At 40.9% G+C, this 115,343-nt stretch carries 118 protein-coding genes (1 of these 118 running past the window's edge); 75 read left to right on the forward strand and 43 right to left on the reverse strand.

The window, feature by feature from the left end; translation table 11 throughout:
• Positions 1-168: 168 nt before the first annotated feature.
• Positions 169-1,557 (reverse strand): dihydrolipoyl dehydrogenase, encoded by a 1,389-nt coding sequence (gene lpdA, locus VJ786_RS01180; protein ID WP_099366975.1) that lies wholly within the window; start codon positions 1,555-1,557, stop codon positions 169-171.
• 147 nt (positions 1,558-1,704) lie between these two features.
• Here lpdA (VJ786_RS01180) and VJ786_RS01185 point away from each other — a divergent pair, with 147 nt between their 5' ends.
• Positions 1,705-2,001: a DUF3817 domain-containing protein gene (locus VJ786_RS01185; protein WP_099366976.1), complete on the forward strand. Its 297-nt coding sequence runs from the start codon at positions 1,705-1,707 to the stop codon at positions 1,999-2,001.
• A 6-nt stretch (positions 2,002-2,007) separates the two neighbouring features.
• On the opposite strand, the gene VJ786_RS01190 is transcribed toward VJ786_RS01185, so the two are convergent.
• The 7 genes from VJ786_RS01190 to VJ786_RS01220 all read right to left on the reverse strand — a co-directional run bounded on the left by VJ786_RS01190 (position 2,008) and on the right by VJ786_RS01220 (position 11,293).
• On the reverse strand, positions 2,008-2,415 hold the full coding sequence (locus VJ786_RS01190) for an acyl-CoA thioesterase (RefSeq protein ID WP_099366977.1): 408 nt from the start codon (positions 2,413-2,415) through the stop codon (positions 2,008-2,010).
• A 238-nt stretch (positions 2,416-2,653) separates the two neighbouring features.
• Positions 2,654-4,060 carry a dihydrolipoyl dehydrogenase gene (gene lpdA, locus VJ786_RS01195; RefSeq protein ID WP_099366978.1) on the reverse strand — a complete coding sequence of 469 codons (1,407 nt, stop codon included), beginning with the start codon at positions 4,058-4,060 and terminating at the stop codon, positions 2,654-2,656.
• A gap of 161 nt (positions 4,061-4,221) precedes the next feature.
• On the reverse strand, positions 4,222-4,761 hold the full coding sequence (locus tag VJ786_RS01200) for an azurin (RefSeq protein ID WP_099366979.1): 540 nt from the start codon (positions 4,759-4,761) through the stop codon (positions 4,222-4,224).
• A gap of 66 nt (positions 4,762-4,827) precedes the next feature.
• Entirely contained in the window at positions 4,828-6,450 is a 1,623-nt protein-coding gene (locus VJ786_RS01205; protein ID WP_134776323.1) for a hybrid sensor histidine kinase/response regulator, read from the reverse strand.
• 4 nt (positions 6,451-6,454) lie between these two features.
• Complete coding sequence (locus VJ786_RS01210; protein WP_099366981.1) at positions 6,455-7,027, reverse strand: chemotaxis protein CheB; 573 nt, start codon at positions 7,025-7,027, stop codon at positions 6,455-6,457.
• Between the two features lies 1 nt (position 7,028).
• A complete protein-coding gene (locus tag VJ786_RS01215; protein WP_336557102.1) occupies positions 7,029-7,862 on the reverse strand; it encodes a CheR family methyltransferase in 834 nt (277 codons plus the stop codon).
• Positions 7,850-11,293 (reverse strand): response regulator, encoded by a 3,444-nt coding sequence (locus VJ786_RS01220; protein ID WP_134776321.1) that lies wholly within the window; start codon positions 11,291-11,293, stop codon positions 7,850-7,852. Before VJ786_RS01220 ends, VJ786_RS01215 begins: the two co-directional genes overlap by 13 nt.
• A gap of 165 nt (positions 11,294-11,458) precedes the next feature.
• On the opposite strand from VJ786_RS01220, the gene floA reads away from it, so the two are divergent.
• The 3 genes from floA to VJ786_RS01235 all read left to right on the forward strand — a co-directional run bounded on the left by floA (position 11,459) and on the right by VJ786_RS01235 (position 13,852).
• On the forward strand, positions 11,459-12,436 hold the full coding sequence (gene floA, locus VJ786_RS01225) for a flotillin-like protein FloA (RefSeq protein ID WP_099366984.1): 978 nt from the start codon (positions 11,459-11,461) through the stop codon (positions 12,434-12,436).
• Between the two features lie 307 nt (positions 12,437-12,743).
• Entirely contained in the window at positions 12,744-13,262 is a 519-nt protein-coding gene (locus VJ786_RS01230; RefSeq protein ID WP_099366985.1) for a KdsC family phosphatase, read from the forward strand.
• Positions 13,262-13,852: a Maf family protein gene (locus VJ786_RS01235; protein WP_134776320.1), complete on the forward strand. Its 591-nt coding sequence runs from the start codon at positions 13,262-13,264 to the stop codon at positions 13,850-13,852. Before VJ786_RS01230 ends, VJ786_RS01235 begins: the two co-directional genes overlap by 1 nt.
• A 55-nt stretch (positions 13,853-13,907) precedes the next feature.
• On the opposite strand, the gene VJ786_RS01240 is transcribed toward VJ786_RS01235, so the two are convergent.
• Together VJ786_RS01240 and VJ786_RS01245 are read right to left on the reverse strand one after the other, a co-directional pair.
• Entirely contained in the window at positions 13,908-14,597 is a 690-nt protein-coding gene (locus VJ786_RS01240; RefSeq protein WP_180268482.1) for a response regulator transcription factor, read from the reverse strand.
• Between the two features lie 18 nt (positions 14,598-14,615).
• Complete coding sequence (locus VJ786_RS01245; RefSeq protein WP_099366988.1) at positions 14,616-16,487, reverse strand: ATP-binding protein; 1,872 nt, start codon at positions 16,485-16,487, stop codon at positions 14,616-14,618.
• 130 nt (positions 16,488-16,617) lie between these two features.
• Here VJ786_RS01245 and VJ786_RS01250 point away from each other — a divergent pair, with 130 nt between their 5' ends.
• On the forward strand, positions 16,618-16,971 hold the full coding sequence (locus tag VJ786_RS01250) for a hypothetical protein (protein WP_134776319.1): 354 nt from the start codon (positions 16,618-16,620) through the stop codon (positions 16,969-16,971).
• Positions 16,972-17,043: 72 nt separating this feature from the next.
• On the opposite strand, the gene pyk is transcribed toward VJ786_RS01250, so the two are convergent.
• Both pyk and VJ786_RS01260 read right to left on the reverse strand, forming a co-directional pair.
• Complete coding sequence (pyk, locus tag VJ786_RS01255; protein ID WP_134776318.1) at positions 17,044-18,477, reverse strand: pyruvate kinase; 1,434 nt, start codon at positions 18,475-18,477, stop codon at positions 17,044-17,046.
• Positions 18,478-18,587: 110 nt separating this feature from the next.
• Positions 18,588-19,088, reverse strand: a complete 501-nt coding sequence (locus VJ786_RS01260) for an IPExxxVDY family protein (RefSeq protein ID WP_134776317.1) — start codon at positions 19,086-19,088, stop codon at positions 18,588-18,590.
• A gap of 269 nt (positions 19,089-19,357) precedes the next feature.
• Here VJ786_RS01260 and VJ786_RS01265 point away from each other — a divergent pair, with 269 nt between their 5' ends.
• The 42 genes from VJ786_RS01265 (at position 19,358) to VJ786_RS01470 (ending at position 48,488) form a co-directional block, all read left to right on the forward strand.
• Positions 19,358-19,594 carry an acyl carrier protein gene (locus tag VJ786_RS01265; RefSeq protein ID WP_079643602.1) on the forward strand — a complete coding sequence of 79 codons (237 nt, stop codon included), beginning with the start codon at positions 19,358-19,360 and terminating at the stop codon, positions 19,592-19,594.
• 27 nt (positions 19,595-19,621) lie between these two features.
• A complete protein-coding gene (fabF, locus tag VJ786_RS01270; RefSeq protein WP_099365487.1) occupies positions 19,622-20,875 on the forward strand; it encodes a beta-ketoacyl-ACP synthase II in 1,254 nt (417 codons plus the stop codon).
• Positions 20,876-20,962: 87 nt separating this feature from the next.
• Positions 20,963-21,709 (forward strand): ribonuclease III, encoded by a 747-nt coding sequence (gene rnc, locus VJ786_RS01275; RefSeq protein ID WP_099365486.1) that lies wholly within the window; start codon positions 20,963-20,965, stop codon positions 21,707-21,709.
• Positions 21,710-21,742: 33 nt separating this feature from the next.
• Positions 21,743-23,122, forward strand: a complete 1,380-nt coding sequence (hisS, locus tag VJ786_RS01280) for a histidine--tRNA ligase (protein WP_134776315.1) — start codon at positions 21,743-21,745, stop codon at positions 23,120-23,122.
• Between the two features lie 136 nt (positions 23,123-23,258).
• Complete coding sequence (gene pdhA, locus VJ786_RS01285) at positions 23,259-24,254, forward strand: pyruvate dehydrogenase (acetyl-transferring) E1 component subunit alpha (RefSeq protein WP_099365484.1); 996 nt, start codon at positions 23,259-23,261, stop codon at positions 24,252-24,254.
• Between the two features lie 42 nt (positions 24,255-24,296).
• Positions 24,297-25,970, forward strand: a complete 1,674-nt coding sequence (locus tag VJ786_RS01290) for a dihydrolipoyl dehydrogenase family protein (protein WP_134776314.1) — start codon at positions 24,297-24,299, stop codon at positions 25,968-25,970.
• A 171-nt stretch (positions 25,971-26,141) separates the two neighbouring features.
• Positions 26,142-27,311: a serine hydrolase domain-containing protein gene (locus VJ786_RS01295; protein ID WP_437129003.1), complete on the forward strand. Its 1,170-nt coding sequence runs from the start codon at positions 26,142-26,144 to the stop codon at positions 27,309-27,311.
• Positions 27,312-27,327: 16 nt separating this feature from the next.
• Positions 27,328-27,687, forward strand: coding sequence for a CoA-binding protein (locus VJ786_RS01300; RefSeq protein ID WP_099365481.1), 360 nt, complete (start codon positions 27,328-27,330; stop codon positions 27,685-27,687).
• 648 nt (positions 27,688-28,335) lie between these two features.
• Entirely contained in the window at positions 28,336-28,953 is a 618-nt protein-coding gene (rplC, locus tag VJ786_RS01305; RefSeq protein WP_099365480.1) for a 50S ribosomal protein L3, read from the forward strand.
• Between the two features lie 5 nt (positions 28,954-28,958).
• Positions 28,959-29,588: a 50S ribosomal protein L4 gene (gene rplD / locus VJ786_RS01310; protein ID WP_134776313.1), complete on the forward strand. Its 630-nt coding sequence runs from the start codon at positions 28,959-28,961 to the stop codon at positions 29,586-29,588.
• A gap of 1 nt (position 29,589) precedes the next feature.
• The gene (rplW, locus tag VJ786_RS01315; RefSeq protein WP_099365478.1) at positions 29,590-29,880 is read left to right on the forward strand and encodes a 50S ribosomal protein L23; all 291 of its coding nucleotides are present in this window, start codon (positions 29,590-29,592) and stop codon (positions 29,878-29,880) included.
• Between the two features lie 6 nt (positions 29,881-29,886).
• Positions 29,887-30,714: a 50S ribosomal protein L2 gene (gene rplB / locus VJ786_RS01320; RefSeq protein WP_099365477.1), complete on the forward strand. Its 828-nt coding sequence runs from the start codon at positions 29,887-29,889 to the stop codon at positions 30,712-30,714.
• Positions 30,714-30,980, forward strand: a complete 267-nt coding sequence (gene rpsS, locus VJ786_RS01325; protein WP_002997495.1) for a 30S ribosomal protein S19 — start codon at positions 30,714-30,716, stop codon at positions 30,978-30,980. Before rplB ends, rpsS begins: the two co-directional genes overlap by 1 nt.
• Before the next feature lie 6 nt (positions 30,981-30,986).
• Positions 30,987-31,418, forward strand: a complete 432-nt coding sequence (rplV, locus tag VJ786_RS01330; RefSeq protein ID WP_099365476.1) for a 50S ribosomal protein L22 — start codon at positions 30,987-30,989, stop codon at positions 31,416-31,418.
• A gap of 11 nt (positions 31,419-31,429) precedes the next feature.
• Positions 31,430-32,212, forward strand: coding sequence for a 30S ribosomal protein S3 (rpsC, locus tag VJ786_RS01335; RefSeq protein ID WP_099365475.1), 783 nt, complete (start codon positions 31,430-31,432; stop codon positions 32,210-32,212).
• A 53-nt stretch (positions 32,213-32,265) separates the two neighbouring features.
• Positions 32,266-32,688: a 50S ribosomal protein L16 gene (rplP, locus tag VJ786_RS01340; RefSeq protein ID WP_099365474.1), complete on the forward strand. Its 423-nt coding sequence runs from the start codon at positions 32,266-32,268 to the stop codon at positions 32,686-32,688.
• A gap of 92 nt (positions 32,689-32,780) precedes the next feature.
• Entirely contained in the window at positions 32,781-32,999 is a 219-nt protein-coding gene (gene rpmC, locus VJ786_RS01345) for a 50S ribosomal protein L29 (RefSeq protein WP_099365473.1), read from the forward strand.
• 13 nt (positions 33,000-33,012) lie between these two features.
• Positions 33,013-33,267 carry a 30S ribosomal protein S17 gene (gene rpsQ / locus VJ786_RS01350; protein ID WP_013665010.1) on the forward strand — a complete coding sequence of 85 codons (255 nt, stop codon included), beginning with the start codon at positions 33,013-33,015 and terminating at the stop codon, positions 33,265-33,267.
• A 1-nt stretch (position 33,268) separates the two neighbouring features.
• Entirely contained in the window at positions 33,269-33,637 is a 369-nt protein-coding gene (gene rplN / locus VJ786_RS01355) for a 50S ribosomal protein L14 (RefSeq protein WP_037498951.1), read from the forward strand.
• Between the two features lie 2 nt (positions 33,638-33,639).
• Positions 33,640-33,984, forward strand: coding sequence for a 50S ribosomal protein L24 (gene rplX, locus VJ786_RS01360; RefSeq protein ID WP_099365472.1), 345 nt, complete (start codon positions 33,640-33,642; stop codon positions 33,982-33,984).
• The gene (gene rplE / locus VJ786_RS01365; protein ID WP_099365471.1) at positions 33,984-34,553 is read left to right on the forward strand and encodes a 50S ribosomal protein L5; all 570 of its coding nucleotides are present in this window, start codon (positions 33,984-33,986) and stop codon (positions 34,551-34,553) included. The genes rplX and rplE overlap by 1 nt, the downstream gene beginning before the upstream one ends.
• A complete protein-coding gene (gene rpsN / locus VJ786_RS01370; protein WP_093364161.1) occupies positions 34,546-34,815 on the forward strand; it encodes a 30S ribosomal protein S14 in 270 nt (89 codons plus the stop codon). The genes rplE and rpsN overlap by 8 nt, the downstream gene beginning before the upstream one ends.
• Positions 34,816-34,959: 144 nt before the next feature.
• Entirely contained in the window at positions 34,960-35,358 is a 399-nt protein-coding gene (gene rpsH, locus VJ786_RS01375; RefSeq protein WP_099365470.1) for a 30S ribosomal protein S8, read from the forward strand.
• Positions 35,359-35,378: 20 nt separating this feature from the next.
• Positions 35,379-35,933 carry a 50S ribosomal protein L6 gene (gene rplF, locus VJ786_RS01380; protein WP_099365469.1) on the forward strand — a complete coding sequence of 185 codons (555 nt, stop codon included), beginning with the start codon at positions 35,379-35,381 and terminating at the stop codon, positions 35,931-35,933.
• 5 nt (positions 35,934-35,938) lie between these two features.
• Positions 35,939-36,292 (forward strand): 50S ribosomal protein L18, encoded by a 354-nt coding sequence (gene rplR / locus VJ786_RS01385; protein ID WP_099365468.1) that lies wholly within the window; start codon positions 35,939-35,941, stop codon positions 36,290-36,292.
• 13 nt (positions 36,293-36,305) lie between these two features.
• Positions 36,306-36,824 (forward strand): 30S ribosomal protein S5, encoded by a 519-nt coding sequence (rpsE, locus tag VJ786_RS01390; protein WP_099365467.1) that lies wholly within the window; start codon positions 36,306-36,308, stop codon positions 36,822-36,824.
• A gap of 4 nt (positions 36,825-36,828) precedes the next feature.
• The gene (gene rpmD, locus VJ786_RS01395; RefSeq protein WP_099365466.1) at positions 36,829-37,008 is read left to right on the forward strand and encodes a 50S ribosomal protein L30; all 180 of its coding nucleotides are present in this window, start codon (positions 36,829-36,831) and stop codon (positions 37,006-37,008) included.
• A gap of 112 nt (positions 37,009-37,120) precedes the next feature.
• A complete protein-coding gene (gene rplO / locus VJ786_RS01400; protein WP_099365465.1) occupies positions 37,121-37,567 on the forward strand; it encodes a 50S ribosomal protein L15 in 447 nt (148 codons plus the stop codon).
• 6 nt (positions 37,568-37,573) lie between these two features.
• A complete protein-coding gene (secY, locus tag VJ786_RS01405) occupies positions 37,574-38,920 on the forward strand; it encodes a preprotein translocase subunit SecY (protein WP_099365464.1) in 1,347 nt (448 codons plus the stop codon).
• Between the two features lie 6 nt (positions 38,921-38,926).
• The gene (gene map, locus VJ786_RS01410) at positions 38,927-39,709 is read left to right on the forward strand and encodes a type I methionyl aminopeptidase (protein ID WP_134776311.1); all 783 of its coding nucleotides are present in this window, start codon (positions 38,927-38,929) and stop codon (positions 39,707-39,709) included.
• 72 nt (positions 39,710-39,781) lie between these two features.
• Positions 39,782-40,000 (forward strand): translation initiation factor IF-1, encoded by a 219-nt coding sequence (gene infA, locus VJ786_RS01415; RefSeq protein ID WP_021071231.1) that lies wholly within the window; start codon positions 39,782-39,784, stop codon positions 39,998-40,000.
• Between the two features lie 40 nt (positions 40,001-40,040).
• Positions 40,041-40,157 carry a type B 50S ribosomal protein L36 gene (gene ykgO, locus VJ786_RS01420; RefSeq protein ID WP_013665024.1) on the forward strand — a complete coding sequence of 39 codons (117 nt, stop codon included), beginning with the start codon at positions 40,041-40,043 and terminating at the stop codon, positions 40,155-40,157.
• A gap of 27 nt (positions 40,158-40,184) precedes the next feature.
• Positions 40,185-40,562: a 30S ribosomal protein S13 gene (gene rpsM, locus VJ786_RS01425; RefSeq protein WP_099365462.1), complete on the forward strand. Its 378-nt coding sequence runs from the start codon at positions 40,185-40,187 to the stop codon at positions 40,560-40,562.
• A gap of 10 nt (positions 40,563-40,572) precedes the next feature.
• Positions 40,573-40,962, forward strand: coding sequence for a 30S ribosomal protein S11 (gene rpsK / locus VJ786_RS01430; protein ID WP_099365461.1), 390 nt, complete (start codon positions 40,573-40,575; stop codon positions 40,960-40,962).
• 67 nt (positions 40,963-41,029) lie between these two features.
• Positions 41,030-41,638 carry a 30S ribosomal protein S4 gene (rpsD, locus tag VJ786_RS01435; RefSeq protein ID WP_099365460.1) on the forward strand — a complete coding sequence of 203 codons (609 nt, stop codon included), beginning with the start codon at positions 41,030-41,032 and terminating at the stop codon, positions 41,636-41,638.
• Between the two features lie 82 nt (positions 41,639-41,720).
• Positions 41,721-42,713 carry a DNA-directed RNA polymerase subunit alpha gene (locus VJ786_RS01440; RefSeq protein ID WP_099365459.1) on the forward strand — a complete coding sequence of 331 codons (993 nt, stop codon included), beginning with the start codon at positions 41,721-41,723 and terminating at the stop codon, positions 42,711-42,713.
• Between the two features lie 102 nt (positions 42,714-42,815).
• Entirely contained in the window at positions 42,816-43,544 is a 729-nt protein-coding gene (gene rplQ / locus VJ786_RS01445) for a 50S ribosomal protein L17 (protein WP_099365458.1), read from the forward strand.
• A gap of 131 nt (positions 43,545-43,675) precedes the next feature.
• Positions 43,676-44,809: an aspartate aminotransferase family protein gene (locus VJ786_RS01450; RefSeq protein WP_134776310.1), complete on the forward strand. Its 1,134-nt coding sequence runs from the start codon at positions 43,676-43,678 to the stop codon at positions 44,807-44,809.
• Positions 44,810-44,818: 9 nt separating this feature from the next.
• The gene (locus tag VJ786_RS01455) at positions 44,819-45,784 is read left to right on the forward strand and encodes a Rossmann-fold NAD(P)-binding domain-containing protein (RefSeq protein WP_134776309.1); all 966 of its coding nucleotides are present in this window, start codon (positions 44,819-44,821) and stop codon (positions 45,782-45,784) included.
• Between the two features lie 6 nt (positions 45,785-45,790).
• Entirely contained in the window at positions 45,791-46,579 is a 789-nt protein-coding gene (gene argB / locus VJ786_RS01460; protein WP_134776308.1) for an acetylglutamate kinase, read from the forward strand.
• A 42-nt stretch (positions 46,580-46,621) separates the two neighbouring features.
• Positions 46,622-47,422, forward strand: a complete 801-nt coding sequence (gene proC, locus VJ786_RS01465; protein ID WP_134776307.1) for a pyrroline-5-carboxylate reductase — start codon at positions 46,622-46,624, stop codon at positions 47,420-47,422.
• Positions 47,415-48,488, forward strand: a complete 1,074-nt coding sequence (locus VJ786_RS01470; RefSeq protein WP_336557103.1) for a M20 family metallo-hydrolase — start codon at positions 47,415-47,417, stop codon at positions 48,486-48,488. Before proC ends, VJ786_RS01470 begins: the two co-directional genes overlap by 8 nt.
• A gap of 55 nt (positions 48,489-48,543) precedes the next feature.
• Here the strand turns inward: VJ786_RS01470 and VJ786_RS01475 are convergent, their stop codons facing one another.
• Positions 48,544-49,014: an Lrp/AsnC ligand binding domain-containing protein gene (locus VJ786_RS01475; protein ID WP_099365452.1), complete on the reverse strand. Its 471-nt coding sequence runs from the start codon at positions 49,012-49,014 to the stop codon at positions 48,544-48,546.
• Between the two features lie 380 nt (positions 49,015-49,394).
• Here VJ786_RS01475 and VJ786_RS01480 point away from each other — a divergent pair, with 380 nt between their 5' ends.
• Complete coding sequence (locus VJ786_RS01480; protein ID WP_245153270.1) at positions 49,395-50,444, forward strand: hypothetical protein; 1,050 nt, start codon at positions 49,395-49,397, stop codon at positions 50,442-50,444.
• 23 nt (positions 50,445-50,467) lie between these two features.
• On the opposite strand, the gene ruvC is transcribed toward VJ786_RS01480, so the two are convergent.
• On the reverse strand, positions 50,468-51,031 hold the full coding sequence (gene ruvC / locus VJ786_RS01485) for a crossover junction endodeoxyribonuclease RuvC (protein ID WP_099365451.1): 564 nt from the start codon (positions 51,029-51,031) through the stop codon (positions 50,468-50,470).
• An 87-nt stretch (positions 51,032-51,118) separates the two neighbouring features.
• On the opposite strand from ruvC, the gene VJ786_RS01490 reads away from it, so the two are divergent.
• Both VJ786_RS01490 and VJ786_RS01495 read left to right on the forward strand, forming a co-directional pair.
• Complete coding sequence (locus VJ786_RS01490; protein ID WP_099365450.1) at positions 51,119-52,093, forward strand: lysylphosphatidylglycerol synthase domain-containing protein; 975 nt, start codon at positions 51,119-51,121, stop codon at positions 52,091-52,093.
• The gene (locus tag VJ786_RS01495; protein ID WP_245153268.1) at positions 52,077-53,210 is read left to right on the forward strand and encodes a glycosyltransferase family 2 protein; all 1,134 of its coding nucleotides are present in this window, start codon (positions 52,077-52,079) and stop codon (positions 53,208-53,210) included. The genes VJ786_RS01490 and VJ786_RS01495 overlap by 17 nt, the downstream gene beginning before the upstream one ends.
• Positions 53,211-53,231: 21 nt before the next feature.
• On the opposite strand, the gene VJ786_RS01500 is transcribed toward VJ786_RS01495, so the two are convergent.
• On the reverse strand, positions 53,232-53,975 hold the full coding sequence (locus tag VJ786_RS01500) for a lysophospholipid acyltransferase family protein (protein WP_134776304.1): 744 nt from the start codon (positions 53,973-53,975) through the stop codon (positions 53,232-53,234).
• Between the two features lie 136 nt (positions 53,976-54,111).
• On the opposite strand from VJ786_RS01500, the gene VJ786_RS01505 reads away from it, so the two are divergent.
• The 3 genes from VJ786_RS01505 (at position 54,112) to VJ786_RS01515 (ending at position 56,350) form a co-directional block, all read left to right on the forward strand.
• Entirely contained in the window at positions 54,112-54,378 is a 267-nt protein-coding gene (locus tag VJ786_RS01505; protein ID WP_134776303.1) for a DUF2089 family protein, read from the forward strand.
• A 155-nt stretch (positions 54,379-54,533) separates the two neighbouring features.
• Positions 54,534-54,983 carry a hypothetical protein gene (locus VJ786_RS01510; RefSeq protein WP_134776302.1) on the forward strand — a complete coding sequence of 150 codons (450 nt, stop codon included), beginning with the start codon at positions 54,534-54,536 and terminating at the stop codon, positions 54,981-54,983.
• Between the two features lie 2 nt (positions 54,984-54,985).
• Complete coding sequence (locus VJ786_RS01515) at positions 54,986-56,350, forward strand: alpha/beta hydrolase family protein (protein ID WP_167554213.1); 1,365 nt, start codon at positions 54,986-54,988, stop codon at positions 56,348-56,350.
• 66 nt (positions 56,351-56,416) lie between these two features.
• Here VJ786_RS01515 and VJ786_RS01520 read toward each other — a convergent pair whose 3' ends face one another.
• From VJ786_RS01520 to VJ786_RS01530, 3 genes are all read right to left on the reverse strand, one after another.
• Complete coding sequence (locus tag VJ786_RS01520) at positions 56,417-57,358, reverse strand: DUF8428 domain-containing protein (RefSeq protein WP_099365444.1); 942 nt, start codon at positions 57,356-57,358, stop codon at positions 56,417-56,419.
• A 108-nt stretch (positions 57,359-57,466) separates the two neighbouring features.
• A complete protein-coding gene (gmd, locus tag VJ786_RS01525; RefSeq protein ID WP_134776300.1) occupies positions 57,467-58,618 on the reverse strand; it encodes a GDP-mannose 4,6-dehydratase in 1,152 nt (383 codons plus the stop codon).
• 109 nt (positions 58,619-58,727) lie between these two features.
• Positions 58,728-59,282, reverse strand: a complete 555-nt coding sequence (locus VJ786_RS01530) for a hypothetical protein (protein WP_099365442.1) — start codon at positions 59,280-59,282, stop codon at positions 58,728-58,730.
• A 401-nt stretch (positions 59,283-59,683) separates the two neighbouring features.
• Between VJ786_RS01530 and VJ786_RS01535 the strand changes: the two genes are divergently transcribed.
• From VJ786_RS01535 to VJ786_RS01550, 4 genes are all read left to right on the forward strand, one after another.
• The gene (locus tag VJ786_RS01535) at positions 59,684-60,610 is read left to right on the forward strand and encodes a lysylphosphatidylglycerol synthase transmembrane domain-containing protein (RefSeq protein WP_134776298.1); all 927 of its coding nucleotides are present in this window, start codon (positions 59,684-59,686) and stop codon (positions 60,608-60,610) included.
• Positions 60,610-61,320, forward strand: a complete 711-nt coding sequence (locus VJ786_RS01540; protein ID WP_134776297.1) for an SDR family NAD(P)-dependent oxidoreductase — start codon at positions 60,610-60,612, stop codon at positions 61,318-61,320. The genes VJ786_RS01535 and VJ786_RS01540 overlap by 1 nt, the downstream gene beginning before the upstream one ends.
• Positions 61,321-61,772: 452 nt before the next feature.
• Positions 61,773-64,778, forward strand: a complete 3,006-nt coding sequence (locus VJ786_RS01545; protein WP_134776296.1) for a SusC/RagA family TonB-linked outer membrane protein — start codon at positions 61,773-61,775, stop codon at positions 64,776-64,778.
• Positions 64,779-64,796: 18 nt separating this feature from the next.
• Positions 64,797-66,173 (forward strand): RagB/SusD family nutrient uptake outer membrane protein, encoded by a 1,377-nt coding sequence (locus VJ786_RS01550; RefSeq protein WP_134776295.1) that lies wholly within the window; start codon positions 64,797-64,799, stop codon positions 66,171-66,173.
• 136 nt (positions 66,174-66,309) lie between these two features.
• Here the strand turns inward: VJ786_RS01550 and VJ786_RS01555 are convergent, their stop codons facing one another.
• The 5 genes from VJ786_RS01555 to VJ786_RS01575 all read right to left on the reverse strand — a co-directional run bounded on the left by VJ786_RS01555 (position 66,310) and on the right by VJ786_RS01575 (position 74,529).
• Positions 66,310-70,080 carry a sensor histidine kinase gene (locus VJ786_RS01555; RefSeq protein WP_134776294.1) on the reverse strand — a complete coding sequence of 1,257 codons (3,771 nt, stop codon included), beginning with the start codon at positions 70,078-70,080 and terminating at the stop codon, positions 66,310-66,312.
• Between the two features lie 87 nt (positions 70,081-70,167).
• Positions 70,168-70,941, reverse strand: a complete 774-nt coding sequence (locus tag VJ786_RS01560) for a succinate dehydrogenase/fumarate reductase iron-sulfur subunit (protein ID WP_134776293.1) — start codon at positions 70,939-70,941, stop codon at positions 70,168-70,170.
• Between the two features lie 38 nt (positions 70,942-70,979).
• Positions 70,980-72,914 carry a fumarate reductase/succinate dehydrogenase flavoprotein subunit gene (locus VJ786_RS01565; RefSeq protein ID WP_134776292.1) on the reverse strand — a complete coding sequence of 645 codons (1,935 nt, stop codon included), beginning with the start codon at positions 72,912-72,914 and terminating at the stop codon, positions 70,980-70,982.
• Positions 72,915-72,964: 50 nt separating this feature from the next.
• Positions 72,965-73,744, reverse strand: a complete 780-nt coding sequence (locus VJ786_RS01570; protein WP_099365436.1) for a succinate dehydrogenase cytochrome b subunit — start codon at positions 73,742-73,744, stop codon at positions 72,965-72,967.
• Between the two features lie 197 nt (positions 73,745-73,941).
• Complete coding sequence (locus VJ786_RS01575) at positions 73,942-74,529, reverse strand: porin family protein (protein WP_099365435.1); 588 nt, start codon at positions 74,527-74,529, stop codon at positions 73,942-73,944.
• 72 nt (positions 74,530-74,601) lie between these two features.
• Between VJ786_RS01575 and VJ786_RS01580 the strand changes: the two genes are divergently transcribed.
• The 7 genes from VJ786_RS01580 to VJ786_RS01610 all read left to right on the forward strand — a co-directional run bounded on the left by VJ786_RS01580 (position 74,602) and on the right by VJ786_RS01610 (position 81,074).
• On the forward strand, positions 74,602-74,817 hold the full coding sequence (locus VJ786_RS01580; protein ID WP_099365434.1) for a hypothetical protein: 216 nt from the start codon (positions 74,602-74,604) through the stop codon (positions 74,815-74,817).
• Between the two features lies 1 nt (position 74,818).
• Positions 74,819-75,163, forward strand: a complete 345-nt coding sequence (locus VJ786_RS01585; protein ID WP_134776291.1) for a tRNA-binding protein — start codon at positions 74,819-74,821, stop codon at positions 75,161-75,163.
• Entirely contained in the window at positions 75,163-75,639 is a 477-nt protein-coding gene (locus VJ786_RS01590; RefSeq protein ID WP_099365432.1) for a nucleoside deaminase, read from the forward strand. The genes VJ786_RS01585 and VJ786_RS01590 overlap by 1 nt, the downstream gene beginning before the upstream one ends.
• A 92-nt stretch (positions 75,640-75,731) precedes the next feature.
• Positions 75,732-76,343, forward strand: a complete 612-nt coding sequence (locus VJ786_RS01595; RefSeq protein WP_099365431.1) for a superoxide dismutase — start codon at positions 75,732-75,734, stop codon at positions 76,341-76,343.
• Positions 76,344-76,880: 537 nt separating this feature from the next.
• Complete coding sequence (pruA, locus tag VJ786_RS01600) at positions 76,881-78,515, forward strand: L-glutamate gamma-semialdehyde dehydrogenase (protein ID WP_099365430.1); 1,635 nt, start codon at positions 76,881-76,883, stop codon at positions 78,513-78,515.
• 346 nt (positions 78,516-78,861) lie between these two features.
• Positions 78,862-80,340, forward strand: a complete 1,479-nt coding sequence (locus VJ786_RS01605) for a DUF5687 family protein (protein ID WP_134776290.1) — start codon at positions 78,862-78,864, stop codon at positions 80,338-80,340.
• Between the two features lie 38 nt (positions 80,341-80,378).
• Positions 80,379-81,074: an ABC transporter ATP-binding protein gene (locus VJ786_RS01610; RefSeq protein WP_134776289.1), complete on the forward strand. Its 696-nt coding sequence runs from the start codon at positions 80,379-80,381 to the stop codon at positions 81,072-81,074.
• A gap of 134 nt (positions 81,075-81,208) precedes the next feature.
• Here VJ786_RS01610 and VJ786_RS01615 read toward each other — a convergent pair whose 3' ends face one another.
• The 4 genes from VJ786_RS01615 to VJ786_RS01630 form a co-directional block, all read right to left on the reverse strand.
• Positions 81,209-82,423, reverse strand: a complete 1,215-nt coding sequence (locus tag VJ786_RS01615) for a metallophosphoesterase family protein (RefSeq protein WP_134776288.1) — start codon at positions 82,421-82,423, stop codon at positions 81,209-81,211.
• A gap of 169 nt (positions 82,424-82,592) precedes the next feature.
• Positions 82,593-83,618 carry a recombinase RecA gene (gene recA, locus VJ786_RS01620; RefSeq protein WP_134776287.1) on the reverse strand — a complete coding sequence of 342 codons (1,026 nt, stop codon included), beginning with the start codon at positions 83,616-83,618 and terminating at the stop codon, positions 82,593-82,595.
• Positions 83,619-83,760: 142 nt separating this feature from the next.
• The gene (nth, locus tag VJ786_RS01625) at positions 83,761-84,423 is read right to left on the reverse strand and encodes an endonuclease III (RefSeq protein ID WP_134776286.1); all 663 of its coding nucleotides are present in this window, start codon (positions 84,421-84,423) and stop codon (positions 83,761-83,763) included.
• A 312-nt stretch (positions 84,424-84,735) separates the two neighbouring features.
• Positions 84,736-86,358 carry a S8 family peptidase gene (locus tag VJ786_RS01630; protein ID WP_134776285.1) on the reverse strand — a complete coding sequence of 541 codons (1,623 nt, stop codon included), beginning with the start codon at positions 86,356-86,358 and terminating at the stop codon, positions 84,736-84,738.
• Positions 86,359-86,551: 193 nt separating this feature from the next.
• On the opposite strand from VJ786_RS01630, the gene VJ786_RS01635 reads away from it, so the two are divergent.
• Positions 86,552-88,639 carry a S9 family peptidase gene (locus tag VJ786_RS01635; RefSeq protein ID WP_336557104.1) on the forward strand — a complete coding sequence of 696 codons (2,088 nt, stop codon included), beginning with the start codon at positions 86,552-86,554 and terminating at the stop codon, positions 88,637-88,639.
• Between the two features lie 297 nt (positions 88,640-88,936).
• Here VJ786_RS01635 and VJ786_RS01640 read toward each other — a convergent pair whose 3' ends face one another.
• Positions 88,937-89,260 (reverse strand): hypothetical protein, encoded by a 324-nt coding sequence (locus VJ786_RS01640; RefSeq protein ID WP_336557105.1) that lies wholly within the window; start codon positions 89,258-89,260, stop codon positions 88,937-88,939.
• A 478-nt stretch (positions 89,261-89,738) separates the two neighbouring features.
• On the opposite strand from VJ786_RS01640, the gene VJ786_RS01645 reads away from it, so the two are divergent.
• The 3 genes from VJ786_RS01645 to argC are packed head-to-tail and all read left to right on the forward strand — an operon-like array spanning position 89,739 to position 92,768.
• Complete coding sequence (locus VJ786_RS01645) at positions 89,739-90,455, forward strand: N-acetyltransferase (RefSeq protein WP_099368138.1); 717 nt, start codon at positions 89,739-89,741, stop codon at positions 90,453-90,455.
• A 41-nt stretch (positions 90,456-90,496) separates the two neighbouring features.
• Positions 90,497-91,684: an argininosuccinate synthase gene (gene argG, locus VJ786_RS01650; RefSeq protein WP_134776283.1), complete on the forward strand. Its 1,188-nt coding sequence runs from the start codon at positions 90,497-90,499 to the stop codon at positions 91,682-91,684.
• 43 nt (positions 91,685-91,727) lie between these two features.
• Entirely contained in the window at positions 91,728-92,768 is a 1,041-nt protein-coding gene (gene argC, locus VJ786_RS01655; protein ID WP_134776282.1) for an N-acetyl-gamma-glutamyl-phosphate reductase, read from the forward strand.
• Positions 92,769-93,234: 466 nt separating this feature from the next.
• Here argC and VJ786_RS01660 read toward each other — a convergent pair whose 3' ends face one another.
• From VJ786_RS01660 to sucC, 3 genes are all read right to left on the reverse strand, one after another.
• The gene (locus tag VJ786_RS01660) at positions 93,235-94,047 is read right to left on the reverse strand and encodes a hypothetical protein (protein ID WP_099368141.1); all 813 of its coding nucleotides are present in this window, start codon (positions 94,045-94,047) and stop codon (positions 93,235-93,237) included.
• 61 nt (positions 94,048-94,108) lie between these two features.
• Positions 94,109-95,422: a glutamate-1-semialdehyde 2,1-aminomutase gene (hemL, locus tag VJ786_RS01665; protein ID WP_134776281.1), complete on the reverse strand. Its 1,314-nt coding sequence runs from the start codon at positions 95,420-95,422 to the stop codon at positions 94,109-94,111.
• Positions 95,423-95,522: 100 nt separating this feature from the next.
• Positions 95,523-96,722: an ADP-forming succinate--CoA ligase subunit beta gene (sucC, locus tag VJ786_RS01670; RefSeq protein ID WP_099368143.1), complete on the reverse strand. Its 1,200-nt coding sequence runs from the start codon at positions 96,720-96,722 to the stop codon at positions 95,523-95,525.
• A gap of 114 nt (positions 96,723-96,836) precedes the next feature.
• On the opposite strand from sucC, the gene VJ786_RS01675 reads away from it, so the two are divergent.
• Positions 96,837-97,253 (forward strand): OsmC family protein, encoded by a 417-nt coding sequence (locus VJ786_RS01675; protein WP_099368144.1) that lies wholly within the window; start codon positions 96,837-96,839, stop codon positions 97,251-97,253.
• Between the two features lie 3 nt (positions 97,254-97,256).
• Here the strand turns inward: VJ786_RS01675 and VJ786_RS01680 are convergent, their stop codons facing one another.
• From VJ786_RS01680 to VJ786_RS01720, 9 genes are all read right to left on the reverse strand, one after another.
• Entirely contained in the window at positions 97,257-98,267 is a 1,011-nt protein-coding gene (locus VJ786_RS01680) for a LacI family DNA-binding transcriptional regulator (protein ID WP_099368145.1), read from the reverse strand.
• 31 nt (positions 98,268-98,298) lie between these two features.
• Entirely contained in the window at positions 98,299-98,448 is a 150-nt protein-coding gene (locus VJ786_RS01685; protein ID WP_336557106.1) for a hypothetical protein, read from the reverse strand.
• 84 nt (positions 98,449-98,532) lie between these two features.
• Positions 98,533-99,759 carry a S41 family peptidase gene (locus VJ786_RS01690; protein WP_336557107.1) on the reverse strand — a complete coding sequence of 409 codons (1,227 nt, stop codon included), beginning with the start codon at positions 99,757-99,759 and terminating at the stop codon, positions 98,533-98,535.
• A gap of 87 nt (positions 99,760-99,846) precedes the next feature.
• Entirely contained in the window at positions 99,847-101,331 is a 1,485-nt protein-coding gene (locus VJ786_RS01695; protein WP_134776279.1) for a S41 family peptidase, read from the reverse strand.
• Between the two features lie 2 nt (positions 101,332-101,333).
• Positions 101,334-101,885: an HAD family hydrolase gene (locus tag VJ786_RS01700; protein WP_134776278.1), complete on the reverse strand. Its 552-nt coding sequence runs from the start codon at positions 101,883-101,885 to the stop codon at positions 101,334-101,336.
• A gap of 21 nt (positions 101,886-101,906) precedes the next feature.
• The gene (locus VJ786_RS01705) at positions 101,907-102,374 is read right to left on the reverse strand and encodes a hypothetical protein (protein WP_134776277.1); all 468 of its coding nucleotides are present in this window, start codon (positions 102,372-102,374) and stop codon (positions 101,907-101,909) included.
• 9 nt (positions 102,375-102,383) lie between these two features.
• The gene (locus tag VJ786_RS01710; RefSeq protein ID WP_099368150.1) at positions 102,384-103,037 is read right to left on the reverse strand and encodes an ABC transporter ATP-binding protein; all 654 of its coding nucleotides are present in this window, start codon (positions 103,035-103,037) and stop codon (positions 102,384-102,386) included.
• Positions 103,038-103,108: 71 nt separating this feature from the next.
• Positions 103,109-104,410 carry an SGNH/GDSL hydrolase family protein gene (locus VJ786_RS01715; protein ID WP_134776276.1) on the reverse strand — a complete coding sequence of 434 codons (1,302 nt, stop codon included), beginning with the start codon at positions 104,408-104,410 and terminating at the stop codon, positions 103,109-103,111.
• A gap of 19 nt (positions 104,411-104,429) precedes the next feature.
• Complete coding sequence (locus VJ786_RS01720) at positions 104,430-105,650, reverse strand: OmpP1/FadL family transporter (protein ID WP_099368151.1); 1,221 nt, start codon at positions 105,648-105,650, stop codon at positions 104,430-104,432.
• Positions 105,651-105,827: 177 nt separating this feature from the next.
• Here VJ786_RS01720 and tpx point away from each other — a divergent pair, with 177 nt between their 5' ends.
• Entirely contained in the window at positions 105,828-106,325 is a 498-nt protein-coding gene (tpx, locus tag VJ786_RS01725; RefSeq protein ID WP_099368152.1) for a thiol peroxidase, read from the forward strand.
• 137 nt (positions 106,326-106,462) lie between these two features.
• On the opposite strand, the gene VJ786_RS01730 is transcribed toward tpx, so the two are convergent.
• Positions 106,463-107,635, reverse strand: coding sequence for a trans-sulfuration enzyme family protein (locus VJ786_RS01730; RefSeq protein WP_099368153.1), 1,173 nt, complete (start codon positions 107,633-107,635; stop codon positions 106,463-106,465).
• Between the two features lie 194 nt (positions 107,636-107,829).
• Between VJ786_RS01730 and VJ786_RS01735 the strand changes: the two genes are divergently transcribed.
• Genes VJ786_RS01735 through VJ786_RS01750 form a run of 4 tightly spaced genes read left to right on the forward strand, consistent with a single transcriptional unit; the run spans position 107,830 to position 112,163 of the window.
• Complete coding sequence (locus VJ786_RS01735) at positions 107,830-108,441, forward strand: fumarylacetoacetate hydrolase family protein (RefSeq protein WP_134776275.1); 612 nt, start codon at positions 107,830-107,832, stop codon at positions 108,439-108,441.
• Position 108,442: 1 nt separating this feature from the next.
• Positions 108,443-110,164, forward strand: a complete 1,722-nt coding sequence (locus VJ786_RS01740) for a M23 family metallopeptidase (protein ID WP_134776274.1) — start codon at positions 108,443-108,445, stop codon at positions 110,162-110,164.
• Between the two features lie 35 nt (positions 110,165-110,199).
• Complete coding sequence (gene bcp / locus VJ786_RS01745; protein ID WP_134776273.1) at positions 110,200-110,664, forward strand: thioredoxin-dependent thiol peroxidase; 465 nt, start codon at positions 110,200-110,202, stop codon at positions 110,662-110,664.
• Positions 110,665-110,693: 29 nt separating this feature from the next.
• The gene (locus VJ786_RS01750; RefSeq protein ID WP_134776272.1) at positions 110,694-112,163 is read left to right on the forward strand and encodes a glycine--tRNA ligase; all 1,470 of its coding nucleotides are present in this window, start codon (positions 110,694-110,696) and stop codon (positions 112,161-112,163) included.
• Between the two features lie 52 nt (positions 112,164-112,215).
• Here the strand turns inward: VJ786_RS01750 and VJ786_RS01755 are convergent, their stop codons facing one another.
• Positions 112,216-113,313, reverse strand: coding sequence for a helix-turn-helix domain-containing protein (locus VJ786_RS01755; protein ID WP_134776271.1), 1,098 nt, complete (start codon positions 113,311-113,313; stop codon positions 112,216-112,218).
• Positions 113,314-113,509: 196 nt separating this feature from the next.
• Here VJ786_RS01755 and VJ786_RS01760 point away from each other — a divergent pair, with 196 nt between their 5' ends.
• Positions 113,510-114,751, forward strand: a complete 1,242-nt coding sequence (locus VJ786_RS01760) for a CotH kinase family protein (RefSeq protein ID WP_134776270.1) — start codon at positions 113,510-113,512, stop codon at positions 114,749-114,751.
• 40 nt (positions 114,752-114,791) lie between these two features.
• Here VJ786_RS01760 and VJ786_RS01765 read toward each other — a convergent pair whose 3' ends face one another.
• Positions 114,792-115,343, reverse strand: the final stretch of a protein-coding gene (locus tag VJ786_RS01765; protein WP_134776269.1) for a hypothetical protein. 945 nt of this gene lie beyond the right edge of the window; the window shows 552 of its 1,497 coding nt (coding positions 946-1,497); the start codon falls outside the window, past its right edge; its stop codon occupies positions 114,792-114,794.

Below are 115,343 nucleotides of genomic sequence, written 5' to 3' on the forward strand. Positions count from 1 at the left end.
AAAAAAGCTACTAAGACAGCCCTAGGCTCTCCCTCTTTTCACTAAATACAGCAAATCTATAAAACAAAAAATGTCTCCTACATTTGCTTGACACAAACATAGGAGACAGCCCCTGCTATCCGACATACATCTAATGTCTAATATCTATCATCTATAATCTAAAAAAAACTACAAATGTATCACTTCGCCATAAGCATCCGCTACGGCTTCCATGATTGCTTCACTCATGGTAGGGTGAGGGTGAACTGCTTTCAACACCTCATGACCTGTACTTTCCAATTTACGCGCAACAACCACTTCGGCGATCATTTCCGTCACATTGGCACCGATCAAATGCGCTCCTAAGAACTCACCATATTTAGCATCAAAGATCACTTTCACAAAACCATCTTTTGCACCTGCTGCCGAAGCCTTACCTGATGCAGAGAATGGGAATTTACCTACTTTAATATCATATCCAGCTTCTTTCGCTGCTTTTTCGGTAAATCCTACAGAAGCAATCTCTGGAGAACAGTACGTACATCCAGGGATATTGTTGTAATCGATTGGATCTACATGCATACCTTTGATTTTCTCCACACAAGTGATACCTTCTGCAGAAGCCACATGCGCCAATGCCTGACCTTTAACGATATCACCGATCGCATAAACACCATCGATGTTCGTTTTGTAGAAATCATCCACTACCACACGGCCTTTATCGGTTTTAACACCAACTTCCTCTAATCCTAGGTTCTCAATATTTGGCGTTATACCAACTGCAGAAAGAACAATCTCTGCTTCGATAACCTCCGTACCTTTATCCGATTTGATGTTCACTTTGCATAGATCACCTTTGGTATCTACCGACTGAACTTCCGATTTGGTTAGGATGTTGATACCCGCTTTTTTCAAGGATTTTTCCAATTGTTTGGATACTTCCTCATCTTCCACAGGAACAATTCGGTCCATGAATTCCACGATGGTCACTTTCGTACCGATCGCATTATAGAAATAGGCAAATTCAACACCGATAGCACCCGAACCTACAACCACCATAGATTTTGGCTGTTGTGGAAGGTTCATCGCTTGACGGTAACCTATGATTTTCTTTCCATCCTGCGGAAGATTAGGTAACTCTCTAGAACGAGCACCTGTGGCTAAGATCGTATGTTTTGCAGTGTATTCCTTGGTAGAACCATCCGCAGCCTTAACTTCAATCTTTCCGCCTTTTTTAATTTTCGCAGTACCCATGATCACATCGATCTTGTTCTTTTTCATCAAGAACTGGATCCCTTTGCTCATGCCGTCTGCTACACCACGACTTCTTTTTACGATGGCACCGAAATCGGCTTCTCCGCCATTTACTTTAATACCATATTCTTCAGCATGGTTCAAGTATTCGAATACCTGAGCACTTTTTAACAATGCTTTTGTAGGAATACAGCCCCAGTTAAGACAGATTCCACCTAATGCGTCACGCTCGATAATGGCTGTTTTGAAACCCAATTGAGAGGCTCTGATGGCAGCTACATAACCGCCCGGTCCACTACCAATAACAATAATGTCGTAATTCATAAATATTAATTGTCGTTATGTTTGCAAATACAATTCTCAAAAGTACGCATTTTTTTATTTATATGTCATTTCGCAGTCAATCCTTTCCCTAGGATTTCGTTTAGAATCTCCTTTTGCCTTTCTTTGCGCTGACTAATAGAAATTTATATGTTACGTATCTTTCAACAGGTTGCTCTTTGGGAAGCAATCTCTACCATTATCCTTTTCTTTGTTGCGATGCCCCTGAAGTATTTTGCCGGAATCCCCGAAGCGGTTCGTGTCGCAGGTTCTATCCACGGTTTTCTAGTGGTCCTATTCGTGATCCTATTGCTGGCCTGTTGGCAGACCTACAATTGGAAATTTTCACGCGTCGTGAAGTATTTTGTCCTGAGCTTGATTCCGATCATCTCCTTCTGGGTAGAAAAGGATCTTAAAAAAGAAATTGCGGTTCAGAAGGCTGCTTAAGATTTTCTAATCCCTTTTCTTTTCATCACTTTCAATGCCCATATAGGCATAAGTGATTTCTGTTTTACCATGCGGAGTAGGATTGCCGTCTTTATCCAGGTTCACAAATACGAGCCTATCGATGGAAAGAATGGTCATCCTACTTATTTTATTTCTAACCACACAGCGCATGGTCAGGGAGGTCCGTCCGAAATTGGTCGCTTCGATCCCCAATTCGATGATATCCCCCTGTTTGGCAGCACTCTCAAAATTGATCTCCGAAATATATTTCGTGACCACATGGGGGTTGCCCAATTGTACTATGGCGTAGATCACCGCCTCCTCATCGATCCATCTTAATAAAGTCCCTCCAAATAAGGATCCATTAGGATTTAAGTCTTCTGGTTTGACCCACTTTCTGGTATAAAAGTTCATGTTAGACTGGTCTTAAATTTACAGGTTAATATACATATTCTTTCTTAAACACTTGATTCGAGATAAATGTACGGTTTTAGCATACTGAAAGTAATATTTAAGTGCATAAAGGCACTTACACCTCACTTACACCTCACTTACAATCTACTTTCACTCCGAACCAAATAGGTAAAAAAAGCCCCCAAAAGCATAACCTTTGGGGGCAATATAAATGTTATAAATTTTGAATCTTAGCGGATTAAGCGTGGATTGCTCGGTTGGAAGTAGCTGCTAATGCGGCTTCTTTTAAGGCCTCTGTAAAAGTAGGGTGAGCATGACAGATTCTACCGATATCTTCTGCAGATGCACGGTACTCCATTGCTACGACTGCTTCAGCGATCATATCTGCCGCACGAGGGCCGATCATGTGAACACCTAATACCTCATCAGTATCCGCATCAGCCAAAACTTTGATGAAACCATCGGTATCACCAGAAGCTTTCGCACGTCCAGAAGCTTTGAAAGAGAAGCTTCCAGCTTTGTATTTTTTACCTTCTTCTTTTAATTGCTCTTCGGTTTTACCAACAGATGCTACCTCAGGCCATGTGTAAACAACACCTGGGATCAGGTTATAATCGATATGTGGTTTCTGACCAACGATGCGTTCAGCCACATAGATGCCTTCATCTTCTGCCTTATGAGCCAGCATAGCTCCTTTAACCACATCACCGATCGCATAAACACCTTCCACTGAAGTTTCCAAATGCTCATTAACCGGGATTTTGTTTCCGCGTTCTTCCGGAGTGATGCCGATGTTTTCCAATCCTAGACCAGCCGTGTAAGCTGTTCTACCAACCGCAACGATACAGTAATCACCTTCGATCACTACGTTCTGTCCTTTGGCATCTTCAGCAGTAACCGTTACTTTTTTACCTTTAACGCTAGCGCCAGAAACTTTATGTCCCAATAGGAATTCCATGCCTAGGTTTTTCTTCAATACACGTTGAAGTTCTTTTCCTAAACCAGCATCCATTGTAGCGATGATCGATTTTGCATATTCCACAACAGTTACTTTTGAACCTAAACGGGCATATACCGAACCTAATTCCAAACCGATTACTCCACCACCGATCACGATCAGGTTTTTAGGAACTTCGGTAAGGTTCAAGGCTTCTGTAGACGTGATGATACGTTTCTTGTCAACTGGTAGGAAAGGTAATGCCGTAGGTTTAGAACCTGTAGCAATAATGATGTTCTTTCCTTTTATTTCTTCGGTTGAACCATCTTCTTTCGTGATTTTGATCGTGTTCTTGTCAACAAATGATCCCACACCTTGGAAGCTGTCGATTTTGTTTTTCTTGAATAGGTAGGTAATACCTGCAGTATTTTGAGCAATAACATCGTTCTTACGATCGATCATTTTTTTGATATCCAACTTCAGGTTGCTCAAGCTGATACCATGTTGTTCAAAATTATGAGCGGCATTGTGATAATGTTCTGAAGAGTCTAACAAGGCTTTCGAAGGAATACAGCCAACATTTAGACAAGTACCACCAAAAGTGCTGTATTTTTCAATTACGGCTGTTTTTAAGCCTAATTGTGCACAACGGATAGCGGCAACATAACCACCAGGACCACTACCGATTACGATTACGTCGTATTGCATAGAATATGTGTTTGATTATCCTGCAAATTTAATATTTAAATGTCTATTAAGCGAAGCAATTTTAATAAATTGAAGCTCAAACGTATGCATGGAATACAAGAAGGGAGCCTTTTTACCAAAGACTCCCTTCTGCTTGTTTTTTTTGAAAAAAGGTTCTGCGATTATTCCGCTACGATTTTACCTTTCATGATACCGAAGTGACCTGGGAAACTACAGATATAATCGTATACACCTTTCTCAAGGGTAACGGTGATTTTATCTTGTTCGCCTGGTCCTAATAATTTCGTGTGTGCCACGATGGAAGATAATGCAGATTTAGGGATATATTCACTATCCGCAGCCTGTGAAGCTTCGCCTCCGAAAGTAGTTACATCTACGCCTGGTTTCAAGATCACCAAGTTATGGCCCATAGCCTCTTTTGGTTGAGAACCTACATTTTTCAACGTCAATTCTACTGGCTCACCAGCTTTAACACGAATCAAATTGATATTGAATTGCATTTGGTCATTACCTTCTACGGTCCATTGGTTGGAAAGTGTTACATTTTCAATTCCAGGAACGGTAGTTTCTGCAGGAGTAGCTTCAGTTGTAGTTGAGGTTTCGGTTGAAGCTGTGTTGTCTTCTTTTTTCTCACTGTTCCCAGCACATGATGCCAATCCCATCGCTAACGCTAAAGCAGGAACAAAAAATAATTTCTTCATAGCTAATTGTTATATATTTTATACGAATTTACTATTAATAATTCATTTTAAAGAGCTAAACCCTTTTTAGGGTGTCATATTCATGTTTTTATTTTTGGTGGTCACGGCGATAATTTTTTGATACAACTCAATGGGGTCAAAAGGTTTGCCGATCACGCCATCAGCACCGGCTCTGAAAGCGGCTGCCTGTTCATGTTCGAGTACGGAAGCGGAGATCGTAATGATCGGGATTCCGTGTTTCTCAGGGATGCGGTGGTTCTTGATTTCTTTGATCGCCTCAAAGCCGCTCATGATCGGCATGTGCGTATCCATAAGAATCAGGTCAAAATGCTGTTGTTCCACTTTTTCAACGGCCAATTGTCCGTTTTTCACGATATCCACCTCACAGTTCCAGCTCCTCAGCATATGCGCCAACATAAAACTGTTCAGCTCATTATCTTCCGCCACCAATACCTTCAGGTTGTCGAATTTCGGAAAACTGTTATAAGTAGGAACATCCTTGCTACTATCTTCAATTTTATGGTTGGAAGCTTCAAACCAGCCTTCGAAATGAAATTCCGAGCCTTCACCATAAACACTGCTTGCGCCTATGTTTCCGTTCAGCAGGTTAGCCAAGCGTTTTACAATCGCCAAGCCTAATCCAGTCCCACCGAATTTTTTGGTGATCCCATCGTCTGCCTGCTCGAAGGCCATAAAGATCTTATCGACCGAATCCTCTTTGATACCGATTCCGGTATCTGCTACGGTAAACCGTAATCGGTAGTTCTGGTTTTTCTGCTCTTGAACTTGAACCCTCAATTCGATCTTTCCTTTTTCCGTAAACTTCAGACTGTTCGAAATAAAATTGCTGATGATCTGTTGCAATCGTAAAGAGTCATAGCGAATGAATTGGGGTATTTTTTCATCGGCAACAATAGAAAAATCCAGGTGTTTATGGTTCGCCTTGATCTTGAAAATGCGATCTATATCCTCGATCATCTTGGTTAGGCTGAAATCTTCGAATTCAATCTTCAGCATGCCGGAATCGATCTTGGAAAGGTCTAAGATGTCGTTGATGATGAGTAGGAGCGATTGGGAGGCATTGTCTAACCTTTTTAACCAATCGCGTTGTTCAGCCGTTAATTCCGAACTCTTGAACATGTGCATGATTCCCATGATGCCATTGATGGGCGTTCGGATTTCATGACTCATATTGGCCAAAAAGATCTCTTTTGATTTTCTTGCCTGAACCGCTTCTTCTTTTGTTTTCAGCAATTCAATCCTGGACTCTTCCAGTTCTTTGTTCTTCAGTTTCAGTTCCTGTTGGATCAGGATCTGTTGAACAAAGGATTTTACTTTTGCAATGGTTATTTCCGGATTCAAGGGCTTGTAGAGGTAATCTACCGCGCCACTTTCCAATCCTTTCAGCAGGTATTTATCCTCCTTGGAAATCGCTGTGACCATGATGGCCATAATATGGCTCGTCTTGGGGTTCGATTTCAATAAGGAGACAAATTCAAAACCATTGATCTCAGGCATCTGAACATCCACTAGTGCAATGGAAATATCATCCTTCCAACAGATTTTGAGCGCCTCGTTGGGGTCGGTGGAACTGATGATATTTACATGTTCAACATCCTGCAATAACGCATGTAAGCTAATGATATTTTCTTCTTTATCGTCTAATATCAAAATGTTGATTGGTTTCATGTCTTTATGATGAAATTGAATTAAAATAGTTTACTATTTCTTCGTTTGATAATACTTTTACATTTTCGGAGCTGGCGATGCCACCTTTGGGCATGGTGTCTATGACTGCCTCTGAAGGGTCCTGGACATAACAGGTTGCTCCGGCATCCAGCAAAGCCTTGAATCCATTTGCGCCGTCATTGTTAGCCCCGGACAACAAAAACCCAATGGCCTTTGGTCCATAGACCTCTGCTACGGATTCAAAGAAAACATCAATGGAAGGCCTGGAGAACTGCACAGGTTCCGAAACATCCAATGAAAAATAATGATCCGGTTCTACCAGGGTATGATAACCTGGGGGTGCAAAATAAATGCAGTTTGCCAGTATCGGATATTTATCTTTTATCGAAATCACCTCCCTGTTCAATCGCTTGGACAAGCTCGATTCGATCTTTGTTTCGTATTTGGAATTTCTATGCAACACGATGACAATGGCCGCGGCAAACGTGGCTGGAAGATGGTCAAGTATGTCCACGATCAGCTCATAGGCTCCTGCGGATCCCCCAATGACAATGATATGATTGGCGAATGATTCCATCTTACTTGATCTTTTGATAAATGTTAAATTCCTTGTCGACCACTTTAAAATTCTCCATCACCGGATGGCGAAGGATGGTTTCCTTGGTGCCGAGACACAGGAAGCCAAATAAAGCCAATGATTCGTAGAACAGGTTGATCACTTTTTCCTGGAGTTTCAGATCAAAATAGATCAACACGTTCCTGCAGGTGATCAGTTGAAATTCATTGAACACCTGATCACTTGCCAGGTTATGGGTTGAGAAAAGGATGTTCTTGCGAAGATCATGGTTGATGATCGCGGCATCATAGCGTGCGGTATAATAATTGGAAAGGCTTTCTTTCGAGTTATACGCATTGAAATTGTCCGAATATTCCTTGAATTTCTTCAAGGGGTAAATGCCTTTTTTGGCGATGTCCAATACCTTGCTATTGATATCTGTTCCATAAATGAACGAACGATCATAAAGGTTGTTTTCTTTTAACAAGATGGCCAAAGAGTAGACTTCCTCTCCGGTTGAACAGCCAGCGCTCCAGATTTTGATACGCGGAAATGTCTGCAGGTAGGGCAGGATCTCCGAGGATAATCTGTTGAAGAAGCCAGGGTCTCGGAACATTTCCGTCACATTGACCGTGACTTCCTGAATGAAGAATTGTTGAAACCCGGGAATGTTGATGACCGCATTTTTGAGGTCCACAAAATCCAGGGCTTCCAGGTTCATGATCCGTTGTATCCTCCTTTTGAGGGAAGAACGGGTGTATCCCGACAGATCGAAATCGGATACATTTTTCAATAAGAAAATCAGCTCCTCAATCTCCGGAAAACTGATGTCATAAGAGTTCCTTAACTCAGCCATACTTGCATCAATGATACCAAACGATCCAAATCGATCGGTTTACTCACATAATCATTCGCCCCCAATTCAATCGATTTTTCTCGATCACCTTTCATCGCTTTAGCAGTAACTGCAATAATGGGTAAATTATTGTGTTTTTTATTTTTTCTTATTTCCTGAATGGCCTCATAACCGTCCATCTCCGGCATCATGATGTCCATCAGGACAATATCAATCTGCTTATCTGGATTCTCTACCGCCTGCACGGCCTCCAGGCCGTTGTTCGCGATTTCAATCTTCATCTTATATTGTTGTAGCGAAGAGGTCAAAGCGAAAACATTCCGCATATCATCATCCGCAATGAGAACTGTCTTGTTTTCCAATACACTTGTTCCATAAGATTCTGATGATACCAGTTTTTCGGGGTTCTTGATCGGATTATAGGCTGGTGTCGATAGTTTATTCAGAAACAGGTTAACCTCATCAATCAATCTATTGTTTGATTTACTGGATTTCAACACCATCGATTGGGTATGCCTAAGGATCTTCTCCGTTTGTTCTGCACTCAGGTCGTATGCCGTATTGATGATCACCGGTAATTTCTCGTACTTCGGATTTGATTTGATTCGATCCAGCATTTCCAGACCACTACCATCTGGTAGTTTAACATCCAAGATGATGCAATCCAGGTTCTCTTCCTCTTCCAGTTTTTTCATGCCGGATTCGATCGTAAAGGCTTGGATCACATTGATGTTTTGCTCGGCAAAAGCCTTTTTGATCAGATCGCTCTGGAATTCCTGGTCTTCGATCAACAGGATCTTTTTAAGTTCCTTATTGATATTTAGATGGATGGTTTCAAATGCCAAGGCTATACTTTCCTCGTTCACCGGTTTTGGCATAAACCCAATGGCTCCAGATTCCAGGAAGTCTTTCTTATCGAAATTCGCTGCCGACATCATGTGGATCGGGATATGCTTGGTGGTTTTATCGTTCTTCAAGGTTTTTAGTACTTCCCATCCATCTGCCAAAGGTAGCATGACATCCAAAATTATGGCATCAGGCTGTTTCTGTTTGGCCATTTGAATTCCGGCAACACCGTCATACGCATTCAAGGTGTCGAAGCCATATTCTTCTGAAAAGCTTTTTAATATATCCGCAAAATTGATGTCATCCTCAATGATCAGGATGCTCTTTGTTTGACGGTTTTTTGGAAGTTCCATCTTTGCATCTTCCGATCCTTGGCGAATATTCTCTTGCTTTGCTGTTGCTTTTGTTTCCTGGCTGGTGCTTTCTTTGCTGGCTTCTTTTGTAGGAGCAGGCATTTCTTCTTTATTGATCTCCGGTATGTAAGGGATGATCAGACTAAAGGTACTACCCTGTCCAATCTCACTCTCGAGGGTGATCCTCCCATTAAGTAGGGAAGAGATTTCCCTGGAAATGGACAGGCCAAGACCGGTTCCGCCATATTTTCTGCTGGTGGAGCCGTCCTCTTGTCGGAAAGCTTCAAATATGAGGGATTGTTTTTCTGGAGATATACCTATACCGGAATCCTTTACAGCGAAATGGACGTTTCCACTTTGTTGGAAGATCTTTAGGGTAATGCTTCCTGATTTTTCAGTGAATTTGAAAGCATTAGAAAGGAAATTTTTAAGGACCTGTTCCAACCTGTATTCATCGGTAACAAACTGTTTAGGTGCTTGTTCAATGTCTATCTGGAAGTTGATGGATTTTTCTTTTGCCAATTCCTTGAACAGGGATTCCATATTGCTGCTGAAATCCTGGATGCGGATCAGATCTTTCTGCATCTCCACTTTACCGGACTCTATTTTCGCCAGGTCTAGCAATTCATTGATCAGCTGTAGAAGATCAGAGCCGGCATTATGGATCACCGAGGCATATTTCACCTGTTCGGTATTCAAGTTTTCTAGTTTATTATCCTGAAGGAGTTTCGCCAGGATGAGTATACTGTTCAAAGGAGTTCGTAGCTCATGGCTCATATTGGCCATGAATTCAGATTTGTACTTACTGGCCAATTCCACTTCCACGATCTTCTGTTCCACAATATTGTGGGCTTCATTCAACTCCAGGTTCCTTCTTTCCAATTCTGCGGCTTTAACATTTAGTTCCTTGTTCGCTTGGGAAAGTTCTTCCTGCTGTACGCGGAGTTCCTCTTCCGAGGCTTCTAAAAGATTGGTTTTATAGACCAGCTCTTCATTGGTAATACGGAGTTCCTCTTGCTGGGCCTCCAGTTCTTCGGTCTGTCTTTGGGTTTCCGCAAGCAGCTCTTCGACCAAGGCATGGTTCTGGCGTGATTGAAGTGCAGAACCGATGGATCTTGATGTACGGGTCAGGTAATTAAGGATGCTCTCCACTCTGTTTTTAGGGAAAGAGCCTATAATTTCTATAATACCTATACAATAATCCTCATATACGATAGGAAACAGAATAGCATCTGCATCCATGTTCTTGATGGTCCCTGTTTGGATATTGGTTTTAGAAATATCCTGAACGGGGATGATCTGATGTTTCTTGTTGGCTGCTACAGCTCCTAGGATGCCCTCATCCAAGATAAAGTTTTGAATGGTTTCCTTGTTATGTAAACCGATCGAGCTTTTTAAGATAAACTCATAGGAATCAGTTTTCCGGACATAAAACGCGGCTGCAAAGAAATCAAGGACTTCCGACATACCGTTGAGGGCGGTTTGGGCAATGGCTTTTTCACTTGGGAGGCCATTGATCTGGTTATGGATCTTGGAAGAATTCTGAAGTACCCAGTTCACGTCCTCCAATTGTTCGGCTGTTTTTAACAGGTTCTGGTTCAGTTCCCTTTCCTTATTACCCGTTTTTCGCAGGTGAGCTAAGATACGCATGGTTTGTACCACCACAAAAAGTACCACGATCAACGAAAATAGCCCCAGAATGATGGTGATATACCTGGAGGTAGTCAATTCATCATTTCGTTTCTTGATTTTTTCTTTCCGAAACTCGATGATCTCATTGGTCAATTTATTGCTTGTTTCTACAATCCTTGCCTGCTGATCGGCAATTTTCAATAGCATATCGGCCTGGATGTTCGAAGCATTAATGTTATTCAGGGCAAAAAGCTCTTGCGAATAGGCTCGAGCATCCTGTGTGGCATCCAATTTTCGATCTATCAATTCGTTCGGTGTATCCAAAACCAATAGGCTTTTTTGAATGGCATTCCTCAATTGATCCTCAACAAGAGGATCGGTGTTTTTTTCAAGGTTTTTATATTTTGAGAATTTCTGGATATTGACTTCCCAATCCTGGATGGCATTGAACTTCTCTTGGGACAAGGCCATATAGTTATTTACCGTATCGCTGTACCTGCTCTGGCTTGCCAGAAAATACCAAAAAGAGAAGATGATTATGACATATGCTATAATAATACTAGCAATAAATTGCCATCTTAAGAAGCTGAGTTTGTTCATGTTCTAATAGGGGATATGCTGTTTTGTTCACTTGCAAAAGTCTACATTTTTGTTTAAACTTTTACTTTAATGGGTTAAAAAATTAATAATAAGCCTTTTGAACGAAAAATATTCTCCTCTTTTTTATTATCTTTAGTACCGTTGGAAATTATTAATCTTATATAAATGGAAGCTCCTGTACAATTAGTTTTAATTATTGTAGGTTCGGTAATCGGATTTTTTGTTTTACTCTATCTGCTACCCCTAAATTTGTGGTTTACCGCACAATTATCAAATGTAAAAATTAGTCTGTTGAATCTGGTGCTGATGCGTCTACGGAAAGTAAGTCCGGCATTGGTGACCAATGCGATGATTACTTCGACAAAAGCCGGCTTGAAGATCTCCTCCAATGAGATAGAAACCCATTATCTTGCTGGTGGAAATGTGAATAAAGTGATCAAGGCGTTGATTTCAGCGGATAAAGCAAATATTCCTTTGGATTTTAAATTAGCGACCGCGATTGATTTAGCAGGTCGTGACGTATTTGATGCGGTCCAGTTGTCTGTAAACCCCCAAGTCATCAATACGCCTCCGGTAGCTGCTGTGGCGAAGGATGGTATTCAGTTGATCGCTAAAGCCAGGGTTACCGTTCGTGCAAACATTAACCAATTGGTTGGTGGTGCAGGTGAGGAAACCATTTTAGCTCGGGTTGGAGAAGGGATCGTAACGACCATTGGTTCTTCCTTGAACCATAAAGAAGTGTTGGAAAATCCAGACCGCATTTCAAAAACAGTATTGTCTAAAGGACTGGATTCAGGTACCGCCTTTGAAATCTTATCGATTGATATTGCGGATATCGATATTGGTGAAAACGTAGGGGCGAAATTGCAGACGGATCAGGCCGAAGCGGATTTGAAAGTAGCGAATGCAAGGGCAGAAGAACGTAGGGCAATGGCTGTGGCTACAGAACAGGAAATGCGCGCGAAGGCTCAAGAAGCAAAAGCCAAGGTTATTGAAGCAGAGTCACAAGTGCCTATGGCCATGGCAGAAGCATTTAGAAATGGTAATCTGGGTATTATGGATTATTACAAAATGCAGAATATCCAAGCGGATACTGATATGAGGACATCGATTTCAAAGCCTAACGGGCCAGAGAAGAAATAAGAAAAAACCCTGACGATGGGCGCCAGGGTTTGATACTAACCAATTATAAACCTAAATTATGAAAAGACAATGTTAAAAATTCGCTGCATTGGATTTTTATATCCTTTCTTATGCGTTGAATTATAGTACAAAGGTACATCAGAAAATTATAAAATCAAGAGAATTGCCATAAAAAGTTGCAGTTGCAACTATAATCTGACAATTCTCTGATTTATGTGTTGTAACTGATAAAACAATGTCTTATTTTGATTAATTCCCTGCCCTTTGCTGCCAAAAAGATTGCTTAAATTTGGAGCAAAGAAATGTTATGATCTTCCAAAAGCTATTATCAATTAAAGCAGTTGTACTCGATGTGGATGGAGTAATGACTGATGGATCTCTCCAGGTCTCTGAAGAAGGGCATCAATTACGGACTTTTTATGTAAAGGATGGTTATGCTATGCAATTGGCCATCAAACGGGGTCTTCCCATCTGGGTTATTTCAGGAGGTCGTTCCAAAGGGGTTCAATCCCGAATGGAAGGACTTGGAATAAACGAGGTGCATATGGGGGTAGCTGATAAATTGACTCTATTGAAGGAATTAATGGGGAAATATAGCTTGGAAAAGGAAAACCTCCTGTATATGGGTGATGACCTTCCGGATTATGAAGTCATGCAAGCGGTAGGTTTTGCCTGCTGTCCTTCAGATGCTGTGGAGGAAATCAAAGAGATCTGCCATTATATGTCACCATTCGCCGGAGGTAGGGGAGCTGTTCGCGATATCCTGGAAAAAACCATGAAACTGCAAGGGAAATGGAGTGTGGAAACGACCATTAAAAGTATCTGATGATTTTACAGGAAAAATTAAGATCCGTCGACATCGTGCTAGGATCAAAATCACCACGGCGGAAGGAGCTGCTGGCGAGTATGGACTTGGACTTTGAGATAGAAGTTCGGGAGACTGATGAAACAGTAGATCCGAATCTAAGCCCTTTGGAAGTGGTGAAGCAGATCGCCAAAGAAAAATTAGCAGCATTTAGTGAAGACTCCTATTTTGATAAGTTGCTGATCTGCGCGGATACAATTGTGCTGGATTCCGATGGGAAGGTCTTGGGAAAACCAAGCGATCTAGAGGAAGCAAAAGCCGTTATCAGGCAATTGGCCAATAACCTGCATTATGTCTATACGGCAGTAGCTCTTTCCTATAAGGATTATCAATACTCATTTGTGGAAGAAACCAAGGTTTGGTTTTCGGATCTAAGTGAGGAGGAGATCAGCTATTATGTAGAGAAATACAAGCCCTTGGACAAGGCGGGGTCCTATGGCATCCAAGAATGGATTGGTAGGATAGGGATCGCAAAAATAGAAGGTTCGTATGAGAATGTGATCGGTCTTCCGACGGCCAGATTGCAGGAAGAATTAAAGAAGATATTTTAAGTTTAATACTAAAAAAAAACCGCTAATCTTATTTGAAATTAGCGGTTTTTTGGTTTTAGCTGACCAATAGTTTATATCCTTTTCCATGTACATTGACGATCTCCACATTCGGATCTTCTTTCAGGTATTTTCTTAGTTTACTCAAGAAAACATCCATACTCCTTCCGGTGAAGTAATTATCATCATGCCATATTTTTATCAGGGCTTCCTCACGGGTCAGTACATCATTTTTCTTCAGGCAAAGCAAGCGGAGCAGTTCAGCTTCTTTGGTGGATAATTTCTGCTGTTGACCTTTGTAGGAAATGATCTGACTCGTATAATCAAAGAAATAATCGCCGATCTCAAACTTGTCGGAAACCTCTTCTTCCTTATCCTTGGATGCGCGTTTCAATAACGCATTGATCCTTAATAATAGTTCTTCGACACGAAAAGGTTTAGTGATGTAATCATCACCTCCAAGCTCGAATGCCTGGGTTTTATCTTCCATCATCCCTTTTGCTGTGGCATAAATGATGGGAACAGTTTGATCAATCTTTCGGATATCCTTTCCAAGGGAGAAGCCATCTTTTTTAGGCATCATCACATCGAGGATGCAAAGGTCGAACTCGTCCTTTCGGAATGCATCCATGGCCTCTTGACCATCAACACATAATACGACTTCGAACTTGCCTTTCAATTCTAAATAATCTTTCAGGAGTTCCCCCAAATTTGGGTCGTCTTCTGCTAATAATATTTTTTGGTTCATAAATTTCAAGCTATTATGTTAAGCCACTTCGCGTGAAGCACTCTTCAAAGGAAGGGTTACTTCAAATTGTGTGCCTTTATCTTTTTCACTCTTAACTGCGATTCTTCCATTTAGGCGTTTGACGATGTCATTGACATAACTCAAACCTAGCCCAAACCCTTTTACATTATGGATATTACCAGTTGGAATGCGGTAAAACTGGTCAAAAATCTTCTCTGCTTGGTCTTTTGTCATCCCAATACCTTTGTCGCTTACGGAAATAATGATGTTCTTTCCTTTGTTGTAAGTTTTAAAAGTTATGTCCGGACTGTCCTTACTATATTTAATGGCATTGTCTACCAGATTGTACATGACATTCGATAAGTGTAGTTCATCACCGATCACCACATCTTCCGCCGCATCCAACTGAACCGTCAGATTCCCATTGGCTTTTTCCAATTGGAGTTTCATACTTTCCAATACGGCGCTGGCCAAGGTGTTGATCTGTACATTGACCCGTTCAATCTTCAAATTTTCTTTTTCCAATCGCGCGATGTTCAATACCCTTTCAATATGTGATCCCAATCGTACATTCTCATCGTAGATGATGTTAGCGAGTTTATTGACCCGTTTTCCATCGGCGGAAATCTCAGGGTCACGCAGGGATTCACTTGCAATCATGATGGTAGCAACCGGCGTTTTAAATTCGTGGGTCATGTTATTGATGAAATCCGTTTTCATCTCCGACATTTTTTTCTGACGGAAGATAATCATCAAGGTATAGGCAAAACACCCGATCAACAGCGCTAATAAAGCCAGGATTGGAAACAACCAATAGCCCATATTGCTGGTGATAATGCTTTTTTTGTTCGGGAAGAAAATGCGGAGTTCGCCGGGAGGTTTTCCTTCATCCCCCTGGAATAATTTGACCGCATAATCTTTATGGTCTTCGGAAAATTCCATGGGTTCATTATTGATCTGGTAAACCTCACTGAAGACCAATGGGGAATTCTTGGAAGTCTGTACCTGCATGACAAAGGATGCGGTAACTCCTCTTTCCTCTAGTTCTCTCACCAATAATTCCATGACGTAGACCCTGTTCAATCTTTTTTCAAGCGGGCGTTTGGCCAATTCAATACCGATGGCCACATCTTGAACCACGGAACTTTTCTTGCCACTTAACACCGCTACTGAATCGTATAGACTGGAGGCTTCACCAAGCTTGGTCATGTTCAGTTTCTCGATCTGTTGTTCCAGGTCAATGATCTGCATGATCAATTTTCGGTTGGTCCGCGGTTGTAGGGTTATCCATTGAAAACTTGACGCTACCCGTTGGTTCACCTCAAAATGAGGTAGGATATAACGAGTACTGTCGTCCCTAACTGGACTGTTCGGCAATTCTTTTATGGCATCTACCCGAGGGGAAGGCTGTATGGTACCATCGGGTTGTAGAATAGGCTCCAACCAGATGGTCAATAATTTTCTGTTCTCACTTTTACGGACGTAGGTCTCGAAAAACTCATTGCTGATGGGAACATTCATGAAGGACATGTTCAAGCGGCGTTCGTCGGCATTGAAGCGCTGTTCATAGCGGAAAAGTTCGGCTTGAAGGATTTTGATCTTCTCTTGGATGGCCACCTGCTCGGTCAGGATCTTTTGCTTTTGTTCCTGCTCCTTTTGGCTTTCCAGAAAACGCTTCTGGTTCTGTCTTTCCTGTTCCCGAGCAAAATCATAGATCTCTTTCTGCTCCAGTTTGTTCCCAACTGCTGCCAGGGATGCTTTGACAGCATCATCAAAAATCTTTGATTTCTGGCGGAAGGATTCGCGAATAAAATAATATTGCATTGCCATTACCCCAATCAGGGCGATGGACATCAACCAAATTATTAACGCAATACTTCTTTTCTTCATTTGTTACAAAAGTAATAAGGGAAATGACCTTATTTATCCATTTAACACAATTTAACAGCAATTAGGTCAGGCAAATAGCGGAATTCTTGTTAGCTTAGAACATTATTAAAAGTTTATAAATCTATTGATTATGAAATATTTCGCATTGTTGACTTTTGGGCTACTTGTTTCCATCAGTACGTTATATGCCCAAAATAAGGAAAATAAACAGGAAGGTAAAGTGATAAAGGGAGCTTTGTCCTTAAATGCTGATACCGCCAAGAGCAAAGATCAATTTTCAAACATGAATTTTTTGATACAGCCACAAAAACTTGCAGTTAATGGGATTCCGAATGCATATCGTCAAAAAAACGATGATTCAGTCATTCTACATAAATACCTGGATCCTAAAGCTAGTGTAGCAATGCCAGGCACCGAAATCCTGGACAATAAACAAGAGAAAAACCAAAAAGGAACCATTTTAAAGCCTTTGATCAAGAAATAATAGCTATTAAGGAAAGTAAAAGCCCGGGCATAAGCTCGGGCTTTTTATGTTTCTAGATGTATCGGATGAGGATTATTTTACTTCAGAAACACGGATGGTGTTTGTTCTTCCTTTCGCATGTAGTGGCGTAGAAGACGTATTGATCACGATCTGACCAGGTTCTACCAAACGGTGCTGTTGTAAAAGTCCATTTACATCTTGGATCGTACCATCGGTACTTTCGTATTTTTCGTAGATGAAGGCTTTCGCACCCCAAACTAAGCTTAATGTACGCAATAATGTTCTGTTACCGGTAAAGACATAAATATCGGCATCCGGACGGTAACTAGCAATTTCCATCGCTGTATATCCTGAAGCGGTCATGACCGCAATAGCAGAAGCATTTGTTTTTTCGGCCAAGAAGATGGATGAGCTACAGATGGCATCTGGAATACGGGTTACACCTACTGTTCCCAAGGTTTCTTTTTCGCTGTAGTAAGGGTAAGATGTCGCTTCTACATGGGTAATCACCTTTGCCATGGTTTCAATAACGATCTCTGGGAATTCACCTACAGATGTTTCACCAGAAAGCATCACTGCATCAGCACCATCGATCACCGAGTTAGCCACGTCGTTCACCTCAGCACGCGTAGGACGTGGTGTAGTGATCATACTTTCCAACATCTGGGTCGCAATGATTACCGGTTTGGAAAGGTTACGGCATTTCTGTACAATGATCTTCTGAAGTCCTGGAACTTCTTCCATTGGCATTTCCACACCCAAGTCACCACGAGCTACCATGATCGCATCCGTAGCCTCGATGATCGCATCGATGTTATCGATCGCTTCTGGTTTTTCGATCTTCGCAATCACTTTGGCATGTGATCCCTTTTCCTTGATGATCTCCTTACATTGGTAAATATCTTCAGCTGAACGCACGAAAGACATGGCAATCCAATCGGCACCATGATCTAAAGCAAAGTTCAGATTGTCCAGATCTTCTTCTGTTAAGGAAGGGATAGATACTTTGGTGTTCGGCAGGTTCACGCCTTTGCGGGAAGTTAGGATACCGCCGTGTACCACTTCGCAGGTAACTGTATCTTTATGATTAGTGGTTAATACGCGTAACTGTAATTTACCATCATCTAACAAAATGATCTCGCCTTCTTTTACATCATTAGGAAAGTTTTCATAAGTGATGTAGATTCTTTTTTCATCGCCGATCAGTTCATCGGTCGTGATTTCAACGGCACTACCGTTGACCAAGATGGCACCGCCTTCTTTCATCTTTCCGATACGGATTTTAGGTCCTTGTAGATCGGCTAATATACCCACATTGAAAGGGTGTTCTTGGTTGATTTCGTTAATGGTATTGATTACTTTGAGGTGATCCTCTTGACTTCCGTGGGAGAAATTAAGGCGACAAACATCGACACCTTTAGCAATCATACGGGTCAGAACATCTTTTTTAGAGGAAGCTGGGCCTAATGTTGCAACAATTTTGGTCCGCTTTTTTAGTTTATCCATTTGAATGAATTTTAATTTTTTATATTCTTACTGTTATCAATTCGCAAATAAAATCCCCGATTTGCGAAGGTTAGGTTTATGTGTAGAAGTTACACTATCTAAATAATTCGCTAAAATATCAGATTTTCTTTAGATTTCAATGCGGTTGGGTCTATTTCTTTTACAAGAAGGACCTCGGGTATGGTTTTAATATTGTCGATAAGTGCGTCTAAATCATCAGGATGTATAAAATGCTTGATGATCAGAAAATAATCAAAGCTAAGGATTTCCGGCACTAAAGAAGCTCCTTCGATGGATTTGTTACTTAACAGGTAGTATTCAAATTCGAAGGTAGGGTTATGGAACCGGAAAATGTTAAAATGCTGTTGTACAGGTTTTTTGTTTTTTTTGTTTTCGTAAATGATGTGATAGTCCAATTCATCCTGCGGTTTATCTTTTTTATTTCCGTTATGGTCGTAATAGTCCTCTTTTCCGTTGATAAATTGGAGCCCTGTATGCTTGTTGATAAAATGGGCCAGGCGATAATCGCGAAGTACTGAGCTAATTCCTACTAAATTAAAATCCAGTTCCAGGTCGAAGTCGGTTTCCAGTTTAAAAGTGATCTTACTCAAGCCAAATAAAGCGTTTAGTGATTAACAAAAATAAAGAAATATGCGGTTTAATCTATGAAATATGATAAAATTAACATTAAAAATAGATTAAGTTTGTAAAACAATTTTAGTTTTATTATTATTGAATAAGGTTAGTATCTAAGCGGTTGAAAAACCAAAACTGGGGTACCTTTGTTCTTTATTTGTTTCCAAAAGTCAAAAAGATTTGATTATTGGGGAAATTTATTTTTTCTTTGCACAGATTTATTAAACAATTAAACTAGAAAATCATGTCAGATATCGCATCAAGAGTAAAAGCAATTATCGTAGAAAAGTTAGGTGTAGACGAAAATGAAGTAACACCAGAAGCTTCTTTCACGAATGATTTAGGTGCAGACTCACTTGATACAGTAGAGTTGATCATGGAATTCGAAAAAGAATTCAACGTTGCAATTCCTGATGACCAAGCTGAAAACATCAGTACTGTAGGTCAAGCAATCGCTTACTTAGAAAAAAACGTTAACTAACTAATTTTATTAGGCCAGACATCATAAATGGAGCTTAAGAGAGTAGTTGTAACAGGATTAGGCGCACTTACACCAATCGGCAACACCGTCCCAGCTTACTGGGAGGGTTTGATCAATGGTGTAAGTGGAGCCGCTCCTATCACACATTTTGATGCGTCAAAATTCAAGACCCAGTTTGCTTGTGAAGTTAAGGGATTTGATCCCCATGAGTTCATGGATCGTAAAGAGGCGCGCAAAGTAGATCCGTTCGTGCAGTACGCCATTGCTTCTACAGATGAAGCGGTGAAGGATGCCGGATTGGATTTTGATAAATTAGATAGAAACCGCATAGGGGTAATTTGGGGTTCGGGTATTGGTGGTTTGACTACTTTTACAGAGGAGGTTGCCAATTTCTCAAAAGGAGATGGTACACCACGCTTTAACCCATTCTTTATTCCGAAAATGCTCGTGGACATTGCTCCAGGACATATTTCAATGCGCCATGGCTTAAGAGGACCTAACTTTTCCGCTGTTTCAGCGTGTGCATCTTCTACCAATGCGATGATCGATGCTTTTACCTATATCCGTATGGGTAGGGCAGATGTAATCATTACAGGTGGTTCGGAGGCGACAATCAATGAAGCAGGGATTGGTGGTTTCAACGCGATGCACGCACTTTCTACACGAAACGATGATCCGAAAACTGCTTCTCGTCCATTCGACAAGGACCGTGATGGATTTGTTTCTGGTGAAGGTTCGGGCGCGATCATCTTGGAAAGCCTTGAGCATGCATTGGCACGCGGAGCAAAAATATATGCTGAGGTAGTTGGCGGAGGCATGAGTGCTGATGCACACCATATCACAGCTTCACATCCTGAAGGATTGGGCGCGAAATTGGCGATGACCATGGCCATCAACGATGCCGGTATGGACTTCTCGGATATCGATTACATCAACGTTCATGGTACTTCCACACCAGTTGGAGATATCAGCGAAACGAAAGCGATCGTGGATCTATTCGGTGAGAATGCCTACAAGCTGAACATCAGCTCAACAAAGTCAATGACAGGCCACTTATTGGGGGCAGCTGGGGCAGTGGAAGCAATTGCTTCGATCCTGGCGGTGCAGAACGATATCGTTCCACCAACGATCAACCACTTTACGGATGATCCTGAAATTGATAACAAATTGAATTTCACATTCAATACCGCTCAGAAACGTGTTGTGAATGCAGCATTGAGTAATACCTTTGGCTTTGGAGGCCATAACGCTTCCGTTATTGTCAAAAAGTATAAAGGTTAACATGGTATTTTATCCTATAACAGGCTAAGAATTTTACTGATAGGTAGTTGATCTTTTTCGACTACCTATTTGTTATTTAATATAATCATGCCCATTAAACAGGTCTATAATCTATATCTGTCTCCCAGTCGATCATATGTACGGAAGCTAAAAAACCTATTGGGTTTTGTTCCAGGAAATGTGCGTTTATACCAAATGGCATTTCGGCATAAGTCTGTCGCTATCCTGATCAAAGATGGGGTAAAGAACAGCAATGAGCGTTTGGAGTTTTTGGGGGATGCCGTTCTGGGATCTGTTATCGCAGAACTTTTATTTAAACTTTATCCTTATAAGGATGAGGGGTTCTTGACGGAGATGCGGTCAAAGATCGTTTCCCGTGCAAACCTCAATCAGCTTTCCCGCAAGTTGGGACTGAACGAATTGATCGAATACGATGCCCGGATGATCAGTTACCCGAATAAACAAGGGTCGCTTTTGGGAGATGCCTTTGAAGCCCTTGTTGGTGCGGTCTACCTGGATCGTGGCTATCAATTCACCCGGGAATTTTTGTTGACCAGGATTATCAAACCCCATGTGGATATACATACCTTGGAAATCACGGAGACCAATTTTAAAAGTCGCCTGATCGAATGGTGTCAACATAACGGTAAAGAAGTGGCATTTTTGCAGATCGATAATCCGGAAGGAGAATCCAATAAGTTATTTTCTGTGAAGGTTGTGGTAGACGGTGAAGATTGTGGAATAGGAAGAGACTTCAACAAAAAGAGTGCAGAAAAATTGGCTGCCGAGAAAGCATGTGAATACCTGAAAGTATTTACAGACTTTACCATCTAAACATTTTATACGAATTAGCCTTACGATTTCAGTATGAAAGCAATTAAACCATCATTAGCAAAAGGAACTCGTGATTTCACTCCTGTAGAAATGGAGAAAAGAAATCATATCTATAATACCTTAAAAACCATTTTCAAAAAATATGGTTACAGCGAAATCCAGACACCTTCGTTTGAGAACCTTAGTACCCTGACCGGTAAATATGGGGATGAAGGGGATAAGCTGATCTTTAAGATTCTGAACTCTGGAGATTACCTTTCCAAAGCACCTGAAAAGCTGTTGGAAGAGAAGAAATCCACAGAACTGATATCTTCCATTTCGGAAAAAGCCTTGCGTTACGATCTTACCGTTCCGTTCGCCAGGTATGTGGTGATGCATCAGCATGAGATTACCCTTCCATTCAAGCGTTTTCAGATCCAGCCGGTTTGGCGTGCGGATCGCCCGCAGCGAGGTCGCTATCGCGAATTCTACCAATGCGATGTGGATGTGGTGGGTTCTGATTCCCTATTGAATGAGGCTGAGTTTATTTTGATTTATCAGGAAGCCTTGACAAAATTAGGACTTCAGGATTTCAACATCAAATTGAACAACCGTAAGATTCTTTCCGGAATCGCGGAAGTGGTTGGGAAACCGGAATTGATCGTCGACATGACGGTGGCCATCGATAAGTTGGACAAGATCGGTCTGGAAGGTGTCAATAAGGAATTGCTTGAAAGAGGTTTTACAGAAGAGGATCTGGCGGTATTAAAACCGATCATTGAGTTGAGCGGAACAAACCTGGAGAAACTTACAGCCCTAAAATCGGTATTGGTGGATTCGGCTGTTGGTTTGCAAGGAATAGCTGAAATTGAGACCGTATTCGATTACCTGCAGAAACTGGGTCAAGGATCATTGCTGGAGAAAATCGTAGAAGTGGATATAACCCTGGCTCGCGGATTGAATTATTATACCGGCTGTATCTTTGAGGTGAAAACGAACGAAGTGCAGATGGGAAGTATTGGCGGTGGTGGTCGTTATGATGACCTGACCGGGATGTTTGGTCTGAAGGACCTCACGGGCGTAGGTGTATCTTTCGGTGCAGACCGGATCTATGATGTGCTGGAAGAATTGAATCTGTTTCCGCCGAGCAATGCAGAACGCACGAAAGTGTTGATCATTAATTTTGACAAGGAACTGGAAGGCTTTACCTTGCCACTATTGTACCAGTTGAGGGATGCGGGGATTGCGGCTGAGTTATATCCTGCCGCTGTGAAACTCAAGAAACAGATGAGCTATGCCGACGCAAAACAGGTGCCTTATGTGCTGTTGATTGGAGACGAGGAGGTTCGTTCGGGGGAACTGTCCCTGAAGAACATGGAGAGCGGGGAGCAGGAAAAGTTGGGGATTGCTGCTTTAATTGAAAAACTTAAATAAGTATTCTAAGATATAAATGAAATAAATCGACTCTAAGTAGGGTCGATTTTTATTTTGTAACCTAAAATTTATCAAAAATCTCGTTAATATTGATTAAATTTGTGGTCAGTTTAGTAAAGAAATTCAATACTTAGAAATGAGTTCAACACCTATAACAAAAGAAACCTACCTAGAGTGGTATAAATCTATGCTGCTCATGCGCAAATTTGAAGAGAAGTCAGGCCAGCTATACGGACAACAAAAAATCCGTGGATTCTGTCATTTATATATCGGACAGGAAGCTGTTGTGGCTGGTACCATGTCTGTTATCAAGCCGGAAGATTCCTTAATCACTGCTTATCGCGATCATGCTCATGCCTTGGCTAAAGGGGTATCTGCAGATGCATGTATGGCAGAATTGTTCGGTAAAGCGACAGGCTGTTCAAAAGGTAAAGGTGGTTCTATGCACTTTTTCTCGAAAGAGCATAAGTTTATGGGTGGCCACGGTATTGTAGGTGGACAGATTCCATTGGGTGCCGGTATTGCCTTTGCAGAGAAATATTTGGGAACTGATAATGTGAACATTTGTTATATGGGTGATGGAGCGGTTCGTCAAGGAGCGTTCAATGAAACCTTGAATATGGCGATGTTATGGAAATTACCAGTGATCTTTGTTTGTGAGAACAACGGTTACGCGATGGGTACTTCTGTAAAACGTACGACCAACATGCAAGATATCTACAAAATGGGATTGGGATTTGATATGCCAAGTGCACCGGTAGATGGAATGGATGTGGTTGCAGTTCACAACGCGATGGATGAAGCCGTTCAACGTGCTCGTGCAGGTGAAGGACCAACTTTCTTGGAGATCCGTACGTACCGTTACAAAGGACACTCGATGTCTGACCCAGCGAAATACCGTACCAAAGAGGAGTTGGAAGAATACAAAGAGCGTGACCCAATCATCGCGGTTAAACATGCTATCGTAGAGAATAAATATGCAGATGATGCATGGTTCGATCAAGTAGAAGCTGAAGTTAAGAAAACGGTTGATGATTCTGTTAAATTTGCAGAAGAGTCTCCATATCCTACTGCAGAAGCAATTTATGAAGATATTTACGTACAGAAGGATTATCCTTTTGTAATGGATTAATGAACGATAATTACTTTAACTAATATAGAACAATCTTAAGAAATGGCTGAAGTAGTAAGAATGCCAAAAATGAGCGATACCATGACAGAAGGGGTCATCGCAAAATGGCACAAAAAAGTTGGCGATAAAGTAAACTCTGGAGATTTAGTTGCAGAGATTGAAACAGATAAAGCAACAATGGATTTCGAATCTTACCAAGAAGGAACCTTGTTGTACATCGGCCCTAAAGAAGGCGAAGCAGTGGCAATTGATGCTGTGATCGCTGTTTTAGGCGAAGAAGGAGAAGATTATGAGGCATTGTTGAAAGACGATGGTTCAGCTGCTCCTGCGAAAAAAGAAGAAGAGAAAGCGGAACCTGCGAAAGAGGAATCTTCCAAAGAAGAGTCTTCGAATGAAGAGGCTACTGGATCGAATGTTACTGCAGAAGATCTTGGTGTTACGGTTATTACGATGCCTTTGTTGAGTGATACCATGACGGAAGGGGTTATCGCACAATGGAACTTTAAAGTTGGAGATACCATCAAATCTGATGATGCTATTGCTGATGTGGAAACGGACAAAGCGACCATGGAAGTAACAGCTTACGCAGATGGTACTTTATTATATGTAGGTGTTGAGGCTGGACAGGCAGCGAAAGTAAATGATATCATTGCTATCGTTGGTCCTGCTGGAACAGATGTTACACCTTTATTGAACCAAAAATCGGCTGCTCCTGCTAAAGGAGAAGCGAAGAAGGACGACGCAAAACCTGCAGAGGAGAAAGCAAATGCTGCTGCTCCTGCAGAATCAGGTTCGGCACCTGTTGCTGCTGATGATTCTAGGGTTAAAGCATCTCCATTGGCTCGTAAGATTGCTAAAGATAAAGGAATCGACCTGAACCAAGTAAAAGGTTCGGCAGAGAACGGAAGAATCGTGAAGAAGGATGTGGAGAATTTCGTGCCTTCGGCAGCGCCTGCTGCTGCGGCTGCATCTGCTCCTGCAAAATCTTCGGATGCGGAAGTGAAAACCATCAGTCTACCGACTTATATTGGAGAAGAACGTTATACCGAGAAGCCTGTTAACCAGATGCGTAAAACAATTGCTCGCCGCTTAGGAGAGTCCTTGTTCACCGCACCACATTTCTATCTGACGGTAAGCATCGATATGGATAATGCGATGTCTGCACGTGCGCAGATCAATGAAGTAGCACCGGTTAAGGTTTCCTTCAATGATATGGTTATCAAAGCGGTTGCTGTTGCGTTAAAACAACATCCTAATGTTAACTCTTCTTGGTTGGGTGATAAGATCCGTTACAACGAGCATACGAATATCGGTGTGGCCATGGCTGTTGAAGATGGTCTATTGGTACCGGTTATCCGTTTTGCTGACGGTAAATCGTTGTCACACATCTCTGCAGAGGTGAAAGACTACGCACAGAAAGCAAAAGCTAAGAAATTGCAACCAGCTGATTGGGAAGGTTCTACCTTTACCGTATCTAACTTGGGTATGTTCGGAATCGATGAGTTCACATCGATCATCAACTCTCCAGATGGTGCCATTCTTTCCGTTGGAGCGATCCAACAGGTTCCAGTGGTTAAGAACGGAGCTGTTGTTCCTGGAAATATCATGAAGCTGACTTTAGGTTGTGATCACCGTGTGGTTGATGGCGCGACTGGAGCGCAATTCCTTCAAACATTGAAAGGATTGTTGGAAGCACCAATCCGTTTGTTGGCATAAGGGTTCAACTTTTAAGATATGTTAAAAGGGGTCATTTTTTGACCCCTTTTTTTGTTAATTTTCAGAAGAAATGCTAATTTGTCGGTTAGGTTAATTTAGGTTGATATAAACTTATATACACAATATATTTTGGTGATTACAAGGTTATTTTTAATGATGGGTTTAGGGGCAATGGTTGTCATGTCCTGTGCTTCCCCAGAGGCCAAACAACAAGAGGTCAAGGTCAATCAGGCAAAGAAAGATAGCATCAGTTTACTATACGATCCGAAGGCAGCGAACATGGAGATCGATGCGTTTATGCAGAACCTCCATAAGCGTTCAGGATTCAATGGGAATGTGCTGGTAGCCAAGAAGGGAAAGATCTTGTATCAGAACTCTTTTGGATGGGCAGATTACCTTCTGAAGGACAGCTTGAATCTGGGTTCACAGTTTGAATTGGCGTCTGCATCAAAACCATTGACGGGTTTGGCTGTTATGAAACTGGTAGAAGAGGGGAAATTGAAACTCGATCAGACGGTCAATGATTTCTATCCGGACTTTCCATACCCAGGCATCACCATAAAACAACTGTTGAGCCACCGTTCTGGTCTTCCTAACTATGTTTATTTTTCGGAAGACGTGTATAGGGCAGAGAAGAGGGATCAGAAGAAAGGAATGAGCAATCAGGAGGCGATGAACCTGTTGATTCAACATCACCCGAATAGATATGGAGCTCCTGATGGAAGGTTCCATTATAATAATTCGAATTATATGGTGTTGGGATCGATCATTGAGAAGGTAACTGGAAAAGATTTCGCGGTTTACATGAAGGAAGCCATCTTTGATCCTGCAGGAATGAAACATACCAACGTATATTCCAAGGCTGTTTATGAAAAGATCCCTACGAAGGTGATTGGCCATGATAGGGTTTGGAGACGTTCTGTAGTCCAGAATTATTTGGATGGACCGGTGGGAGATAAGGGTATTTACAGTACGGTTCAGGATATGTTCCTATTGGATCTGGCTATCCGCGATGGGCGGATATTGAAACAGGAGACGCTAGATTCAGCCTATGTGCCAAGGAGTGATGCGAAAAGAAGCTTGTTCAGTTATGGATATGGCTGGCGAACCTTTAATCCACCAGGAAATCCGATGGTTTACCATACGGGTTGGTGGCATGGATTTAAGAGTTTGTATGTTAGGGACTTGAAAAACGATGTGGTTATTGTGCTGTTGACGAACATGGCAAATGGCAGTTTGAATAATCTAGATAATTTGTATAAGATATTAGAAATTCCTATTTTGAGACAAAATGCTTACAATGCTAGTGGCGAATATGTAGAGGCTAGTGGTAGCAAATAGCTAAAATAAATTTATTATGAAAAAAACCTTGATTTTAGGGGCGAGTACTAACCCAGCTAGATATTCATATTTAGTAGCGAATAAATTAGTGCGCAAAGGATTTCCAATTGTCAATGTAGGGCGCAAGACAGGGAAGGTTGCTGGCGTTGAAATCGAACCTGCAGAGGAGATTCACGATGATATTGATACGGTTACCCTGTATGTTGGGCCTCAGAATCAATCCGCATATTATGATTATGTGTTGAAGACTAATCCGAAACGCATTATTTTTAATCCTGGTGCAGAAAATCAGGAATTGGCGGATAAGGCAAGAGCGCAAGGGATTGAAGTGGTGGAAGCTTGTACGTTGGTGATGCTGAATACAGGGCAGTTTTAGGGAGTAGTTAGTAGTTAGTAGTTAGTATTTAGTAGTAAGACGTTAGATTATAGACGTTAGATAATAGATATTTTATGGAGCGAGGGGTGGACCCCTCGCTTTTTTGTTTTTACAAGTTCGTGTTGGTGGGGATTGGTTTTAAAGGTTTGGGATTAGGCAAGAAATTCTAACGGATATTATCTGTTTTCTTGAGGCGGTTTCCAATGTGTAACTTCAAAATATGTTTGAAATAGAGTTGTAATCGTGGTTTAAGTAGGTTTAAAGTAGGGTTAAAGTAAAGGGGAAGTATGTATAGCATACATTTTACATACTTTATGATTGCTTTCAGTATGGTTTGAGTACGAAGGCAACTTTATTAGTATGAAAGGGGAAGAAATTCGGGAAGTTGCGGGGAGTGATTTATTGTGGGGAAGCGGGGGGTGATTTGTGGAGGGGAAGAAAGAGTGATTTTTTGGTTGGATGAGGGAGTGATTGTTTGGTTGGATGAGGGAGTGAATTGTAGATGGAAACATCAATCTTAAAAAAATAATTTACTAACTATTTGATAGTTATAAAAATGTTTGTACTTTTGCAATCCCTTAATGGGAGAATTGTGTCTTGAGCGAAGCCCTACTGCTTCGATGGACTTTTAATTAATTTATTTATAACATGTCAGGAATTATTGGTAAAAAAGTAGGAATGACCAGCCTGTTCAACGCTGATGGGAAGAACATCCCATGTACAGTAATCGAGGCTGGGCCGTGCGTGGTAACGCAGATACGTACGGTAGAGAAGGACGGTTATTCAGCTGTTCAACTTGGATTTGATGATGCCAAGGAAAAGAACACAACCGCACCTTTAAAAGGACACTTTGCGAAAGCAGACGTAAGTCCTAAGCGTAAACTAGTTGAATTCAAAACTTTCGAGGATGAGAAACAACTAGGTGACGTTGTTGATGTTACTTTATTCGAAGAAGGCGAGTACGTAGATGTAGTTGGTACTTCTAAAGGTAAAGGATTTCAAGGCGTTATGAAGCGTCACGGATTTGGTGGTGTAGGTGGTGCGACTCACGGTCAGCACAACAGACTACGTGCACCAGGTTCATTGGGAGCTTCTTCTTGGCCTTCCAGAGTATTCAAAGGTACTCGTATGGCAGGTCGTACAGGTGGAGACAGAGTAAAAGTTCAAAACTTACAAGTATTGAAAGTTTATGCTGAGCAAAACCTAATCGTTGTTAGTGGTTCCATTCCAGGAGCTAAAGGTTCATATGTAATCGTAGACAAATAGTAGAGATGGAAGTTAACGTATTAAATTTATCAGGTAAAGAAACAGGTGCCAAGGTGCAACTTCCTGAATCAGTTTTCGGCTTAGAGCCAAACGACCATGCGATCTATTTGGATGTGAAACAATACTTAGCGAACCAACGCCAAGGAACAGCCAAAGCAAAACAACGTAATGAGATCGCGGGTTCAACTCGTAAATTACACAAACAAAAAGGTACTGGTGGCGCTCGTGCGGGCTCTATCAAATCTCCATTGTTTAACGGAGGTGGTCGTGTATTCGGTCCAGTTCCACGTGACTACAGTTTCAAATTGAACAAGAAATTGAAACAATTAGCACGTAAATCTGCATTATCTTACAAAGCACAAGAGAACAATGTTTTAGTATTGGACGAAGTAAACTTCGATACGATCAAAACTAAAAACTACTTGGCTTTAGTAAATGCATTAAACATCGCTGACGAAAAAACCTTATTGGTATTGCCAGCGTACAACAAAAATGTTTATTTATCAAGCAGAAACTTGAAGAAAGCAAAAGTTGTTGTAGCATCAGATTTGAATACATATGATGTATTGCACGCTACAAAATTATTGTTGACAGCAGATTCTGTTAAAACTTTGGAGGAAGCATTCGCTAAGTAATATGGAAATTATTAAAAAACCTATTTTAACGGAGAAAGCTTCATTGTTGACGGAAAAAGGAAACCGTTACGCTTTCAAAGTAGATCATAGAGCAAATAAGATTCAAATCAAAACAGCTGTTGAAGCTATGTTCGGTGTTACTGTAGTAGCAGTAAACACAGCGGTAGTTGCTGGTAAAGCAAAAAGCCGTTATACAAAAGCAGGATTTGTTTCAGGAAGAAGCCCTAAGTATAAAAAAGCCATCATCACGGTGAAAGATGGTGAAACTATTGACTTTTACAGTACACTATAATAAGAAATGGCAGTTAAAAGATTCAAACCGGTTACCCCTGGTACTCGTTTTAGAGTAGGTGCTGATTACTCGGACGTTACAACAAACGTTCCTGAGAAATCATTAGTAGTTGGCATCAATAAGCGTTCAGGTGGTCGTAATAACTCCGGTAAAATGACTATGCGTTACATCGGTGGGGGACATAAGAAAGCATACCGATTAATTGATTTCAAACGCGATAAAAAAGACGTCCCTGCAAAGGTAGCTACAATTGAGTACGATCCGAACCGTACAGCACGTATTGCATTATTGCACTACGCTGATGGTGAGAAGCGTTACATCATTGCTCCAGCTGGATTGACCGTAGGTCAGACAGTAGTTGCAGGCGAGAACGTTGCCCCAGAAGTAGGAAATACTATGCCATTGGCAAACATCCCATTGGGTTCTATCATTCACAACATTGAATTGAATCCAGGACAAGGTGGTTCCATTGCACGTTCAGCAGGTACATATGCACAATTGTCTGCACGTGATGGCAAGTATGCAATCATCAAATTGCCTTCAGGCGAGACACGTATGATCTTATTGACTTGTGTTGCTACGATTGGTTCAGTATCAAATGCTGAGAAATCGAACCAAGTATTAGGTAAAGCGGGTCGTAAGCGTTGGTTAGGCCGTCGTCCAAGAGTTCGTGGTGTGGCTATGAACCCGGTAGATCACCCTATGGGTGGTGGTGAAGGTCGCTCTTCAGGAGGTCACCCTCGTTCACGCACAGGAGTTTTAGCGAAAGGCTACAAAACTCGTTACAAGAAGAAAACATCGAATCGTTACATCATTGAGAGAAGGAAAAAATAATGGCTCGTTCAATTAAAAAAGGTCCTTATATCGATCACAACTTAGAAAGAAAAGTTCTTTCTATGAATGAAACAAACAAGAAGTCAGTAATTAAGACTTGGTCTCGTAGATCAATGATTTCACCTGATTTTGTTGGCCATACCTTCGCAGTGCACAACGGGAATAAATTCATTCCGGTTTATGTAACAGAGAATATGGTTGGTCACAAGCTTGGTGAATTTGCGCCTACGCGTACTTTCAGAGGCCACGCAGAAAAGAAAAAATAATAGGTAATGGAAGCAACAAAAAAACTCAAAAAATCTGTTTTAATTAAACAGCGCAAAGAGCAGGAAAAAGCTCAAGTAGGAGGAGCTTCTACTGCCAAATTATTAAACTGCCCTACATCGCCTCGTAAAATGCGTTTAGTGGTAGATCTAATCCGTGGTCAGAAAGTAGAGAACGCTCTTTACATTCTTAAACATACAAGCAAAGAAGCTGCAGTAAGAGTTGAGAAATTATTATTGTCGGCGATCAAAAACTGGGAAGCAGCAAACGAAGGTTCTTCAGTTGCAGACAGTGGCTTATATGTAAAAGAAGTATCTGTAGGTGGTGGTCGTCAATTGAAAAGATTACGTCCAGCTCCACAAGGTCGTGGTTACAGAATCCGTAAGCGTTCAAACCATGTAACTTTGGTAGTAGATAGTTTAAATAACGTTAATAACTAATAAATAAAAGAATGGGACAAAAAGCAAATCCAATAGGTAGCAGATTAGGGATCATCAAAGGATGGGATTCTAATTGGTTCGGAGGCAACAACTATTCTGATAAGTTAGTTGAAGACGAAAAAATCAGAAAATATCTTTCAGTACGTATCGCCAAAGGCGGAGTAGCGAAGGTTGTTATCGAGCGTACGTTGAAACGTATCACGGTAACTATCCACACTGCACGTCCAGGAATCGTTATCGGAAAAGGTGGTCAAGAAGTTGATAAGATCAAAGAAGAGTTAAAGAAATTAACTAAGAAAGATGTTCAGATCAACATTTTCGAGATCAAACGTCCGGAATTAGATGCGAAATTGGTTGCAGAAGGTATTGCAAAACAATTAGAGGCTCGTATTTCATTCCGTCGTGCAATGAAAACAGCTATCGCATCTACTATGCGTATGGGTGCTGAAGGTATCAAAGTAATGTGTTCTGGTCGTTTAGGTGGTGCTGAGATGGCACGTACTGAGCAGTACAAAGAAGGAAGAACTCCTTTGCACACATTGCGTGCTGATATCGATTATGCATTAGCAGAAGCATTGACAACTTACGGTAAGATTGGTGTTAAAGTATGGATCTGTAAAGGTGAAGTATACGGAAAGAGAGATCTTTCTCCTAACATCGGTCAAGCATCAGGCGTAAAAACCCGTGGAGGAAACGAAGGTGGTAATGACCGTCGTGACAACCGTGGAGGTGGCCGTCGTGATAACAACCGTGGAGGTCGTCGCGATAACAACCGTGGTGCAAAAAGAGATTAATTAATTAAAGATTTAAAACTATCTGTCTAGACAGATTTAAATAGAATACGAACATGTTACAGCCAAAAAGAACGAAGTTCAGAAAGATGCAGAAAGGCCGTATGAAAGGTAATGCTTCTCGTGGAGCAGAATTAGCTTTCGGTTCTTTCGGTATCAAATCAATGGAGCCAGCATGGATCACTAGCCGTCAGATTGAGGCAGCTCGTATTGCCGTTACACGTTACATGAAACGTGAAGGACAAGTATGGATCCGCATTTTCCCTGACAAACCAGTTACGAAAAAACCTGCAGAGGTACGTATGGGTAAAGGTAAGGGTGCTCCAGAATATTGGGTAGCGGTAGTGCGCCCAGGCCGTATGTTATTTGAAGCAGAGGGAGTTCCATTGGAAATCGCAAAAGAAGCATTACGCTTAGCTGCTCAAAAATTACCGGTTCAAACGAAGTTTGTTATACGTAGAGACTACGTAGAAGCATAATAATCGTCGGTAATGTCCCATGTTAAGCCTTACAGCCGTTACCTGTAAGGCCTAGTAAAACAAGCGGATAACCCGGCACAACAAATTGAAAAATGAAAAATTCAGAAATCGTAGAATTATCAACTGAGGATTTAACAGCTCGTCTCGCTGAAGAGAAAGCTGCCTTGAACAAATTGAAATTTGCACATGCTGTTTCTGCTATTGAAAACCCTAACGTGATCAAAGCAGCTCGCAAAGTTATTGCACGTATCTCTACCGAGATCTCTAAGCGTAATAATGCAGCAAAATCTGAAACAGCCGCTGAGGCATAAAATTTAAGTCGAAATGGAAAGAAATTTAAGAAAAACAAGAATCGGCTTAGTAGTTAGCAACAAGATGGACAAGTCTATCGTAGTGGCTGTTGAGCGTAAAGTGAAGCACCCAATTTACGGTAAATTCGTTAAGAAAACTACTAAATTTAAAGCTCATGACGAACAAAATACCTGCGGTATCGGCGATACGGTATTAATTATGGAAACTCGTCCGCTGAGTAAGACTAAGAACTGGAGATTAGTAGAAATTTTAGAAAGGGCTAAATAACATGGTACAACAGGAATCAAGACTAAATGTAGCTGACAATAGCGGTGCTAAAGAGGTTTTAGTAATTCGTGTATTGGGCGGTACGCGCAAGCGTTATGCATCTATCGGTGATAAAATTGTTGTTACCGTTAAGAGCGCTATCCCTTCAGGAAACGTGAAAAAAGGATCAGTTTCAAAAGCTGTAGTAGTACGTACGAAAAAAGAAATCCGTCGTAAAGATGGTTCTTACATTCGTTTCGACGACAATGCTGCAGTATTGTTAAATAACAACGATGAACCACGCGGTACACGTATCTTTGGCCCAGTAGCTAGAGAGTTACGTGAGAAGCAGTTCATGAAGATTGTATCACTAGCACCGGAGGTTTTATAATTATGGCACAGAAAACACAAAAAACTACGCACAAAATCAAAATTAAAAAAGGAGATTTAGTGAAAGTTATCGCTGGTAACTCTAAAGGTGTTCAAGGAAAAGTATTGCAAGTTTTAGTGGATGCTAACAGAGCAGTAGTTGAAGGCGCTAACATCGTTAAAAAACACACTAAACCTAGTGCAGCAAATCCAAATGGTGGTATCATCGAGAAAGAAGCTGCCATCAACATCTCAAACTTAGCTTTAATCGATCCTAAGACAGGTAATCCAACCCGCGTAGGACGTAAAGTGAATGCAGATGGTAAAATAGTTCGTTACGCTAAAAAATCAGGGGAGGAAATCAAATAATGACATACGTTCCAAGATTAAAAGTGAAATATGCGGAGGAAATCCGTACAGCACTTAAAGAGAAGTTCCAATACAAGAGCGTTATGCAAGTTCCTAAATTGGAGAAAATCGTTGTTTCCCAAGGTATCGGTGCTGCAACAGCTGACAAGAAATTGATCGATAACTCGATTACTGAGTTAACGACTATTACTGGTCAACAAGCAGTTCCTACGAAATCGAAGAAGGATATTTCCAACTTCAAATTACGTAAAGGTATGCCAATCGGAGCACGTGTTACTTTGCGTGACAACAACATGTATGAATTCTTAGATCGTTTGATCGCAGTTTCATTGCCTCGTATCCGTGACTTCCGTGGTATCAACGATAAAGGTTTCGATGGACGTGGTAACTACAACTTAGGTATCACAGAGCAAATCATCTTCCCTGAGATCAACATTGACAAGATCAACAAGATCGCAGGTATGGATATTACTTTCGTAACATCTGCTAAGAATGATATCGAAGCTTTAGAGTTATTGAAACAATTCGGATTACCATTCAAAAATCAAAACACGAACAACAATGGCTAAAGAAGGAATCAAGGCGCGTGAAGTAAAGCGTCAAAAATTAGTAGCAAAATTTGCAGAGAAACGTGCGGCATTAAAAGCTGCAGGTGATTACGCTGCATTAGACAAATTGCCTAAGAATGCTTCTCCTGTTCGTTTGCACAACCGTTGTAAATTAACAGGCCGTCCTAAAGGATATATGCGTCAATTCGGTATCTCTCGTGTAACATTCCGTGAGATGGCATTAGACGGAAAAATCCCAGGGGTGAAAAAAGCTTCTTGGTAATTCATAAAAAATTTATACTTTTGCCCGGATAAATCGCTCAATGCGATTTATCGGGTTTTTTTTGCATTGCAATATTTTTAACAGATAGCAGGTCTATTTCTTAGGTTAGAAGATAGAAACCGTTATCATAATTTAATACATATAATGAATACAGATCCAATAGCGGATTACCTTACCCGAGTAAGGAATGCCATCAAGGCCAACCACAGGGTTGTTGAAATTCCTGCATCGAACCTTAAAAAAGAAATCACAAAAGTTCTTTTCGACAAAGGTTACATTGCTAATTACAAATTTATTGAAGAAGGACCTCAAGGTTCGATCAAGATTGCGTTGAAATATCACCCAATTAGCAAAGTACCGGCTATTCGCACATTGACACGTGTGAGTAAACCTGGTTTAAGAAAGTATGCAAGTGTTGACAACTTACCTCGTGTATTGAATGGTTTAGGAATTGCGATTTTGTCTACTTCTAAAGGAGTAATGTCAGACAAAGAAGCTGCCGTTCAAAACGTTGGTGGAGAGGTTTTATGTTACATTTATTAATCTAGGAAAAAAACACAAAAATGTCAAGAATTGGAAAAGCGCCAATCGCTATCCCTTCGGGAGTATCGATTACAGTTTCAGACAAGAACCTGGTAACTGTTAAAGGCCCTAAAGGTGAGTTATCACAACAAGTAGACAGAGACATTACGGTACAACAAGAAGATGGTAACATCGTCGTAACTCGTCCTACAGAACAAAAGAAACACAAAGCATTACACGGATTATACCGCGCCCTGTTGAACAACATGGTGGTAGGTGTAACAGAAGGGTACAAAACTACACAAGAGTTAGTGGGTGTTGGTTACCGTGCATCAAACACTGGTAATACATTAGAATTAACTTTAGGATTCTCTCACCAGATTGTATTCGTATTGCCAAAGGAAATTACTGTAACAACAACTGCTGAAAAAGGAAAGAACCCAACGATCACGTTGGAGTCTACCGACAAACAATTGATCGGACAGATCGCGGCTAAGATCCGTAGCTTCCGTAAGCCAGAGCCATACAAAGGTAAAGGTATCAAGTTTGCGGGTGAAGTATTAAGAAGAAAAGCAGGTAAATCAGCTAAAAAATAAAAACCATGGCAGGAATTAAATCAGCTCGTAGAGAGCGAATCAAAAAAGGAATCAGAAAACACCTGGCTGGATCAACAGAACGTCCACGTTTAACAGTTTTCAGAAGCAATAAAGGTATCTACGCACAGATTATTGATGATGTAAATGGTAAAACTTTAGCATCTGCATCTTCAAACTCTAAAGACTTTGCGGCATCAGGCAACAAAGTAGAGCAATCTAAAGCTGTTGGAAAATTAGTTGCAGAGAAAGCGATCGCAGCAGGAATTAGCAAAGTAGTTTTTGACCGTAATGGGTACTTATACCACGGCCGTGTTAAGTCATTGGCTGAGGGTGCTCGCGAAGGCGGTTTAGACTTTTAATCAATTAAGGAAAATGGCATTAAGCAATATTAAAAGAGTAAAATCAAGCGAGATTGAATTAAAAGATCGCTTAGTAAGCATCCAACGTGTAGCGAAAGTAACTAAAGGTGGTCGTACATTTAGTTTTTCAGCTATCGTGGTAGTTGGAGATGAGAATGGTATCGTAGGATACGGATTAGGAAAAGCTAAAGAGGTTACTGAAGCGATCACTAAAGGTATCGACGATGCGAAAAAGAACTTGGTAAAAGTTCCTATCATCAAAGGTACAGTACCTCACGAACAATACGGTAAATACTCTGGTGGTTCAGTTTTGATTAAACCAGCGGTAAGTGGTACAGGAGTTCTAGCGGGTGGTGCTATGCGCGCCGTGTTAGAGTCTGCAGGTATCAAAGACGTATTGGCGAAATCATTAGGATCATCAAACCCACACAACGTGGTTAAAGCAACAATCGATGCATTGGCAAACATGCGTGATGCGTATACTGTTGCACAACAACGCGGTGTCGATTTAAACAAAGTATTTAACGGTTAATATCATGGCAAAAATCAAAATTACCCAGATAAAGAGCGTTATCGACAGAAGCGAGCGCCAAAAGAAAACTATTGAGGCATTAGGTTTGAAACGTATCAACCACTCAGTAGAAGTTGAAGCTACAGCAGCGATCATTGGTATGGTTCGTAAAGTGAACCACCTAGTTGCAGTAGAGGCAATCTAAGAATTTCCAAATGGAAGGGATACTCACTATCCTTTCCATTTTGTTAATACTATTTTTTAATTGTTACTACCTGTTTAGTGAGAGCGAAGGGGTAACATCATTCAACAAGAAAATGAATTTAAGTAATTTAAGACCAGCAGCTGGTTCAACGAAAACAAGAAAACGTATTGGTCGTGGTCAAGGATCTGGACGTGGTGGTACTTCCACTCGTGGTCACAAAGGAGCAGGATCTCGTTCAGGTAACTCTACGAAGATCGGTTTCGAAGGTGGTCAGATGCCTTTGCAACGTCGTGTGCCTAAATTTGGTTTCAAAAACCACAACCGTGTAGAGTATGTAGGTATTAACTTAGATGTATTACAAGGTTTAGTGGAGAAACACAATTTAACTTCGGTTGATTTTGAAGCATTACGTGTTCACGGATTGGTGTCAAAGAATGATTTGATCAAGATCTTAGGACGTGGTGAATTCACTGCAAAAGTAGAAGTTAAAGCACATGCATTTTCAGCTTCAGCTCAAAAAGCTATCGAAGCAGCAGGCGGTTCTATCGTTAAATTGTAATACTACATGAAGAAACTAATCACAACCTTAACCAATATATGGAAGATAGACGAATTACGTAATCGTATTTTGAATACGTTACTATTTCTTCTAATATACCGCATCGGATGTCACGTGGTATTACCAGGTGTAGATCCAGATGCTCTGGTACAAAATAGGGAAGGTGGTAATGACATTCTTAACCTGATCAATATGTTCGCCGGAGGTTCATTCTCCCGTGCGGCTATTTTTGCGTTAGGGGTAATGCCATACATCTCTGCTTCTATCGTTGTGCAGCTATTGGGGATTGCTGTTCCTGCATTTCAAAAGATGCAGAAAGAAGGAGAGTCTGGTCGTAAGAAAATGACACAGATCACACGCTACCTAACCGTGGCAATTACGTTGGTTCAAGCAGTTGCTTATGTGAAGACTCAAATCGGTCCTGAAGCTAAAACAATTGCAGATCCTATGTTCTCCATTCTTTCCGCTATCGTTTTGACAGCAGGTACATTGTTTGTGATGTGGCTTGGTGAGAAAATTACGGATAAAGGTATTGGAAATGGTATCTCCTTGATCATCATGGCAGGTATTATTGCTCAATTACCGGCAGGTATTACTGCTGAATGGGCATCTCGTATGACCCAAGGTGGTGGTGGTCCGATTCCATTGTTGATCGAATTCGTTGCCTTATTCTTTGTTGTGATCTTTACGATCCTTATCGTACAAGGTGTTCGCAAGATCCCTGTACAGTATGCGAAGAAAATTGTGGGTAACAAACAGATTGGTGGAGTTCGTCAGTATATTCCTCTGAAGGTAAATGCGGCAGGTGTAATGCCGATTATCTTCGCTCAGGCAATCATGTTTCTACCTATGTCTTTAACCCAGTTCTTTCCGAATGTGCAATCAGACTTTTTGACTTCGTTGAGTAACTATACATCCGTTACGTATAATGTGGTATTTGCTTTATTGATCATTGCATTTACTTTCTTCTATACCGCGATTATGGTTAATCCGCAGCAAATGTCAGAAGACATGAAGAAGAACGGAGGTTTCATCCCTGGCGTTAAACCAGGTTATGAAACAAACTTATTTATTGATAACGTCATCTCTCATATTACATTCCCAGGGGCAATCTTCGTTGCGATTATTGCCATCTTACCTGCGATTGCTACTTTGTTCGGTGTGAACAATCAATTTGCACATTTCTATGGCGGTACCTCCCTTTTGATTTTGGTGGGTGTTGTTCTGGATACCATTCAACAAATTGAATCGCACTTATTGATGCGTCACTACGACGGATTGATGAAAACGGGTAGAGTTAAAGGAAGAAGTACGGCTAGTACTGTGGAAGGTTACGATCAATCAGCATTATAATTCTGAATGTCTAAAGTATATTATAAAACAGCAGAAGAGATTGAGCAGGTGCGGGAGTCAGCAAATGTACTCTCGCAATTGCTTGCTGAAATTGCTGGAATCATTGAGCCTGGGGTAACCACGCTTTCACTTGATAAGTTCGCGTTTGATTTTATCAGTGATCATAAGGGTACACCAGCATTCCTAAATTACCATGGGTTTCCATATTCACTATGTATCTCGGTAAACGATCAGATCGTTCATGGATTTCCAAGTGACTATGCACTTCAAGAAGGGGATATTGTTTCCGTAGATGGCGGTGTTAACCTGAATGGTTTCATTAGTGATTCTGCTTATACTTTTGCAGTCGGAGAAGTATCTGATGAGGCGAAACAATTGCTTGAAGTTACCAAGGCTTCTTTATATGCCGGTATTGAGCAAGCAGTTGCTGGAAAAAGAGTAGGTGATATTTCATCTGCAGTTCAAGAATACGTTCAACCTTATCATTACGGAATCGTCCGTGAATTGGTAGGGCATGGAGTAGGTTTTCACTTACATGAAAAACCAGAAGTTCCGAATTACGGAAAACGTGGTTCTGGACCAAAATTGGAAGAAGGTTTGGTGATCTGTATCGAACCGATGATCAATGCGGGAAAGGCCGGCGTTAAATTTTGGGATGATGGCTGGACGGTAAGCACAGTGGATGGTAAGCTTTCTGCTCACTTTGAACAGATGGTTGCTATCCGAAAAGGCGCTCCAGATGTGTTGTTGAATTTTGAAGCAATAGAGAAAGTTTTAGAGAAAAAGTAATTGGTTTTCAATTATTTTTATTTATCTTTGCACTCCTGTTTGCGGGTTAATACATAAAATAAAACGGTATATATGGCTAAACAAGCCTCAATAGAACAAGACGGCATCATAAAAGAAGCACTTTCTAATGCAATGTTTCGCGTAGAATTAGAGAATGGGCATGAGATCATTGCCCACATTTCTGGTAAAATGCGTATGCATTATATTAAGATTTTACCTGGAGATAAAGTAAAGCTTGAAATGTCTCCTTATGATTTAACAAAAGGAAGAATTACATACCGCTATAAATAAGAATTTTTTCTTGGAATAGCTTTTAAAAATAATACTCAAGATGAAAGTTAGAGCATCAATTAAAAAACGTAGCGCGGATTGTAAGATTATCCGTCGTAAAGGAAAAGTTTTCGTAATCAATAAAAAGAACCCTAAGTTCAAACAACGTCAGGGTTAATTTTAACATAATCGCTTAAAATATTATATGGCAAGGATCGCAGGTATAGATTTACCTAAAAACAAAAGAGGTGTTATTGGCCTTACCTATATTTTTGGTATTGGTCGCAACACTGCTGCTTATATCCTAGAGAAAGCAGGCATCAGTGAAGACGTGAAAGTTCAAGAGTGGAATGATGATCAATTAGCAGCTATTCGTACTATCATCAATGATGAGATCAAAGTAGAAGGTGCTTTACGTTCAGAAGTACAATTGAACATTAAACGTTTGATGGATATTGGATGTTACCGTGGACTACGTCACCGTAAGCACCTTCCAGTTCGTGGACAACGTACTAAGAATAACTCTCGTACGAGAAAAGGTAAACGTAAGACAGTTGCAAACAAGAAAAAAGCTACTAAATAATAAGTAAGAAATGGCTAAAAGTAAAAAAGTTACTAAAAAACGTATCGTAGTTATCGAGCCTGTAGGACAAGCTCATATCAACGCTACTTTTAACAACATCATCGTAACTTTGACTAATAATCAAGGTCAAACAATTTCATGGTCATCAGCTGGTAAAATGGGATTCAAAGGTTCAAAAAAGAATACTCCATACGCTGCTGGTCAAGCTGCAAGTGATTGCGGGAAAGTTGCTTACGACTTAGGATTACGTAAAGTTGAAGTTTTCGTAAAAGGACCGGGTGCAGGCCGTGAGTCAGCTATCCGTTCACTGCAAACAGTTGGTATCGACGTTACAACAATCAAGGATATTACTCCACTTCCTCACAACGGTTGTCGTCCTCCAAAACGCAGAAGAGTTTAATAACAATATTTGTTTAAGATAAGATTCGTCAGCTATAGGCTGATAGATACTTCAAACAGCACAAGAAATGGCAAGATATACAGGACCTAAGTCCAAAATAGCTCGTAAATTTAGAGAGCCAATTTTCGGCCCAGATAAGGCCTTAGAGAAAAAGAATTATCCTCCAGGTCAACATGGACCATCAAAAAGAAGAGGTAAACAATCTGAATACGCAATTCAGTTGTTAGAAAAGCAAAAAGCAAAATATACTTACGGAGTTTTAGAGCGTCAGTTCTCTAACTTATTCGTAAAAGCGGCAGCTAAACAAGGTATTACTGGTGAGAACTTCTTGAAATTATTAGAAGCACGTTTAGATAATATCGTTTACCGTTTAGGAATTGCTCCTACACGTTCAGCTGCGCGTCAATTAGTATCGCACAAACACATTACAGTTAACGGCGAAGTTGTTAACATTCCATCATATAGTGTTCGCCCAGGTGACGTAGTTGCCGTTCGCGAGCGTTCTCAATCTCTTGAGGCTATCGTTAATTCCGTAGCTGGAAGAAAAATCAACAAATTTGGTTGGTTAGAGTGGAATGCAAATGAGCTTAAAGGTACTTTCTTAAGCTACCCTGAAAGAGCAGACATTCCTGAGAACATTAAAGAAAACTTAATTGTAGAGTTGTACTCTAAATAATAATTGATAACAACATGCATTTCATAAGGAGATGCATGTTGTTATTTTCTCATGTATAGTAAATAAACTTAAAAGAACATAAATGGCAATTTTAGCATTTCAAAGACCGGATAAAGTTATCATGCAGAAATCTACTGATTTTGATGGTACCTTCGAATTTCGTCCATTAGAGCCAGGATTTGGAGTAACTATTGGTAATGCTTTGCGCCGTATTTTATTGTCCTCACTAGAAGGATATGCAATTACGTCGATAAGATTCTCAGGCGTGTCGCACGAATTCTCTACCATCAAAGGTGTTGTAGAAGACGTTACGGAAATCATCTTAAACTTGAAACAAGTTCGTTTCAAGAAATCAGGTGAACAAGGCGATAACGAAAAGATCTTTGTAGTTATCAATGGTCAAGATCAATTTACTGCTGGTGATATTACGAAATTCTCCAACAATTTTACAGTTCTTAATCCTGATTTAGTTATCTGTAACATGGATAGCTCTGTTACTGTTGAGGTTGAACTTTCAGTAGCTAAAGGACGTGGATATGTAAATGCAGAGGAGAACAAGGTAACAGATGGTCCAGTAGGCGTAATCGCAATTGATTCTATCTATACTCCGATCAAGAATGTTAAATACACCATTGAGAATTACCGTGTAGAACAAAAGACTGACTACGAGAAATTGTTGTTGGACATTTCTACAGATGGTTCCATTCATCCAGAAGAAGCTTTGAAAGAAGCGGCTAAAATCCTTATTCAACACTTTATGTTGTTCTCTGACGAAAACATGTTGTTAGAGTCTCAAACTAAAGAAGAAACTAAGGTAGTTGATGAAGAGATCCTTCACATGCGTAAGATCTTGAAAACTGAATTGGTAGATCTAGATCTTTCTGTACGTGCATTGAACTGTTTGAAAGCTGCAGATATTCGCACATTGGCTGAGTTGGTAACATACGACGTAGCTGATATGTTGAAGTTCCGTAACTTCGGTAAGAAATCTTTGAGTGAAATCCAAGAATTGGTAAAATCGAAAGGTTTATCATTCGGTATGAACTTGGCTAAGTACAAGTTAGACGAAGAATAATAATTAACAATAATAATAAGCGACCTGTTGCGTAATTCCTCTTAGAGGTGGGTTGGTTCAACTCAGGAAATAAGAACGGTACGCACAAAAACAATTAACAAAATGAGACACGGAAAAAAAGTAAATCACTTAGGCCGCACTGACAGTCACCGTAAGGCGATGTTAGCTAACATGGCGACGTCATTGATCAAACACAAACGTATTACGACTACTTTAGCGAAAGCAAAAGCATTACGTACTTATGTGGAGCCTTTGATTACAAAATCTAAAAACGACACGACTCACTCACGTCGTACGGTATTCGCTTACTTAAAAGACAAAGATGCTGTTACTATCTTGTTCCGCGAGATTTCAGAGAAAGTAGCATCTCGTCCAGGTGGTTACACTCGTATCATCAAATTGGAAAACCGTTTAGGTGATAACGCGGAGATGGCATTCATCGAATTAGTAGACTATAACGAAGTTTATGGTAAAACTGCTAAGACTGAGAAAAAAGCTACTCGCCGTCGTGGAGCTACTAAGAAAAAAGCTACTGAAGCTACTGAAACTAAAGCAGCAGCAACTCCAGCAACTGATGATTTAACAATCGTTGAAGGTATCGGTCCTAAAATTGCTGAAGTATTAACTGCAGCTGGAATCAGCACTTACGCTGAATTAGCTAAAACTGATGCTGAAAAAGTAAAAGAAATTTTAACTGAAGCAGGATCTAACTTTAACACTGCAGATCCTACTACTTGGGCTGAACAAGCACAATTAGCTGCAGATGGTAAATTCGAAGAATTAGAAAAACTTAAAGCCGAATTAGACGGTGGTAAAAAAGTTGACGAATAATATTTTCGGTTTATAGAAGAAAGAGAGGTATCAGTTTTGATACCTCTTTTTTTATGCTATTTTAACCCAAATCGTTTTTATTTTATTTGTACATTTGACATTCTAAACTTTATTATTTTATTACACAATCCATGGAACTTTTTAATGTTTATCCTGTAACTCCCATTAATATCGTAAGAGCTAAAGGATCAATCGTTTGGGACGAACAGGGTACGGAATACCTTGACTTGTATGGTGGACATGCCGTAATATCTATCGGACATACGCATCCGCACTATGTAGAATCAATTACCAATCAATTAAATAATATCGCTTTCTATTCGAATTCGGTATTGATTCCAATCCAACGACGATTGTCAACCCTATTAGGGGAAGTTTCCGGAAAGAATGACTTTAGTCTATTCTTGTGTAATTCAGGTGCTGAAGCTAATGAGAATGCATTGAAATTGGCCTCTTTCCATACGGGAAGAAAGAAAGTCATTGCATTCAGTAAATCCTTCCACGGGAGAACTTCCTTGGCGGTGGCTGCTACCGATAACCCAAGTATTGTTGCCCCGGTCAATCAAACGGACAATGTTGTTTTCTTGCCATTCAATGATGAGGAAGCATTAGCAGAAGCATTTGCTTCATATGGCAATGAAATCGCGGCAGTGATTATTGAAGGTATCCAAGGAGTGGGTGGAATCAGAGAGGCCTCCATTCCTTTCTTAAAACTAATTCGTTCGCTTTGTGATCAATATGGATCTGTATTCATTGCAGATTCGGTGCAATGTGGTTATGGAAGAACCGGACTTTTCTTTTCCCATGATTATGCAGGGGTGGAAGCTGATATCTATTCCATGGCGAAAGGAATGGGCAACGGTTTCCCAATAGGAGGAATAATTATCTCTCCTAAATTTAAGGCCTCATTTGGACTTTTAGGCACTACCTTCGGGGGTAACCACTTGGCCTGTGCTGCAGCGGTTGCAGTTTTAGAAGTCATCAAACAAGATAATCTGCTGGCAAACGCAGAAGCTGTCGGAAATTACCTGATCGAAGAACTGAAGAAATTCGATAAGGTTTTGGAAGTACGTGGGAGAGGATTGATGATCGGTATTGAATTGCCAGAGGAATTGGCCCAAGTGAAAAAGGATCTATTATTGAAAAATAAAATCTTTACGGGTGAAGCCAAACCAAATGTTATCCGACTGCTACCGGCATTGAATATGAACAAAGAAATGGCAGATCGGTTTTTAACTGCATTTGACGAAAGATTAAAAGCATAAATCAACAAGATGAAGAAGTTTTTTTCCGTTGCGGATGTCGATAACCTAAAGGATATTGTTGCAGAAGCATTAGCTATAAAGGCGAATCCGAATGCCCAAGAAGAATTAGGAAAACATAAAATGTTAGGTTTGGTGTTCTTGAATCCGAGCCTAAGAACACGTTTAAGTACGCAGAAAGCGGCCATGAACCTAGGCATGAATGTCATGGTCATGAATATGGACAAAGATGGATGGGCATTGGAGACACGCGATGGTGTGGTGATGGATGGTACGACCGTTGAACATATACGTGAAGCTGCGGCTGTTATGGGCGAATATTGCGATATACTCGGCCTTCGTTCTTTTCCGACCTTGAAAGATAAAGAGGCAGATTATTCAGAAGATCTATTCAATAAATTCATCAACTATTGTGGGGTTCCCGTAGTTTCCTTAGAAAGTGCTACCAGGCATCCACTACAGAGCTTAACGGATCTTATTACGATTACAGAGTACAAGAAAAAGGAAAAACCTAAGGTTGTCCTGGCTTGGGCTCCGCATGTAAAGGCGCTTCCTCAGGCTGTTCCAAATTCATTTGCCGAATGGATGAGCAAGGCACAGGCGGAAGGGCTATTGGATTTTACCGTAGCACAACCAGCCGGATATGAACTGCATGAGGATTTTACCCAAGGAGCGCATATTACAACTGACCTCCAGGAAGCCTTGAAAGATGCCGATTTTGTTTATGTAAAAAACTGGTCTTCCTTTAAAGAATACGGTGCTGTCTATCCAGTGAACGAAAATTGGATGATGGATAATGAAAAATTGAAATTGACCAATGATGCGAAGGTTATGCACTGTTTGCCGGTCCGTCGGGATTTGGAATTATCCTCCGAGATATTGGATGGACCAAATTCATTGGTGATCAAAGAAGCAAGCAATAGGGTGTGGGCTGCTCAAGTGGTATTGAAAAGAATGTTGGAGGACTTGAAAAGCTAAGAATTCATGTCGGTATTAAATATTATTAAGATTGGTGGGAATGTGATCGATGATGCCAATCAATTATCTGCCTTTTTGGAGAAATTTTCAGCGCTGCCAGGTCGCAAGATCCTGGTTCATGGCGGTGGTAAAATTGCGACCCGTATTGCAAGCGATATGGGAATCGAGGCCAAAATGGTAGAAGGAAGAAGAATAACGGATGCAGCGATGTTGGATGTGGTTACCATGGTCTATGCCGGGTTGACGAACAAGAATATCGTTGCTGAACTTCAGAAATATAACTGTGATGCTGTCGGCTTATGCGGGGCAGATGCAAACATGATCAAAGCTGTAAAAAGACCGGTAAGAGAAATCGATTATGGTTTTGTGGGTGATATCCTTGCCGATTCCATCAATGCTCTTGCCATAAAAAAGCTATTGGAAGCAGAATTTATCCCGGTATTCTCTGCCATTACCCATAATGGACATGGGCAGCTCCTGAATACCAATGCGGATACCATTGCTTCTTCACTGGCGGTTGCACTGTCTAAGCTATATGAAGTATCACTGATCTATTGTTTTGATAAAAATGGAGTTCTAAAAGATGTAAATGATGATAATTCCGTGATTGAAACCATTAAATCCTCGGAGTTTGAAACCTTAAAGGAAGGAAAAGTAATTCATGATGGCATGATCCCAAAGCTATTCAATGCTTTTGATGCCATATCCAAAGGAGTTACGAACGTCTATATTGGCCATGCCAATAACCTGCATCTTTTTCAACAGCGTAAATTCGGAACCTGTTTGATTGCTTAACAGCGGGGAACTATTTTCCCCCATATAAACGAACCTAAACATATGAATAGAATTACGATTATTGGCGGAGGAAACATAGGATTATCCTTAGCTAGAGGCTTGGTAAAGGCAGCTTATTGCGATGCCCCATCCATTACGATTACACGCCGCAACCTTTCCTCTTTGGAAGAGGAAAAGAAAGATGGATTTAACGTAAGTGACCATAACCCCGAAGCTATTTCTGATGCTGACTATATTGTATTGGCTATTCTTCCTCAGCAGATCCGAAAAGTGATGGATGAGATCGCGCCTACACTAAGAGCCGATCAGACCATAATTTCGGTTGCATCAGGTGTTTCCTGTGCAGATATCAAAGAGGTATTAGGACAAGATAAGGTCGTCATTCGGGCCATGCCCAATACGGCTATTGCCATCGGACAATCCATGACCTGTATCTCCACAGATCAAGCAGACCAAGAAAAGATCGATGAGGTTTCGAAAATGTTTGAATCCGTAGGGTCTGTCGTGGTAATCAACGAAGATCTGATGACCTCGGCCACAGCCTTGTGTGCCTGTGGGATTGCCTTTTTTCTGAGAGGTATCCGAGCGGCCAGCCAAGGAGGGGTAGAGATTGGTTTCCATGCGCATGATGCCCTTAAAATGGCTATTCAGACTGCCAAGGGAGCTGCTGATCTCTTACTTCAAATGGGAAGCCATCCTGAAAGCGAAATCGATAAAGTTACTTCACCAAAAGGTTGTACCATTGCCGGGCTGAATGAAATGGAGCATAACGGCTTCAGCTCAGCCTTTATCAAAGGCATTAAATTATCAGCTAAAAAAGCAGGAGGATTATATAATGACTGATGTAGATTTACTGATTGCAGAAAGTACTGATCTCTTACAGCAATTGATCCGGACAACCTCCTATAGCAGGGAGGAAGCCGAAACCGCAGAAATCATAACCCAATTTTTAATCAATGCGGAGATTCCTTCTGAACGCGTAGGGAATAATGTGATTGCGTACAATAAGTATTTTGAGGACTCCAAGCCGACCGTTTTACTCAATTCGCACCATGATACCGTAAAACCAAATCCTGCCTATACCAAGGATCCGTTTCTCCCGCAGATAGAGGATGGTAAACTTTTTGGATTAGGAAGCAATGATGCCGGAGGATGTTTAGTTTCTTTGATTGCCGCATTCCGCTATTTCAACGAGCTGCAGGACTTGCCTTTCAACCTCTGTCTCTTGGCTTCGGCCGAAGAGGAGGTTTCTGGTAAGGGCGGGGTAGAAGAGGCCTATGAACACCTAAAACCATGTGATTTTGCTGTTGTAGGCGAACCAACCCTTTTGGATTTGGCTATTGCCGAAAAAGGATTGATGGTACTCGACTGTGAAGCAATAGGCGAAGCTGGCCATGCTGCAAGGAACGAGGGAGTAAATGCCATTTATAAAGCTTTGGAAGATATACATTGGTTTCAGACGTATGAATTCCCTAAGGAGTCTGCATCCTTAGGGCCGGTTAAAATGAGTGTCACCATGATCGAAGCAGGTTCACAACATAATGTAGTTCCGGCAAGTTGTAAGTTTGTGGTGGATGTGCGCACCACCGATGTTTATAATAATGAGGAAGTACTTCAGATCATTAAAGAGAACATAAGGAGTGTAGTTCAGGCGCGTTCTACTCGGTTAAACCCATCTTCTATCCCCATGGACCATCCTATAGTAAAAGCTGGATTAGCTTTAGGGAAAAAGACCTATGGTAGCCCGACTATGAGCGATCAGGCATTACTGCCGATTCCTTCTGTAAAAGTTGGACCAGGAGATTCAGCAAGATCGCATTCGGCCGATGAATTTATTTATCTGAAAGAAATTGATGAAGGGATCCGATTTTATATCGCCCTGTTAGAAAATATAAAAAGCGGGATATAATTCAAATCCCGCTTTTCTTTTTCACATGTAGCGTCTCCTTTGGAATACGCTTCTATTATAAAGTGATCTGTCTTTTGATGCTTTCTTCAAGAGAGATGATCGTCTCTGTACGTTGGATTCCCTTTAGGCCTTGGATATCCTCGTTCAAAACTTTTCTCAAATGAGAGGTGTCGCGGCAAACTATTTTAGCGAATGCACTGTACTGACCCGTACAATAGTGCAATTCCACAACTTCTTTAACCTGTTTTAGCTGTTCCACAGCATCTGCATACTGCGAACCCTTCTCTAAATAGATACCTAAGAAGGCGGTGATGTCAAATCCGACCTTTTGAGGGTTGATAATTAGGTTCGATCCACTAATTATGCCTAATTCTTCCATTTTTTTCATCCTAACATGGATGGTTCCTCCGGAAACTATCAGTTTTTTTGCAATTTCAGTGTATGGAATCGAAGCATCTTCCATTAAAATGGATAAAATTTGAACATCCAGGTTGTCTAAATCGTAATTTGAATAGTTTTTCTCCATAAAAATGGTATTTATTTGTTATTAAAATAGTTTATTTTTAAAAATATCGAAAAAAATCAAATAATTTTCAATTTTTTTCGATTAAATATTAAATTTGATTCAACAAACATGGTAATTCATTGAAAATATCATGTTCCTTCCCTCAAAATAACATAGGTTTATAATTGGTTAGCGTTGAAGCTTCTCGCCCGAGAAGCTTCTTCCATTTAAATTCCAACCTCAAAAACCTGAGTATTTTATATTTTTTCAAAAATAACAACATTTATTGGTATTTTAATAATCGATTAATAATATTTTGGTAATTTAATTAACATATTTGCATTTGACTATTGGAGTTATAATTACTTAATATTTTGTACATTCGAAAAGCGGATAATATAATGGATATGAAAGAGGATGATGTAAAGATTTCGAGGAAGAAGCCGATTTTTCCAGTGGGCCCCGGCTTATTAAAATACCTAAAAGCTTACCAAAGGGACGGGAAATTACCACTGGCCTATCGCGATCTATTGAATTTTCATGAAACGATTCCTTCTATCGATAAAAATGGGGATGATACCCTTTGGGAAATCCCGCTTTACCCGCCACATGTTCAAGACCAACTGTACGATCAATTGAAGATTGTTTATGCCCAATTGAAAGCTTCGGGAAATACCCGTATCGTACAGCATAAAGTAATCGAAAAGATCGAATTCTGCGCCTTTGGCAATACCCATCCTTTTCGGATCAAGATCGTCAACCGTTTGAACGATGTGTATGATTACTTCTATATCAAACAAGCCGATGCTTCCAGAATATATGGATTGGAATTGGAGGAGATCCTTTCCCCCAATCAAGTGAATTACCTGTATGATCGGGATACCCTAGTGGAGGAGCATATCGTCGGGATACCAGGTGATACCTTTAGTAAAGGTCGGATGTTTTCGCCAGATTATAACCAGACCAGGATTGCCAAGGAATTTGTGAAATTTAATGAACGATGCGTGATTTCCATGTTAGGCGATATGCGAGCCTATAACTTTGTGATGCAGATTACCCCTGATTTTGATGATTTCCAATTCCGGATTCGGGCCATTGACTTTGATCAGCAGTTTTACGAAGGTAATATCAAGGTATATATGCCACAGTTCTTCAAAGAGAACTTTCCCTATGTAAAGCTGTCTATGGAACATCTCAATGATAAAACAGTACTCCAATACCAACAAGAAGAGCGATCCTCCATTGTACATCGGGTCCGTAGTGAAAGACATCGAATCAAAGATTTGCGGGATGCATCCAAAACCCAACAACTTTCTACGCCTGAGAATATCGAACGGTTAAAGGTCCAATATGCCAAATACTATGATAATGAAAATTATTTCCATTGCGAATCCATGACCGACATCATCGAAATGAATGTGAAAAACGTGATCCGCCAAGTCCAACTATAGCAAACTGGCTCAGCGCTTAAATTTTACTTTACCCTTTTCTGATTGTCCTTGACAAAGGCCTCCCAACCTGAATAGGATTTACCGGTTTGGGTATCGTTTTGTTGGAATGAATGGCATACCGCTACGGCAAGGCCGTCAGTGGCATCCAAAAATTCAGGAGTTTCTTTGAACCCCAATAAATTCTGCAGCATGGCAGCCACTTGCTCCTTACTGGCATTTCCATTCCCTGTAACCGACTGTTTAATCTTCCGAGGGGAATATTCAAAGATGGGGATATCCGATTGCAGTGCCGCAGCCATCGCCACGCCCTGTGCCCGACCAAGCTTCAGCATCACTTGGATATTCTTTCCATAAAATGGAGCCTCTAAGGCAACGCAGTCGGGTTGATACTGTTCAATCAATGCAGAAGTCTTTTTGAAAATCCGCTGAAGCTTTAGGGCATGATCATCCAGATGCCCCATCTTGATCACGCCGAGGGTGATCAGGGAAATCTTTTTGTTCACTTCTTTTACAATACCATAACCCAGAACTACCGTTCCAGGGTCGATACCTAAAATAATCCTTTCCTTCGCTTTTTCCTTTTGCATGCTACAATATTACGATTTTGTCAATCATTGCACATTAAAAACCGTTATTAATTAAAAAATTGTTAAAATTGTGCTTTCATAACGGAGTTGACAAAGATTCAAAAAAAATATCTCAATATTCTCATTAAAGTCGGCATCGTGGCTTTAGCCATGTGGTTCGTCTTTTCTAAAGTCAGTAACCAAAACAACCTTATTGCCTTCAAGAAACTGATCCAGAATATTGATCATACCACCATGTGGTTCATTATTGCTGTAGTTTTCTTGTTGATGTTCCTGAACTGGTTTTTGGAAGTCGTTAAATGGAAATTCCTCGCCCGTAAAATTGAAGAATTATCCTTATGGAAGGCTACAAAGTCCGTCTTTTGCGGATTGACCTGGGCTATTTTTACACCCAATAGAATAGGGGAGTATGGCGGTAGAATCATGGTCCTAAAACCCGAACATCGAGCAAAAGCAGCTGTCTCTATGGGGGTAGGCTTGTTCGGTCAATTGGTGCTTACGTCGGTATTTGGTGCCCTGAGTATTGCTTGGTTCGTCACTAAATTCATAGACACCCCAACTTCGGTCGACTTTGGAATCTGGATATTGGCCATCATCTATGCCCTGGCATTCGTCGTCCTTTATTTCAATGTCTCCTGGATCGATTACCTGGTTGGAAAAATCAAATTTCTAAAGAAAATCAAGCCCTTTTTCGCCGTATTGGAGGATTATTCCACGAAAGAATTGGCCTATGTGTTATGGCTTTCCACCTGCAGGTTTGCCATCTTTACTTCCCAATATATTATCCTGATGTTGATCATCCTACCTGAACTACCAGTGGTATCCATGGTATTGATGATTTTTATTATGTTCTTCATTCAATCGGCCTTGCCTACCTTGGATATTTTCGACTTTAGTGTGCGCAGTTTTGTGGCTAGTAATTTATATGCCTATATTACGACCCAAGAAATTGCAGTCATGGCTATTGTGTCCTTTGTCTGGTTCGTCAATTTGATCTTTCCGGCTATTATTGGTTCTTTTTTTGTATTAAACGTGAATTATATCGGTGATTCTAAGTCTTAGTTTCTATTTGTTCATCATGACCATCGTTTATGTGGTCCTTGTCCTATACATGCGAAATGGTTGGATGCGGATTCCATATTTTCAAAGCGAAGAGCATTTCCCGAACGAAAAGGTCTCCATTATTATTGCCGCGCGAAATGAGGAGCAGAATATAGGAAAGACCTTGGATGCCATCATTGCCCAAGATTATCCAAAAGAATTATTGGAAGTTATTGTCATTGATGATCATTCTACCGATAAAACCGGACTAATCGTACAATCCTATGCTACACGAGGTGTCAAACTGATCACCCTAAATGAGGGCAGCAAATTGAATTCCTACAAGAAATTTGCCATCAATAAGGCGATCATTGCTTCTGAAGGTGATATCATCATTACCACAGATGCCGACTGTCAAATGGGCCCTAAATGGGTCAGGACCATCATCTCCTACATGGTATTGAACCAAAAACAGATGGTTTCCTCCCCCGTATCTTATCATGAAGAAAAATCCTATTTCGAAAAATTACAAACATTGGAGTTTCTGTACCTAATAGGCTTAGGGGCATCGGGAATTGGAAATGAGAATCCAACTACTTGTAATGGGGCTAACTTGGCGTATAGAAAATCCTTATTCTTTGAAATGGGAGGGTTTAAAGGTATTGATGACCTGGCTTCAGGCGATGATGAACTATTGCTTCATAAGGTTGCTGAGAACCATTCGGCATGGATTGGTTTCTGTAAATCAAGGGAGGCCGTAGTCTATACGGATGCAAAGGAAAATCTCAAAGCATTCTTGAACCAGAGGCGCCGTTGGGCATCCAAGAGTACAAAATATAAGGATAAAAAAGTAGTGGTTTTAGGCGTATGTATTTGGATCTTTAATCTTGTTTTCTTGGGTAGTTTGCTCTCCGTGTTGGTCTTGGATAAGGATGCCCAAACATTGGTGCTTGTTTCCCTCATCTTTAAATTTTTGTGCGAACTGGCTTTTCTTTACCCCGTTTTAGCTTTTATGAGGCGGAAGGAGTTACTGGTCAACCTACCTTTGCTTACCGTTATACATCCTTTATACCTGATTTACATCGGAATCATGGGGAATATCGGAAAATACGATTGGAAAGGCAGAACGGTCAAATAGACTTGAACGATTAGGAAACTCCTAATTTTCTTCTTTTACTTTTGCCCGGATTGCCTCTTCTGCCTTTTTCACCACTTCTTCCAAGCTTAATCCTTCCGTAGGGATAGGATCGAGTACTTCCCAAGTCATATGGGTGAACGGGCGTAATGGAAATGAACCCCACTGCACCATTTTATAGGATCCATTGATCGCAATAGGTACTACCAAGGCATCTGGGTTTTTCTTTAACAAGGTGGCTATTCCTCCCACCGAGAAAGCTTTCATTTTACCCGTTTTCGTCCTGGTACCCTCCGGAAATATAAATGCCGACCAGTTATGTTGTTTCATGTTATTAGCAAGCTTTAATATCTCCGCAATAGATTGTTTGGGATCCTTACGGTCGATGTTTGCGGCTCCTCCATGTTTTAGGTTAAAAGAGATGCTGGGGATATTGGCCGTCATCAGTTCCAATTTGCTGATGAATTTGCCATGAAACCTTCTCAAAAAGAAAATCAAAGGTGGAATATCGTAGGTACTTTGGTGATTCGCAATAAAAATGATAGGTCTACCTGTAGGCAGGTTTTTATTGTCGATAAATTCTGTTCTATTGAATAAGGTATAATTACAGGCTACCAATAGACCATTAAGGATATCAACACTTTTTTTATGAGCACTATAACCACCCAATTTTAAACATAACCATTGAATAGGATGGAATATCAATAATGAAAGTGCAAATGACAAATAAAATATAGGGGTTAGGATATATCCTAATACTTTTCTCATAATCAAATTAAAATTGAGCAAATATACATAATTGAATATTATGCATTGTTTAATGTTTTAAAAACAAAATAATATTCAATTAAATTTGAATTTTATTAAATCAATTTTTAATTTTATTAAAATTAAATGTGAAAATATGAAATTTCCACTGCATTGCCCCGCATGTAACCATGAAATGACCGTTGTAAAGCTTCATTGCGAATCCTGCCATACCGAAGTAGCTGGAAAATTTGGATTGCCCCTGTTCCTCAAACTGGAACCTGATGAACAGGATTTTATCATGCAGTTCTTGCTCGACTCTGGAAGCCTTAAAGAAATGGCCAATAAAATGGGGAAGAGCTATCCTACTGTTCGGAACAAACTGGATGAACTCATTGACAAAATTAAATTACTTAAAGATTAAGGAAAATGAAAACCAATTTGATATCAAAAATATTTTACCCATTTGAAAACAATACCAGCAATTTTTTGCTGATTCTTGGCAGTTGCTCCTTTTTAATATTATGCTTTCTAGGCTATCAATGGGAATTTATTTCCGATGGAATCATTCAGATGCACATGGCAACATATAAGGAGTTTTGGAAAGTTCTCATCAATAATTTGATCAATACAGCTTCCCTCAGCCTGCTGATGTTTTTCCTTGCACGGCTAATATATGCCAAATCAAGGTTTATCGACGTATTAACCGTGGTGTTAATTGCGCAGGCCAATCTAGTATGTATAGCGCTTGCTCTTTTCAATCCCATGTTAAAAGAAACAACGCAAGCAATTATTCCTTCGATGGTAAATGGAACTATCAAACCCGATGAAGGGATGTTAAATCAATTGGTATGGTTATCGTTTGCTGCGATACTGGCCTTGGTTTTTATATTGTTCTTTTTCTTTTTGCTGGTTCAGGGTATGAAAATTGCCATGAATAGCAAAAAGGGATATCATGGAATCATCATTATACTGATGACTCTTTTATTGGATGCGTTATTATGGATCACACGACCTTATATCAATTAAAAATGAAGAAATATTTATTTATACTATTTACGCTGTTCGGATGCAGCTTAAGTTTTGGACAATCGTTCGAAGGCACTTGGGAGGGAAGTTTGGAAATTCAGGGCATGGAACTCCCCTTGGTTTTTGAACTGAAATATGATGGCGAATGGAAGGGTACCATGCAAAGTCCGAAACAGTCGAAACAAAAGGCACCTTTATCGAGCATCAAAGCGAGTGCAGATTCTATTTTTATTGAAATGAAAATGATCGGCCTCAAGTATTCCGGTAGGCTAAGTCCCGACAAACAGGCTATTGATGGCATTATCCAACAGGGTGGTTTGAAAGCACCTATGCGGATGCTTAAAAAAGATCCCGCAACAATTGTTACGGATTTTCCTAAGGTGCGATCGCAAAAAGTAAACCCACCTTATAGTTACGACACCTTGGATGTCCATTTTTCCAATACTGCCGAGAAGATCAAATTTGCTGGCACCATCACCAAACCGAAAGGGGAAGGAAGGTATCCAGCGGTAGTTTTGGTCAATGGTTCAGGACCTCTTGATAGGAATTCGGCCATGTATGGGCATGAGCCTTTTAAGGTGTTGGCAGATTATTTGACCAAGCAGGGGATAGTGGTATTGCGATACGATGAACGAGGGGTTGGCAAATCGGAGGGGGATTTTAAGACTGCTACCTCCGCAGATTTAGGCAAAGATGCCTTGGCGGCCATCAAATACTTAAGGACACAATCGAATGTAGACCCTAAAAAAGTGGGTATTATCGGTCATAGTGAAGGCGGACTCATTGCCTTTTTATTGGCAGGACAACGAATTGCCGGTTTGGATTATATTGTTTCCTTAGCTGGTCCAGCTATTCGTATCGATTCCTTGATGATCCTCCAGAACGAAGCCTTGGCCAAAAATAGTGGTACAACGATCGATACCAAACAATTGGCGATGATCAAACGGAATTATGAGATTTCTAAAAGTAATCTATCCACAGAGAAGGCTTTTGAAGCTATTATGACTAACATGAAAGTTATCCCAGGTAGCCAAGAAGCTGATTTTGCTGATCAGATTGCCGTGCTCATTACACCATGGTACAGGTATTTCTTAAAGATAGATCCTACTACATTTATCCGTAAGATTAAAGTTCCTGTTTTTGCAGCATATGGAGGAAAAGATGTTCAAGTCAACTCCACCGAGAACTTGGAAAGTTTAACCGATAATCTGGCAAAGCAACCGAAGAATGAAATAAAGTTGTACCCCAACCTGAACCATTTGATGCAACCCGCTAAAACCGGTGGAATCGGAGAATATCCAGAGATCCCTATCAGTTTAGATCCGGAGCTGATGAAAGATATCGCCAATTGGATAAAGGCCTTATAAGGGATCAGCCTATAAAAAAAGGGGAACATGCTAACATGTTCCCCTTTTTTTATATATCCTATTTAATTATTTGAATACAATGGAAGAGCGCCCCATGATGGAGTTGTCTGCATACAGCAAAATGGTATAAGCGCCTTTTTCAAATTTATGGTCCTGATCAGACCAAGCCATTTGATATTCTTGGCCATTATTTGAAAAATTGATCGCTTGTTTGAAAGTATATTGCAATTTCTCACCATGTACATAGAAAAGATCTTCAGAATCAGCAATCAAATTTCCTTTTGGATTGATGATACGTACATAGATATCTTTTTTGCCTGTTTCGGCCAATGGATTATCCGCAATGGTAAAGTTGATATGCATCTTATCGATACGTTTTGCTTTCGTCTCCAATTCCACATCACCACTTTTCTTCATTTCCACTCCCGCAATATGAATGTTGGAAACCTTTAGGTTAGAAGCTTTGGAGATCTTGTCCGTTAGCTGTCTCTTTTCGGTGCTAAGCGTATTTGCCCTTGTTTTATTAATTTCAGATTCCTCCTTCAATTGCAGGTTGGATTCTGCTAATAATTCATTTTTTATCTTGAGCCCAGTAACTTCATCCTTCATTTTGGATACCTGATCCTTCAATCGTGCAACATCCTGTTTCGCGCGTTCCACCTGAACATCCGTTACTTCGCCTTTTTCCAATGCCGTACGTAATTCCTCAATTTTAATGCGGGCAGTTTTCTCTGCATTGATCAAAGCCTCACTGCTCTCAAAATCTTGAGCCTTCAGGTTGTCCAATTCCGCTTCGATGCGGTCTATCTCCGTTTGTAGATTCTCTTTTTGAAGGGTTACTGTATAAAGCTTTTCTCCTGAGGATTTAAACTTTACGTAAAAATATATGTTTGTAGCTAGCAAAGCTGCAATAGCAATAATAAAAAAGTAAACCTTTGAATTATCTCTCTTTCCAACGGGATCATCAACCGAATTCTGGCTGTTTACTTTATGTTCCTCAGTTTTCATATTAATTAACGCTGATATTTATGTGGATCCTTTACAGGACAAACATAAATGCAAAAATGATTCCTAATAAATAATAAAGTTTGAAAGCAAATATTGTTCCAAATGCTGTTACTCAAAATAATTTAGGGTATCAAAGCCGCCTGCTTTAAGGTATTCCTCCTTTTGCATGAGCTTAAGATCAGATAGGACCATCTCATTTACCAGCATTTCCAAGCTGTATTTGGGTTTCCATCCTAATTTTTGATTGGCTTTTGTAGGATCGCCGATCAATAAATCTACTTCCGTTGGTCGGTAATATCGAGCATCTACCTTGACAACGGTCTGACCTAATTTTATTTTTTCTGGGTCTAGGCCCAATGCTTTCAATTTCTCGTCGTTGCGATCGATGATAACACCTTTTTCCGCTTCTGCTTTTCCAGAAAATTCCACTTCTACACCTAGCTCTGCAAAGGCCATCCGCACAAATTCCCTTACCGTGGTAGTGATACCAGTAGCAATGACAAAGTCTTCGGCAATTTCCTGCTGAAGGATAAGCCACATAGCTTCCACATAATCTTTCGCATGTCCCCAATCGCGTTGCGCAGAAAGGTTTCCAAGGAATAATTTATCCTGTAAGCCTAAAACGATCTTCGCAGCTGCTCTTGTGATTTTTCGGGTCACAAAGGTTTCCCCACGTACAGGGCTTTCATGGTTGAATAATATACCATTACAAGCATACATGTTATAAGCCTCGCGATAGTTGACCGTAATCCAGTAGCCATATAGTTTGGCTACCGCATAAGGGCTACGCGGATAGAATGGCGTTGTCTCACTCTGCGGCACTTGTTGCACCAAGCCATATAGCTCAGAAGTAGATGCTTGATAGATCCGGCAATGTTCAACCAGTCCTAATAAACGAACCGCCTCTAAAATCCGAAGGGTCCCCAAGCCATCAGCGTTAGCTGTATATTCTGGGGTGTCGAAACTAACCTTAACATGCGATTGTGCGGCCAGGTTATAGATCTCGTGTGGTCTGGTTTCTTGAATAATGCGGATCAGGTTGGTAGAATCGGTTAGATCGCCATAATGAAGCACGAAATTACGACCCAATTGATGCGGGTCCTGGTATAGATGGTCAATCCGATCGGTATTGAAAGAAGAACTTCTTCTTTTCAACCCATGAACGATATAACCTTTTTTTAGTAAAAACTCAGCTAAATAAGCACCATCCTGACCAGTAATACCGGTAATCAGCGCTACTTTTTGATTCTCTTGACTCATTCTACTGTTAATATCCGACAAATATATTGCAAATAAACAGCAAACGATTGATATATAAAAAATAAAGCCACAGATTTCTCCGCGGCTTTTTCAAATATTTTAGGAAAACTTAGTTCGCCACGCGACTAAATTTAAATAATAAGGTACCTTGTCCATTGTCCAATGGAATCGGCATACGCATTTCCAAACCGTTTTCATCAGCGTAGGATAGATCCAAACGGTATCCACTTGTTACGTTGGCAGCCTTATCTCCAGCATACAATTTCTTGAATTGGAAAGATGGTTGTCCACCTGTTTTGCCTGGGTTGAAGATAGACCAAACGATGGTACGAACCGCACCATTGGCACAAAGATTACCTTCCGCATTGAACGTGATGGTTCCGCGTTGGTTTCCTCCTGGCAAATCCCAGATCGATCCAATGAAACAATCTACTGGTGCCTCATCAAAAATGTTCTTAATGGTATAAGAACTTGGAATGTTCTCCCGAGTAACGGAATTTAAAACCCATTTTCCTTTTACTCCTGAACGCCATTGCGATGCTGTAGGTCCTTGTCCTGATACTTCAGTGCCGGCGCCTGTACCACCCTTTTTCTGGGCTCCACAACTACCCAAGATTAACACACAGGTTAACAGGGTTAAAAATGAAAAAATACGTTTGTGCATATTACAAAGTTTAAAATAGTATATTAAATGTATATTCGTAGCAAAATAACGTTTGAAATTTTGATGAACAAAACATCCAAAAATCATACCATAAGCAAAATTGTTGCCAAGGCTATTCTAAGATTTATCTTAATTGTTCTCCTCTTTGGAATCGCTTTCAGCTTCAGCAAAGATGCTAATTTACTCGATAAGGTCTCCCTCTTTTTTCCCCATAAATGGGCTATATTTGCACCTATAACATTATTTGTCATCTTCTTGTTGCTGATGTTCATTATGTTAAGAGAAAAATATAGGAAAACAGATATCAACTGGCTTTTTAGTTTGAGCGGAGCTTTTCTGCTTTTTTATTTGATCATGCTCTATTCCCGCATCTATCCGATGCTTTAAAAAAATATTTTAAAATGGATAAAACAAAGATTTGGGCCATTAGTAAAAATTTGCTGAAAGTACTCATTACTGTGGGTGCTTTTTACTGGTTGTTCAGCAAATTGGATCCAAAAGATATCCAGGAGGTAAAGGAAGCGTTGCTTTCCAGTAATCCTTTGTACCTGCTCTTGGCGCTAATTTTCTATTTTATTTCCATCGTTATTGCGTCATCCCGGTTAAATTCTTTCTTTAAGGCGATTGGGTTGAATCTACCAGAGCGTTATAATTTCCGTTTGTATTTATTAGGCCTATTATATAATTTCTTTTTGCCTGGTGGAATTGGAGGCGATGGCTATAAGATCTTTTTTATCAAGAAGAATTTTAATATATCGAGGAAGAAAGTATTGGGGGCTGTGTTTTTTGATCGATTGAGTGGTCTTTGGGCATTAGGGATTGTCTCAGGAGCACTAATTATTTTTATGCCGCGTTTTGCTATTCCTAATTCGGTTACTATTGCGGTATTGCTCATCGGAACGTTAAGTTACCTCTATGTGCTCCGTTTATTCTTCAAGGAATTTCTAGCAAACTTTGTGATCACGCATCTCAAGGCATTATTTGTTCAGGGTTTTCAGGCCATAGCCGCCATCTGTATCTTATACTCCATCGGATTTGACGATAAGTTTTCGCCCTACATATTCATATTTATGGTGACCTCTCTGACGGCTATTATACCATCCATCGGAGGAGCTGCAGGGGTTCGGGATTCAGCAATGGTATACCTAGCTAACTATTTAATGCTTGATAAGCATTTCTCTTTAATCATTTCCATGACATTTTATATCATCTCCTTGATCGTTGCATTAAGTGGGATCTATTATATTTTTAGACCTCAACGCTTAGGGGCAGATCGCTTACCATCGGCTAAAGAAGTAGAGGCAGAAATCGATAAAGAAGAAGAATAATGGCAAATATTGTTATCACAGGAGCAAGCAGCGGGATTGGTTTTGAAGCTGTGCTGGATTTAACTGCAAATAAGGATCATCAGGTTATTGCGTTGGCAAGATCAGCAGATAAACTTCGAAAATTACATGAAATTGCAAGCTCGTTGAATCATGATGGTGGGAAATTGTATCCTGCCCAATTTGATATTGTATATGATAATTATCCGGATTCTTTAGTGCCATTTATCCAATCAAAATTCGGTACGGTGGATATCCTGATCAACAATGCCGGAGCATTGATCAATAAGCCATTTTTGGAATCTACTGCGGAGGATTTTGCACAGATGCTGCAGTCCAATCTGATCGGACATGTGAATATGATCAGGCATATCGTGCCTCTGATGACGAATGGTGGGCATATCGTGAATATTTCCAGTATGGGTGGTTTTCAGGGGTCTTCCAAATTCCCCGGTCTTTCTGCGTATTCTTCCAGTAAAGGCGCTTTGTCGATTTTGACGGAGTGTTTAGCGGAGGAATTTAAGGATAGGAATATCCAGGTTAATTGTCTTGCCTTAGGATCGTCGCAGACAGAGATGTTTGAGGCTGCGTTTCCGGGTGTTGAAGCAGGTACATTAGCCTTTGAGATGGGAAGATATGTTGCGGAGTTTGCGCAGAACGGTAATAAATATTTTAATGGCAAGGTCTTGCCGGTCGCTAATACTACTCCATAGTTTTTAAGGATTTCTCCGCATCGTGTCATTGCGGGTGTATAATCGCGTCGTTGCGAGGAACTCTACGTCATTGCGGGGAACTCTACGTCATTGCGAGGAACGAAGCAATCTTTGGACTTTGTCATCCTGAGCATCGTCGAAGGATCTGTACGGTTGCATACGAACAGATGCTTCGACTACGCTCAGCATGACATGGTACACTCAGAATGACATGAGGGAAGGTTGCTTCGTCGTGCCTCCTCGCAATGACGCTGTGGTTGCTTCGTCGTGCCTCCTCGCAATGACGCGGACCCCCCCCTAAAATCCCACTCCCCAACCATATTAAATAAATATGAAAATATTTATTGTATTATAATAATAATTAACTCATAATTTCCTAACTTACACCTAACAAGTCGCCTAATAACCCCAATTATTAGGCTGCAAACTAATCAATAACAAACAAACAAATTATGAAAAGAAAGCTACTGTTTTTCACGATGGCTCTTCTGGCGAGTATTCAGGTATTTGCACAGAATCGGAGCATCTCGGGAAAAGTTACAGATGCCGTGAGCAATAAGCCCATTGCAGGAGTAACCATCAAAGGGGTAGGAACCAACTATGCTGCGCAGACAGATGGAAATGGGGAATACCAAATCGAAATCAACCAAGCTGCTACCGCATTGCATTTTTCCTATTTAGGATATGCTTCTCAGCTAGTTAAATTAACCGGACAATCCAATATCAACATTTCGCTCACACCTTCTGCCGCCGATTTGGAAGAAGTTGTTGTTGTAGGATACGGTACACAAGTAAAAAAGGACATGACCGGATCTGTCGCCTCCGTGAAAATGTCCGACTTGGAAAGTGTACCACTTCAAACGGTTGAAAGTGCGCTTCAAGGCCGTGCCTCGGGTGTATTCATCAATAGCAGTAGTGGTAAATTAGGCCAGGCCTTACAGATCAGGGTCCGTGGTACCTCTTCAATTTCGGCAGGAAACCAACCCTTATTCGTTATTGATGGGGTGCCGATCATTACGACCGATATGGGAACCTATGATGAGCCAGACAATCCCTTGGCTGCTATCAGCCCAGATGATATCGAATCCATGGAGGTGTTAAAAGATGCCGCTTCTGCCGCTATCTATGGCGCTAGAGCATCCAATGGTGTCGTGTTGATCACAACCAAAAAAGGGAAAGCAGGTCGCACGAATATAGACCTTGGTTATTTTGCCGGCTACAGCGACCCGACCAAAAAGGGTGACTTCCTAAATGCCGATCAATACCGCCAATTATTGACTGAAGCAGTAACCAATGCGGGATATATTGATCCGGTGGATGGTTATGCAAATATGAGCGAGTTCTGGGAAGATTGGACCGGAACTACGGATTGGGATGAGAACTTCAACTCCAATTGGGTGAATGAAGGTCTTCAACGCGGAAACATCCAACAAATCTCAGCCACAGTTTCTGGTGGGGATAGTAAAACCCGTTTCATAGCCTCAGGAAGCTACAATGATAATAAAGGTATTGTGGTGGGCAATAGATTTTTTAGAACGTCTGGTAGGATAGGCCTAGACCACAGTGCAAATAATTGGCTGGAAATCGGTGGTTCCATCAATATCAATAAAATTGATAACTACCGGGTCAACAGTGATAATGCTTTTGCCAATCCATTACAATTAAATGCCCTGCCACCAATCCAACCGATCCGTGATGCCGATGGTCAATTGAATCGTTATACGGTGTATTACAATAACTTGATCAACCTGGAAAATGGAAATAACTTGTCCAATACCTACCGTACTTTCGGAACGGCTTATGCCAGTGCAAGGATTACACCTGATTTGGTATTCCGCAGTGAATACGGTATGGATTTCCAGAACCTGGAAGAAGAATTGTTTTTAGGGACCAGAACCCAAGATGGGGGAGATGTAGGGGGATATGCCTACAGCTACCAGGCTAGATCCATCAATTTCAACACGAACAATACCCTGACCTATTCCAAGACATTCAACGATATACATAACTTCTCCTTAATGGGAGGTATGTCTTACCAACAGGGACAGTTTAGATATACCTCAGCCGAGGGTAATGGCATGCCATCCGATAAATTCAAGAAGGTTGTCAGTGCGGCCATTAAATCGAATGCTAGTGCGTCCGCTTCAGATTTTTCCTTTCTGTCCTATTTGGCAAGAGCGAATTATAAACTCATGGATCGCTACATGATCGATGCTTCCGTTCGGATGGATGGATCTTCACGGTTTGGGGCAAATGAACAATACGGTGTCTTCCCGGCAGTCGGTTTGGGATGGACCATTTCGGAAGAAGATTTCCTGAAAGATAATGGAACCTTAAACTTCTTGAAATTGAGAGCAAGTTATGGTAAGACCGGAAATGCAGAAATTGGGAATTATCGTTGGAGATCACTTTATGGAGGTGCAAACTATGCCGGTATTCCAGGAACTATCCCTTTTCAGATCGGTGATGAAGATCTGACCTGGGAAACAACCGCTGCAAGCAATTTTGGATTTGATTTTGGCCTTTTCCAGGATAGGATCTCCGGAACCTTGGAATACTACCATAAAAAAACTACAGACCTACTTTTAAATGTGCCAATTGAATCTGTTAATGGTTACAGCAGTGTTTTCCGCAACATTGGCGATATGGAAAACAAGGGTTATGAGATTACTTTAAACAGTAAAAACTTAGTAGGTGATTTCCAATGGTCTACTTCCTTTAATATTTCCTTCAATAAAAACAAAGTATTGAAGTTGAACGATGGCCAGCCGATTTATCCAGGAGGGCGTTATTTAGGCCGTGTGGAAGAAGGTCAACCATTTGGTGTGTTCTATGGGGTGGCTTATGCCGGTGTCGATCCAGCCAATGGAGATGCTTTATACTATAAGGATGCCAGCCGTACCGAAACGACCAATGATTTCTCCGAAGCTGAAAATCAGCATTTGGGTAATCCGCACGCTAAATTCTATGGTGGTCTTGGGAATAAATTTGCCTATAAAGGCCTAGAGTTGGATATCCAAACGCAATTTGTTTCCGGTAATAAGGTCTACAATGCTGCCGGTGGATTCCAAGCTACCAATGGTGATTTCTTTGATAACCAATACAGCAGTCAGATGAATTATTGGACGCCTACAAATACCGATACCGATATTCCTCAACCAAGGTTCTACGAAGAAAACGGAACAAATCCTTCTTCCAGATATATCCAGGACGGCTCTTATTTCCGCATGAAAAATGTGGTGTTAAGCTATAATCTTCCAAAAGACTTCTCGACCAGGTACGGAATGCAAAGAACAAGACTATATGTTTCGGCAACCAACTTATTGACCTTTACCAAATACGATGGTTATGATCCAGAGATCAATACCACCTTCGCTGGTAATTATCAATTGGGAACTGATTTCTATACCCCTCCGCAGCCTAAGACCATCACTTTTGGTATTAATGTCGGCTTCTAACCCTTAACAGTTATTATTATGAAAACGAAACACATATTATCATATTCCTTTCTTGCCCTTGCATTGACTTTATCATCATGTGGGAAGAAGTTGGATTTGGCCCCACATAGTGAAATCCCTACAGATGAAGCATTAGAAACTGCCAATGACGTAAATAATGCCGTGGTTGGTGCTTACACCATTATTGCTAGGGGCTCTTTATACGGAACAAATTTAGTGATGGTACCTGAAATCTATGCCAGCCCAGGCTATGTGCAATGGACAGGCTCTTTTGGAACCTTCAGGCAGATTGCTTCACAGAACATCATTTCGACCAATGCGGATGTAGCCCGTACATGGACCGATGCTTATCGCGCCATCAATGCCTGTAATACCGTCATTGAAGCTTTGGGAGTGGTTAGCGACCCTACTCAAAAATCCATTATCAATGGTAAGGCCCTATTTGTACGTGGAATCATGTATTTTGAATTGGTCAGGTTATATGGATTGCCTTATGAAGCTGGTGGTGCCAATAGTACCCCTTCCGTGCCTATATTTCTAAAATCCGTCAAAAACTTTCCTGATCTACAATATGGAGCAACCAGAAGTTCAGTGGCCGATGTCTATAAACAGGCTGAAAATGATCTGACCGCTGCTATAGGCATGTTAGGCGATTCTCCAGCTGATCTTTATGCAGCAAAAGGCATGTTGGCGAGATTATATCTACAACAACAGGATTATGGAAAAGCATTGACCCAAGCGAATGATGTTATCAGTAGTGGGGATTATACATTAACAGATAATCTCGAAGCCCCATTCCGAGTGAAGAATTCTTCGGAAGGGGTATTTGAAATTCGTCAGAATGAACAGAGTAATGCTGGAACCTCCAATGATGGACTTACTACTTTTTTCGCCTCTTATGTGAATAATACCGGCGGTTTGGTTGGACGTGGGGATTTGAATATCCAGGACGCCTTTTATGAGACCTACGATCCTGCGGATAAGAGAAGGACCGAAATGATCTATGATGGAAATGGCGCGAAATCAGGGTGGTTTACGAAGAAATGGTATGGGTATTTTGATAATATCCCTATCGTGAGGTTGACGGAACTGTATCTAACCCGTGCGGAATGTAACGTAAGGTTGAATAGTAGTGTTGGGGCAGCTCCGCTGGATGATATTAATCTGCTACGGAAACGCGCAGGATTAGATGATTTGGCCGCGGTTACCTTGGAGGATGTGCTGCAGGAAAGAACTTTTGAACTGGCTTTTGAAGGGTATAGATTGCATGACCTGAAAAGAACAAAAAGGAATATAGGGACTTTGCCTTATAATTCACCAAAATTGGTTTATCCAGTTCCATATGGAGAGCGATCGGTAAACCCTGAGCTGGGGCAGAACGAAGGATATAATTAATTGATTTCCCGTCATTGCGAGGAACGGCCCGTCATTGCGAGGAACGAAGCAATCTTTCGATTAGTGAAAAGATTGCTTCGTCGTGCCTCCTCGCAATGACGTAAACTTTCACAATTCCTCCGCGCTATCCCGAATTTTACTCCATATCCGAGTCCTTGAACAAAGGCAGGACAATCGTAAAAGTAGTTCCTATCCCTTCAAAAGTCTTAAACGTAATATCCCCTTTCATAGACTCCACCGTTTTCTTCACAAATGCCAATCCCAATCCCGTTCCGGAACTTTTCGTTGTAAAATTAGGTTGGAAAATCTTTGGTAATACCTCCGCCGGAATACCCATTCCATTATCCTTTACCGTAATCTTCACATGTTCCTGATCAGGATATTCCAGAATAATACTGATCAAATGTTTCTTCCTCGTAATAGATGCCTCAATGGAGTTTTTAATTAAATTATTAAAGGTCCTCAATAATTGATCCCTATCCCCATATACCCAGATATGCTCATCTTCCGTATTATTGATTACCTTAATGTACGTATTATGGCTATTATGGAAAACATTCGCAGACTTATTGATCTTCTCAATGATATTGATCTTAGCTAATTCCGTATCCGGAAGTTTCGCGAAATTCGAAAACTCTGTCGCAATCCGCGATAAACTATTGATCTGCTCAATAAAGGAATTGGAAAACTTATGGAACCTTTCTTCAAATCGAGGGTCATTTTCACTATAGCTCCTCGAAAGCATCTGAATTCCTAATTTCATCGGTGTCAACGGATTCTTGATCTCATGTGCAATCTGTCTGGCCATTTCTCTCCAGGCATATTCCCGCTCTGTGTTCTTCAGTTGTTTCGCATTCTCCTCTAACTTCACGATCATGAAGTTATATTCCTTCACCAATGCACCAATTTCATCGTCCCGCTCCCAATATAGTGGTTCATTGGGCTTGTTACTGAAAATAGTCTCCGACAATTTTCGTCCGATTAAACTCAATGGTTTGGTAATGGAATTGGCAACCAATACCGTCACAAAACCCATCCCCAATACAATGATGGTATAGATATTCAATAAGGTATTCAATAACAGGTTCTGACTCCTATTTTCTTCCTCCTGAGAGGTGAAATATGGAATGCTCAAAAACACTAACGTGTTAAAGTCGTTGTTCCTGATGGTAGCATAACTGGCGTTGTAGTTGAACCGTACTATCCGTTCAGGAATATAGGCATCTGTTTTCTTGGCTACATTGAGTGCATTGAACGCCAATGGATTCATGAAGTTGGAAAGTAGGTTGGTGTCGTAGATCCGTGATTGGGTCGTAAATTGTAACTTCCCGTTCTTGTCATATAGGTTGAAATCGGTAACCGTGGTCTCCGATAGTTGTCTTACAATCTCTCGGATTTGGGCCTCCGAATCTTCCCAGGTTGTTTCCAATCTGTTTTCGATTTTCTTGACCACATCTAAGATATAGGCCTGCCGCTGTTGGATCTTCGATTTTTCAAATTGCCTATTGATACTGATAAAGGAAATAAATCCCGAGATGACAACGGCAAAAATCACCACACCAACAATCATCGTTTGAATCCTGGTACTGTACTGTATCCTGTTGATGATCAATTTGAAATGGTACTTTATACTTAAAAAGTTGAACGATTTTTGGGCAATCGTGGAAGTAATATACCGAACCGTATTGAACAAAAGGAAAAAGATGTACAAGGACAGAAAAAGGAAAGAAAAAATAGCCACCGATTGCCAGAAGGTCATCAATGGTGAACTGACTACCAAAGTAGAATGCTGGTCGGGTTTATAGACCACATGGAAATAGCCATTGAAATCCTCGATATTCTCGTATTGTTGGATTTCTCCGCCAAAGTTTGTGTCTTTATTCGGATAGGTAAAAGAACCATTCTGGGTCAAAAGATTACCATCCCGGTAAAGCGCAAAGGAGGAGGAATTGATATGGTAATTTCGAATGAATTCGATCTTGCTGTCAACAAGGATCTCAGGATAGGGTAGGGCAGTTCCGAATGCTCTATTCTTGAAGTTCAAAAAGACCTGAACCGTTTCATCTTCCCTTCCTTCCAATGGGATATCAAACTGAAGAAAATATTCATGTGTCCCCAGTTCACTCCGTAAACGATAAAAATGCTCGGTTTGGGGAACCTTGGTCGATTTGTTGATTACCTTTTCCCGATATTCCTCAATCTTATCGTTCGGATAATTCTCCAATGGCACATTATTCAGGTAGAAGAAGGAATTGAATTCAAACTTGGAAAGGTAGCCACTGAAATAATTTGCCTTAAGGTAATTATTAATGCTAGTTGTATTCAGGATTTCCCTATCCTGCTGTTGGAGCATATAGGTCAAGGACTTTCTCAGTTGATTATCCTGAATTATCCTTTGCTCCATATCCACAAACAATGCGGTGGCGTTCAGGTCATCCTCGGCTTCTAATTGGTTCAGCGTGATTCTCATCTCCCGCTCCATCTTATCATGTAAGCTCCGCATATAGACCGAAGTCGTCATGAAGGCCAAGAATACCAAGGTAAGGATAAAGGTAGACATGGTGAGGCTTACGCGAACCTTACTATAGGCCCGTAACATAATCACACCTGCCAAAAAGATGTTGAAAAAGGTGTTCTCCCCAATAATCAACGCATTGATGATAATGGCTGATACCAAGGCGATCAATTGTATGTTCAGAAAGGAGGTTGTATTGGGCAGTATGGATTTTATAATCCCAACAATAGAATCAATAAAATATAAAAGGATGACCATGTTGATACACATGATCAGGATATTCAACCAGCTATACTGACTAAAGGATAATAGATTCGTCAGGTCTAAAGTTACGGCCGAACTATTGGTAATCAACGTTGAAAGGTGAAAGAACAACAGATTACTGATGATATAAATGCTCAGGATACCCAGCAATGCCAAGGTATTGATCAAGTAGGGCGATAATTTCCGTAAAGGGATCTTGAGGTAAGGTTGGATGGAACGGATGTAGAATACCAACCAGACCACACTGATGGTCGTCATAAAGAATGCCCATAAGTTCGGCAATATCGGACTATAGGCATAATATTTTGGGTCAAAAAGCCCCATGGAAGATTGCGCACTCAACCAGTTCGTGTTCAGATCGACCACCCTTGTTAAGGCTAGCGTGATGGCAAAGAATAAGATGGAAAACCAGGGTCTACCATTTTTCGCCAACATCAGACATATATTGTTTACAAGAATGATAAAACAGATAGAAGCAAATACCCAACAGATGAACTGTATGGTCATGTAGAGGTTGTCCTGTTTACCTTCCTTCAGTTTTACGGAAAATAAATAGGATCCATTCTTACTGTAGATGTTCTTGACCGTTTCTTTGTCATTATATTCTGCCACTTCCAAATTGTTCGTGCTGATCAATTTAGTGGAAAATATATTGATGAGGTATTCGTTGTTGAAGGGAAAATTGGTGTTCACCGGAATTAAACTCAGCACGGTCATACGTTCGTTTAGTTTCTTCCGCTTAACCACATATGCCCGATTATCGGCCTTGTGAAAAGACACATCCGTCTGAAGCCCTTTGTCTGTAACTGGGACGTAATGGTTATTGCTCCAAAAAACTGGTTTATTATCCTTGTAGATGTAAAAATACAAGCGGTTTTTTTCTGACTGCTTTTCCGTGAATTCCAATACCTGGCTTGGATAGAGTTCTACATTGGAGAAGGCTTTCATGATATTTTCATCGTTGAAAATATCATCCACCATATCTTCATAATCGTGAATGTTGTTGGCCACCGTTCGAGTGTCCAATTCCAACATATCATCTTTGGTGACGATATTGTTGATGGTAATTGCGGTTACCAAGAAGGAAACCGTTAAAATCAAAAGTAGAATCCGTATTTTATTACCCATTCAGCTATAATCTGACCGTAAATATAATTAATAAAAAAGTCCTCGCAATATTTATTGCGAGGACTTTATAAAGATGTACCGTTTTAACTAAGCGTGAACATCTTCTTGACGGAAGAATTTCGCGGTGAAGTATTCACGGTTCATTCTTGCGATATTCGTTAATTTGATACCTTTTGGACATTCCGCTTCACAAGCTCCTGTGTTTGTACAGTTACCGAAGCCTTCAGCATCCATTTGGTCAACCATCGCCTGAGCACGCTCATAACGTTCGGTCTGTCCTTGTGGCAACAAGGCGAATTGGGATATTTTTGCCGATACGAACAACATCGCAGAAGCATTTTTACACGCCGCCACACAAGCACCACATCCGATACAGGTAGCCGATTCGAAAGCCTCGTCTGCTACACGTTTAGGAATTAGGATGTTGTTTGCATCTTGCGCACCACCAGTATTGATGTTTACATAGCCACCAGCTTGTTGGATGCGGTCAAATGATGTTCTATCTACCGCTAAATCTTTCAATACTGGGAAAGCTGCTGCACGCCAAGGCTCGATCACGATAGTTTGCCCATCATGGAAGGAACGCATGTGCAATTGACAGGTGGTGATGCCGTATTTAGGACCATGCGGACGTCCGTTGATCACTAAGGAACACATTCCACAGATACCTTCGCGACAGTCGTGGTCGAAATATATAGGGTCTTCGCCTTTGCGGGTTAAATCTTCGTTTACCACGTCCAACATTTCTAGGAAGGACATATCATCTGCGATGTCTTTCGCTTGAACGGTTACGAATTGACCTTTATCGTTTGTATTTTTTTGACGCCAAATCTTTAGCGTTAAATTTAAATGTCCACTCATAATTGTAATATTGAGTAACAATAGGACGCGCCTATCGCTTATTTATAACTTCTTTGTGTTAACTTAACGTTTTCGAATACTAACTCTTCCTTGTGCAATACTTCAGGTTGGTTTTCCCCTTTGTATTCCCAAGCTGCTACGTATGCGTAGTTTTCATCGTCACGTTTTGCCTCTCCGTCTTCTGTTTGTGATTCCAAACGGAAGTGACCACCACAAGACTCATTACGTTCTAGGGCATCAACAACCATTAGTTCTCCAAGTTCCAAGAAGTCAGCTACACGACCCGCTTTTTCAAGGGACATGTTCAACTCTTCGTTCTTACCAAGAACACATACATCAGACCAGAACTCTTTGCGTAGCTCCTGGATCAATCCTTTTGCTTTGGTCAATCCTTCTGCTGTACGAGCCATTCCACAGTATTCCCACATAATGTGGCCTAATTTCTTGTGGATATCATCTACAGTTTTACTACCCTTCAAGGATAATAGTTTATTGACATAATCCTCCACCTCTTTACGAGTTTGCTCGAAAGCAGGATTATTGTGGTCAACTGGATTGAAGTTTCCGATTTTTGCTAAGTAATCTCCAACTGTATAAGGGATTACAAAGTAACCATCAGAAAGACCTTGCATCAATGCCGAAGCACCTAAGCGGTTCGCGCCGTGATCCGAGAAGTTAGCTTCTCCCAAACAGTATAAACCAGGAACCGTAGTCATTAGGTTATAGTCAACCCAAACACCGCCCATGGTATAGTGTACCGCAGGGTAGATACGCATTGGTTGCTCATAAGGGTTTTCGTCGGTGATTTGGTAATACATGTCGAACAAGTTACCATATTTCGCTTCTACTGTATCTTTACCTAAACGGTTGATCGCATCCGCGAAATCCAAGAATACCGCTACACCCGATTTACCAACACCACGTCCTTCATCGACCATTTCTTTCGCATTACGAGATGCCACGTCACGTGGTACCAAGTTACCGAAGGAAGGGTATTTTCTTTCCAAGAAGTAATCGCGATCGTCTTCTTTAATATCTTTAGGTTTGATTTCGCCTTTGCGAAGTTTTTCCGAAAGTTCAATAGTTTTTGGAACCCATACACGTCCGTCGTTACGTAGAGACTCCGACATCAACGTTAATTTTGATTGGTGGTCTCCCGTTACTGGGATACAGGTAGGGTGGATTTGTGTATAACATGGGTTAGCGAAGAATGCACCACGTTTGTGTGCTCTCCAAGCTGCTGTAACATTACAGCCCATGGCATTGGTTGAAAGGAAAAATACGTTTCCATAACCACCAGTACATAATAATACCGCATGTCCAGCATGGGATTCGATCTTTCCCGTAACCATGTCACGGGTAATGATCCCTTTTGCTTCGCCATTGATTTTAACGATGTCCAACATTTCATGGCGTGTGTAGGATTCTACTTTTCCTTTTTGGATCTGACGGTTCAAAGCAGAATAAGCGCCTAACAATAATTGTTGTCCAGTTTGACCACGTGCGTAGAAGGTACGGGATACTTGCGCACCACCGAAGGAACGGTTATCCAATAAACCTCCGTATTCGCGGGCAAAAGGAACACCTTGAGCCACACATTGGTCGATGATGTTTACAGATACCTGTGCCAAACGGTATACGTTTGCCTCACGAGCACGGTAGTCACCACCTTTGATCGTATCGTAGAAAAGACGGAAAACAGAGTCACCGTCGTTTTGGTAATCTTTTGCTGCATTGATACCACCTTGCGCTGCAATAGAGTGCGCACGTCTTGGTGAATCTTGGTAACAGAAAGTCTTTACATTGTAACCTAGTTCGGCTAAAGAAGCCGCAGCTGAAGCTCCAGCCAATCCGGTACCAACAACGATAATGGTAAATTTACGTTTGTTGGCCGGGTTAACCAGCTTCATATCAAATTTATGTTTTGACCATTTTTCGGCCAATGGGCCTGCAGGTACTTTTGAATCTAACATATTCTCTTATTTATTTAGTAGATCTCGCGAAAGCTGAATCTGTAAATAACCTATTTAACAAAATAAAAATACAATGGCATGGATGCGAATAGGATCGGGATGATGATACCGAAGATCCAAACGCCTAAGCCTCTGATGATTCCATTGTAACGTCTATGGTTGAAACCGATCGTTTGGAATGCCGATTGGAATCCATGGATCAAGTGGAAAGACAATGCTGCCATTCCTAAAACATATAATCCTACCAATAATGGGTTCTGGAATGTCACTTCTACCTGCTTGTAAAGATCCTTAGATTTTACCGTTTCGATACCATCGTTTACATAAGTTACATAACCTGTGTAGTCTGCAGGTACATTTTCAGCAAAGATGGTCTCCCTGTTTCCAGTTGCCAATTCCGTGTGGTACTCCACATAGGGAGTCGTACCGAATTTGTATTGGTACCAAAAGTTTTGCATGTGGGTAACAATGAAAACTAATAGAACAGTACCCAAGATTCCCATGTTGCGAGAATTCCAAGCGCTATTTGCCTTGCCATCATACTGGTTGTAACCAATAGGACGTGCCGACTTGTTCTTAAGCGTTAAGATCAAGGCATAAACTGCGTGGATGATAATAGAAGCGTAAAGTAAGTAGGATACTACTTTAATTGGGGTAAAGTGGGTCATGAAATATGCATAATTGTTGAACGCATATCCCCCGTCATCTTTAAATAGTTGTAAGTTACCAATCAAATGGACTATTAAGAACGTACATAAGAACAATCCTGTCAAGCTCATGATTAGTTTCTTCCCTAATGAAGATGTTAATACTGGCTTTGATTTACTCATTATTACTATGAATTTAATTTAGTTTCGCAAATCTATTCAATTGGTGACACATAACACGGAATTATGTTCAAATTTCCACTAATTTAGAATGGTTCTAATGTTTTATAAACAACAATGGCCAGATTTGATAACAAATCTAGCCATTGTTGTTTTTTTAGGTGATGAAGGGCTATGCCTACACCTGCCCTGAGCCTTTTCTATAAAAAGGAATATCCTAGACCAATAGACCACATGCTGATCTTCTGGCTCCTATTGCTTTCTTGACTGATGTTGTTCAATCCATGCTCATAACGCAAGTCGATCGTGATGCTTTTGATATCTGCACCAATACCGCCGATGATTCCTGTAGAAGATTTTTTGTAGTTCTCAAAATCTGTTGCGCTGTTGAAATCCACTTTACCATCTTGGGCAAAGGAAAATACCGGTCCAGCTTGAATACGCACGCCCAAAGGCCCTAATCCAATCTTGGTTCCCAATAAAATCGGAAGATCCATGCTTTTTAATGTAGCTTCCCCTTCTTCATTATTTTCTTGGTCCTTAAAACCTGCTTTTTTCTGGGTATAATACAGCTCCGGTTGAACATGGAATCCGGCTGCTCCAACACGTCCCCAAACACCCAACTGATACCCGGTCTTAGTGTCTGAGTTTAACCATTTTCCATCTGATTTTAGGCTTGAGAAATTCAATGCCCCTTTAACACCTAACTTTAAGCTCGGTAATAATTGAGCTTGACTGGCCTGCACACAGAATAGCAATGCAGCAACTCCTAGTATGATTTTTTTCATATTAAAAAATTAATATATTTACTATTTCCAATTACTAAAGTAGTAAGATTTTATCAAATAAGCGTTAAACTCATGTATAATTTCAAGATTCAGGCGAAAGATTGGCCAGTTCTAAAACTAAAATTAAAAAGAAAGTATAATACCTTAACTGAAGAGGATCTGCAGTTTCAGGATGGTCAAGAGGATGAACTTTTAAAACGCCTGGCTGTTCGTCTTAATAGAAATATTGATTACGTCATTTTCACCTTATCAAAAGAAATGGTGGACTTGGATTCCAACCGCTTGTAAGATGTCGGAGAAACTGATTTCCTGGGAGGATTTTGAACAGGTGGATTTACGGGTAGGAACGATCAGGAGCGCCCTTGATTTTCCGAAAGCCAAAAAGCCAGCCTACCAATTGGAGGTAGATTTTGGGCCTGAAATCGGAATTAGGAAATCATCTGCGCAGATCACTGCCCATTATTCCAAAGAAGAACTGATTGGAAAACAGGTGCTGGCAGTAGTTAATTTTCCAAAGAAACAAATTGCCAACTTCATGTCCGAATGCCTGGTAACCGGCTTTGCCGATGAAAACGGTGATATCATCCTAACCACTGTCGAACGTCCTGTTCCCAATGGCTCCAAATTAATATAATGAAGATCTATAATTTTGAAGATGATCCTTTAGCTGCTGTTCCCAATGTGGATGAACAGTACATGATGGAAGCCCTAAAATTGGCCAAGCGGGCAGCCGAAGAGGATGAAATCCCAATAGGTGCCATTGTTGTGGCCAATGGAAAGATCATTGGTAAAGGATATAACCTGACCGAAAAACTGAATGATGTAACGGCGCATGCCGAAATGCAGGCTTTTACGGCTGCTGCCAATTTCCTGGGCGGAAAATACCTGCGCGATTGTACCTTATATGTCACCATTGAACCTTGTGTGATGTGTGCCGGTGCCAGTTACTGGACGCAGATCAGCAAAATTGTCTATGGAGCCAAGGATATCAAAAGAGGGTATTCCGTTATTCAGGATAAAATCATCCATCCAAAGACCACCATTGTTTCCGGTGTACTGGAAAAAGAATGTGCAGAATTGATGACATCATTTTTTCGTCAAAAACGATGAATCGACCAATAATTAAGGCCCGAAAGCAAACTATACCGGGCATTAATTGTTATATTCGTACATAAATTAATAACATCAAAAATAATAATATTATGGCATTTCAATTAGAAGCGTTACCCTACGCTAACAACGCATTAGAACCACATATTGACGCAGAAACCATGGAAATTCACCATGACCGTCACCACCAAGCATACGTAGATAACTTAAACAAAGCAATCGCAGGAACAGACGCGGAAAATGCTTCATTAGAGGATATCATCACGAATATTTCTAAGTACCCAGCTGCTGTTCGTAACAACGGTGGTGGTCACTTTAACCACCAATTGTTCTGGACAGTTTTAGGTCCTAACGCGGGTGGTGAACCAACTGGTGAATTAGCCGATGCAATCAATGAAACATTCGGTTCATTTGATGAATTGAAGAAAAAACTTCAAGAAGCTGGTGCAACCCGTTTCGGTTCTGGATGGTCTTGGTTGATCGTTGGTAAAGATGGTAAATTAGCGGTTACTTCTACGCCTAATCAAGATAACCCTTTGATGGATGTAGCAGAGGTTCAAGGTACACCAATCTTTGGTATTGATGTATGGGAACATGCTTATTACTTAAAATATCAGAACAAACGCCCAGCTTATCTTGATGCTATTTTCAATGTTGTGAACTGGGATGCAGTAGCAGAGCGTTACGCGGCAGCGAAGAAGTAATGCTGCGCACGCAGCATTACTTCTTCGCTGCGTAGATATTAGATGATAGACATTAGATAATAGACATTAGCTAATAGATATGGTAAAGCGGACAGATATTGTCCGCTTTTTTTTTGCATCTTTCCCGTCATTGCGAGGAGGTACTGCGTCATTGCGAGGAGGTACGACGAAGCAATCTTTGGACTTTGTCATCCTGATCTTCGTCGAAGGATCTGAACGGGTACCAAATGTAGATGCTTCGACTGCGCTCAGCATGACATGCGGAAAGATTGCTTCGTTCCTCGCAATGACGCGGCTCCACAACCACGCCCCACTACCTCACCCTATTAACACACCCAAGGTCTATCATCTCAAATCTATCATCTATTATCTATCATTAACATATTTTAGCTAAGGAGGGCGCTTTCATCCCGCCCTCTTTAGCTAAAATATGTTAATGATAAGTCCGAATATGTTATATAAATGCCTGATAATATGCGTAACTTAGTGCGAAAAATTTTTTTTAGAATATAAATAGATAAAAAAGGATATAGAACTATGTTAAAAGGATTCTTTAATGTACCTACTCCAACCAATGAGCCGGTATATTCTTATGCTCCAGGAAGTAAAGAAAGAAGCTTGTTAAAAGAAGCTATCGCTGCCGCTCGTGCAACAGAAATTGATGTACCTATGTATATTGGTTCGGAAGAGGTTACTACGAGTAAAAAAGTAAAATTAACGCCTCCACACGATCACAAACATGTGTTGGGATATTATAACCAAGGAACAAAAGCGCATGTAAAAGATGCAATTGATGCAGCTTTGGCTGCTAAATCGGCTTGGGAAAACCTTCCATGGGAACAACGTGCTGCGATCTTCTTGAAAGCTGCCGAATTGATCTCTAGCAAATACCGTTACAAATTGAATGCGGCAACGATGTTAGGCCAATCTAAAAACGCTTACCAAGCGGAGATTGACTCTGCCTGTGAGATCGCTGATTTCTTGCGATTCAATGTGAAATACATGTCGGAAATCTATCAGCAACAACCGCCGATCAGCCCGAAGAATGTATGGAATAGGGTAGAGCAACGTCCGTTGGAAGGATTTGTATTTGCGCTGACGCCATTCAACTTTACTGCAATTGCAGGTAACTTACCGACTAGTGCGGCGATGATGGGTAACGTGGTGGTTTGGAAACCATCCAATGCACAGATCTACTCGGCAAATGTGTTGATGCAGATCTTCAAAGAAGCGGGCGTACCTGATGGGGTAATCAACTTGGTTTATGTATCAGGTCCGGATGCTGGAGATGTAATCTTCAAACACCCTGATTTCGCTGGTATCCACTTTACAGGTTCTACGGGCGTATTCCAGGACATTTGGAAAACGATCGGTGAGAACATCCACTTGTACAAAACCTATCCACGTATTGTTGGTGAAACAGGTGGTAAGGATTTTATCTTAGCTCACCCTTCTGCGGATATCGAAGTGTTGAACACGGCATTGGTTCGTGGTGCTTTTGAATACCAAGGACAAAAATGTTCTGCGGCTTCTCGTGCTTATGTACCGAAATCGTTGTGGAAAGAGTTGAAGAAAATGATGGAAAGAGACATCAAATCCTTCAGAATTGGTGGAACGGAAGACTTCAGCAATTTCATCAATGCGGTGATCGATGAGAAAGCGTTTGATAAGATCACAAAATACATCGACCGTGCAAAAGAATCTAAAGACGCGGAAGTAGTTATTGGTGGTGATTATGATAAATCTAAAGGATACTTCATCAACCCTACGGTTATTGTCGCTAAAAAAGGTGATTACGAAACATTGAGCGAAGAATTGTTCGGTCCAGTATTGACCATTTACGTTTATGATGACAAAAAATGGGAAGATACCTTGAAATTGGTAGATACTACTTCGATCTATGCATTAACAGGATCTATCATTGCGCAGGATCGTTATGCAGTTGAAGAAGCGACTCATTATTTACGTAATGCAGCAGGTAACTTCTACATCAATGATAAATGTACAGGTGCAGTAGTAGGACAGCAGCCATTCGGTGGTGCTAGAGGTTCTGGTACAAACGATAAAGCGGGTTCCATGATCAACCTATTACGTTGGGTTTCTCCAAGAACAATCAAAGAAACATTCAATCCGGATACGGATTACCGTTACCCATTCTTATTGGAAGATTAATCCTGAATTACCTTTTTAAAAAGGTAATTCTGAAATTATAAAAGGATTTTCCTGAAGTATATCCCGTTGTGCGAGCATAACGGGATTTTTTTGTTTTCATTCGGCTGGATATAGGTAAAGATTTACCAATATTGTCTTCGAGATCGCTTCGAGTTGATAGTGAGGTGTAAGGGAGATGTAAGTGAGGTGTAAGTGCTAAAAGACACTTAAATCCTACTTACATATCGCCTTTACCCTACTTAGACCATGAACTAAATAAGTTTATTTGTAACATATGTCCCAGATTAGGAACTAACTCTATAAAATAACTATCTTAAATAAAATATTGACTAAATAACCTACGCTTATGTTTTTTCGTTTATTGAAGTTAGAATGGAAATCCTTTTTTCGATCTGCCAATTTGGGTAGAGGTTTGGGGGTAAAAATATTCTTGGGCTTCTTGGCTGTTTATTTTCTTGTCAGCTTTTTGGGGTTGGGGATTGCTTTATATCCGATCATGGAGGAGGTTTACCCCGGTGAGCAGCCTATTAAAATGGTGAATGGTTTTTTGTTGCTGTGGTTTGTGGGGGAGTTTGTGATGCGGTTTCTCCTGCAGAATCTTCCGGTCATGGACATCAAACCCTTACTCACCAAAAGGATAACCCGCAAGAATATCCTGCATTTTCTGTTGGCAAAAACCAGCTATTCCTTCTATAATTTCCTGACCTTGGTGACAGCTGTGCCTTTTGCCATTTACAGTTACCACATGCAAAGTATCAGCTTGCTGCAGATGCTGGCCTGGTTGATTGCTGTAGCAGGAATAGTTTATTCTTCCAACTTTTTTATCTTTTGGGTTCAGAAAAGATTTTCCAATAACCTGAAAGCCCTGATCCCATTTATTGTCATCTGCCTTGGACTGTATGCGATCGAATATTTTGCCATTTATTCCATCAGTAATTTATTTGGCTCCTTTTTCGATTTGATACTCCAATATCCTATCCTTTGCCTGATCCCAGTCTTATTGGCGGTTGTTTCCTATTGGGTAACCTATAAGGATCTGAAGGAAAATCTCTACCTGGATGCGTATATGGAAGAAAAACAAGGGTTTTCCGGGGCTTCAGATCTGAGTTGGACTAGTAGGTTTGGTGCGCTTGCACCCTTCCTGCAACTGGACCTCAAACTGATCTGGAGAAATAAACGAACCAAATCTGCACTATGGTTGAGCCTGGCCTTTCTGGCCTATGGCTTGTTCTTCTATACCAATCCTAAGTTTGATGGGGGCAACATGATGGTGTTTGTAGGGGTGATGATCACCGGGATCTTTATCATCAATTTCGGACAGTATATTCCGGCTTGGGACAGTTCCTATTTTCCTTTATTAAGAACAAGACCAATCACTATGGAAAAATATTTGGAATCGAAAGCAGTTTTGATGTATGGTTCAGCATTGATTTTGATGGTCTTGAGTACACCTTATCTATATTTTGGTTGGGATAAAGTATATACCAATTTTGCATGTGCGATTTATAACGTGGGCGTTAATGTTCCGGTGATATTGTTTTTTGGGGCTTATAATAAAAAGCGGATCGATCTGTCGGCCGGTAGTGCCTTCAATTATCAGGGAATCGGAGCGGCCCAGTGGTTGGTGGGGATTCCTTTGTTAGTGGCTCCAACCTTAATTTGGTTCGGCGTTTCTTTCCTAAAGGATCAGAATACGGCTAACCTGGTATTGATCGCTTTAGGATTGATCGGCTTGTTGTTGCGGAAAGTCATCATCAAAGGGATCGCGGAGATGTACGTGGAGAAGCGTTATGTGATGCTGGAAGGCTTCACGCAAAAGGATTAATGGTTTTATAATTATATTGGATTTTAAAGATTGTAAAGATGATACATATAGAAAATTTATCAAAAGTATATAATGGGGTTAGGGTGTTGGGCGTAGAGAGCTTGGATATCAAAAAAGGGGAGAGTGTAGGATTGGTAGGGAATAATGGGGCTGGGAAAACAACCTTGTTCAGTTTGATGTTGGATCTAATTCAACCTTCAACTGGAGAGGTGAGTATCAATGGGGTGAAGGTGAATGAGAGTGAGCGATGGAAGGATTTTACGGGATGTTTTGTGGATGAGAGTTTTCTGATCGGGTATTTGACTGCGGAGGAATATTTTTATTTTCTGGGGGACCTGCAGGGTTTGTCGAAACAGGATGTGGATGCGCAGGTAGGAACATATGAGGAATTTTTCAATGGGGAGATCTTGGGGAAGAAGAAGTTTATACGGGATCTGTCGAAAGGGAATCAGAAGAAGGTGGGGATTGTTGGGGCATTGATCGGGAAACCGGAACTGTTGATCTTGGATGAGCCTTTTGCGAATCTGGATCCTAGTTCGCAGTTCAGGTTGAAGAATATGATCAGGGGATTGATGGAGAAAAAGGATTTGACGATCTTGATTTCGAGTCATGATTTGTCGCATACGGTGGAGATCTCGGATAGGATTATTGCGTTGAATAAAGGCGTGGTGGAAAAGGATTTGGTGACTTCTAAGGAAACTTTGGAAGAATTGACGAGTTATTTTTCGGTGTAAGGTTTTTGGCCTCAGCGTCATTGCGAGGAGGCACGACGAAGCAATCTTTCGCCTAGTGTAAAGATTGTTTCGTTCCTCGCAATGACGTAAAAGTGCCTCCCAATGACGCTAAACCTTGCCCTTGCCAAAAGTTCCTAACCTTTCCCCTTGCCAAAAGTCCCTAACACCTCCCCAGTCTCCTTAACCAACGACACCTCCAACATCTTCCCTTCCGCGCTCACATCAATAAATGTCCGTTCACCTTCCTTCGGACCCCCACCAATAATCACATAATAATTATGCTCCGCATTCGGCTCATGAAAACCATGCCTATGCGTATGTCCTGAAATAACAGCATCCACCTTATTCCTCTGTAATACCTCATGGAAACATTCCTTATTATGCTTCGTTCCATGCCACTCATCCGAATGATGAAAAGGAATATGCGTCACCACAATAGTATGCCTCGCTGATTTCCTTTCCTTCGATTTCAATACCCCTTCCAACCAAGCCTTCTGTTCCAATCTATACCCGTCGTAATCCACCGTCCCAGCATAAACCTCATGGCTATCCGGTTTATCCTCGCCACTATCCAATACCACCCAATACACCGGTCCCATCTTAAATGCATGATAGAACTTACCCTCCGGATAATCAAAATAGGGCTTATAAGACCTCGCAAAAGCTCCTCGGGTTTCATGGTTTCCCCGTACCATCACCATCGGCGTTTGCCCAGCAAATTCGGCACTTACCGGTTTCAATAATTTATCCGTTAGGTCTTTCTGATTATTCACATAATGGAAAGAATCGCCATTCAAAAACACCAAATCCTTTTTAGGAAGTCTGCTTTTTTTATACAATACGCCATAAGAATTTCTATTCTCATGGATATCATTCAAAATCAAGGCGTAAACACTATTCTGATGGCTGGAAGCCAGATTCGCCGTGATCTCCTTGGATTTTATAGCCTGACCATACTCAATCTTATACGCCTCAAAACGGGTGATTTCCTTAGCGGCTACCCGATAGGTCAAGCTTGGCCCATTCCGTTTCACCCGAAACTTAAAGAGATCGGTATTTGCATTCCGCATCCCATCTTCAACCTGGTAAATCGTTTCGACGATAGCCTTGTTATTATCCAACACTTCCACCCAGGCAATACAAGGTTTATTAAAAATACAACAGATGCTGACTTCACGGTCAGTCAGATTTTGTAGGTAGGGCGCTGTTGCGAAATCAAAGCTTTGCGCTTGATCTGCACTTTCCAACAAACTGGTGGAATGGTTTTCCTGCTTGGCATGCGCAGGGATGCTTGCACTTAAGCCCATCAGGCCTAGTCCTTTTAGGAAATTTCTTCTATTAAAGCTCATTATTTAAGTATGGGTTGATGATCAATTAATACCTTAAAATTAAGCCTTTTAAAAATAAGGAAACTGTTTTGGTTGTAACAAGAATGCGATGAATAAAAAATGGGCAATCGTTTGCGGATTGCCCATTTGCCCCATTCGGGTATTTGTTAAACTATTCTTCTTCTATTAACTATTCTTCTTCTTTCGCGATGGCTTGGTCAAGATCTTGTCCAGTAACTTCTGCACGGATCTTAGCCTCTAATTCATCCATCAAATCCGGATTATCAAACAACAGGGATTTCACGGCGTCACGACCTTGTCCCAATTTGGTGTCCCCATAGCTGAACCATGAGCCTGATTTCTTGATGATGTTATATTCCACACCTAAATCGATGATCTCCCCAACTTTGGAAATACCTTCACCGAACATGATGTCAAATTCTGCCACTCGGAATGGAGGAGCAACTTTATTTTTAACGATCTTCACTTTTACGCGGTTACCTGCTACCTCATCCGAATCTTTGATCTGCGAAGTACGGCGGATATCCAAACGTACAGAAGCATAGAATTTCAATGCATTACCACCAGTTGTCGTTTCCGGGTTTCCGAACATCACCCCAATTTTTTCACGTAATTGGTTGATGAAAATACAACAACAGTTTGTTTTGGCAATCGTTCCGGTTAATTTACGTAAGGCTTGGGACATCAAACGCGCCTGAAGACCCATTTTAGATTCTCCCATTTCGCCTTCGATCTCTCCCTTCGGTACCAAAGCGGCTACGGAGTCAATCACGATCACATCGATCGCTCCTGAACGGATCAGGTTATCGGCAATTTCCAATGCCTGTTCACCATTATCTGGTTGTGAGATCAACAGGTTCTCGATATCTACCCCCAGTTTTTGGGCATAGTATTTATCAAAGGCATGTTCCGCATCAATGATGGCAGCGATACCCCCTTTTTTCTGAGCTTCAGCAACAATATGTGTAGCTAACGTGGTTTTACCTGAGGATTCCGGACCGTATATTTCAATGATACGACCTTTTGGAACTCCACCAATACCTAAGGCGATGTCCAATCCCAAAGAACCGGTAGAAATAGCTTCGATCGGTTCTACGGCAGAATCTCCCAATTTCATGATGGTTCCCTTTCCGTAGGATTTCTCTAGTTTATCTAAGGTAAGCTGTAAAGCTTTTAATTTGTCTGAGTTGCTCATATTTTTAGTATATTAAGATCAAAAATAACGTATTGTTTAGATAACTGCAAATTATTTACTAAAAAAATTAGTTTAAATATTGTATTTATTTAAAAATAAGATGTTTAATAGCAGTTAAAGTTAGTTTAAAGATAAATATAGGTTAAGTTTTTTCTACCGGTTTGGCCTTATATTTCTGTTCAAAGTATTTGCAGAAGTAGGTAATGGGACAGATTTCGCATTTCGGCTTTCTGGCCACGCAGATATATCGCCCATGCAGGATTAACCAATGATGCGCAATAGCGATGGTATCCTTCGGCAGGTATTTGATGAGTTGTTTCTCGACGGCCAATGGGGTAGTTGCCCGGCTGGTCAGTCCTAAACGATTGCTGACCCGGAATACATGCGTATCCACCGCCATCGCCGGATTATGGTAAACCACAGAAGATATGACATTAGCCGTTTTACGACCAACTCCTGGTAATTTGACCAGATCTTCGATTTTCTCCGGTACGGTAGAATCGAATTCTGCTACCAGTTTTTGAGCCATACCCAACAGATGCTTTGCTTTATTGTTCGGATAGCTCACGGAACGGATATAGGAAAAAATCTCTTCCACGGAACTGGCGGCTAAAGATTCCGGTTCAGGGAAGCGTTCGAAAAGGGCAGGGGTAACTTGGTTGATGCGTTTATCCGTACATTGTGCAGAGAGAATAACAGCGACCAACAACTCATAAGGGTTGCCGTAGTTCAATTCAGTCTGTGCATCGGGATTATGGGTAGAGAAGTATTCGACGAATGCCTTATATCTATCTTTTTTTAGCATGTACAAATATACTAAAAAGGAACATAGCCACTCCGCTGTCTGAGTGGCTATGTTTTATAAATTACGAAGTGACTTTGAATAGTTGAGTATATTTGCTATTGTTTTATCTTCTGGATTTTTTGATAGTTGCGAAATGCAACCTTTAATCTTATCCTCGAATGATACTTCAACTTCATTATTCTCTACTGTATTCGAGAATTGTTCTTCGTAGTTTAATTCATTTGTTTTAGTAGAATTTTCAACCATAAGCATCTTTGTTTTATATAGTTAACGCAAGATACTTATCAATATTGTGAAAAATTTAACATTTTTTTACTTTTTCTTCGAAAGTAGCTTATCAGCCTCTACAATGGCCTTATAGGCATTCACCACACCACCACTAACGGAAATTTCATCCAAGTAAACACGTTTGTTTCCAGATTCTCCCTTTACTTTTACCTTTTGGTCGATCTTGGTCACCGAGTTCATGATCACTTGTTTTACTTCTTCTGCTGTAAAGCTTGGGTAATATGCACGGATCAAGGCAGCTAATCCTGATACCACTGGGGCAGCCATACTGGTTCCATCCATATCTTTGTATTTGCTTTCCGGCATGGTCGAATAGATTTTCACCCCTGGAGCAAATACATCTACGCTACGGTAACCGTAGTTGGAGAATTCTGCCAATAGGTCGGCATCTACTTTCCAAGCTGTGGCGCCAACCGTGATCCAGTTTTTAGCTTCACCGATGATCGCATCCACGCTATCCGTAAAATATTTCATGGGGTAATTTTTCTCTACATCGACGTTCTTGGAATCATTACCAGCGGCATGAACCAAAAGGACATCCTTGGATTCGGCATATTTAACGGCTTCATCTACTGTTTTTTTGTTGTAGACATAACCTTTTCCGAAACTCATATTGATCACCTTTGCGCCGTTATCTACCGCATAACGGATGGCATTGGCTACGTCCTTATCTCTTTCATCACCATTGGGAACCACACGAACCGACATGATCTGTACCTGATCGGATACGCCATCGATACCCAGGTTGTTTTTGCGTTTGGCGCCGATGATCCCTGCTACGTGGGTACCATGGTCGGCATCAGGACCTTTTACATCTGCATTTCCATAATGACGTTCCGATGCATCATCGTACGTATCGCCGATCAACGGACGCGGGTCGAAACCTTTGTTCAAGTGGTAATCTACCTGATCGCTGAAATAGGTAGCACCTTCTTTGATGTCCTCAAAGAATTTTTCAAAGCTTCCTTTTTCCATTTCCTTTTTAGCGATTCGGATGATGTTCTTTTGGTTGTTGTTCGGGTTAGGGAATGCATCCAGATCCGCTGCCGTAATAGCTTTAGGATCCTTTCCGATACCTTTTACAATGGCTTCCAAGCTTTCTTTGATACGCACATAGTTCTGCTTACCGAACGCCGCCTCATCCATTTTGGAGGTATAATCGGTCACCATTTTTTGATAAGCGACAAATTCTCTTCTTTCTTTTTCAGAAAGAGGTGTAGAAGGAAGGACGGAAATGTATTTAGGTTCATAGATACGGATCAAACGGGTCACTTCCAGGTTATCGTGGTCCACGTTTTCACCTTTGGCATTCCCAAGGAAATTCCAACCATATACATCATCGATATAGCCATTGCCATCATCATCCTTACCATTTCCAGGGATTTCCTTTTTATTCTTCCAAAGCACATCTTTTAAATCTTCATGATGGATATCCACACCACCATCCAATACGGCCACGATTACCGGGCTAGCTTTACGGCCCTTTAATAATTCGTAGGCTTTGTCTGTGCTGATTCCCATCGCTCCATCTTTTTGGTGATCCAAATTGAACCAATTTGCCGGAGCTTTATCTTTTTCTTGGGCAACGCTATAGAAAGGTAGGATACCTAAAGCGAGATAGCACAACAATTTATTTGTTTTTAACATATTTATTAAGATTATAATTTTCCAAAATTAATGTTTTATGGGATATTCATCTGTTAATTAATCTAAAAACTAGATATTATTGCTAAATTTAATCCCAACTAAGACCATTATTAAATTTAAATATATGAAAGAAAAAATTGTTTTTGGTTTAATACTATCGATGATTATTTCATCATGTTCACAAGAGACAAGCGTGAAAAAAGACCCTATAATTTGGCCAGAGGCCACAGCTCCCATTGCGGAATTAAAAGCATTCCAACGTATAATCCATGGCGATACCGTTCAGGATCCTTACTATTGGATGAATGATTATTTTAAGAAGGGCCCAGACTCTTCAAAAGTTGTTTCTTACCTGGAAGCGGAAAATAATTATACCAAGGCGATGATGCAGGACACGGAAGGTTTTCAGGATGTGCTTTTCAAGGAGATGAAGAGCAGGATCAAGGAAACAGATGAAAGTGTTCCCTATCTGAAAAATGGCTATTATTATTACCAACGTACCGAAGAAGGGAAGCAATATTACAAGGTGTGTCGGAAGAAAGGTAATCTTCAAGCTCCTGAGGAGGTGCTTTTGGATGTGGATAAAATGGCCGAAGGATTTCCTTATTACTCCTTGGGTGGTGTTTCGGTAAGTCCGGATAATAAAATGGTTGCTTATGGGGTGGATACGGTATCCCGTCGGGAATATGTGATCTACATCAAAAACCTGGAAACAGGGGAGATATTAAAGGACAGGATCGCGCGGACTTCTGGTTCTGCGATCTGGGCGAATGATAACAAGACCCTTTTCTACACGGCTAAAAATCCGGTGACTTTATTGAGTGAGAAGATTAAGCGTCATACCTTGGGAACCGATTCCAAGACCGATGCCACCGTTTATGATGAAAAGGATAACACCAATTATATTGGGGTATGGAAATCCAAGAATGATCAGTATATTTTCATCCAATCGGGAGGTACATTGAGTTCGGAAACCTTATACCTGCGTTCGGATGATCCGAACGGAACCTTTAAGGTGTTCCAGCCGAGGATGAAGAATGTGCTGTACTCTGTAACGCCATTAGCGGATCGTTTCCTGATCCAAACGAATGATGGTGCCCAGAACTTCAAGGTGATGGAAACGCCTTTGGATAAGACCGGAAAGGAAAACTGGAAGGAATATATCCCGCATAGAAAGGATGTGCTGATCGAGGGCTTGGATGAATTTGAGAATTACTTGGTGGTATCTGAACGCAAGAATGGGTTGACCAACCTGGCGATCCGTAATCTAAAAGATAACAGCCAACATTACATGGATTTTGGCGAAGCAGCCTATACGGTATATTCCAGTGCCAATCCGGAATACCATACGGATGTGGTTCGATATGGCTATACCTCGATGGTTACCCCATCTTCCACCTATGATTACAACATGAAGACCAAGGATAAGACCTTGTTGAAGCAACAGGAGGTTTTGGGAGGATATGATGCCAACCAATATACTACCGAAAGAATCATGGCTAAGGTAAGGGATGGTGTGGAAGTTCCGATTTCAATTGTTTATAAGAAGGGAACGAAGAAGGATGGGAAAGCGCCTTTATTGTTGTATGCGTATGGATCATACGGAAGTTCAATGGATCCGACCTTCAGTTCGACCCGTTTGAGTTTATTGGATCGGGGTTTTATTTTTGCCATCGCACATATCCGCGGGGGAGAGGAAATGGGAAGACAATGGTATGAGGACGGTAAGATGATGAAAAAGAAGAATACCTTTACGGATTTCATCGATTGTGGGCAGTTCTTGGTGGATCAGAAATATACGTCGAAAAACCATTTGTATGCGCAGGGCGGTAGTGCGGGTGGATTATTGATGGGTGCAATTATTAATATGGCACCAGAGCTTTGGAATGGTATTATTGCGCAGGTTCCTTTTGTGGATGTGGTGAATACCATGTTGGATGAAACGATTCCATTGACGACCAATGAGTATGATGAGTGGGGGAACCCGAACCAGAAAGAGGCATATGAATATATGAAATCGTATTCGCCTTATGAGAATATCGAAGCTAAGGAATATCCGAATCTGTTGGTAACAACGGGCTTGCATGATTCGCAGGTGCAGTATTTTGAACCGGCGAAATGGGTGGCGAAATTAAGGGCTACCAAAAAAGGAAGTAATGTGATCTTGTTGAAAACGGATATGGATTACGGGCATGGCGGCGCTTCTGGAAGGTTTGATTACTTGAAGGATGTAGCGCTGAATTATGCTTTCTTGTTTAAGCTGGAAGGGATAAGGGAGTAGGGAATTCGAAGTGGGGATTTCGGAGTTGGGAATTCGAAATCTTCGCGTGAGTGATACCTTCGCGTCATTGCGAGGAGGTACGACGAAGCAATCTTTGGGTATGCTGGCGCCCCATGTCATCCTGAGCGCAGTCGCAGGATCTGTACGAATGGTTATGTACGAACAGATGGTTCGACTTCGCTCACCATGACATGGCTAAAGATTGCTTCGTTCCTCGCAATAACGTGAAGTTTACAATGTCGAAGCCTCGCAATGACGCGAAGTTTACAATGACAAGGTCTCGCATTGACCTAAACCTTATTTCTTATTTTTCAAGCTGTCCGCTTGCAATTGAACTTCCTGCTCTCTCGCCTCATTTTCCTGCTCCCTCGCATCAACCTGATGCTGCTTATAATTTTCCATCGCAACCTTACTTGCAGTCTGCGACACCAATACCCCAGCAATCGCAATCACCGTAACCACCAATATCCCCCACATGTGCTTTTTCTTGTCCTGCTTAACCAGCCAGTACATAAAATACACATAAGGAATCACGAACAGGATATAGAAAATAATACTTGGACCAACCATGATATTTAAATATTTCTGCAAAACTAAGGAAATATTTACGGTTTGGAGCATATCCCTACCAATCTCCCAACAATCTCCCGCCAATCTCCCAAAATCTTACAAAACAATGAAAGATTTTAAACGTTTCAATAATGTAGTGGTCTAATTGAAAGGATTGCAAATAAGTAGAATAGATGTAATTTTTTATGTAAAAAAACTACATTGATATTGCATAAAAGAAAAAAATAATTGTTTACTTTTGCGCAGTCTGATCACAGGATATAAAACGATAAGAAGATGATTTGTAACAGAACATTTTTGGGATTATTTGGCCAAGCTTTCTACAAGCTTGTTCAGGTGTCCTATGTGCATGTTCGATCATTTAATTGTCCAATACTTCGATTCCGACGACCTATTCTGCCTCGAGCTTGATTTACGAGGCAGGCAAATTTCCCATATTGATTTTCCATCAAGCTCGATGGAAGATGGTTAGAGTAAGATTAGATAATCCAAATACTTCGGTATTTACATTTTAGGTCGATAAATTTAAATGACACTTTCAGATTTTTTGATTATTCCCGCTACAGCAGATCATATTGGTTATGCTGAGGTTATCTGTGACGAAATGTTTGAGTCTGCAAAGGCTCGTGGTACAGGTATTGCACGTCGTAAACCCGAATACGTGGCCAGAAAGATGGAGGAAGGGAAGGCAGTGATCGCTTTGCACAAGGACGGTACTTGGGCAGGTTTCTGTTATATCGAGACCTGGAGCCATGGGGACTATGTGGCCAACTCTGGCCTGATCGTCAATCCTATTTTCCGAAAGGTGGGTCTTGCAAAAGCCATCAAGAAAAGGGTCTTTGAATTATCGCATGAAAAATATCCGAAGGCCAAGATCTTTGGTCTGACTACCGGATTGGCAGTCATGAAAATCAACTCGGACCTGGGATACGAACCGGTGACCTATTCGGAATTGACCCAAGATGAAGAATTCTGGAAAGGATGTCAATCTTGTGTGAATTACGATATTCTGATGGCGAAGGACCGTAAGAACTGCATGTGTACCGCCATGCTTTGGGATCCAGTGGAAAAAGAAAAAGAGCTCAAGGAAAAGATCCAGCGTAAAGCGGAAGCTAAAGAACGTTTGGACCGTATCTCCAAGAAACAGTCTTTATTGAAACGCATTGAAGCGAAGCTATGGAAGTCTACCAAAAAAATGGTAGCAACGGTGTTTCCGGTAGGCGTTAAACCTGTAAAAGGTTTTTAAATTGTTATTTTTGTTATTATCAGCATATTAATCGTTATAAAATGAAAAAAGTAGTTTTAGCATTTAGTGGTGGGTTGGATACTTCCTTCTGTTGTATCTATCTTTCTCGTGACCTAGGTTTGGAAGTTCATTCTGTCATCGTTAATACCGGTGGTTTTTCGGATGAGGAATTAAAGACAATTGAAAATAGGGCGTACGAGTTAGGCGTGAAATCCCATACGACCATTGATGAAACTGAAGACTATTACCGTGGAACGATTAAGTATCTTATTTTTGGTAATGTACTGAAGAATGCGACCTATCCACTTTCGGTGTCTGCCGAGCGTGTTAGCCAGGCAACAGCAATTGCCAATTACGCGAAGAAGATCGGTGCTGAATGTGTGGCTCACGGTTCAACCGGAGCAGGAAATGATCAGGTACGTTTTGATATGATCTTCCAGACCTTGATTCCTGGAGTGGAGATCATCACGCCAATCCGTGATCTTCAGTTATCTCGCGAGGATGAAATTGAATATTTGAATAAGCATGGTGTGGAATATTCGGCAGAAAAGGCAAAATATTCTATTAATAAAGGCTTGTGGGGTACATCTGTAGGAGGTGCGGAGACATTGACCTCCAACCAATACCTACCAGATGCGGCATGGCCAACCCCTGTTACTTCAACCGAGCCAATGCAGGTAAGTATCGACTTTGAAAAAGGTGAGCCTGTAGGTTTGAATGGCAATAAAATTGGCGCTGTAAAAGTGATCCAAGAATTACAGGCTTTGGCTCAACCTTATGGAATCGGCCGCGATATCCACGTTGGAGATACCATTATCGGTATCAAAGGCCGTGTAGGATTTGAGGCTGCTGGTCCATTGATCTTGATCAAAGCGCATCATACTTTAGAAAAACATACCTTGACCAAATGGCAATTGTCTTGGAAAGATCAATTGGCTGGTTTTTATGGAAATTATATGCATGAAGGCCAAATGCATGATCCGGTAATGCGTGATATGGAGGCTTTCTTGCAAAGTTCTCAAGAAACGGTAACAGGTCGTGTTTTTGTAGAATTACACCCTTACCGCTTTGTTATTTTGGGTATCGAATCGGAGCATGATCTGATGTCCAATAAATTCGGTAGCTATGGGGAAATGAATAAAGGATATACTGGTGATGATGTGAAGGGGTTCTCCAAGATTTTTGGTAACCAAACCATCATTTGGCATAAAGTAAACAGCAAAGGATAACATAAGTAAACAACAAGGAATTTTAAGGAAACAGCGAGGAAAAATGGAAAAGATCAGGGTAGGAATTATTGGTTCGGCAGGATATACGGGAGGAGAACTCCTGCGTATTTTGATATTCCATCCACAGGTGGATATCGTATTTGCCAATTCGGCTTCGAATGCCGGCAATAAATTGGCCGATGTTCATAACGATCTTTTTGGCGATACGGAATTGACCTTCTCGTCCGATTTTCACAGTGATGTGGATGTTCTGTTCCTTTGTGTGGGCCATGGAGATGCCAAGAAGTTCTTGGATGCGAATCCCGTGGATCCAAGGGTAAAGATCATTGATCTTTCTCAGGATTACCGCTTACGGGCAAATACGGCTTATCAAGGCGCACAGTTTGTGTATGGTTTGCCGGAATTGAATAAGGAAGCGATAAAATCGGCTCAATACATTGCTAATCCGGGTTGCTTTGCGACCAATATCCAATTGGCATTATTGCCATTGGCTTCAAAAGGATTATTGAAAGGTGAGATCCATGTGAATGCCACAACGGGTTCTACTGGAGCTGGGCAGAAGCCATCGGCAACCACCCATTTCTCCTGGAGGAACAACAACCTTTCAGCCTATAAATCTTTTGAACACCAACATCTGCAGGAGATCTCGGAATCACTTGATCAATTGCAGCCTGGCTTTTTACCGGAAGGTGATGGGCCATTGGCAGCTGCTGAAGGTTCTTTGTTAGAACGTGCAGCAAGTAGGATTAATTTTATTCCGCAGCGCGGAGATTTTGCAAGAGGAATTTTCTCTGCTATTTATGTAGATGTTGATCTTTCAGAGGAAGAAGCCTATGAGTTGTATGAGGATTTTTATGCAACGCATCCATTTACACATGTTTCAAAAGCTAACATTGACCTGAAACAGGTCGTGAATACCAATAAGAGTATCATGCATCTGGAGAAGCATGGCAATAAATTATTGATCTTAAACGCAACGGATAACTTGCTGAAAGGCGCATCCGGCCAAGCTGTTCAGAACATGAACTTGATGTTTGGCTTGGATGAAAGAGCCGGCTTGAATTTGAAGTCGGTGGGATTCTAAGGGGGGTAGATTATAGATGTTAGACGTTAGATGATAGACTTCATCCGTCATTGCGAGGAACGAAGCAATCTTCCCGCATGTCATGCTGAGCGTAGTCGAAGCATCTGTTCGTTAGTAACTGTATAGATCCTTCGACTGCGCTCAGGATGACAAAGATTACGCTCAGGATGACAAAGATTACGCTTAGGATGACAAAGTCCAAAGATTGCTTCCTCGTACCTCCTCGCAATGACGGCAAAAACCTTCGCAATGACGGCAAAGCTCCTCGCAATGACGGGGTTGAACAAAAGAAATAAAAATCCGAAAACAGTAAACAAACAAAACAATAAAAAAGCCTGGAAGATCAATTCTCCCAGGCTTTCTATTTAAACTAAAACACGTTCATTAATCAATGAACAATTTTAGCACACTTGTCAAAAGTCTATTATCTAATATCTATTATCTAATGTCTAATAGATATTACTATCTATTTCTCCAACAAATTAACTTTTCTTTCAACAGAAACGTTATCACCTGTTACTGCATTTCCATCTTTATCTACCAAAGTAAGAACTACAGTTGCTTCGCCTTTAGGTAAGTTCAATACTTCATAAGGAACCCATTGATCCAACATGAACTCTTGACCATTGATAGTCGCTTTTACTTTATTTGCATCCGCTCCTAATGTAGTATTAGATACAAAGAAGTCCAACAACAACACATTAGTCTCATCGCCTTTATAATCGCCTTTCGGACGGCTATAGAATACTGATGGTTCTGTTGGTTGAGGAAGTTCGGTGATCTTTCCATCAGCTTCTACTTTGAACTTGATCAATTTCGAAGCATCTGCAGTCTTGATCGACTCATGGAATGAACGTGACAAGAACGACAATAAGTAATGCTCAGAGTTTACAGGAACTGTAAACGTATGTTCTGGTTTATACAAAGCAACATACGGCTTATTATCTAAGATAAAATGGATATGTTGACCATCATGGGAGTTAGCCATATGATGGGTATGCTCAGTCTGTTCAGTCAAGTTAAAGTTTGACACACCGTATTTAACAGTGATCTTCGCTGAATCGGCACCTAATTTCTCTGATGTTAATTCGGTAACTTTCAATGTCGCACCTGGAAAATCCTTAGCATGAGGAAGTGGATTTACGGCAATTGCACCAACAGAATCTGCTAATGCAGTCGTGTCTCTTACTTCGCCATCCTTGTTTTTAGTTGGAGTGTTACATGAAGCCAATAATACTGTTGCTGTAACTACTGCCAATGCTGATTTTAATGTTTTCATTTTTTTATATTTAGTCGAATTGATAATATGATAACAATTTGAATCCAAGATAGTTTGTTTTTTATTGAAATACGACGTCTAAAGCTGCTTTTATAGCAACTAATGTCTGATTTAAGTCATCTTCTGTGTGTGCTGCCGAAATAAAGCCCACTTCATATCCAGAAGGGCCAAAATAAATACCACGGTTCAAAAGCTCTCGGTGCATGACTTTATATTTTTCCATGGAAGCAGGATCAATTTCATCCGCACGTTGGATTTTATCGTTTTCAGAAAATGCAAACCAGAAAATAGATCCGATCGTCGTGATGTTGACCACATAATTTTTCTCTTGGATATATGCACGGATTTCTTCCACAAACTTTTGAGTGGTAGCTTCCAGCTGCTCATAGAATCCAGGAGCTGCCAGAATGGAAAGGGCGGCAATTCCAGCCGCCATAGCTACGGGATTTCCAGAAAGCGTACCTGCCTGATAAACGGCTCCATCAGGTGAGATGCATCCCATGATTTCTTTTGATGCGCCATAGGCACCTACAGGCATCCCGCCACCGATAATCTTACCATAAGTTAGGATGTCAGGTTGGATGTCGTAATATTTCGAAGCGCCTTCGAATCCCAAACGGAATCCGGTTATCACTTCATCAAAGATCAATAATGATCCATTTTCTTTGGTTATATCCCGTAGGAAGTGGATATAATCCTTATCCTGAATCAATAAGCCATTGTTCGCGGGTACTCCTTCGATGATTACTGCAGCGATCTGATCTTTGAAGTCCGCAAAAACCTTTTCCAAAGCCTCTTTGTCGTTCAATGCAATAACGATCGTCTCATCCGCAAACGCTTTTGGAACACCTGCAGAAGAGGTTTCTCCAAAGGTTACCAGACCGGATCCTGCCTTTACCAATAAGGAATCGGAATGCCCATGATAGCAACCTTCAAACTTCACGATCTTATCTCTTTTGGTATATCCTCTTGCCAAACGAATAGCCGACATCACCGCTTCCGTTCCAGAACTTACAAAACGTATTTTTTCAATCTTTTTGTTGTTGTTGAGGATAAGTTCGGCCAAGTGGTTTTCCAATTCCGTTGGAGCACCAAAACTCAAGCCTTTACTTAATTGTTCCTGTACCGCTTCTCGAATCTTGGCGTTGTTATGCCCTAAAATCAACGGCCCCCAAGAACAACAGTAATCGATAAATTCATTGCCATCGGCATCCCATAAATGTGCCTGGTCTCCACGCTCAATAAATAGGGGAGTTCCATAAACAGATTTAAAGGCGCGAACAGGAGAGTTTACCCCTCCCGGGAAATATGCTTTTGCCTTCTCAAATAATTCCGCTGATTTCTTACGTGAAATATCCGAAGTAGATGTTGTCATTTCTTAATGTTTTTTATTTTAACAAAGGTACTATTTACGAATTAGTATTAAAAGAAATGGCCTCCCAAAGGAAGGCCATTCATTATCTTTTAGAAGGAGATTATTTACCTTCTTCCAATACTTTAGTTACTAATTCAGCAGCTTCTTTCAATAAGATCGCTGAGTATACCTGAAGACCAGATTTGTCGATCAATTCTTTCGCTTCTTTAGCGTTTGTACCTTGAAGACGTACGATAATAGGAACTGGGATATTTCCGATTTCATTGTAAGCGTCGATAACACCTTGCGCTACACGGTCACAACGAACGATACCTCCGAAGATGTTGATCAAGATTGCTTTTACGTTAGGGTCTTTTAAGATGATGTTGAAACCAGCTTTCACTGTTTCTGCATTTGCCGTACCACCAACGTCCAAGAAGTTTGCAGGCTCACCACCAGCAATCTTAATGATATCCATGGTAGCCATCGCTAAACCAGCACCATTTACCATACAACCTACATTACCATCTAATTTAACGTAGTTAAGGTTTGATTCACCCGCTTCAACTTCGGTTGGATCTTCTTCCGTAACATCACGCATAGCAGCGATGTCAGCATGACGGTATAATGCGTTCTCATCTAAGTTAACCTTAGCATCAACTGCCATGATCTTATCATCAGATGTTTTTAATACCGGGTTGATCTCGAACATAGAAGCATCAATAGAATCGTATGCTTTGTATAATGCAGCTACGAACTTCACCATATCTTTATGTGCAGCACCTGTTAATCCTAGGTTGAAAGCAATTTTACGTGCTTGGAAACCTTGAAGACCAACTTTAGGATCGATTTCTTCTTTGAAAATTAAGTGAGGAGTTTTCTCAGCTACTTCCTCGATGTCCATACCACCTTCAGTAGAGTACATAATGATGTTACGACCAGTTGCACGGTCTAACAATACAGACATGTAGAATTCTTTTGTTTCGCTTTCGCCAGGGTAGTAAACATCCTGTGCAATCAAAACCTTGTTAACTTTTTTACCTTCTGGACCAGTCTGTGGAGTAACCAATTGCATACCGATGATGTCTGTTGCGCGTTGCAATACTTCATCATGGTTTTTTGCTAATTTTACACCACCACCTTTACCACGGCCACCCGCATGGATCTGTGCTTTTACCACAACCCAATCCGAGTTGAATTCTTCTTTCATTCTCTTAGCAGCTTCAACAGCCTGCTCTGGGGTTTCGGCAACAATACCTTCTTGTACTCTTACTCCGAAACTCTTAAGTATTTCTTTTCCTTGATATTCGTGAATGTTCATTGATAAAAAAATTTGCTGTAAAAATAGGTTATTTATTCGGAAGGGGCAAGATATTATTTCGATAATTGCCTTGTTTTTTTGCTAATTTTGTATAAGCATAGAGATTAAAAAACAATGAAAGTACATTTATCAAGACAGAACGATGCGGTTCATTTCGAAGCATCCAGCGAGTTGTCATCCGTGAAAGTAAATATTGATGGGCCAGATTCCATCGGCGGCGAAGGAAAAGGTGTCAGACCTATGGAATTGGTGCTGATGGCTTTGGGTTCTTGTAGTGTATTCGATTTGACTACCATCCTCCAAAAACAACGTCAGGATCTGCAGGATATTCAAGTGGAAGTAACAGGAGACCGTCGGGAAGAAATACCTAATATCTTCACGAAAATTCATATTGCATTCCGTTTAAAAGGCGATATTGATGAGGCAAAAGCGCAAAAAGCAGCTGAACTTGCCGTGAAAAAATATTGCTCTGTACATGATATGTTAGCTCAGGGTGGTGTGGATATCACCTACAGCATTCAGATCAACTAAGCCTTATTTCATTACTAATTTCGATGGGAAAACGACATGTTGTGGTTCTGCAACATGTTCCTTCTTATCGATGCAATCGAATAAGATTTCCGCAGCCTTCTGGGCCTGCTTATCCGGATATTGTTCAATACTTCCCATTGGCGGATTGTCCATGTATTTCCATAATGGATAATTGGCGTAGGAGATGAAGAACATATCCTGATTCAAAACAATGCCCTTCTGCTTCGCATACCGAATCAGATCTAGGGTTACAAAATCATTGAAGGAGACTACGGCAGATGGTCGGTCGGCTAGGGAGCATAGTTTTTCCATCGCTTCCTCATTCCCTTTCTCTGTTAGATCGGTATGGACAACATAGCTTTCGTCCGAAGTGATTCCTTGTTTTTTAAGGGCTTTCAAAAAGGCTTCTGAACGTTCTTTGGACGCAAGTAGGGATTCTGGTCCATTGATCAAGGCAATCTTACGATGTCCTCTTTCTACAAAAGCATCGATAGCCTCGATCATACCTGAAGAAAGATCGCTATATACTTTATGTACGTTATCCAGATCTGGGACACAATCAAAAAATACTACTGGGATTTCGGTTTTGGAGAGGATATCCACAAAGTCGGTATCTCCCGTGTTTTTCCCTAGGGAAATCAATATACCATCCACACGATGCTTTTTGAAGGTCTGGATGATATGGCTTTCGCGGTTCTCATCATCTAGGGATTGCCCTAAAAGTACGGTGTACTTCTTTTCATCCGCCACATCTTCGATGGCACTGATCGCCTCAGAAAAGAAAGGTTCCGATAATTTCGGGAGAATAACACCGATGGTAAAGGTCTTACGCTGTTTGAAAAAGATAGCAGTCTGGTTAGGCTCGTAAGCCATTTCCTCGGCCATTTTCTTTACACGCATGGTCGTGACCAAGCCTATACTCGGATGGTCGTTCAATGCGCGCGAAACCGTTGAAGGTGAAATCTTCAACTTTCGCGCAATTTCCTTAATCGTTGTTGGTTTGTTCCCTGCCATGCAGTAAAGTTAAGAATTAAATAACTAATTCTTAATCCTTAATCATATTCCTCTCACGTAATTTATTAACGGGAACTGCAGAAGATGTTCTGGTTGTACCTGTTTGGCTACTTGCTTTGGCACTGCTTCCGGATAAGGTATAAGAACCTGAACGGATATGCTGTATAGCCGTAGCTAACATATCCTCACGAAGATCTCCAAAATCAAAGCGAACATTGTCAAAAACACCGGGTTTATCGGCTGGAATGCCATCCCAATAATCGGTTTAGCCTGCGCTGTTTACAATCTTGAAGGATGCTGCCCAAAGGCCTGCTTTGTTTAGGATATCCTGACGGAAGAACCCTACAGGTTTGCCATAAGTACTTCCATGTTCTCCAATAAGGCGCACATTAGCATAGGGTTTCAGCGCGGAAATCACAATTTCTGAAGCTGATGCGGTATAATCCGATACCAAGAAATATACATCGGTAATATTTGTCGCCGAATTGTTGAACATTACATCATCAAATTCACGACTTCCTTTGGCCTTCTCTTCTTTCAGGTTTTTGTTGATATCGTAGCTGAACATCAATTTACCTGCGCCATTGCTGTTGACGATTTTGTTCGCCAAGTATATAGCAGTACTGACATAACCACCGGTATTATATCGCAGGTCGATAATAATCTTGTTGATGGCCTGTTGGTTAAATTTATTGAAAGCTGCATTCATGGCATTATACATGGCCGTGTATTGACCAGCATCATTGGTCATTTCTTCAAAGGATGATAACGCGAAATAACCCACCTTATCAGCATTTACGGTATAAACACTGTCTTTTACCACCGGGAAAATATCGTAGGAGCCATAAGTAAGTGTTTTAGTGAAAGGAACTCCGGCCCTTTCCAGATCCAATACCAATTGGGTTTTGTTCAGTTCCGCTTCAATTAACCTGAAGTTTTTACCCAATGCCTCCACGCCATTTATTTTGATGATTTTATCCCCACGTTTAATCCCAGCTTTGTCGGCTGGTGAATTACCTTCTGAAAGGCCTACATAGGCTGCTGAATTGGCATCTCCACCTTCAAAAACAACAAAGAGCCCGAAACCATCATATGTATCTGCCCGGGCACTTCTGCTAGAAGTCGAACTGATATCTTCGATCCAAGAGAACCTATCCAAAGGACCGGTATAATTTTCAACGATGTTCTGTCCAGGACCATGAAATACATAATCATTTTTAACAGGCGTTAATCCCATTAAATGATTTAACAAGCTTTCGCCACTGCTATATTTATCGCTGATGTCCGAAATCGGGTTATACACAGGAATGCTGGATTCCCAGTAAGAAAGGTATTTGTAATAGAAATAGATACTATCCCGCACTTTCTCATCCGTAGTTCTGTTGTTGCTTACAGGAGGTTTTTCAGGAGATGGGATTTTATCCGTATCCTTTTTACAGGATGATAGTCCGATAAGGACTAAAAAAAGTAGGGTGAAATATTTATTCAGCATGTGCCAATTCTATGTTAAAATGTATGTATTGTTGCTTGCGCAATTATAATTCCAAATTATAGACTTAGCACATGCTGATTAGATTAATTACTTAAGGATGTTTTTTAAATTTTGCTCATTTGAAAACTTAAACATACCGGTAATGTGAGGTGTCTGAGGTTGTATGCTCGTTGCTTCCATCTCAGGTTTTCCCGATTTTGTCGTTCTGCGCATACTCGCTGAAGCACTACGATATGTTCCGTTCGTGATATGATATAGCGCATCCGAAAACATACGCTCGTTTGGATCTCCTAATTGAAGTGCAAAGCTTTCGTACGAATCCGTTTTTTCACCTTTCAATCCATTGAAATAATCACCAAATTCATCCTTGTTTACCATTTGGAAGGAGGTGATGTAATACGAACCATAACCATGGACTACTTTGGATTCAAAGAAACCAACAGGTTTTCCATAAGTTCCAATGGACCCATCATTGCCTCTCACTGTGATCAATTGTACATCCATATACGGTTTCAAGCTGTTGATCACCAATTCGCTAGCCGATGCAGTCTGCTTTGTTCCAAGGAAATATACGCGTTTTAGGTTCAGCGTGTTTTTCTTGTCGAAATAAACAGGACCAAAAGCTTTGCCGGGTTGCAATAATCCAGCATCTTCCAATACATAGTTCACTTTATATTTATACATCAATGCTTTTGCATGGGTGGTTGGCACCAATTGATTGGCTAAATATTCCGCAGACCAAGTTGATCCACCACCATTATAACGCAGATCAATCACTAGCTCATCCACGCCTTCAAAAGCTTTGAACACATTTTCCATCGCTGTATGATAGCTGTTTGGCTGCCCCTGGTTGTTGTATAGATTGACAAATGAGGTATATGCCATGTAACCTACTTTCTTACCATTATGATCGATTACTTTATTGACCATGATCGGATCAATCTGGTAGGCATCGCCCGTAACGGTAATCGTGCTTTCCTTACCATCGATTGGACTTACCACCACTAATTTTAAGGTTTCGCCAGAGAAGAATTTCATGGCGTTCTTAAATTCATTAGCACTCTCCGAATTATAATCAACCTTAGTATCCCCGTTGATGCTGACTACTCGCATTCCACGAATCAAACCCGCTTTAGCTGCTGGTGAGTTCTTTTGAACATAACGGATATAAAGATTCGCGTTGGTTGAACCAGCTGATTCCAACAGGAATATCGGTGTAGCACCGGTCTCTTTATACACACCTTGTTGAATTTCTTCACTCACAGTTCCAGCGCGGTCTACGAAACTGAAACGATCCAGTGTAGCGGATTTTCTCAACTCATCCAATACCTCTTCTGCGGTCTTAAATTTTCCAGTGAAGGACTTTAAGTCTGGCTCATTACCGATCAGTTTTGGCTGCGGTAATTTATCCGTCCATAAGGATAGGGCTAAAGAATAATAATAAGCCGAATCTCTGAACAAAATTTCTTTTTCAGCATCTTTATCAGTCTCCGTATTTACAGGATCTTTTTTACAGCTGGCGGCTACCACTAGGGCTAAAAGCGCCCCCACAAGGATTTTCTTTTTAAACATAATTAGGTTAGTTTTTCTTCTATGAAAATAATCTCTTCGGGTAAACACCCATTTTCAGAAGCAATATAAGGAATTGGATCTATATTGCGGAATACCAATTCATCGATAAAATAGACTTTCACCCCTTTTTCTAACCCCTGCCAGTCGATGTGCTTGAGCTTGTTCAGCTGCAATGCAGGATTACCCTTAGTCAAAACGGCAATCGTTTTCCCTTGTTCCAATAAGGCTGCAAAAAGCAACTTAATTTCATTAAATAACAATAATTTTAGCGGTAAATGCCCATTAACCTGCAATCGCTCATAATTTTCGCTATAATCCTGTTCAAACTTGAATTCTTTTTTAGCCGCCTCAAATACAGCAGCCTCACCTTCGGAAAACAACTTTTCCTTCATAAAGGCAGTTAGGGATTTGCTGATTTCCCGAGCCTCGGAAAATTCAACAAATTGTCCAAAGAGGTAATATATCTGTAACAAATAATCGTGCTTAGGATAAAGCACATCATCCAATTCAAAGAGATATACTTTCTTATCCATTGGGATATCTTTCCAATTCATCTTTATATGATTACTCAAGCTTTATATAGTTACTAAGGCCAATTCTTCTTGATCATCCGAGACCATCAACAATCCGGTTGCCGGTAAATGCAGTTTCTGTTCTACATCCAGGCCTTTTCCTTGTAAATAAATATGGATCTCCGCTTGGGAGGGAGGATTTTCAATCGTAAAATACACAGGTAGATCCGATAGATTAGGCACTAAAGGAATAATATCGTATTCTTCGAACAATAACTTAGATTCTGCTAAACTATTGATCTCCGATTCGCCCAAAGGCAGGATATAATCGATCTGTTTGTCCAAGCTTAATTTCAACAATTCATGGGCATAGGTCGGATTTACTCCCGTTGGTATTTTTAGGTAATTTGCCTGTAGGAAACTAGGCACTTCTTCAGAGCTGGCAAAAACGACTTCAAATTTATCTGAAAATTGTTTGGCCAAACGTTGCGCCAGGGGACGGGTCCCATAGGTAATCAATATTTTTTGCATAGTGTAATTCTAATAAATCAAACCATCACGCATATGAATGGTGCGATCAGAAATCCTCGCCAATTCTTCATTATGCGTTACGATGATAAAAGTCTGTTGCATCTTATCCCGAAGGTCAAAGAATAATTGGTGCAAAGCGGTGGCATTTTCAGAATCCAGGTTACCCGAAGGTTCATCTGCTAGGACCAATGTAGGATCATTGATCAAGGCTCTGGCCACGGAAACCCGTTGTTGCTCACCTCCCGACATGGCCGAGGGTTTGTGGTTGGCGCGATGCTTTACACCCAGGATCTCCAAGAGCTCCAAGCCTTTCTGTTCAACGGTCTTGCGGTCCTTGCCGGCAATATAACCCGGAATACAGACATTCTCCAAAGCGGTAAATTCCGGAAGAAGATGATGGAATTGAAATACAAAGCCGATATGTTTGTTTCGGAAATCACTTAACTGCTTTTCTGAAAGCGAGAAAACATCCTGGCCTTCCAACATGATCGTTCCACGGTCAGGCTTATCCAAGGTGCCAATAATGTGCAATAATGTACTCTTTCCGGCTCCGGAGGCTCCTACGATGGAAACGATTTCTCCTTTCTTTACCGATACACTTACCCCTTTCAGGATTTCCAAATCTCCGTAGGATTTGAATATGTTGTTGGCTTGTAAGATCATAATGCGAAAATAAGAAAAAAAGCCACCCCGAAGGGTAGCTTTTTTATAAGTCGTCTGCTATTTTTCTAAAATTAGCCGGGGAAATTAACCCCAGGATATAGGCTAATGTCCATTTTACCAATGGAAGAGCCGTATTGTTTGTTGATGGCATCAATGAACAGGTTGGCTACAATAGCATTTCCCATAGGGGTTAAATGCACACCATCCAATGAAAACGCATTACCGGTAATGTATGCTGAACTGATCATCACACCGTTATAGATATAACCCGTTTTAACCTTGTTCAAAAAGGCATGAACATCCGCTAAAGCTAGCTTTTTGGCCGCCGCAGTCTCTTTGATAAAGGTATTGATTTCTGAGATACGGGAAACCACTAAGTTGATTTCTCCTTCATCCAAAACATATTTACTTTCAATGGGATTCAATGGATGCAAACCATAAGGGATTTTTAATGCATTTTCAACACCCAATTTAGCCGTTGGGAAAGTCAATATAAACAGATCGTTAGCTGTTGCTATACGTGGTGTGCCGTTTCCAGTTGCGATATATACATTTTTGGCTTGTCCACCTGTTGCCGCTTCTACAGCTGCATTTAAACGTGCTGTGGTAACCGTATTAAAGAAAGGGACACTGGTTACATCAGGAATGGTCGCTACCACCCCTTTTTTCTCTCCTTGGGTTAAGGTTGTGATGAAAGCAGTATAGGCCGCTTTGAAAGTTTCCAAACTGATTAATTTGTTGGTAATGTTTGATTCCACGCCACCATTTGTCGCAAAACCTAACACATCGTTATTTCCTAACCAAAAAGAGAAGAATGTATAATCGTGTGATCCTACGTATTGTAGATAGCTGGTAGAATTTTTGGTCGCATCAGGTAACAAACGTTCAAAATAAGGGTTTCCTGCTTCCGAACCCATGCCTGGTTGTGTTCCAAGATCCAAACGCATGCCTGGTACACCTAAGTTTTGGATTGGATCCAAATATTTTGTGTATAAAGGACCTCCTTGGGCATTCTTTCCTCGTTCGGCCTGTGCAGCAACTGGTTCAGTGATCGGTGATCCGGAATCTGTAAACCCTTTGAAGGTAATATATCCAGAACCATTTGCTTGGTCGGCACTAAAAAATGGGGAGGTAAATGCTCCGCCGCCAACTTCTTTCATCTTTTCAGCGATCAAGTTCGGGAATGCCACTTTTTGTCCTTCTAAGTAAAGGCCATTGTTGGAATATCCAGCCGTTAGGGAGTTTCCGACAGCAATGAATTTTGAAAAATCTGCTGTACCTTTGGTCGCTTCCAATTCATCTAAGCTGGGCGCACATGAACTAGCCAATCCCAATAAGGCTAATCCGATATATAAGTTAAATTTATTTTTCATGTTGATCATAATTTGATTCCTACCAAGAATAGCTTAATGAAATTCCTGGGGCGTGAATATTGGTTTCGTAAGCACCTGATAATTGGGTTTCCGCGTTGGTAGTTGTTCTTTTCAGGATTTTTTGGAACACATAAGCCGCAGACATTTGCCAATTAGGCGTGAACTTATAAGTCAATCCAGCTGCTGCCATCATACGGTTGTTATCTGGCGTCTCAGGATATACGTATTTTGCCTGCACTGGTGTATACACATAACCGGTACCTGCTCGTAGCTCCAATTTATCTGTGGCCTCATAGTTGAAACCAATTTTCGCTGAAAATGCATTCTGATAATTTTTTTCGGATCGCGTATCTTGAAGGGTAGGGGTGTTGTTCTCATAATCGAACACCAACTCTTTGTAAATGCTGTAATCGATGAAGGATGCATCGATCGCTGTTTTCACTTTCTCAGAAACAGGGAAAGCAATACCTACGTTGAAAGAAGCCGGTAAAGGCAATTCAGCATCAAATTTACCGTTCGGGAAATTGGCAGCCAAAGATGCCGGAACATCGAAAGTTGCATCTCCACCTTCTAATTTCGTAATCACTTTAGAACGGTAGTTCAAGGAAATAGCAAATTCATCGGCTAGGTTATAGTGAACACCTAGGTTATATCCCATTCCTGTGCCTGTTCCACTTAAATCAGCCTGGCCGGCTTTTCCGTCAGAACCGAATACCGGTAATGCTCTTCCTAAATCTACGATACCTACGTTATACACAAAACCACCACCAACGCTGAATTGGTCTGTGATCTTAAAGCTTAATGTTGGTTGGATGTAAAATGCACGCATGGAAAGATTGGTCAATGAATATCTTCCCGGCCATTCCTTGCCCCAATCTACCGATCCACCGTAAGGGGTATAGATCCCGATACCTGCTTTCCACCAAGAATCCTTCGGTCCAAATGCAGCAAACAAGGAAACCGGAGGAGAGATTTGAAAACGTGTATGATGTACTTCGGAGCTACCTTTCTCTTGGAAGGCGGAGCGATACATGATCGCACTTGCACCCAGGGAAATGGCGTTGTTTTCCATTTTTACCAATGCACCTGGATTGTAGAGGATCGATGTTTCATCAATAAACAAAGCGGATCCTGCTCCAGCCATACCCACTGCTTTTTGGCTTTGGGTATTTACCTGCGAACCTTGGGAAAAGGCAAGGGCAGGCGATGCCATGAGTAAACAGAGTAATAATCGTTTCATATAAATATTGATTAGCGTTTTAAGTTTATTTTAATATTATGCTAACATAGTAAATAATTATTAAAATATTAAATATTTGTCAACTTTTAATAAATCGGTAGGTAATCCATTTTTTATCAAACATATTTTAAGCTATATTGGTTTTAGATTTATAGAAACTAAAAAAAATAGGCTATTATGGCAGAAGTATCATTTAAAGGTAATGCAGTGCATACCAGTGGAAATCTTCCCAAAGTAGGAGATGTAGCTCCAGATTTTACATTGACGACAGGAGATCTGTCACAAAAATCATTGAAGGATTTTGCAGGAAAACAGGTTATATTAAATATTTTCCCAAGTATTGATACTGGAACTTGTGCAGCGTCGGTTAGACAATTTAATGAGAAAGCATCAGGATTGGATAATACAGTGGTGTTATGTATTTCGAAGGATTTGCCTTTTGCGCAAAGTAGATTTTGCGCAGCAGAGGGATTGGATAATGTGATTACTTTGTCTGATTTTAAAGATGAGTCTTTTGCTCAGGCATATGGTGTGAAATTTACGGATGGTCCTTTGACAGGTTTGTTGAGTAGATCAGTGGTGGTGGTTGATGAAGATGGAAAAGTGAAATATACAGAGCAGGTCGCTGAAACGGTAGAAGAACCGAATTATGAAGCTGCTTTAGCAGCTTTGTAGAAGTTTGTGAAATAATACCCGTCATTGCGAGGAGGTACGACGAAGCAATCTTTCGATTAGTGTAAAGATTGCTTCGTCGTGCCTCCTCGCAATGACGATAAAGCTCGCAATGACGTAAAAAGCCTATCAATTACAGTCTACCTACTCGCTTCCAAAGCTTGCAAGATATCCTCAATAATATCCTCTTGATCCTCAATACCAATCGACAACCTGATTGTCCCAGGTCTTATCCCCAATTTCTCCCTTTCCTCTTCCTTCAATTTCGAATGCGTAGTTGTACCAGGATGGGTAGCAATAGACCTTGAATCCCCTAAATTCGAAGTATAAAGAATCATTTTCAAAGCGTCCAAAAACTTAAATGCCCTTTCCTTACCACCCTTAACTTCAATCGTCACAATTCCACCCCCTGCTTTCATCTGTTTCTTCGCCAGTTCATACTGCGGATGCGAAGGCAGAAAAGGATATTTCACATCCAGAATCTCATCATGTTTTTCCAAAGTCTCGGCCAATGCCAAAGCATTTGAACAATGACGATCCATCCGCAGTCCCAATGTTTCTATACTCTTCGAAAGAACCCAAGCATTAAATGCCGACATCGCTGGTCCGGTATGGCGAATAAAAAACATCAGTTTATCCATCAATTCCTGCTTTCCAACGATCACCCCGCCCAATACACGTCCTTGTCCGTCCATGTATTTAGTGGCCGAATGAATGGATAGATCAAAGCCATATTGTAAAGGCTTCTGAAGGTATGGCGTAGCAAAGCAATTATCGATCGCAAAAATAATGTTCGGGTATTTCTTCTTCAGACCTCCTAACCATTCCAGATCCACCAATTCCAGACCCGGATTAGAAGGCGATTCCAAAAAGATGAACTTGGTGTTCGGCTGGATCGCTTTTTCCCATTCCTCCGGATTGATCGCATCCACATAGGTGGTGGTCACTCCCCAGCGTGGGAACAACTGCGTGAACAATTGATGGGTAGAGCCAAAGATTGCTCTAGAAGAAACGATATGGTCTCCACTTTCTATAAAACCTGCAAAACAAGCAAAAATAGCACCCATGCCCGATCCAAATGCCAAGCCAGCCTCAGCTCCTTCCAACAAACATACCTTATTGATGAACTCCGTTGTGTTCGGGTTAGCATACCGGGAATAGACCATTGCCTCTTCCTCTTCCGCAAAAACCGCACGGCCTTGTTCTGCACTGTCGAATATAAAACTGGATGTTAGGTATAAGGGCACCGAATGCTCCCGGATGTTGGATCGTTGAGCCTGTTCTCGGATGATTTTGGATTGTTCTTTGTTCATGATGAACAAATGTATTTACTTTTTAAGAAAAATCTCCAAATACTAACCATAATTTTCCGCCTAAATCCCTGTTTTTTATTACGCAAAGGTTTGCTTACTTGCCTTAGGATTTGCCATAGCAAGGCAATTTCTTTAGATTTGTTTGAGAAGGATTTGGATTCCAGTCCAAATTGAAAAACATCAAAATCAAATAAATGAAAGTAATTGCAATTGGTAGAAACTATATTGATCATGCCAAAGAATTAAATAATCCAGTCCCTGAAAGTCCGGTGATTTTTCTAAAACCCGATACGGCCATACTAAAAGACAATAAAGATTTCTACTATCCAGAATTTTCCAAAGATGTACATTATGAAGTAGAAGTAGTATTACGCATTTGTAACGAAGGAAAACATGTTTCCAAGAAATTTGCCAATAAATATTACGATGCCATCGGTTTAGGGATCGACTTTACGGCACGTGATATTCAGTCAGCCCACAAAGCAAAAGGCTTACCTTGGGAATTGGCAAAGGCCTTTGACCATTCTGCAGTGATCAGTCCGCTGATTCCGAAAGATCAATTCGAGGACCCTCGCAATCTCTCTTTCTCCATGAAGAAGAACGACGAAACTGTTCAAGAAGGAAATACCCAGGATATGATTTTTGATTATGATAGCCTGATCAGTTTTGTATCAACCTACATCACCTTAAGAAAAGGCGATTTAATTTACACAGGTACACCTGCCGGCGTAGGACCTATCCAGATCGGGGATAAACTGGAAGGGTTTTTGGAAGGCAAAAGCATGTTTACCTGCCATATCAAATAATATGAAAAAAAGCACACTCACATTGATAACAACCCTGATGCTTGGCCTAACAACCCAGGCACAGAACCCAAATATCATTACCTCCAAAACCTATCCACAAGGGTATTTTAGAAACCCTTTGAATATTGCGCAGGATGCTTCCGGTACTTTTGGGGAATTAAGGTCCACCCATTTTCATGCGGGGGATGATTACAGGACCCAGCAGCGCATTGGATTGCCTTTGCATGCTGCCGCTGAAGGTTATGTTTCCCGATTAAGGGTACAGATCGGTGGTGGCGGAAATTCTGTCTACATCACCCATCCTAATGGCTATACCACCGTATACCTGCATATGGACAGCTTTAATTCTACCTTGACCAACATCATGAAAGCGGAACAGTACAAACAGAAGCGTTTTGATGTGGATATGGAATTGAAGGAAGGGCAGGTGAAATTAACCAAGGGACAGTTTATCGGAAATGCGGGAAATACAGGAGGTTCTGCCGGTCCACACCTGCATTTTGAAATCCGGGATACGAAAACCCAAAGACCTCAGAATCCACAACTTTTCGGGCTGAAGTTTACCGATAATTATAATCCAACCATTAATGGGATTACGGTGTATGATCTCCAAGATCCCTTGTTCAATGAAGGCACACCAAGACGTCCTCAAGCCGTTAAGGCATTGGGGTCTGGGCGTTATACCCTAGCTTCCGGTGCAGTTATTCCTGTGAATGGAAAGTTTGGTTTAGGGATCAATACCATTGATAGGCATCGGGCAGGAGGATTTCAGAACGGCGTCTATTCCATCGAATTGTTCTTGGATGGAAAAGCGATCTCTACCGTGCTCTTTGAAGAACTGGATTTCAACAGCTCAAGTGCTATCCACGGATACATCGACTTTGCCACTTTTAAAAGAACGAAAGCGAAAGTGCAGAAAAGCTTCAAAGATCCGGGAAACCCCATAAATATCTTCAAGCACCTGGATAACCAAGGAATCATTGAATTGAAGGATGATCAGGTCCATGATGTAAAATATGTGGTAAAGGATGTCCGCGGAAATTGCAGTGAATTGAATTTTAAGGTTCAGAATAGATCCAGTTATCAACCAAAAGCTAATCCTGCGAAAGGCGAACTCTTCGCCTATAATAAGGACAATAAATATACGGTAGATTTTATCCAGGTAGATATTCCAGAAGGCGCATTATATTCCGATCTGGATTTCAATTATAGCCAGAGTGCTCAACGCCCAAATTCCTATTCCCAAGTGCACCATGTAGGAAGCACTATGGTACCCTTGTTTTCGACCTATAAACTCAGCATTAAACCAACCAATCTCCCACCCCATTTGGAAAGCAAAGCGTTGATTGCATCGGTGCAGAACGGTTCGGTAGGTGGTAAATTCGAAAAAGATTGGGTAACCGTGAATACCAAGGTATTTGGCTCCTTTTATATCGTGGTGGATACCATCGCACCGACAATTACCCCAAGGAATTTCAGCCCTGGCAAGAATGTGGCCGCCCAATCTAAGATAGATTTTACCATTGCCGACAACTTTTCGGGAATCCAATCGTTCAATGCCTATATAGATGATCAATGGGTACTGATGGAATACGATTCCAAGAATAGGCACCTGTGGCATCGCTTTGAACCTAGTCTTTCCAAAGGCCAGCACCGATTCAAATTGGTCGTGAAGGATTGGAAGGACAATGAAAAAGTGTATGAAGCAAATTTCACCAGATAAGACTATAAGATAATTCTCACCAAATAAGAAAGATTATGGCAACATTAGCAATAGGGGATCAAGCTCCTGCAATTACAGCAAAGGACCAACAAGGAAATACAGTTAACCTATCGGATTTTAAAGGGAAAAAGGTAATCCTTTATTTTTATCCAAAAGATAATACACCGGGATGTACCACCGAAGCTTGTAATTTCCGGGATAATTACCAAAGCCTAAAGCAGGATGGTTTCGAAGTGATCGGCGTAAGTACCGACAGCGAGCAGTCCCATCAGAAGTTCATAGAAAAATTTGAATTACCCTTTACCTTATTGGCCGATGAGGATCAGAAGATCGTGAATGATTATGGCGTTTGGGCAGAAAAAAACATGTACGGTAAAAAATACATGGGCACCAATAGAACCACTTTCGTTATCGATGAGGAGGGTAAGATCGAACATATTATCAAAAAAGTGGACAACAAGAACGCAACCCAACAAATTCGGGACTTATTGGCAAAATAAGTCATACGAATACATTATATTTGCCCCTTATGAGCAAGCAAACAGACGATTTTTTCAAGAATATTATTTCCCATGCGAAGGAATATGGTTTTGTTTTTCCTTCGAGTGAAATATACGACGGCCTAAGTGCCGTATATGATTATGGTCAATTAGGTTCTGAACTGAAAAACAACCTGAAGACCTATTGGTGGAAATCCATGGTGCAATTGAATGAAAATATAGTAGGTATTGATGCCGCTATTTTCATGCATCCAACCACTTGGAAAGCTTCCGGACACGTGGATGGGTTCAATGATCCCATGATCGACAATAAGGACTCCAAGAAACGCTATCGTGCAGATCAATTGATCGAAGATAAAATCGACCGTTATGAAAAGGATGGTAAAACGGATAAGGCCGCGCAGCTACAAAAAGATCTAGATGATGCCTTGAATGCGGATGATCTTGCTCGTCTAAAAACCATAATTGAAGACCATAACATCGTTTGTCCTATCTCGGGAACCAAGAACTGGACCGATGTGCGTCAATTCAACCTGATGTTTGCTACCCAAATGGGTGCTATGGCTGATGGAGCAGAACAAGTATATCTTCGTCCGGAAACGGCACAGGGTATCTTTGTGAACTTCCTGAATGTTCAAAAGACAGGTCGTATGAAAATCCCTTTTGGTATTGCGCAGATTGGTAAAGCCTTCCGTAATGAGGTCATCGCTCGTCAGTTCATCATGCGTATGCGTGAATTTGAACAAATGGAGATGCAATTCTTCGTTCGTCCAGGCTCGGAATTAGACTGGTATAAGCAATGGAAAGAAACACGTTTGAAATGGCATTTGGCATTAGGAGCAGATCCTAACAAATACCGTTTCCATGACCATGTGAAATTAGCGCATTATGCGAACGCTGCAGTCGATATCGAGTATCAATTCCCATTCGGTTTCAAAGAAGTGGAAGGTATCCACTCCCGTACAGATTTCGATTTAAAACAACATCAGGAATTCTCAGGAAAGAAACTTCAATATTTTGATCCTGAAATCAACCAGAGCTATATCCCTTATGTGATTGAAACCTCTATCGGATTGGATCGTTTATTCCTTACCGTATTGGCGAATAGCCTGGTACAGGAAGACCTTTCTACCGAGGAAAGACAGGATTCACGCGTGGTCTTGAAATTCCATCCAGCGATCGCTCCAGTGAAGGCTGCGGTGTTACCATTGACCAAAAAGGATGGCCTACCTGAAAAAGCAAGAGAGATCATGGCGAAATTGAAATTGGATTACAATATCCAATACGATGAGAAGGATTCCATTGGTAAGCGCTATCGCCGTCAAGATGCCATCGGTACGCCTTTCTGTATCACAGTGGATCACCAGTCATTGGAAGATAATACCGTAACTATCCGTCACCGCGACAGCATGGAACAGGAACGTGTAAATGCAGAAGATCTAGAAAGGATCATTGCTGACCGGGTAAGTTTAAGTGGCTTATTGAAACAATTAATCTAATCTTTAGAGGAATATATAAAGCCTGTTATGGAAACGTAACAGGCTTTTTTATTTAATTACCTTTAAGTTCAACCAGGTTCTGCCTTTTATTATGCAGGTAGATATAAGGACTACATCCGACTTCCTTTTTAAAAGCATGAATGAAACTGCTCAAGGATTTGAAGCCAAGATCACTTGCCAAGGAATAAATGGTTTCTTCAATACCAATAAAGTCCTCGATATGATCCATGCAATATTGGATTCGCTTTCTTTTCAGAAAGGTTGCAAAACTGCAGTTCTCCTCTTTTCTGATGATCGTTTCGATTTCTTTTTTGCTGAGTTTCGTCCGGCTTGCGAAGGTATGCAGATCAAATTCTTTGTCTAAATAATCCAGTTTATGGCAGAAATACTGTTGAATCTGTTGAAAGATGAACTTTTCCTTCTCCAGTTTTTCATTTACAGATTTCATTTCTAAAGACCTATGGATATCATGTGCATAGCGTACTTGAAGAATCAGTGCCTTTATTTTATATGAAAAACGGAAGTAGAATATCAACAGGAAAACCAGACTTAGATAGAGGCTGTTCGGAATCTTAAAAAAATAACCAAAATGATACATAAAGCCTGATCCGATGGAAACCAGTAGCATGCAAAACTTACTTGCAAATAAAGCGAGGGCCAAAGAACCATCCAAGGAACTGGAAAGCATCCTGATTTTAGAACTTAGCGGCTTCAATATGAATAGATCGTAGGCAATAGATCCCATCAGTAAAAAGGTCTGGAAATTATGGTAAAAGAAATCCAGTAGGTGAAAGATCTCGCCGCGAAGAAGCTGTTCGGAAAATATGAGATTGAGAAAGTAATAAACATAAAACAGCACAAAGGGAAATAAAGCGATCAGCAGCAGATAAGGAGAGGTCTGTTGTTCGATGCTGTTGTTCCGGATATATAGGGAGGAGACCGATGCCACACACAGCGATACGCTGCTATAAATGAACTGTTGGTCAGTTCCCGTAAATATGCTCGTTAAAAAATGGTTGATAAATACGAATAAAATAATACCCATCATGAACCGCAGGAAGAATCCCCTTTCTTCCCGTAAGCTATTGATATGATAAAAATATATTCCTGTCAGGAATTGAAGACTAGTTAGTATTATCAATAATGACATATAGCAATTATAGAGTAATACTATTAAGAGAATAAAAAGCAAAGATTAATTTATCTATTAACACTGCGAAAATCAGCCTTTTTTCTAATTTCTGATATTCTCAAAACTTTTTTTGAAAATGAAAATCATTTATGAGACATCGGGCATAACCGAGAGGGGTTAGATTTGCAGCCTTATTGTTAAACGATAAAAAATCATGAAAAATAACCTAATAGTTATCTTAAGTATGCTGACAGTTTTGCTGTACAGCTCCTGTGATAAGAAAGAATCCCCAGAATTGGAACCTTTAAAAGAAGAGTTTGCAACATTGGATGAAAGTGTGCCTGCTATCATCCCTCATCTTTATCTTCAGATCCAAAACAATGCTGAAGTGGTAGAAAAGGATGTTTATCTAAATGCAGAAGTGGAGATTGATGGACAATCTGCCTATGCCGATTTACCAAAAGCAACCACTAGAATCAAAGGTCGTGGAAATACCACCTGGTTCAGGGCAAAAAAACCATATCGGTTGAAACTTGATGAATCAACCTCCATACTAGGCTTTGCTGCAGCCAAAGACTGGGTATTATTGGCCAACCATTTGGATTATTCCTTTATGTGCAATGCTATTGCCTGTAAGGTTGGTCAACAATTGGGTATGCCTTTTACCAATACCATGATCCCTGTGGATGTGACCATCAATGGAAAATATAGAGGAAGTTATATGTTGACCCAACAGATTGAAGTGAAGGAAGGACGCGTAAATGTGGGCGATGATGGACAGTTGTTGGAGCTGGATATGAATTTTGATGAGGAATTCCAGTTTAAAACTGCTGGATTCAATCTGCCGGTCATGATCAAAGCACCAGACATCAGTTCAGATGCAGAATTCAATTCGATCAAATCTGAATTCGAAAACCTGGAAAGGCTGATGATGGATACCAAATTTCCGAATAATGATTATGGAAAGCTGATCGACAAACAACAATTGGTAAATTATATGATCGTCAATGCATTGACGGCAAATTATGAAATCAACTACCCAAAAAGTGTGTATATGCATAAAACCCCAAGCGGGAAATATACCATGGGCCCAATATGGGATTTTGACTGGGGTTTTGGTATGGATGAAATCAAACAGCAATATTTCCATTTTGAAACGCTTCCCTTATTTAAGGAAACAGATAGCCGCTTAGGCCATAAATTTTTTACCCGTTTCTTGAAAGATCCTGAAATCAGGAATATGTACAAGAATACGTGGAGAAATTATAAATCCAATCAGTTTGAAGCCCTAATGGATTATATCGAGGATTATGCCGCTAAAATCCGCCAATCACAGCAGTTGGATTTTGCCCTATGGAAAGTTGGTCCAAACAACCATGCAGAGACCAAGAAGAACATGAAAACCTACCTAAGAAAAAGAGCCCAGCACCTAGATAACTATATCAACCAATTATAGGAAGAAGGGCATTCCAAGGAATGCCCTATCCACCTGCTCCTTAAAATTCTATTATCTTTTCATCCGTCCAGCTTTCATCCAAGGTGGCCTTGAATCCTGCATCAGTTGTCGGTGTTGGATACATATTCCCTCGAATCATCACCTTTACATTGCTTCTAACGTCTATACTCACAACAGTCGATTGATCTACACCCACGCTATTAAAGAGTTCCAACTTATAATCAATCCTTCTATCCTCCTTGAAATTCCCTACAAAATGGTTGAATACAAAACGGTTCATCACTTGGAAATTACTGAAGATTTCTATCGGTTTCACTTCCTTCACCGGCGTATGGATCTGTAATTGATTGCTGAAGGGAGTCCAACTCAACATGTTATTGATAGGGCTGACCCTTAATTTAACCAAATGGTTTAAGACAGCGACATCCGTCAATTCGATGGTGATCTGGTTATAGAGTCGTTGTAAGGTAATGGAGCTGCTATTTCCGGTTTTTCCAACCCTAAACCTATTGGTATTTCCAAAAAATCGGGCTCTGCCATCTGAAAAATCATGATCGAATCGAAAATTTTCGATAGCCGTTTGCCGGCTGGG

The organism is Sphingobacterium tenebrionis (assembly GCF_037126265.1).
GTDB classification, from domain to species: domain Bacteria; phylum Bacteroidota; class Bacteroidia; order Sphingobacteriales; family Sphingobacteriaceae; genus Sphingobacterium; species Sphingobacterium tenebrionis.

Bases quoted from the DNA above. Each gene is read 5' to 3' on its own strand.
- lpdA (WP_099366975.1), bottom strand. From the start codon at position 1,557: ATGAATTACGACATTATTGTTATTGGTAGTGGACCGGGCGGTTATGTA.
- VJ786_RS01185 (WP_099366976.1), top strand. From the start codon at position 1,705: ATGTTACGTATCTTTCAACAGGTTGCTCTTTGGGAAGCAATCTCTACC.
- VJ786_RS01190 (WP_099366977.1), bottom strand. From the start codon at position 2,415: ATGAACTTTTATACCAGAAAGTGGGTCAAACCAGAAGACTTAAATCCT.
- lpdA (WP_099366978.1), bottom strand. From the start codon at position 4,060: ATGCAATACGACGTAATCGTAATCGGTAGTGGTCCTGGTGGTTATGTT.
- VJ786_RS01200 (WP_099366979.1), bottom strand. From the start codon at position 4,761: ATGAAGAAATTATTTTTTGTTCCTGCTTTAGCGTTAGCGATGGGATTG.
- VJ786_RS01205 (WP_134776323.1), bottom strand. From the start codon at position 6,450: ATGAAACCAATCAACATTTTGATATTAGACGATAAAGAAGAAAATATC.
- VJ786_RS01210 (WP_099366981.1), bottom strand. From the start codon at position 7,027: ATGGAATCATTCGCCAATCATATCATTGTCATTGGGGGATCCGCAGGA.
- VJ786_RS01215 (WP_336557102.1), bottom strand. From the start codon at position 7,862: ATGGCTGAGTTAAGGAACTCTTATGACATCAGTTTTCCGGAGATTGAG.
- VJ786_RS01220 (WP_134776321.1), bottom strand. From the start codon at position 11,293: ATGAACAAACTCAGCTTCTTAAGATGGCAATTTATTGCTAGTATTATT.
- floA (WP_099366984.1), top strand. From the start codon at position 11,459: ATGGAAGCTCCTGTACAATTAGTTTTAATTATTGTAGGTTCGGTAATC.
- VJ786_RS01230 (WP_099366985.1), top strand. From the start codon at position 12,744: ATGATCTTCCAAAAGCTATTATCAATTAAAGCAGTTGTACTCGATGTG.
- VJ786_RS01235 (WP_134776320.1), top strand. From the start codon at position 13,262: ATGATTTTACAGGAAAAATTAAGATCCGTCGACATCGTGCTAGGATCA.
- VJ786_RS01240 (WP_180268482.1), bottom strand. From the start codon at position 14,597: ATGAACCAAAAAATATTATTAGCAGAAGACGACCCAAATTTGGGGGAA.
- VJ786_RS01245 (WP_099366988.1), bottom strand. From the start codon at position 16,487: ATGAAGAAAAGAAGTATTGCGTTAATAATTTGGTTGATGTCCATCGCC.
- VJ786_RS01250 (WP_134776319.1), top strand. From the start codon at position 16,618: ATGAAATATTTCGCATTGTTGACTTTTGGGCTACTTGTTTCCATCAGT.
- pyk (WP_134776318.1), bottom strand. From the start codon at position 18,477: ATGGATAAACTAAAAAAGCGGACCAAAATTGTTGCAACATTAGGCCCA.
- VJ786_RS01265 (WP_079643602.1), top strand. From the start codon at position 19,358: ATGTCAGATATCGCATCAAGAGTAAAAGCAATTATCGTAGAAAAGTTA.
- fabF (WP_099365487.1), top strand. From the start codon at position 19,622: ATGGAGCTTAAGAGAGTAGTTGTAACAGGATTAGGCGCACTTACACCA.
- rnc (WP_099365486.1), top strand. From the start codon at position 20,963: ATGCCCATTAAACAGGTCTATAATCTATATCTGTCTCCCAGTCGATCA.
- hisS (WP_134776315.1), top strand. From the start codon at position 21,743: ATGAAAGCAATTAAACCATCATTAGCAAAAGGAACTCGTGATTTCACT.
- pdhA (WP_099365484.1), top strand. From the start codon at position 23,259: ATGAGTTCAACACCTATAACAAAAGAAACCTACCTAGAGTGGTATAAA.
- VJ786_RS01290 (WP_134776314.1), top strand. From the start codon at position 24,297: ATGGCTGAAGTAGTAAGAATGCCAAAAATGAGCGATACCATGACAGAA.
- VJ786_RS01295 (WP_437129003.1), top strand. From the start codon at position 26,142: ATGGTTGTCATGTCCTGTGCTTCCCCAGAGGCCAAACAACAAGAGGTC.
- VJ786_RS01300 (WP_099365481.1), top strand. From the start codon at position 27,328: ATGAAAAAAACCTTGATTTTAGGGGCGAGTACTAACCCAGCTAGATAT.
- rplC (WP_099365480.1), top strand. From the start codon at position 28,336: ATGTCAGGAATTATTGGTAAAAAAGTAGGAATGACCAGCCTGTTCAAC.
- rplD (WP_134776313.1), top strand. From the start codon at position 28,959: ATGGAAGTTAACGTATTAAATTTATCAGGTAAAGAAACAGGTGCCAAG.
- rplW (WP_099365478.1), top strand. From the start codon at position 29,590: ATGGAAATTATTAAAAAACCTATTTTAACGGAGAAAGCTTCATTGTTG.
- rplB (WP_099365477.1), top strand. From the start codon at position 29,887: ATGGCAGTTAAAAGATTCAAACCGGTTACCCCTGGTACTCGTTTTAGA.
- rpsS (WP_002997495.1), top strand. From the start codon at position 30,714: ATGGCTCGTTCAATTAAAAAAGGTCCTTATATCGATCACAACTTAGAA.
- rplV (WP_099365476.1), top strand. From the start codon at position 30,987: ATGGAAGCAACAAAAAAACTCAAAAAATCTGTTTTAATTAAACAGCGC.
- rpsC (WP_099365475.1), top strand. From the start codon at position 31,430: ATGGGACAAAAAGCAAATCCAATAGGTAGCAGATTAGGGATCATCAAA.
- rplP (WP_099365474.1), top strand. From the start codon at position 32,266: ATGTTACAGCCAAAAAGAACGAAGTTCAGAAAGATGCAGAAAGGCCGT.
- rpmC (WP_099365473.1), top strand. From the start codon at position 32,781: ATGAAAAATTCAGAAATCGTAGAATTATCAACTGAGGATTTAACAGCT.
- rpsQ (WP_013665010.1), top strand. From the start codon at position 33,013: ATGGAAAGAAATTTAAGAAAAACAAGAATCGGCTTAGTAGTTAGCAAC.
- rplN (WP_037498951.1), top strand. From the start codon at position 33,269: ATGGTACAACAGGAATCAAGACTAAATGTAGCTGACAATAGCGGTGCT.
- rplX (WP_099365472.1), top strand. From the start codon at position 33,640: ATGGCACAGAAAACACAAAAAACTACGCACAAAATCAAAATTAAAAAA.
- rplE (WP_099365471.1), top strand. From the start codon at position 33,984: ATGACATACGTTCCAAGATTAAAAGTGAAATATGCGGAGGAAATCCGT.
- rpsN (WP_093364161.1), top strand. From the start codon at position 34,546: ATGGCTAAAGAAGGAATCAAGGCGCGTGAAGTAAAGCGTCAAAAATTA.
- rpsH (WP_099365470.1), top strand. From the start codon at position 34,960: ATGAATACAGATCCAATAGCGGATTACCTTACCCGAGTAAGGAATGCC.
- rplF (WP_099365469.1), top strand. From the start codon at position 35,379: ATGTCAAGAATTGGAAAAGCGCCAATCGCTATCCCTTCGGGAGTATCG.
- rplR (WP_099365468.1), top strand. From the start codon at position 35,939: ATGGCAGGAATTAAATCAGCTCGTAGAGAGCGAATCAAAAAAGGAATC.
- rpsE (WP_099365467.1), top strand. From the start codon at position 36,306: ATGGCATTAAGCAATATTAAAAGAGTAAAATCAAGCGAGATTGAATTA.
- rpmD (WP_099365466.1), top strand. From the start codon at position 36,829: ATGGCAAAAATCAAAATTACCCAGATAAAGAGCGTTATCGACAGAAGC.
- rplO (WP_099365465.1), top strand. From the start codon at position 37,121: ATGAATTTAAGTAATTTAAGACCAGCAGCTGGTTCAACGAAAACAAGA.
- secY (WP_099365464.1), top strand. From the start codon at position 37,574: ATGAAGAAACTAATCACAACCTTAACCAATATATGGAAGATAGACGAA.
- map (WP_134776311.1), top strand. From the start codon at position 38,927: ATGTCTAAAGTATATTATAAAACAGCAGAAGAGATTGAGCAGGTGCGG.
- infA (WP_021071231.1), top strand. From the start codon at position 39,782: ATGGCTAAACAAGCCTCAATAGAACAAGACGGCATCATAAAAGAAGCA.
- ykgO (WP_013665024.1), top strand. From the start codon at position 40,041: ATGAAAGTTAGAGCATCAATTAAAAAACGTAGCGCGGATTGTAAGATT.
- rpsM (WP_099365462.1), top strand. From the start codon at position 40,185: ATGGCAAGGATCGCAGGTATAGATTTACCTAAAAACAAAAGAGGTGTT.
- rpsK (WP_099365461.1), top strand. From the start codon at position 40,573: ATGGCTAAAAGTAAAAAAGTTACTAAAAAACGTATCGTAGTTATCGAG.
- rpsD (WP_099365460.1), top strand. From the start codon at position 41,030: ATGGCAAGATATACAGGACCTAAGTCCAAAATAGCTCGTAAATTTAGA.
- VJ786_RS01440 (WP_099365459.1), top strand. From the start codon at position 41,721: ATGGCAATTTTAGCATTTCAAAGACCGGATAAAGTTATCATGCAGAAA.
- rplQ (WP_099365458.1), top strand. From the start codon at position 42,816: ATGAGACACGGAAAAAAAGTAAATCACTTAGGCCGCACTGACAGTCAC.
- VJ786_RS01450 (WP_134776310.1), top strand. From the start codon at position 43,676: ATGGAACTTTTTAATGTTTATCCTGTAACTCCCATTAATATCGTAAGA.
- VJ786_RS01455 (WP_134776309.1), top strand. From the start codon at position 44,819: ATGAAGAAGTTTTTTTCCGTTGCGGATGTCGATAACCTAAAGGATATT.
- argB (WP_134776308.1), top strand. From the start codon at position 45,791: ATGTCGGTATTAAATATTATTAAGATTGGTGGGAATGTGATCGATGAT.
- proC (WP_134776307.1), top strand. From the start codon at position 46,622: ATGAATAGAATTACGATTATTGGCGGAGGAAACATAGGATTATCCTTA.
- VJ786_RS01470 (WP_336557103.1), top strand. From the start codon at position 47,415: ATGACTGATGTAGATTTACTGATTGCAGAAAGTACTGATCTCTTACAG.
- VJ786_RS01475 (WP_099365452.1), bottom strand. From the start codon at position 49,014: ATGGAGAAAAACTATTCAAATTACGATTTAGACAACCTGGATGTTCAA.
- VJ786_RS01480 (WP_245153270.1), top strand. From the start codon at position 49,395: ATGGATATGAAAGAGGATGATGTAAAGATTTCGAGGAAGAAGCCGATT.
- ruvC (WP_099365451.1), bottom strand. From the start codon at position 51,031: ATGCAAAAGGAAAAAGCGAAGGAAAGGATTATTTTAGGTATCGACCCT.
- VJ786_RS01500 (WP_134776304.1), bottom strand. From the start codon at position 53,975: ATGAGAAAAGTATTAGGATATATCCTAACCCCTATATTTTATTTGTCA.
- VJ786_RS01505 (WP_134776303.1), top strand. From the start codon at position 54,112: ATGAAATTTCCACTGCATTGCCCCGCATGTAACCATGAAATGACCGTT.
- VJ786_RS01510 (WP_134776302.1), top strand. From the start codon at position 54,534: ATGGCAACATATAAGGAGTTTTGGAAAGTTCTCATCAATAATTTGATC.
- VJ786_RS01515 (WP_167554213.1), top strand. From the start codon at position 54,986: ATGAAGAAATATTTATTTATACTATTTACGCTGTTCGGATGCAGCTTA.
- VJ786_RS01520 (WP_099365444.1), bottom strand. From the start codon at position 57,358: ATGAAAACTGAGGAACATAAAGTAAACAGCCAGAATTCGGTTGATGAT.
- gmd (WP_134776300.1), bottom strand. From the start codon at position 58,618: ATGAGTCAAGAGAATCAAAAAGTAGCGCTGATTACCGGTATTACTGGT.
- VJ786_RS01530 (WP_099365442.1), bottom strand. From the start codon at position 59,282: ATGCACAAACGTATTTTTTCATTTTTAACCCTGTTAACCTGTGTGTTA.
- VJ786_RS01535 (WP_134776298.1), top strand. From the start codon at position 59,684: ATGGATAAAACAAAGATTTGGGCCATTAGTAAAAATTTGCTGAAAGTA.
- VJ786_RS01540 (WP_134776297.1), top strand. From the start codon at position 60,610: ATGGCAAATATTGTTATCACAGGAGCAAGCAGCGGGATTGGTTTTGAA.
- VJ786_RS01545 (WP_134776296.1), top strand. From the start codon at position 61,773: ATGAAAAGAAAGCTACTGTTTTTCACGATGGCTCTTCTGGCGAGTATT.
- VJ786_RS01550 (WP_134776295.1), top strand. From the start codon at position 64,797: ATGAAAACGAAACACATATTATCATATTCCTTTCTTGCCCTTGCATTG.
- VJ786_RS01555 (WP_134776294.1), bottom strand. From the start codon at position 70,080: ATGGGTAATAAAATACGGATTCTACTTTTGATTTTAACGGTTTCCTTC.
- VJ786_RS01560 (WP_134776293.1), bottom strand. From the start codon at position 70,941: ATGAGTGGACATTTAAATTTAACGCTAAAGATTTGGCGTCAAAAAAAT.
- VJ786_RS01565 (WP_134776292.1), bottom strand. From the start codon at position 72,914: ATGTTAGATTCAAAAGTACCTGCAGGCCCATTGGCCGAAAAATGGTCA.
- VJ786_RS01570 (WP_099365436.1), bottom strand. From the start codon at position 73,744: ATGAGTAAATCAAAGCCAGTATTAACATCTTCATTAGGGAAGAAACTA.
- VJ786_RS01575 (WP_099365435.1), bottom strand. From the start codon at position 74,529: ATGAAAAAAATCATACTAGGAGTTGCTGCATTGCTATTCTGTGTGCAG.
- VJ786_RS01580 (WP_099365434.1), top strand. From the start codon at position 74,602: ATGTATAATTTCAAGATTCAGGCGAAAGATTGGCCAGTTCTAAAACTA.
- VJ786_RS01585 (WP_134776291.1), top strand. From the start codon at position 74,819: ATGTCGGAGAAACTGATTTCCTGGGAGGATTTTGAACAGGTGGATTTA.
- VJ786_RS01590 (WP_099365432.1), top strand. From the start codon at position 75,163: ATGAAGATCTATAATTTTGAAGATGATCCTTTAGCTGCTGTTCCCAAT.
- VJ786_RS01595 (WP_099365431.1), top strand. From the start codon at position 75,732: ATGGCATTTCAATTAGAAGCGTTACCCTACGCTAACAACGCATTAGAA.
- pruA (WP_099365430.1), top strand. From the start codon at position 76,881: ATGTTAAAAGGATTCTTTAATGTACCTACTCCAACCAATGAGCCGGTA.
- VJ786_RS01605 (WP_134776290.1), top strand. From the start codon at position 78,862: ATGTTTTTTCGTTTATTGAAGTTAGAATGGAAATCCTTTTTTCGATCT.
- VJ786_RS01610 (WP_134776289.1), top strand. From the start codon at position 80,379: ATGATACATATAGAAAATTTATCAAAAGTATATAATGGGGTTAGGGTG.
- VJ786_RS01615 (WP_134776288.1), bottom strand. From the start codon at position 82,423: ATGAGCTTTAATAGAAGAAATTTCCTAAAAGGACTAGGCCTGATGGGC.
- recA (WP_134776287.1), bottom strand. From the start codon at position 83,618: ATGAGCAACTCAGACAAATTAAAAGCTTTACAGCTTACCTTAGATAAA.
- nth (WP_134776286.1), bottom strand. From the start codon at position 84,423: ATGCTAAAAAAAGATAGATATAAGGCATTCGTCGAATACTTCTCTACC.
- VJ786_RS01630 (WP_134776285.1), bottom strand. From the start codon at position 86,358: ATGTTAAAAACAAATAAATTGTTGTGCTATCTCGCTTTAGGTATCCTA.
- VJ786_RS01640 (WP_336557105.1), bottom strand. From the start codon at position 89,260: ATGCTCCAAACCGTAAATATTTCCTTAGTTTTGCAGAAATATTTAAAT.
- VJ786_RS01645 (WP_099368138.1), top strand. From the start codon at position 89,739: ATGACACTTTCAGATTTTTTGATTATTCCCGCTACAGCAGATCATATT.
- argG (WP_134776283.1), top strand. From the start codon at position 90,497: ATGAAAAAAGTAGTTTTAGCATTTAGTGGTGGGTTGGATACTTCCTTC.
- argC (WP_134776282.1), top strand. From the start codon at position 91,728: ATGGAAAAGATCAGGGTAGGAATTATTGGTTCGGCAGGATATACGGGA.
- VJ786_RS01660 (WP_099368141.1), bottom strand. From the start codon at position 94,047: ATGAAAACATTAAAATCAGCATTGGCAGTAGTTACAGCAACAGTATTA.
- hemL (WP_134776281.1), bottom strand. From the start codon at position 95,422: ATGACAACATCTACTTCGGATATTTCACGTAAGAAATCAGCGGAATTA.
- sucC (WP_099368143.1), bottom strand. From the start codon at position 96,722: ATGAACATTCACGAATATCAAGGAAAAGAAATACTTAAGAGTTTCGGA.
- VJ786_RS01675 (WP_099368144.1), top strand. From the start codon at position 96,837: ATGAAAGTACATTTATCAAGACAGAACGATGCGGTTCATTTCGAAGCA.
- VJ786_RS01680 (WP_099368145.1), bottom strand. From the start codon at position 98,267: ATGGCAGGGAACAAACCAACAACGATTAAGGAAATTGCGCGAAAGTTG.
- VJ786_RS01685 (WP_336557106.1), bottom strand. From the start codon at position 98,448: ATGTTAGCTACGGCTATACAGCATATCCGTTCAGGTTCTTATACCTTA.
- VJ786_RS01690 (WP_336557107.1), bottom strand. From the start codon at position 99,759: ATGCTGAATAAATATTTCACCCTACTTTTTTTAGTCCTTATCGGACTA.
- VJ786_RS01695 (WP_134776279.1), bottom strand. From the start codon at position 101,331: ATGTTTAAAAAGAAAATCCTTGTGGGGGCGCTTTTAGCCCTAGTGGTA.
- VJ786_RS01700 (WP_134776278.1), bottom strand. From the start codon at position 101,885: ATGAATTGGAAAGATATCCCAATGGATAAGAAAGTATATCTCTTTGAA.
- VJ786_RS01705 (WP_134776277.1), bottom strand. From the start codon at position 102,374: ATGCAAAAAATATTGATTACCTATGGGACCCGTCCCCTGGCGCAACGT.
- VJ786_RS01710 (WP_099368150.1), bottom strand. From the start codon at position 103,037: ATGATCTTACAAGCCAACAACATATTCAAATCCTACGGAGATTTGGAA.
- VJ786_RS01715 (WP_134776276.1), bottom strand. From the start codon at position 104,410: ATGAAAAATAAATTTAACTTATATATCGGATTAGCCTTATTGGGATTG.
- VJ786_RS01720 (WP_099368151.1), bottom strand. From the start codon at position 105,650: ATGAAACGATTATTACTCTGTTTACTCATGGCATCGCCTGCCCTTGCC.
- tpx (WP_099368152.1), top strand. From the start codon at position 105,828: ATGGCAGAAGTATCATTTAAAGGTAATGCAGTGCATACCAGTGGAAAT.
- VJ786_RS01730 (WP_099368153.1), bottom strand. From the start codon at position 107,635: ATGAACAAAGAACAATCCAAAATCATCCGAGAACAGGCTCAACGATCC.
- VJ786_RS01735 (WP_134776275.1), top strand. From the start codon at position 107,830: ATGAAAGTAATTGCAATTGGTAGAAACTATATTGATCATGCCAAAGAA.
- VJ786_RS01740 (WP_134776274.1), top strand. From the start codon at position 108,443: ATGAAAAAAAGCACACTCACATTGATAACAACCCTGATGCTTGGCCTA.
- bcp (WP_134776273.1), top strand. From the start codon at position 110,200: ATGGCAACATTAGCAATAGGGGATCAAGCTCCTGCAATTACAGCAAAG.
- VJ786_RS01750 (WP_134776272.1), top strand. From the start codon at position 110,694: ATGAGCAAGCAAACAGACGATTTTTTCAAGAATATTATTTCCCATGCG.
- VJ786_RS01755 (WP_134776271.1), bottom strand. From the start codon at position 113,313: ATGTCATTATTGATAATACTAACTAGTCTTCAATTCCTGACAGGAATA.
- VJ786_RS01760 (WP_134776270.1), top strand. From the start codon at position 113,510: ATGAAAAATAACCTAATAGTTATCTTAAGTATGCTGACAGTTTTGCTG.